The sequence below is a fragment of the Pantoea sp. SO10 genome (assembly GCF_005281435.1).
Lineage (GTDB): Bacteria > Pseudomonadota > Gammaproteobacteria > Enterobacterales > Enterobacteriaceae > Pantoea > Pantoea leporis.
Window position 1 is genome coordinate 114,744 of the sequence record NZ_CP040096.1, and the last position, 115,343, is coordinate 230,086.

Annotated in this window: 92 protein-coding genes, 1 pseudogene and 1 riboswitch (1 of these 94 only partly in view); of the genes and pseudogenes, 46 read left to right on the top strand and 47 right to left on the bottom strand. The window is 54.6% G+C overall.

Features of this window, described 5'->3' with window-relative positions; genetic code table 11:
• The 3 genes in view from FCN45_RS20120 to FCN45_RS20130 are tightly spaced (each overlapping or abutting the next) and all read left to right on the top strand, a layout consistent with a single transcriptional unit that may run on beyond the window.
• Window positions 1–487 carry the 3' portion of a GNAT family N-acetyltransferase gene (locus tag FCN45_RS20120; RefSeq protein WP_101761773.1) on the top strand. Its footprint begins 59 nt before the window's first position, so 487 of the gene's 546 nt are visible here — the last part of the coding sequence; the start codon falls outside the window, past its left edge; its stop codon occupies window positions 485–487.
• The gene (locus FCN45_RS20125; protein WP_137387003.1) at window positions 484–1,626 is read left to right on the top strand and encodes an amidohydrolase; all 1,143 of its coding nucleotides are present in this window, start codon (window positions 484–486) and stop codon (window positions 1,624–1,626) included. The genes FCN45_RS20120 and FCN45_RS20125 overlap by 4 nt, the downstream gene beginning before the upstream one ends.
• Window positions 1,626–2,939, top strand: a complete 1,314-nt coding sequence (locus FCN45_RS20130) for an MmgE/PrpD family protein (protein WP_137387004.1) — start codon at window positions 1,626–1,628, stop codon at window positions 2,937–2,939. The genes FCN45_RS20125 and FCN45_RS20130 overlap by 1 nt, the downstream gene beginning before the upstream one ends.
• Here FCN45_RS20130 and FCN45_RS20135 read toward each other — a convergent pair.
• Entirely contained in the window at window positions 2,936–3,160 is a 225-nt protein-coding gene (locus tag FCN45_RS20135; RefSeq protein WP_007890034.1) for a hypothetical protein, read from the bottom strand. The two genes, FCN45_RS20130 and FCN45_RS20135, sit on opposite strands and share 4 nt — an antisense overlap.
• 114 nt (window positions 3,161–3,274) lie before the next feature.
• A complete protein-coding gene (locus tag FCN45_RS23825; RefSeq protein WP_255421536.1) occupies window positions 3,275–3,397 on the bottom strand; it encodes a hypothetical protein in 123 nt (40 codons plus the stop codon).
• Between the two features lie 329 nt (window positions 3,398–3,726).
• On the opposite strand from FCN45_RS23825, the pseudogene FCN45_RS20140 reads away from it, so the two are divergent.
• A pseudogene (locus tag FCN45_RS20140) lies at window positions 3,727–7,436 on the top strand (FAD-dependent oxidoreductase).
• A gap of 419 nt (window positions 7,437–7,855) precedes the next feature.
• Here the strand turns inward: FCN45_RS20140 and FCN45_RS20145 are convergent.
• The 4 genes from FCN45_RS20145 to FCN45_RS20160 are packed head-to-tail and all read right to left on the bottom strand — an operon-like array spanning window position 7,856 to window position 12,746.
• Window positions 7,856–10,141: a molybdopterin-dependent oxidoreductase gene (locus FCN45_RS20145; protein ID WP_137387005.1), complete on the bottom strand. Its 2,286-nt coding sequence runs from the start codon at window positions 10,139–10,141 to the stop codon at window positions 7,856–7,858.
• A gap of 34 nt (window positions 10,142–10,175) precedes the next feature.
• Window positions 10,176–10,937, bottom strand: a complete 762-nt coding sequence (locus tag FCN45_RS20150; protein ID WP_137387006.1) for an amino acid ABC transporter ATP-binding protein — start codon at window positions 10,935–10,937, stop codon at window positions 10,176–10,178.
• Window positions 10,930–11,853: an amino acid ABC transporter permease gene (locus FCN45_RS20155; protein ID WP_137387007.1), complete on the bottom strand. Its 924-nt coding sequence runs from the start codon at window positions 11,851–11,853 to the stop codon at window positions 10,930–10,932. Before FCN45_RS20155 ends, FCN45_RS20150 begins: the two co-directional genes overlap by 8 nt.
• The gene (locus FCN45_RS20160) at window positions 11,850–12,746 is read right to left on the bottom strand and encodes an ABC transporter substrate-binding protein (RefSeq protein ID WP_110867191.1); all 897 of its coding nucleotides are present in this window, start codon (window positions 12,744–12,746) and stop codon (window positions 11,850–11,852) included. The genes FCN45_RS20155 and FCN45_RS20160 overlap by 4 nt, the downstream gene beginning before the upstream one ends.
• 659 nt (window positions 12,747–13,405) lie before the next feature.
• Here FCN45_RS20160 and FCN45_RS20165 point away from each other — a divergent pair.
• On the top strand, window positions 13,406–15,577 hold the full coding sequence (locus FCN45_RS20165) for a TonB-dependent siderophore receptor (RefSeq protein WP_210421294.1): 2,172 nt from the start codon (window positions 13,406–13,408) through the stop codon (window positions 15,575–15,577).
• A 39-nt stretch (window positions 15,578–15,616) separates the two neighbouring features.
• Here the strand turns inward: FCN45_RS20165 and FCN45_RS20170 are convergent, their stop codons facing one another.
• On the bottom strand, window positions 15,617–16,531 hold the full coding sequence (locus FCN45_RS20170; RefSeq protein ID WP_137387009.1) for an alpha/beta fold hydrolase: 915 nt from the start codon (window positions 16,529–16,531) through the stop codon (window positions 15,617–15,619).
• Between the two features lie 169 nt (window positions 16,532–16,700).
• Here FCN45_RS20170 and FCN45_RS20175 point away from each other — a divergent pair, with 169 nt between their 5' ends.
• On the top strand, window positions 16,701–17,618 hold the full coding sequence (locus FCN45_RS20175; protein WP_137387010.1) for a DMT family transporter: 918 nt from the start codon (window positions 16,701–16,703) through the stop codon (window positions 17,616–17,618).
• A gap of 2 nt (window positions 17,619–17,620) precedes the next feature.
• Here the strand turns inward: FCN45_RS20175 and FCN45_RS20180 are convergent, their stop codons facing one another.
• Complete coding sequence (locus tag FCN45_RS20180) at window positions 17,621–18,508, bottom strand: MurR/RpiR family transcriptional regulator (RefSeq protein ID WP_110867186.1); 888 nt, start codon at window positions 18,506–18,508, stop codon at window positions 17,621–17,623.
• Window positions 18,509–18,704: 196 nt separating this feature from the next.
• On the opposite strand from FCN45_RS20180, the gene FCN45_RS20185 reads away from it, so the two are divergent.
• The 4 genes from FCN45_RS20185 to FCN45_RS20200 all read left to right on the top strand — a co-directional run bounded on the left by FCN45_RS20185 (window position 18,705) and on the right by FCN45_RS20200 (window position 23,398).
• Entirely contained in the window at window positions 18,705–20,834 is a 2,130-nt protein-coding gene (locus tag FCN45_RS20185; protein ID WP_137387011.1) for a TonB-dependent siderophore receptor, read from the top strand.
• Window positions 20,835–20,874: 40 nt separating this feature from the next.
• On the top strand, window positions 20,875–21,984 hold the full coding sequence (locus FCN45_RS20190) for an ABC transporter substrate-binding protein (RefSeq protein ID WP_137387429.1): 1,110 nt from the start codon (window positions 20,875–20,877) through the stop codon (window positions 21,982–21,984).
• A 116-nt stretch (window positions 21,985–22,100) separates the two neighbouring features.
• Entirely contained in the window at window positions 22,101–22,253 is a 153-nt protein-coding gene (locus FCN45_RS20195; RefSeq protein ID WP_101761338.1) for a general stress protein, read from the top strand.
• 248 nt (window positions 22,254–22,501) lie between these two features.
• Complete coding sequence (locus FCN45_RS20200; protein WP_101761337.1) at window positions 22,502–23,398, top strand: SDR family oxidoreductase; 897 nt, start codon at window positions 22,502–22,504, stop codon at window positions 23,396–23,398.
• 35 nt (window positions 23,399–23,433) lie between these two features.
• On the opposite strand, the gene FCN45_RS20205 is transcribed toward FCN45_RS20200, so the two are convergent.
• Complete coding sequence (locus tag FCN45_RS20205; RefSeq protein WP_137387012.1) at window positions 23,434–24,339, bottom strand: LysR family transcriptional regulator; 906 nt, start codon at window positions 24,337–24,339, stop codon at window positions 23,434–23,436.
• Between the two features lie 147 nt (window positions 24,340–24,486).
• On the opposite strand from FCN45_RS20205, the gene FCN45_RS20210 reads away from it, so the two are divergent.
• On the top strand, window positions 24,487–25,233 hold the full coding sequence (locus FCN45_RS20210; protein ID WP_137387013.1) for an SDR family NAD(P)-dependent oxidoreductase: 747 nt from the start codon (window positions 24,487–24,489) through the stop codon (window positions 25,231–25,233).
• 583 nt (window positions 25,234–25,816) lie between these two features.
• Here the strand turns inward: FCN45_RS20210 and FCN45_RS20215 are convergent.
• On the bottom strand, window positions 25,817–26,989 hold the full coding sequence (locus tag FCN45_RS20215; protein ID WP_137387014.1) for an ROK family protein: 1,173 nt from the start codon (window positions 26,987–26,989) through the stop codon (window positions 25,817–25,819).
• A gap of 152 nt (window positions 26,990–27,141) precedes the next feature.
• On the opposite strand from FCN45_RS20215, the gene FCN45_RS20220 reads away from it, so the two are divergent.
• From FCN45_RS20220 to FCN45_RS20235, 4 genes are read left to right on the top strand one after another with little or no spacing between them, the layout of a single operon-like run.
• On the top strand, window positions 27,142–28,461 hold the full coding sequence (locus FCN45_RS20220; protein WP_137387015.1) for an MFS transporter: 1,320 nt from the start codon (window positions 27,142–27,144) through the stop codon (window positions 28,459–28,461).
• Between the two features lie 10 nt (window positions 28,462–28,471).
• Complete coding sequence (locus tag FCN45_RS20225; RefSeq protein ID WP_137387016.1) at window positions 28,472–30,115, top strand: GMC family oxidoreductase; 1,644 nt, start codon at window positions 28,472–28,474, stop codon at window positions 30,113–30,115.
• Complete coding sequence (locus FCN45_RS20230) at window positions 30,108–31,187, top strand: Xaa-Pro peptidase family protein (protein ID WP_137387017.1); 1,080 nt, start codon at window positions 30,108–30,110, stop codon at window positions 31,185–31,187. Before FCN45_RS20225 ends, FCN45_RS20230 begins: the two co-directional genes overlap by 8 nt.
• A 10-nt stretch (window positions 31,188–31,197) precedes the next feature.
• A complete protein-coding gene (locus FCN45_RS20235) occupies window positions 31,198–31,977 on the top strand; it encodes an SDR family oxidoreductase (RefSeq protein WP_137387018.1) in 780 nt (259 codons plus the stop codon).
• A 61-nt stretch (window positions 31,978–32,038) separates the two neighbouring features.
• Here the strand turns inward: FCN45_RS20235 and FCN45_RS20240 are convergent.
• Window positions 32,039–33,402, bottom strand: a protein-coding gene (locus FCN45_RS20240; protein ID WP_137385294.1) for an IS3 family transposase whose coding sequence is annotated in 2 segments (ribosomal slippage) — window positions 32,039–32,907 and window positions 32,907–33,402 — 1,365 coding nt in all. Because the reading frame shifts where the segments join, the coding sequence is not laid out codon by codon here.
• A gap of 73 nt (window positions 33,403–33,475) precedes the next feature.
• The gene (locus tag FCN45_RS20245) at window positions 33,476–33,835 is read right to left on the bottom strand and encodes an NUDIX hydrolase (protein ID WP_137387019.1); all 360 of its coding nucleotides are present in this window, start codon (window positions 33,833–33,835) and stop codon (window positions 33,476–33,478) included.
• Window positions 33,836–33,964: 129 nt separating this feature from the next.
• Between FCN45_RS20245 and FCN45_RS20250 the strand changes: the two genes are divergently transcribed.
• The 6 genes from FCN45_RS20250 (at window position 33,965) to glgX (ending at window position 44,275) form a co-directional block, all read left to right on the top strand.
• Window positions 33,965–34,714: a DeoR/GlpR family DNA-binding transcription regulator gene (locus FCN45_RS20250; protein ID WP_137387430.1), complete on the top strand. Its 750-nt coding sequence runs from the start codon at window positions 33,965–33,967 to the stop codon at window positions 34,712–34,714.
• A gap of 60 nt (window positions 34,715–34,774) precedes the next feature.
• The gene (locus FCN45_RS20255; protein WP_137387020.1) at window positions 34,775–35,665 is read left to right on the top strand and encodes an oxidoreductase; all 891 of its coding nucleotides are present in this window, start codon (window positions 34,775–34,777) and stop codon (window positions 35,663–35,665) included.
• Between the two features lie 200 nt (window positions 35,666–35,865).
• Window positions 35,866–37,305 (top strand): glycine betaine/L-proline transporter ProP, encoded by a 1,440-nt coding sequence (proP, locus tag FCN45_RS20260; protein WP_101761326.1) that lies wholly within the window; start codon window positions 35,866–35,868, stop codon window positions 37,303–37,305.
• Between the two features lie 594 nt (window positions 37,306–37,899).
• Window positions 37,900–39,684: a malto-oligosyltrehalose trehalohydrolase gene (treZ, locus tag FCN45_RS20265; RefSeq protein WP_137387021.1), complete on the top strand. Its 1,785-nt coding sequence runs from the start codon at window positions 37,900–37,902 to the stop codon at window positions 39,682–39,684.
• Window positions 39,681–42,167, top strand: coding sequence for a malto-oligosyltrehalose synthase (treY, locus tag FCN45_RS20270; RefSeq protein ID WP_137387022.1), 2,487 nt, complete (start codon window positions 39,681–39,683; stop codon window positions 42,165–42,167). The genes treZ and treY overlap by 4 nt, the downstream gene beginning before the upstream one ends.
• A gap of 35 nt (window positions 42,168–42,202) precedes the next feature.
• Window positions 42,203–44,275, top strand: a complete 2,073-nt coding sequence (gene glgX / locus FCN45_RS20275) for a glycogen debranching protein GlgX (RefSeq protein ID WP_137387023.1) — start codon at window positions 42,203–42,205, stop codon at window positions 44,273–44,275.
• An 85-nt stretch (window positions 44,276–44,360) separates the two neighbouring features.
• Here glgX and FCN45_RS20280 read toward each other — a convergent pair whose 3' ends face one another.
• Window positions 44,361–47,678, bottom strand: a complete 3,318-nt coding sequence (locus tag FCN45_RS20280) for an autotransporter outer membrane beta-barrel domain-containing protein (protein ID WP_137387024.1) — start codon at window positions 47,676–47,678, stop codon at window positions 44,361–44,363.
• 289 nt (window positions 47,679–47,967) lie between these two features.
• On the opposite strand from FCN45_RS20280, the gene FCN45_RS20285 reads away from it, so the two are divergent.
• From FCN45_RS20285 to FCN45_RS20300, 4 genes are all read left to right on the top strand, one after another.
• Window positions 47,968–49,611, top strand: a complete 1,644-nt coding sequence (locus FCN45_RS20285; RefSeq protein ID WP_137387025.1) for a methyl-accepting chemotaxis protein — start codon at window positions 47,968–47,970, stop codon at window positions 49,609–49,611.
• A 215-nt stretch (window positions 49,612–49,826) separates the two neighbouring features.
• Window positions 49,827–50,276, top strand: a complete 450-nt coding sequence (locus FCN45_RS20290) for an STM2901 family protein (RefSeq protein WP_101761320.1) — start codon at window positions 49,827–49,829, stop codon at window positions 50,274–50,276.
• Window positions 50,270–50,596, top strand: coding sequence for a DUF1493 family protein (locus tag FCN45_RS20295; RefSeq protein ID WP_101761319.1), 327 nt, complete (start codon window positions 50,270–50,272; stop codon window positions 50,594–50,596). Before FCN45_RS20290 ends, FCN45_RS20295 begins: the two co-directional genes overlap by 7 nt.
• A 14-nt stretch (window positions 50,597–50,610) precedes the next feature.
• Window positions 50,611–51,096, top strand: coding sequence for a type VI secretion system tube protein TssD (locus tag FCN45_RS20300; RefSeq protein ID WP_101761318.1), 486 nt, complete (start codon window positions 50,611–50,613; stop codon window positions 51,094–51,096).
• Window positions 51,097–51,149: 53 nt separating this feature from the next.
• Here FCN45_RS20300 and FCN45_RS20305 read toward each other — a convergent pair whose 3' ends face one another.
• On the bottom strand, window positions 51,150–51,632 hold the full coding sequence (locus FCN45_RS20305; RefSeq protein ID WP_101761317.1) for a cold-shock protein: 483 nt from the start codon (window positions 51,630–51,632) through the stop codon (window positions 51,150–51,152).
• A 190-nt stretch (window positions 51,633–51,822) separates the two neighbouring features.
• Here FCN45_RS20305 and FCN45_RS20310 point away from each other — a divergent pair, with 190 nt between their 5' ends.
• Window positions 51,823–52,521, top strand: coding sequence for an RluA family pseudouridine synthase (locus FCN45_RS20310; RefSeq protein ID WP_137387026.1), 699 nt, complete (start codon window positions 51,823–51,825; stop codon window positions 52,519–52,521).
• 20 nt (window positions 52,522–52,541) lie between these two features.
• Here the strand turns inward: FCN45_RS20310 and FCN45_RS20315 are convergent, their stop codons facing one another.
• Complete coding sequence (locus tag FCN45_RS20315) at window positions 52,542–53,081, bottom strand: DUF2058 domain-containing protein (protein ID WP_137387027.1); 540 nt, start codon at window positions 53,079–53,081, stop codon at window positions 52,542–52,544.
• A 305-nt stretch (window positions 53,082–53,386) separates the two neighbouring features.
• Here FCN45_RS20315 and FCN45_RS20320 point away from each other — a divergent pair, with 305 nt between their 5' ends.
• The gene (locus FCN45_RS20320; RefSeq protein ID WP_110867169.1) at window positions 53,387–54,367 is read left to right on the top strand and encodes a DUF1852 domain-containing protein; all 981 of its coding nucleotides are present in this window, start codon (window positions 53,387–53,389) and stop codon (window positions 54,365–54,367) included.
• A gap of 29 nt (window positions 54,368–54,396) precedes the next feature.
• On the top strand, window positions 54,397–55,428 hold the full coding sequence (locus tag FCN45_RS20325; RefSeq protein WP_137387028.1) for a methionine synthase: 1,032 nt from the start codon (window positions 54,397–54,399) through the stop codon (window positions 55,426–55,428).
• 60 nt (window positions 55,429–55,488) lie between these two features.
• Here the strand turns inward: FCN45_RS20325 and FCN45_RS20330 are convergent, their stop codons facing one another.
• The gene (locus FCN45_RS20330) at window positions 55,489–56,958 is read right to left on the bottom strand and encodes a glucosyltransferase domain-containing protein (RefSeq protein WP_137387029.1); all 1,470 of its coding nucleotides are present in this window, start codon (window positions 56,956–56,958) and stop codon (window positions 55,489–55,491) included.
• A gap of 210 nt (window positions 56,959–57,168) precedes the next feature.
• Between FCN45_RS20330 and yajD the strand changes: the two genes are divergently transcribed.
• Complete coding sequence (yajD, locus tag FCN45_RS20335) at window positions 57,169–57,516, top strand: HNH nuclease YajD (protein WP_137387030.1); 348 nt, start codon at window positions 57,169–57,171, stop codon at window positions 57,514–57,516.
• 47 nt (window positions 57,517–57,563) lie between these two features.
• On the opposite strand, the gene fliD is transcribed toward yajD, so the two are convergent.
• Window positions 57,564–58,976: a flagellar filament capping protein FliD gene (gene fliD, locus FCN45_RS20340; protein ID WP_110867167.1), complete on the bottom strand. Its 1,413-nt coding sequence runs from the start codon at window positions 58,974–58,976 to the stop codon at window positions 57,564–57,566.
• Window positions 58,977–59,269: 293 nt separating this feature from the next.
• On the opposite strand from fliD, the gene licT reads away from it, so the two are divergent.
• Entirely contained in the window at window positions 59,270–60,133 is an 864-nt protein-coding gene (gene licT, locus FCN45_RS20345; protein WP_137387031.1) for a BglG family transcription antiterminator LicT, read from the top strand.
• A gap of 39 nt (window positions 60,134–60,172) precedes the next feature.
• On the opposite strand, the gene FCN45_RS20350 is transcribed toward licT, so the two are convergent.
• The 4 genes from FCN45_RS20350 to FCN45_RS20365 all read right to left on the bottom strand — a co-directional run bounded on the left by FCN45_RS20350 (window position 60,173) and on the right by FCN45_RS20365 (window position 65,883).
• Entirely contained in the window at window positions 60,173–61,567 is a 1,395-nt protein-coding gene (locus FCN45_RS20350) for a glycoside hydrolase family 1 protein (RefSeq protein WP_137387032.1), read from the bottom strand.
• 15 nt (window positions 61,568–61,582) lie between these two features.
• The gene (bglF, locus tag FCN45_RS20355; protein ID WP_137387033.1) at window positions 61,583–63,451 is read right to left on the bottom strand and encodes a PTS beta-glucoside transporter subunit IIABC; all 1,869 of its coding nucleotides are present in this window, start codon (window positions 63,449–63,451) and stop codon (window positions 61,583–61,585) included.
• 214 nt (window positions 63,452–63,665) lie between these two features.
• Entirely contained in the window at window positions 63,666–64,370 is a 705-nt protein-coding gene (locus tag FCN45_RS20360) for a YoaK family protein (RefSeq protein WP_137387034.1), read from the bottom strand.
• A gap of 64 nt (window positions 64,371–64,434) precedes the next feature.
• Window positions 64,435–65,883 (bottom strand): sugar porter family MFS transporter, encoded by a 1,449-nt coding sequence (locus FCN45_RS20365; protein WP_137387035.1) that lies wholly within the window; start codon window positions 65,881–65,883, stop codon window positions 64,435–64,437.
• 242 nt (window positions 65,884–66,125) lie between these two features.
• Here FCN45_RS20365 and FCN45_RS20370 point away from each other — a divergent pair, with 242 nt between their 5' ends.
• The 3 genes from FCN45_RS20370 to map all read left to right on the top strand — a co-directional run bounded on the left by FCN45_RS20370 (window position 66,126) and on the right by map (window position 67,448).
• Window positions 66,126–66,311 carry a general stress protein gene (locus FCN45_RS20370; RefSeq protein ID WP_101761305.1) on the top strand — a complete coding sequence of 62 codons (186 nt, stop codon included), beginning with the start codon at window positions 66,126–66,128 and terminating at the stop codon, window positions 66,309–66,311.
• A gap of 112 nt (window positions 66,312–66,423) precedes the next feature.
• On the top strand, window positions 66,424–66,666 hold the full coding sequence (locus FCN45_RS20375) for a ParD-like family protein (RefSeq protein ID WP_008106304.1): 243 nt from the start codon (window positions 66,424–66,426) through the stop codon (window positions 66,664–66,666).
• Entirely contained in the window at window positions 66,666–67,448 is a 783-nt protein-coding gene (gene map, locus FCN45_RS20380; protein ID WP_137387036.1) for a type I methionyl aminopeptidase, read from the top strand. Before FCN45_RS20375 ends, map begins: the two co-directional genes overlap by 1 nt.
• 43 nt (window positions 67,449–67,491) lie before the next feature.
• Here the strand turns inward: map and FCN45_RS20385 are convergent, their stop codons facing one another.
• Both FCN45_RS20385 and FCN45_RS20390 read right to left on the bottom strand, forming a co-directional pair.
• On the bottom strand, window positions 67,492–69,057 hold the full coding sequence (locus tag FCN45_RS20385) for a methyl-accepting chemotaxis protein (protein ID WP_137387037.1): 1,566 nt from the start codon (window positions 69,055–69,057) through the stop codon (window positions 67,492–67,494).
• A gap of 429 nt (window positions 69,058–69,486) precedes the next feature.
• Window positions 69,487–69,981 carry a DUF892 family protein gene (locus FCN45_RS20390; RefSeq protein WP_137387038.1) on the bottom strand — a complete coding sequence of 165 codons (495 nt, stop codon included), beginning with the start codon at window positions 69,979–69,981 and terminating at the stop codon, window positions 69,487–69,489.
• A gap of 425 nt (window positions 69,982–70,406) precedes the next feature.
• Between FCN45_RS20390 and FCN45_RS20395 the strand changes: the two genes are divergently transcribed.
• Complete coding sequence (locus FCN45_RS20395) at window positions 70,407–70,610, top strand: general stress protein (RefSeq protein ID WP_064740224.1); 204 nt, start codon at window positions 70,407–70,409, stop codon at window positions 70,608–70,610.
• A 586-nt stretch (window positions 70,611–71,196) separates the two neighbouring features.
• A complete protein-coding gene (gene uraH / locus FCN45_RS20400) occupies window positions 71,197–71,619 on the top strand; it encodes a hydroxyisourate hydrolase (RefSeq protein WP_137387039.1) in 423 nt (140 codons plus the stop codon).
• A 37-nt stretch (window positions 71,620–71,656) separates the two neighbouring features.
• On the opposite strand, the gene FCN45_RS20405 is transcribed toward uraH, so the two are convergent.
• Complete coding sequence (locus FCN45_RS20405) at window positions 71,657–72,661, bottom strand: helix-turn-helix domain-containing protein (RefSeq protein WP_137387040.1); 1,005 nt, start codon at window positions 72,659–72,661, stop codon at window positions 71,657–71,659.
• A gap of 116 nt (window positions 72,662–72,777) precedes the next feature.
• On the opposite strand from FCN45_RS20405, the gene FCN45_RS20410 reads away from it, so the two are divergent.
• A complete protein-coding gene (locus tag FCN45_RS20410) occupies window positions 72,778–74,244 on the top strand; it encodes an MFS transporter (protein WP_137387041.1) in 1,467 nt (488 codons plus the stop codon).
• Here FCN45_RS20410 and FCN45_RS20415 read toward each other — a convergent pair whose 3' ends face one another.
• The 4 genes from FCN45_RS20415 to FCN45_RS20430 all read right to left on the bottom strand — a co-directional run bounded on the left by FCN45_RS20415 (window position 74,245) and on the right by FCN45_RS20430 (window position 76,502).
• Window positions 74,245–74,793, bottom strand: coding sequence for a pyridoxamine 5'-phosphate oxidase family protein (locus FCN45_RS20415; protein ID WP_137387042.1), 549 nt, complete (start codon window positions 74,791–74,793; stop codon window positions 74,245–74,247). It abuts the gene before it with no gap.
• A 28-nt stretch (window positions 74,794–74,821) separates the two neighbouring features.
• Complete coding sequence (locus tag FCN45_RS20420) at window positions 74,822–75,397, bottom strand: TetR/AcrR family transcriptional regulator (RefSeq protein ID WP_137387043.1); 576 nt, start codon at window positions 75,395–75,397, stop codon at window positions 74,822–74,824.
• The gene (locus FCN45_RS20425) at window positions 75,394–75,987 is read right to left on the bottom strand and encodes an NAD(P)H-dependent oxidoreductase (RefSeq protein ID WP_137387044.1); all 594 of its coding nucleotides are present in this window, start codon (window positions 75,985–75,987) and stop codon (window positions 75,394–75,396) included. The genes FCN45_RS20420 and FCN45_RS20425 overlap by 4 nt, the downstream gene beginning before the upstream one ends.
• Before the next feature lie 62 nt (window positions 75,988–76,049).
• The gene (locus FCN45_RS20430) at window positions 76,050–76,502 is read right to left on the bottom strand and encodes a GNAT family N-acetyltransferase (protein WP_137387045.1); all 453 of its coding nucleotides are present in this window, start codon (window positions 76,500–76,502) and stop codon (window positions 76,050–76,052) included.
• 146 nt (window positions 76,503–76,648) lie between these two features.
• Between FCN45_RS20430 and eptB the strand changes: the two genes are divergently transcribed.
• Window positions 76,649–78,316: a kdo(2)-lipid A phosphoethanolamine 7''-transferase gene (eptB, locus tag FCN45_RS20435; protein WP_137387046.1), complete on the top strand. Its 1,668-nt coding sequence runs from the start codon at window positions 76,649–76,651 to the stop codon at window positions 78,314–78,316.
• Between the two features lie 24 nt (window positions 78,317–78,340).
• Window positions 78,341–78,877: a GNAT family N-acetyltransferase gene (locus FCN45_RS20440; RefSeq protein ID WP_137387047.1), complete on the top strand. Its 537-nt coding sequence runs from the start codon at window positions 78,341–78,343 to the stop codon at window positions 78,875–78,877.
• 2 nt (window positions 78,878–78,879) lie between these two features.
• Here the strand turns inward: FCN45_RS20440 and FCN45_RS20445 are convergent, their stop codons facing one another.
• Window positions 78,880–79,758 (bottom strand): LysR family transcriptional regulator, encoded by an 879-nt coding sequence (locus FCN45_RS20445; protein WP_137387048.1) that lies wholly within the window; start codon window positions 79,756–79,758, stop codon window positions 78,880–78,882.
• Window positions 79,759–79,897: 139 nt separating this feature from the next.
• On the opposite strand from FCN45_RS20445, the gene FCN45_RS20450 reads away from it, so the two are divergent.
• A complete protein-coding gene (locus FCN45_RS20450) occupies window positions 79,898–80,731 on the top strand; it encodes an MBL fold metallo-hydrolase (protein ID WP_371419612.1) in 834 nt (277 codons plus the stop codon).
• A gap of 20 nt (window positions 80,732–80,751) precedes the next feature.
• Here FCN45_RS20450 and malT read toward each other — a convergent pair whose 3' ends face one another.
• Window positions 80,752–83,454 carry an HTH-type transcriptional regulator MalT gene (gene malT / locus FCN45_RS20455; RefSeq protein WP_137387049.1) on the bottom strand — a complete coding sequence of 901 codons (2,703 nt, stop codon included), beginning with the start codon at window positions 83,452–83,454 and terminating at the stop codon, window positions 80,752–80,754.
• A 274-nt stretch (window positions 83,455–83,728) separates the two neighbouring features.
• On the opposite strand from malT, the gene malP reads away from it, so the two are divergent.
• Window positions 83,729–86,122: a maltodextrin phosphorylase gene (malP, locus tag FCN45_RS20460; protein WP_137387050.1), complete on the top strand. Its 2,394-nt coding sequence runs from the start codon at window positions 83,729–83,731 to the stop codon at window positions 86,120–86,122.
• A complete protein-coding gene (gene malQ, locus FCN45_RS20465; RefSeq protein WP_137387051.1) occupies window positions 86,119–88,164 on the top strand; it encodes a 4-alpha-glucanotransferase in 2,046 nt (681 codons plus the stop codon). Before malP ends, malQ begins: the two co-directional genes overlap by 4 nt.
• Before the next feature lie 761 nt (window positions 88,165–88,925).
• On the opposite strand, the gene malM is transcribed toward malQ, so the two are convergent.
• The 3 genes from malM to malK all read right to left on the bottom strand — a co-directional run bounded on the left by malM (window position 88,926) and on the right by malK (window position 92,399).
• On the bottom strand, window positions 88,926–89,849 hold the full coding sequence (malM, locus tag FCN45_RS20470; RefSeq protein ID WP_137387052.1) for a maltose operon protein MalM: 924 nt from the start codon (window positions 89,847–89,849) through the stop codon (window positions 88,926–88,928).
• A gap of 97 nt (window positions 89,850–89,946) precedes the next feature.
• A complete protein-coding gene (locus tag FCN45_RS20475; protein WP_137387053.1) occupies window positions 89,947–91,248 on the bottom strand; it encodes a maltoporin in 1,302 nt (433 codons plus the stop codon).
• A gap of 41 nt (window positions 91,249–91,289) precedes the next feature.
• Window positions 91,290–92,399 carry a maltose/maltodextrin ABC transporter ATP-binding protein MalK gene (gene malK / locus FCN45_RS20480; RefSeq protein WP_101761287.1) on the bottom strand — a complete coding sequence of 370 codons (1,110 nt, stop codon included), beginning with the start codon at window positions 92,397–92,399 and terminating at the stop codon, window positions 91,290–91,292.
• Between the two features lie 363 nt (window positions 92,400–92,762).
• On the opposite strand from malK, the gene malE reads away from it, so the two are divergent.
• Genes malE through malG form a run of 3 tightly spaced genes read left to right on the top strand, consistent with a single transcriptional unit; the run spans window position 92,763 to window position 96,434 of the window.
• On the top strand, window positions 92,763–93,953 hold the full coding sequence (gene malE, locus FCN45_RS20485) for a maltose/maltodextrin ABC transporter substrate-binding protein MalE (protein ID WP_110867144.1): 1,191 nt from the start codon (window positions 92,763–92,765) through the stop codon (window positions 93,951–93,953).
• 60 nt (window positions 93,954–94,013) lie between these two features.
• Window positions 94,014–95,534 (top strand): maltose ABC transporter permease MalF, encoded by a 1,521-nt coding sequence (gene malF, locus FCN45_RS20490; RefSeq protein WP_137387054.1) that lies wholly within the window; start codon window positions 94,014–94,016, stop codon window positions 95,532–95,534.
• A gap of 9 nt (window positions 95,535–95,543) precedes the next feature.
• Window positions 95,544–96,434 (top strand): maltose ABC transporter permease MalG, encoded by an 891-nt coding sequence (gene malG, locus FCN45_RS20495; protein ID WP_008110659.1) that lies wholly within the window; start codon window positions 95,544–95,546, stop codon window positions 96,432–96,434.
• Between the two features lie 182 nt (window positions 96,435–96,616).
• Here malG and FCN45_RS20500 read toward each other — a convergent pair whose 3' ends face one another.
• The 11 genes from FCN45_RS20500 to FCN45_RS20550 all read right to left on the bottom strand — a co-directional run bounded on the left by FCN45_RS20500 (window position 96,617) and on the right by FCN45_RS20550 (window position 109,531).
• Window positions 96,617–97,828 carry a DUF4236 domain-containing protein gene (locus FCN45_RS20500; RefSeq protein ID WP_137387055.1) on the bottom strand — a complete coding sequence of 404 codons (1,212 nt, stop codon included), beginning with the start codon at window positions 97,826–97,828 and terminating at the stop codon, window positions 96,617–96,619.
• Window positions 97,829–97,978: 150 nt separating this feature from the next.
• A complete protein-coding gene (locus FCN45_RS20505) occupies window positions 97,979–98,497 on the bottom strand; it encodes an O-acetyl-ADP-ribose deacetylase (protein WP_137387056.1) in 519 nt (172 codons plus the stop codon).
• A gap of 39 nt (window positions 98,498–98,536) precedes the next feature.
• Window positions 98,537–99,016, bottom strand: coding sequence for a type VI secretion system tube protein TssD (locus tag FCN45_RS20510; protein ID WP_137387057.1), 480 nt, complete (start codon window positions 99,014–99,016; stop codon window positions 98,537–98,539).
• Between the two features lie 1,039 nt (window positions 99,017–100,055).
• A complete protein-coding gene (locus FCN45_RS20515; RefSeq protein ID WP_137387058.1) occupies window positions 100,056–100,535 on the bottom strand; it encodes a type VI secretion system tube protein TssD in 480 nt (159 codons plus the stop codon).
• Window positions 100,536–100,733: 198 nt separating this feature from the next.
• Window positions 100,734–101,432: a hypothetical protein gene (locus FCN45_RS20520; protein ID WP_137387059.1), complete on the bottom strand. Its 699-nt coding sequence runs from the start codon at window positions 101,430–101,432 to the stop codon at window positions 100,734–100,736.
• A gap of 213 nt (window positions 101,433–101,645) precedes the next feature.
• The gene (locus tag FCN45_RS20525) at window positions 101,646–102,452 is read right to left on the bottom strand and encodes an ABC transporter permease (RefSeq protein ID WP_137387060.1); all 807 of its coding nucleotides are present in this window, start codon (window positions 102,450–102,452) and stop codon (window positions 101,646–101,648) included.
• On the bottom strand, window positions 102,445–103,311 hold the full coding sequence (locus FCN45_RS20530; protein WP_137387061.1) for an ABC transporter permease: 867 nt from the start codon (window positions 103,309–103,311) through the stop codon (window positions 102,445–102,447). The genes FCN45_RS20525 and FCN45_RS20530 overlap by 8 nt, the downstream gene beginning before the upstream one ends.
• A complete protein-coding gene (locus FCN45_RS20535) occupies window positions 103,311–104,393 on the bottom strand; it encodes an ABC transporter ATP-binding protein (RefSeq protein ID WP_137387062.1) in 1,083 nt (360 codons plus the stop codon). The genes FCN45_RS20530 and FCN45_RS20535 overlap by 1 nt, the downstream gene beginning before the upstream one ends.
• Complete coding sequence (locus FCN45_RS20540; protein WP_137387063.1) at window positions 104,390–105,466, bottom strand: PotD/PotF family extracellular solute-binding protein; 1,077 nt, start codon at window positions 105,464–105,466, stop codon at window positions 104,390–104,392. Before FCN45_RS20540 ends, FCN45_RS20535 begins: the two co-directional genes overlap by 4 nt.
• Window positions 105,450–107,480, bottom strand: coding sequence for a hydantoinase B/oxoprolinase family protein (locus FCN45_RS20545; RefSeq protein ID WP_137387064.1), 2,031 nt, complete (start codon window positions 107,478–107,480; stop codon window positions 105,450–105,452). The genes FCN45_RS20540 and FCN45_RS20545 overlap by 17 nt, the downstream gene beginning before the upstream one ends.
• Complete coding sequence (locus FCN45_RS20550) at window positions 107,477–109,531, bottom strand: hydantoinase/oxoprolinase family protein (protein ID WP_137387065.1); 2,055 nt, start codon at window positions 109,529–109,531, stop codon at window positions 107,477–107,479. The genes FCN45_RS20545 and FCN45_RS20550 overlap by 4 nt, the downstream gene beginning before the upstream one ends.
• Window positions 109,532–109,741: 210 nt before the next feature.
• Between FCN45_RS20550 and FCN45_RS20555 the strand changes: the two genes are divergently transcribed.
• Window positions 109,742–111,217 (top strand): Sapep family Mn(2+)-dependent dipeptidase, encoded by a 1,476-nt coding sequence (locus FCN45_RS20555; RefSeq protein ID WP_137387066.1) that lies wholly within the window; start codon window positions 109,742–109,744, stop codon window positions 111,215–111,217.
• A gap of 30 nt (window positions 111,218–111,247) precedes the next feature.
• On the opposite strand, the gene FCN45_RS20560 is transcribed toward FCN45_RS20555, so the two are convergent.
• The 3 genes from FCN45_RS20560 to FCN45_RS20570 all read right to left on the bottom strand — a co-directional run bounded on the left by FCN45_RS20560 (window position 111,248) and on the right by FCN45_RS20570 (window position 114,656).
• Window positions 111,248–112,015: an SDR family oxidoreductase gene (locus FCN45_RS20560; protein ID WP_137387067.1), complete on the bottom strand. Its 768-nt coding sequence runs from the start codon at window positions 112,013–112,015 to the stop codon at window positions 111,248–111,250.
• Window positions 112,016–112,128: 113 nt separating this feature from the next.
• On the bottom strand, window positions 112,129–113,577 hold the full coding sequence (locus FCN45_RS20565) for an acyl-CoA reductase (protein ID WP_137387068.1): 1,449 nt from the start codon (window positions 113,575–113,577) through the stop codon (window positions 112,129–112,131).
• Window positions 113,574–114,656 (bottom strand): long-chain fatty acid--CoA ligase, encoded by a 1,083-nt coding sequence (locus FCN45_RS20570; RefSeq protein ID WP_137387069.1) that lies wholly within the window; start codon window positions 114,654–114,656, stop codon window positions 113,574–113,576. Before FCN45_RS20570 ends, FCN45_RS20565 begins: the two co-directional genes overlap by 4 nt.
• 101 nt (window positions 114,657–114,757) lie before the next feature.
• Window positions 114,758–114,885: riboswitch (TPP riboswitch) on the bottom strand.
• Between the two features lie 123 nt (window positions 114,886–115,008).
• Here FCN45_RS20570 and FCN45_RS20575 point away from each other — a divergent pair.
• Window positions 115,009–115,275: a DksA/TraR family C4-type zinc finger protein gene (locus FCN45_RS20575; RefSeq protein WP_008110643.1), complete on the top strand. Its 267-nt coding sequence runs from the start codon at window positions 115,009–115,011 to the stop codon at window positions 115,273–115,275.
• Window positions 115,276–115,343: the final 68 nt, after the last annotated feature.

Here is a 115,343-nt window from a genome sequence, read left to right on the forward strand (position 1 = left end):
GCATGCCGCGTATGCACCCACGCTGGCGCTCGGCATTAAATTTGATGCCGCCACCGCCGACCTTGCCAAGACACTGCGTCATCTGCAGAGCCACGGTGTTTATGCCCTGTATGCCGATGATGTGATGGTCTCATCCGTTACCGTACGCTATCCGTGGGGACCGCTGCCCGGCCCGTTTGGCCTGCCGCATATCGGCTGGTTTGGCGCGCATCCCGATTATCCCGGCCAGCAATTTGGTCGTCAGGTGCAGGATCGTCTCGAGCAGGAGATCTTGCTGGGCCAGTTACGCGCGCCTGCGGTGTCGCTCGGCACCGCCACTAGCCATCCGTGGCTGATCGAGATGTACAAAAAGCGCGGTTTCCAGCTGATGCACACCACCGATCTCGGCAAAGGGCATATCACGCAATATATGAAGAAAGTACTGGATGAAAGCGCCCACGATGCGTGGTTAACACGCCAGGCGGCACAACAAGGAGTAAAAGCATGAGCCAATCTCTCAACACCTTAGGCGAACAGCTGATCGCTTTCCGCCATGAACTGCACCGTTTTCCCGAGCTCTCCAATCAAGAGTTTGAAACCACCGCACGAATTCGTCAGCAATTAGAGCAACACCAGATTCGCGTGCTGGATCTCCCGCTCAAAACCGGTTTAGTGGCGGAAATCGGGGCGGAAAAAGGCCCATTGATGGTGTTACGCTCCGATATTGACGCGCTGCCGATTGAAGAGCAGTCAGATGTGAGCTTCCGATCTGAACGTCCCGGCGTGATGCACGCCTGCGGCCACGACTTTCACAGTTCGGCGGCGCTGGGGGCAGCGATTCTGCTCAAACAGCAGGAAGATACCCTGCCAGGTCGCGTGCGTATTCTGTTCCAGGCCGCTGAAGAGACCGGCCAGGGCGCGCCCGATGTGATCGCGACCGGAGCGCTGGATGATGCGGTGGCAATCTTCGGCATTCACAACGATCCGTCTCTGCCGCCTGGCGTGATTGGCAGCAAAGCCGGTCCGCTCACCGCAGCGGTCGATCGCTTTGATATCAGCATCACCGGCATGGGTAGCCACGCCGCCAAACCGCATCAGGGTAACGATCCGATTGTGATTGCTGCGCAAATTGTCTCGGCCGCACAAACGTTGATTAGCCGCAATGCCCCATCCGGCGATAACGCGGTGGTCTCGATTACCCAGATTCACAGCGGCAGCACCTGGAACGTAATTCCTGATAGCGCCTGGCTGGAAGGCACGGTGCGCTCCTTCTCGCAGGAAACGCGCGAACGTCTGGAGCAGCGCTTCCGTGAAATCGTGCAAGGTATCGGCGCCGCTTTCGCCGCCGAGGTGAAATTCAACTGGCACGCGGGTCCGCCATCCGTAGTGAATGATGCGCATTGGGCGGATTTTGCCTTGCAGCAGGCCAGCGCCAGCGGCTTTGAGGCGCGCGTGGTGGAAGCCAGCCCAATCGGCGAAGACTTCGCGTTCTATCAGCAACAGCTGCCGGGCGCGTTTATGATGATTGGCACCGGCGAGCCTTACGCGCTGCACCATCCGGCGTTTCGCATCAATGATGATGTGCTACTGCCGACGTCGCGCTATCTCGCCAATCTGGCGGTCGCAGCGCTGAAGAGCGTGAGCTGATGAGCCTGACTGCCGCGCTGGCTGAGCGCATTGTTCACAGCCTACCGGACGCCGCCGCACGTGATGCGGCGCGCGAAGGGGTGCGTGATTTCCTCGCCGTCAGCTGGCCGGTGCTGCAAGGTCAGGTGCCAGACAGCGGATTACCGGCGCTGCGCAGCGTATATGGCGACGGCAGCGCGCGATCCAACGCGCTGCTGCTCGGGTATGCCAGCCACGCGCTGGATTACGATGATTTCCATGCGGATTTTCGCGGGCATCCCAGCGTGGTGATTCTGCCTGCGCTCTTTGCCTGGCAGCAGTTGCAGCCCTCTGAGCTGGATCAGTTTCTTGATGCCTATGCGGTTGGCGTGGAGGTTGCCGGACGTTTAGGTCTCGCCGTCAGCCAGCAGCATTACGCTTTAGGTCATCACAATACCGCGACGCTTGGCACAGTTGCCGCTGCCGCCGCGCTGGCGCGTTTGCTGGCGTTAGATGTGGCTGCCACCGCAACGCTGCTCGGCATCGCCACCACGCAGGCCAGCGGCTTACGCGTGCAGTTTGGTTCGGCGGTAAAGCCGCTGCATGCCGGGTTTGCAGCTGAACGCGCGGTGAGCGCCGCACAGCTGACGCTGGCAGGCTTTGATGGCAAGCAGGACGGCGTGATTGACGCTTTCATCTCCGCCACCAGCAATGGCCAGGCGCAGCCGGAAAAACTGATTGAGCATTGGGCGCAGCCGTGGCGCATCGTCACGCCTGGGCTGGAATTCAAACCCTTCCCCACCTGCGCCGGTACGCACAGCGCCGCCGAAGCCACGCGCATCTTGCGCAATCAATGGCTGGCGAGCGGTAAATCACTGGAAAGTTTGCTGGAAAACATTAGCGAAATTAGCGTGGCGTTTCCGCCGGGCGGTGATATTGCGGCATCGGTGCGCGTGCCAACCAACGGCATCGAAGCGCGTTTCAGTCTGGAATATGTGATCGCCGCAATGCTGATGTATGGCGATTTGCGTTTGCAGGATTTTGCCGAAGGCGAATTGAATCAAGAGGTGATGCCGCTGGCAGCAAAGGTGCGTCGTATGCCAGATGAAGGTGCGCCACCGGATGCGATTAACCCGGCGCTGCGTTTTCATCTGGTGACGATTACGCTAGGCGATGGCTTGCAGTTGCAGCATCACCGCACACGTCAGCAATCGCTGGCCGATGCGGTGGATGTCGCAGGCAAGCTGCGCGCGGCACTGCAGCAGGAATCCTCGCTACGTCAGCAACAACTGCTGAACAGCAGCGAGTTGGCTAACAGCGCGCACCTGGCGCAGTTAACCCAACTGCTCGCTTAAAGCGTTTCGACCGGCTCCAGCGCATCCTGAATGGCATCGGCCAGATTTGCGATCTCATTGGCAACCGCCTGCAAATCCCACGATGCCTTTGATCCGCTGGCAGAGGTTGAGGCGCTAACTGACTCTTTTGCCACCGCTAATGCCGCCGCAACCGCAACGGTGCGTTTATGCTGCTCAACCGTGACGCCAATCGGTGGCTGTGTGAAATAGTCGTTGACCATCGTATCTCTCCCTTAAGTGTTAAAAAAATAAATGAATCCTGGAGAGGTATTATGGGGGAATTACAGCAGAGTGCACTCTAAATAGTGAGCCGCCAGCGGCGGCTCGACCGATTTTCAGATTTTAGGTTGCTGATCTTCAGGGAATTCAGTATCGCGGGGTAAATCATCATCTTCGTCAGGTAATGTTTCATCATCACCTGGCAGTGGAATTACATCATCATCTGGACGTTCTGACATACGTACCTCCGTAAACCCGAATTGGGTTAATTAAAGTGTAGTAATGAAATAAATTAAACATCGCCCTTCTTTTCATTATGTGAGTTAAGCGTAAGAAATCGCGCAACAATAATATTTTTATTTCTTTGCACCGCTTCACTTAAATAAGCAAAACTCACGCTGGGCTTATTTTCTTTTCAGCTCAGCCATTTGCGCTAAGCCAAAGCGTGGTTATAATTTGAATTAGGTTCAACAGTCGATTTCCCTGGTTGCCTTAAATGGCGCCCCTATAACACGATTAACTTCTTTTATTTATTGCTATTTCCTGAATGTTATTCCGGGGGAACATCATGTCGCCATTTTCCAGCTTTTGGCAAGCCGGTTATGAGGGAGCGGATCATATCAATCCCTTCGGCGAACGGCTTTCAATGAATGCGTTGACCGACCATTTATCGCAATACCATAACGATTACGCCGCGCTGCAGCAGTTTGGCATTACCTCCGCCCGCGAAAGTATTGGCTGGCGACTGGCGGAGATGGAACCGCAAACCACGCTCGAAAGTTTAAAAAAACGCATGAATTCGGCGCGCTCCTTTGGCGTGCAAATTAACTGGACCTTTTGCCATTACGGCTGGCCGGATGACTTAACCTTATTTTCCAGCGAATTTGTGCCGCGCTTCGCCGCTTTTTGTCAGCGCATGGCGGGCTTCCTCGCGGAATATTATGAAGACGCACCCATTTATTCGCCGATGAATGAAATCTCGTTTTTGGCGTGGGGAATTTCTGTCGGCCTGTTTGGTAATAATGCCCATACCGATCCCGATGAGATTAAACGTCAATTGATTCGCGCCACGCTGGCGGGTTGCGCCGCCATTCGCCTTGCAGATCCGCGTGCGCGTTTCCTGCACTGCGACCCGATTATTCACGTGGTGCCGGATGAAGACAGCGATGCATGTCGGCAGCGCACCCGGGATATCAACGCTTCGCAATATCAGGCGTGGGACATGATCGTCGGTTTGCGCGAGCCGGAACTCGGCGGCAAACCGCACTATCTCGATGTGGTTGGCGCCAATTATTACCACAGCAATCAGTGGCTCACCGGGTCGGGTTGCCTGCTGGAGTGGCATCTGGGCGATGCGCGCCGCGTGCCGCTGCATCCGCTGCTGGCGCAGTTAACTGAGCGTTACCAGCGGCCCATTTTGCTGGCGGAAACCAGCCACGTCGGCAGCGGACGCGCCGCCTGGATTTCACAAGTAATCGCAGATGTCGCGCAGGCACAGCTGAACGGCTGTGATATCCGCGGCATCTGTCTTTATCCGATTATCGATCGCCCACTTTGGGAAGATCTCGAACACTGGCCACGCAGCGGATTGTGGGATGTCGATCCCCACAAAAAGCGTCTGCTGAACCCGGTTTATGCCGCGTCATTACAGCAATCACAACGATTATTAGCCCGTTTTCAGGGTCTTATCACCGCGGCCAGCAGGCCAGAGGAAAGCGTCATGAAACAATCCGTATTAGTGGTATTCAGTCATTTGCGTTGGGGATTTGTCTTTCAACGTCCACAGCATCTGTTGTCGCGCCTCGCCCAGTTCCACCGCATTGTGTTTATTGAAGAGCCGATTTATCAGCCCGGTGAAGCCGCGTTACGCCAATATCAGCCGCCCCAAACGTGACGGTGATCGAACCGCATACCGATGTGGCCGCGCCTGGCTTTCACGATAGCCAAATCGCCGTGCTGCAACCGCTGCTGGCTGAACTGCTTGCTGACGATGAAACGCCGCTGGTGTGGTTTTATACGCCGATGGCGCTGCCGCTGCTGGCCTGCTTTACACCGAGCGCGATTATCTATGACTGCATGGATGAACTCTCCGCCTTTAACCAGGCGCCGCGCCAGCTTCAGCAGCGTGAATCGGCGCTGTTGAGCCGCGCCGATTTGGTGTTCACCGGCGGCACCAGCCTGTATGAAGCGAAGAAACATCGCCATCCGCAGGTTTTCTGCTGCCCAAGCAGCGTCGATGCGGGACATTTCGAACAGGCGCTGGACCGCACTAACAGTCATCCGCTGCAGGAAAACCTGCCAAAACCGCGCCTCGGCTATTACGGCGTAATTGATGAACGCCTCGATTTGACGCTGATTGCCGCACTGGCCGATGCGCATCCCGACTGGCAGATCGTGATGGTCGGTCCGGTGGTGAAAATTGATGCCGCCAGCCTGCCCCAGCGCAGCAATCTGCACTGGTTCGGCCAGCAACCGTACGCCGCCTTGCCGCACTTTCTCGCCGGCTGGGATCTTTGCCTGATGCCGTTCGCGCTCAATGCTTCGACGCGCTTTATCAGTCCTACCAAAGTGCTGGAGTACATGGCAGCGCAGCTGCCGATTGTCAGCACCGCGATTGCCGATGTGGCGCGACACTATGCCGACGTGGTGAGCATCGCCGACTCACATCAGAACTTTATTCGGGCCTGTGAAGCGGCGCTCAGCATGCCGGTGGAAACCCGCTATCAGTTGGCGAAAAACATGGCGGCACGCGTAGCGGAAACCTCGTGGGATCGCACTGTCGATGAGATGCAGGCGCATATCGTGGCGCTGACCCAACGTCAGATTTCCCATCCCGAAATAGCCGCCGCCCCTCCGCCCGCGCTGGCGCACAATACCGTTGCGTGCTTGATTTTGGGGGCCGGGCCAACGGGGTTGAGCGCCGGTTATCACTACGGTGCGGGCGCAGTGGTGCTGGAGAAAAATGCCACCGTGGGCGGCTGGTGCCGTTCGGTCGAGGATCAGGGATTCACCTTCGATCACGCCGGCCACATTATGTTCTCCAACGATCCTTACGTGTTGCGCCTGTACGATATCCTGTTAGGCGACAATCAGCACTGGCAAACGCGTGAAGCCTGGGTTTACAGCCATGATGTTTACACCCGCTATCCGTTCCAGTCGGCGCTGCATGGTTTGCCTGCCGAAGTGATTGGCGAGTGTGTGTTAGGCGCGATTGAAGCGCGCTATGCGTCGCCTCCCGCTTTACAGGCGGTGGCCACCGAGGCGCGGCGTGATTGCTGCGCCGATGGCGCCATCCCGGATGGTGAAAGCCTGGTTTGTCAGCCGGAGAGCGAAGATTTCGAAAGCTTTATTTTCCGTACCTGGGGCAAAGGCATCGCCCGCCATTTCGCCCTGCCGTATAACCAGAAACTGTGGAAAACCCCGCTGGTGAATATGGAAACCTCATGGCTCGGCGGACGCGTGCCGCTGCCCGATTTGGAGCAGATCATCTCCGGCGCGCTGGCGCCGCTGGATAAGCCGGTCGGCCCCAATGCGCGCTTTGGCTATCCGCTGCGCGGCGGTTTTCAGGCGCTGATGGAGGGATTTCTGCCACATCTGGACTGCACGCTGGAGATGGAAGCGGGCGTCAGCGAAATTCAGCCGTTGCAACGGCGCGTGCTGTTAAGTGATGGCCGACAGTTTCATTATGACCAGATGATCAGCACCTTGCCGCTGCCAGAACTGGTGCGATTGATGGGCAGCTTTGCACCAGAAGCGGTGCAGAAAGCGGCGAAGCAACTGCGTCATATCTCGGTGCGCTGCGTCAATCTGGGCATTGGCCGCGCCAATATCAGCGACAAACACTGGATTTACTATCCCGGCAACACGCTGTTCCATCGCATCTTTTTACAGGGCAACGCCAGCCCGCACTGCAATCCAGAAGGCGGTTTTGGCCTGACCTGCGAAATGACCTATCGCGACGATCAGCCGCTTCCTTGCGAAGGCGATGCGTTGATTGAACGCTGCATTGCGGATTGTATTCGGGTCGGCATCATCAATGCCGATGATGAGATCGTTACCGCCAGCGAAGTGGATATGCCGTACGCTTATGTGGTTTATGACCATCAACGTACCGCCAACGTCACGCTGATTCGCAGCTGGCTGGCAACGCAAGGCATCCATCTTTCCGGGCGCTACAGCGAATGGGAATATTACAACTCGGACCACGCGTTCCTTGCCGGTAAACGTGCAGCGGAAACGGTGAAAGATTTGACCCATAACCGGAAAACCACGGCTTAACCAAAGGTGCGCACCAAATCCCGCCTAAACCGTAAGGTCGCCATGAATGGAGTTAAGCAAGCATTTTGCTTTTAATCTGGTGCGGGCACTGACACATCTGCTGCGTCACGGGCCGTCCTCGCGCCGCTTACGCGGTACCTTCGGCTTTCACGTTGTGCCGACGGATCGTTCGAGGATCGGCCGTCCTGGCCGCCCCGAACTGCCTCACGCATCCCTGCGTGAGGCTCCTGGCCCAACGTAAAAGCCTCAGCGCTGCGGATAGCCCTTTTGCCGCAGCAGACGCGCCAGCGCCTCTGGCAAATGAGCCCTGTTTAGCAGCACTCACTGAAGCTCCGGCCTGCGCACTCGTCGTTGGCTAAACTGACTAGCATTACGCTATTCGTGGCGACCTTTTTGCATTTCCCCGCCGAAAATCATTATCAACCCGGCGGAATAAACGCCTGAACCGGCGTCACTTCGCCGCGATATTTCCGCACCTGCACCACGGTGATTTGTCCACTGCAACCTTGTGCCAATGAAGACGTGCCGATATCCAGCGTCAACACATTGGGATTACCGTGACGGCACAGCGGACGCAGCGCGGTAGGATCGACCGGATCATACCAGGCGCCGGTCGGCAACTGCACCACGCCGCGCATGATGGTTTCGGTGAGACGCGCACTGGCGAGCACGTGGCCGCGCGCGTTGTAGAGCTCGATAATATCGCCATCATTAATGTCTGACGCCGCCGCATCCGCCGGATGCAAACTGCACACTTCGCGGCCATGGCGTTTGCCGCTCAGGCTGTAATCACCAAAATCGAGCTGGCTGTGCAAACGCGTCGCCGGCTGATTGGCGATCAACCAAAACGGATGATCGGGATTCGGTTTTTGCTGCGGTTCACGCCACACCGGATGTCCCGGACAGTTTTCGTAGTTAAAGCTGGCGATGGTGGCAGAGAAAATTTCAATTTTCCCGCTCGGCGTCGGCAGCGGCGACGCTTCCGGGTCGGCGCGGAACGCGTTGATCATACGGCCGCCGTCTTTCAGCTGCGGCAACTCCAGCACGCCTTGTTGCCAAAACTTCTCGAAGTCGGGGATCTCAACCTGATGCGCCGCCAGCTTTTGCTGCAGCTGGGCGTAATGATGCTGCAACCAGCCGCGCGTATCGCGCCCTTCGGTGAAGGCCTCTTCGCGGCCTAAACGGCGCGCCAGCTCGGTGAAAATCGCGTAATCATCTTTGGCTTCACCGAACGGCTGCGCCACCGGTTGCATGGCAAACAAGTGGCGATCGGTGGGTGCGCCGCCAATGTCTTCGCGCTCCAGCGTCATGGTGGCTGGCAAAACGATATCGGCATGGCGCGCGCTGGCGGTCCAGGCGATCTCATGCACGATCAGCGTATCCAGCTGACAAAAAGCCTGACGCAAGCGCGCGAGATCCTGATGATGATGGAACGGATTGCCGCCGGCCCAATATGCCAGACGGATGTGCGGATAGGTTAAACGGCGGCCATTGTAATCAAACGGCTTGCCGGGATTGAGCAGCATATCGGAGATACGCGCCACCGGAATCAGACGATCGATACCGTTTTTACCCTGCGGTAGCGCCGGAAAACTCACCAGATTGTGATGCTTACCGTAATGGCCCAGCGCACCCAGCGCATAGGTGTAGCCGCCGCCCGGCAAGCCCGGCTGACCAAGTGCGGCCGCCAGCACCAATCCCAGCCACACCGGCTGTTCGCCGTTTTCGGCGCGCTGCAAGGCATGCGCCACCGTCACCAGCACGCGTTTGCCGTGCAGCTGGCGAGCAAAATCGCTGATGAACGCAGCACTCACGCCGCAAATTTCTGCTGCCCACGCCGCATCGCGCGGCGTGCCATCCTCTTCGCCACGAATGTAGGCCGCCATTTCTGGCCAGCCCACGGTGTAGCGCGCGAGGAAAGCCTCATCGGTCAGCTGTTCAGCGATCAATACCGATAACACGCCGAGGATGAAGGCCGCGTCAGTGCCCGGACGCAGCGCCAGCCATTCGCCCTGCGCTTCTTCAGGGAGATCGCTTTGCAGCGGGCTGACCGAGATAAAGCGAGTGCCGCGCTGAGCCGCCTGCTGCATAAAGCCGCGCTCGGTGTGTTCGCTCAAACCGCCGCTGGCGACCTGCGAGTTTTTCAGCGCCAAACCGCCAAATGCCACCACGATTTCGCTGTGCTGGGCGATCTCTTCCCAACTGACGCCGCGACGGGCAATTTCATTCATGTCGCCGACGATATGCGGCAGCAACACCGACGCGGAGCCGGAACTGTAGCTGTTGACTGAACGCACGTAGCCGCCGAGCGTGGTGTTGAGGAAGCGATGCACCTGACTTTGCGCGTGATGGAAGCGGCCGGCGCTTGACCAGCCGTAAGAGCCGCCGAAGATGCCTTCCGGGCCGTACTTATCGCCGACGCGTTGCAGTTCGCGCGTGACCAGCGCGTAAGCTTCATCCCAGCTCACCGCGACGTACTCATCGTTGCCACGACGATCGTCCGCGCCCGGGCCGTTCTCCAGCCAGCCACGGCGCACCATCGGACGGGATACGCGCGCCGGATGGTTTAACGCAGTGCGGAAGTTTTGCAGCAGCGGGCTGGGATCGGGATCGCCCTTGAACGGTTCGATGGTGAGCCGATCGCCCTGTTGCTGGGCATGAAAAGCGCCCCAATGGGCGCTGTGCATTACCGGTTTTTGCGTCATCACTGTTCCTGGCATCAAAAAAGAAAAACGGTGCCTAAAGCACCGTTGCAATAAAGTTTCTTACGCGCCCGTTTTCCGGGTCGTCGAGCACTTGCTGGGTTGGCCCCGCCGCCACGATTTTGCCGCTTTCCATAAACACAATGTTGTCAGCAACCTCGCGCGCAAAACCAATCTCATGCGTCACCACCACCATGGTAATGCCGGAGTGCGCCAGCTGCTTGATCACCTGCAGCACTTCGCCAACCAGTTCGGGATCGAGCGCTGAAGTGGGTTCATCAAACAGCATTACGCCGGGATCCATCGCCAGCGCGCGGGCAATCGCCACACGCTGCTGCTGTCCTCCGGAGAGATTCTGCGGCCACTCATCTTCGCGGCCAGACAAACCCACTTGCTTCAGCAGCGACAGCGCTTTGCTGGTCGCCTGCTGACGACTCTGCTTCTTGACGCGCATCGGCGCATCGACGATGTTTTGCAACACGGTACGGTGCGGGAACAGGTTGAATTGCTGGAACACCATGCCGATTTCGGCACGCTGACGCGCAACTTCACCGCTGCTTAACTCGTGCAGCGCCTGGCCTTTCTGCTTATAGCCGATGATCTCGCCGCCGATGCGAATGGTGCCGCCATCCAGTTTTTCCAGGTGGTTTATGCAGCGCAGCAGCGTGGATTTCCCCGAACCCGACGGCCCAAGGATCACCGTGACTGAACCGGCCGGAATATCCAGATTCACTTCATCCAGAATGGTGACGCCAGAGAAGCGCTTAGTGACTTTACGTAAGGCGATCGCTTCACCCATTGCTGACGCTCCTTTCTGCTTTTGGCGCTGAGAAGCCCGGCAGCGATTTCAACAGGCTGCGTTTTTCCCGGCGCGAAACGCCACGGCCAAAATAGCGTTCCACATAGAACTGACCCACCGACAGCACCGAAGTCATCAGCAGATACCACAAGGTAGCCACCAGCAGCAGCGGAATCACTTCATAGGTGCGCTGGTAAATAATCTGCGCCGAGAACAGCACGTCCTGCAGCGAGATCACTGAGACCACCGCCGTGGTTTTCAGCTGACCAATGATTTCGTTGCCGGCGGGCGGCATGATGGCGCGCATCGCCTGCGGCAGCACGGTGTGACGGAAAATCTGCGAAGGGCGATAGCCGAGCGCACGCGCGGCTTCCAGCTGGCCGTTGCCGACGCTTTGGATACCCGCACGCACAATTTCGGCGGCATAGGCAGATTGGTGCATCACCAGCGCGATCACTGCCGCGCTGAATGGGCTCACCAGCGCGTTCGATTGCGTGCTCCAGACTTCGCCGAGGCCCGGAATCGATAGGGCGATGGTGGGATAAAGCGCCGCGATGTTGTACCACAGGAACAGTTGCACCAACATCGGTACACCACGGAAGAACCAGGTGTAGAACCAGCTCACGCCCACCAGCACCGGATTGGAGGAGAGGCGCATCAGCGCCAGCACCGTACCGAAGGCAAAACCCAGCACCACAGAGATCGCGGTGAGCTGCAACGTCATTAATACGCCTTGCAGGATCGATTCGCCGGTAAAGTTCTCCGCAATCACGCTCCATTCGAAGCGTGGATTGTTAATCATCGAGTTCGCCATCGCCACCACGCACAACAACACGACCAGCGCACTCAGCCAGCGTCCGTAGTAATGTTTGCCGACGATTTTCAAATCGCCGGTGTGGTCGTGAATGTCACTCATTGAAAGATTTCCTGATTGCGTTTGGCTTGTTTAACAGCACCAAAGCCGATGCCCCAGTTGTCGAGGATCTTGTTGTAGCTGCCATCTTTGATCAGCGAGTTAAGCGCGGCCTGTACGGCGGGCTCCAGCGCGGAATCTTTCGGGAAAGCGACGGAGACTGGCGCATCGTGTACGGTGATTTCGCCGCTCATGGTCAGCGGTTTAATCACTTTCACCTGCCACAGCAAACCTTCATACGGGCCGAGGAACATTGGCACGCGACCGCTTACCACCGCCTGCACGCCAGCTGGACGATCCGGGAAGACGGAGACTTTAATTGGCTTTTTACCCGCCGCTTCACAGGCTTTGCTGGCGTCTTCAAGGCGCGTAACCTGGGTGGTACCGGAACCGGCGCCCACTTCTTTACCACAGACATCGGCCAGCTCTTTGAATGGTGCGATGTTGGCATCTTTACGCGAGATAATGCCGAGGCGGCTGGCATCGTAATAACCCACGAAGTCGATGATTTTGGCACGCGCTGGCGTGGCGTTAATATTGGAGAGCGCCACATCGTAACGACCGGTTTTCAGGCCTGGAATGATGTTGTCGAAACCGCCGGTGTCGCGCCACTGAACCTGGATTCCCAGACGCTCGCCCACGGCATTCATGATATCGATTTCACGGCCGGCCAGCGTTTTGTTGTCTTCTTTATAGAAGGTGGTTGGCGGCGTGTTGGGGTTGGTTCCGGCTACAATGTAGCCACGTTTCACCACATCCGCAGGCAGCAGGCTTTTCAGCGCAGGATCGGCCTGCACGTGGATTGAGCTGTCAGTTGGGACGTTTTCATCGGCGGCGAACGCGGTGTGTGCACTCAGCGCGAGCGCAAGAAGAGTCATGCCTTTGGCGAATTTCACTGGAACCTTTCTCCTGATTTATAAAAAGTTTCCCCACAGGGAAAAGGCGTTGAGGTAGCGATGGTTTTGTCTCCTGACTCACCTCGCGCGAGCGGCGTGCGGTGAGTGGAATTGTCATCCTCATATACCCTAAATAATTCCAGCTGCAACAAGGCGGCAAGTGTGTGAATCCCCGGGAGCTTACTTAAGTAAGTGACTGGGGTGAACACGCGAAGCCAACGCAGTTGCGGCTGAAATTATGACGGGTATTTACGTCCCGATTAGCATTCTCTGGAAGATAGATAACAATCACAAATGCGAAAAAAACATATCTATTGCCGAAATATGGCAATAGCCGCTAGCACGGTTGCAAGGCGGGATTTCCGCCCCAGATTTGGCACGTAACACTCAGCAGAATTCAGAATTTGCTAGTGAATCAGTAGCCTGCCTATCCAGTATTCATCGACACATTTCTTCTTACTCATAACGGTTTCTTCTAAGCAAATGAGAAATTCCCCTCTCCGCAACTCATACCCCGCAACCGAACAACCTTTGTAAAGGTTTGTATTGTCAGGCATGTTGCCGTCTCACTGAATAGACAATGAGAAACGTTATCATTATCATGCGCATTTACTTACAATTGTTAACGTAACAGGGAGAAAACTTAAGTGAATGTAACCATGCGTGGCAAAAAGCGTCCAATTGCGCTTTTTTTAGCGGGAATGCTAACGTCGCCTGCCTTTGCAGCTGAAACCACCGAAAAGCTGGCTGACGATGAATCAATGATCGTCACCGCCGAGCAGGAGCTCAAACAGCAACCGGGCGTGTCCACCATCACCGCTGAAGACATCAAAAAAAATCCCCCTGTTAACGATCTCTCCGACATCATTCGCAAAATGCCCGGCGTAAACCTTACCGGCAACGGCGCCAGCGGCAGCCGCGGCAATAACCGTCAAATCGATATCCGTGGCATGGGCCCGGAAAACACCCTGGTGATGATCGATGGCGTGCCGGTTTCCTCTCGTAACTCGGTGCGCTACAGCTGGCGCGGCGAGCGTGATTCACGCGGTGATACCAACTGGGTGCCAGCTGAAATGGTTGAGCGCATTGAAGTGATTCGAGGCCCGGCCGCTGCTCGATACGGTTCTGGCGCGGCGGGCGGCGTGGTGAACATCATTACCAAGCGTCCCACCAACGACTGGCACGGCTCGCTGTCGCTCTATACCAGCCAGCCGGAAAATAGCAAAGAAGGCGATACCCGACGCGCTAACTTCAATCTCAGCGGCCCGCTGGCCGGTGATGCGTTGACCATGCGCCTGTACGGCAACCTCAACCGCACCGATGCCGATGCGTTCGATATCAACACCGCAGAAAACGGTTCATACGCGGCGGGCCGTGAAGGCGTGCGCAACAAAGACATCAATACCGTGCTGTCGTGGAAAATCACGCCGCTGCAAATCATCGACTTCTCCTGGGGCTACAGCCGTCAGGGCAATATTTACGCCGGTGACACGCAGAACAGTAACAGCAACGCCAGCACCGACGGTTTAGTAGAGTCGCTGTATGGTGATGAAACTAACCGCATGTATCGCCAGAGCTACGGCATCGCGCACAACGGTATCTGGGATTGGGGAACCTCGAAGCTCAATTTCAACTACGAGAAAACCAATAACACCCGCCTGCAGGAAGGCACTGCCGGGCGTACTGAAGGAATGATCAACAGCGATACGTACGCCACCAGCCGCCTGGAAAGCTATCGCGCGGGCGGAGAGATCAACTTCCCGCTGCAGCTGCTGGTCGATCAAACCGTGACGCTGGGCGCGGAGTGGAACCGCGACGAGCTGAACGATCCAGCATCAATGCTTGCGGCCAGCGCGAGCGGCGTGAATTTGCCAGGCAGTTCGGGCGATCCATCGCAGCGCAGCAGTAAGAACAGCGCCACCATCAGTTCACTGTTCTTTGAAGACAACATTGCCGCCACCGATAGCACCGAAGTGATTCCGGGCCTGCGCTTTGATTATCACGATCAGTTTGGCGCCAACTGGAGCCCAAGCCTGAACCTCTCACAAGGTCTGGGCGACTTTTTCACCCTGAAGGCCGGTATCGCACGGGTGTTTAAAGCGCCAAACCTGTATCAATCAACGCCGGGTTATCTGCTCTCCACGCGCGGCAACGGCTGCCCGATTGGGCTCAGCCAATGTTATCTGCTGGGGAACAACGATCTTGATGCAGAAACCAGCGTCAACAAAGAGATTGGAATGGAGTTCAGCAACCAGGGCTACGTTGCGGGCATCACCTGGTTCCGCAATGACTATAAGAACAAGATTGTGTCGGGCACCGAGCCGGTTTATTCCAGCACTCGCCCGGTTTATAACGTGCTGCGCTGGGAAAACGGCGGCAAAGCGATTGTGGAAGGACTGGAAGGAAATCTGACTATTCCTTTGATCGCCGATACGCTGGAATGGCGCTCCAACGCCACCTACATGTTCCGCTCCGAGAGCAAGAAAACCGGCAATCCGCTGTCGGTGATCCCGGAATTCACCATCAACTCGCAGCTGGAGTGGCAGGCGACGCAGGATCTCAGCGCCAACATCAACTGGACGCAGTATGGCCGCCAGAAACCGCGTCAGAATGTTGAGACCAATATCGATACCTCGAGCATGACGACCCAGGAAATCAGCCCGTATTCGGTGTTTGGTTTGAACGTCAATTACGACATCAGCAAAAACCTGCGCGCCAATGCCGGTATCAATAACCTGTTTGATAAACGCATTTACCGCGAAAATTCGGGTGCATCAACCTATAACGAACCGGGCCGCGCCTATTATGCCGGTGTGACGATGTCGTTTTGATTGAGCGGTTTTTAGTCGCCAGACATGGCGACCTGACGTTTAATTAAAAAACTCACCCAACGCCTCTGCCAGCGCCTGCGGTTGCTCATCCGGAATGAAGTGACCGCAGTGCGCGATCTTAATTCCCGTCACATCCGCAGCGAATTCACGCAATGGCAATGCCATATCCGGAATCGAACCCTGATCGGCGCTGATCGCCAGTAACGGCAACGCTAATTTGCCGCGCTCTTTCAGCAACGCACGGTTTTGCGCCGCCGAAACCGTCACTTCACGATAAGTCGCCATTCCGGCGCGTATCGCGCCCTTCTGCTGTAACAAACGAGTATATTCCGCCATATCCTCATCGCCAAACACCATCGGACTGGCCGCTTTGCGTTTCAGGAACCATTCGAGATAGATCGCTTCGCGCCCTTCTATCAGCGCCTCCGGCAAATCCGGTAAGAGATGAAACGCGAAGTGCCAGGTTTTCCACGCTTTATCCGGCGTCGCGGGCAGCGATTCTGGCAACGTCACGCCAGGAATACCGGCATCAAGCAGCGCCAGTTTCTTCACCGGATCGCTAAACAGCGTGGCATACGGCCAGGCAACCCACGCGCCTACGTCGTGCGCGGCGAGGTAATAGCTTTCATGACCCAATTGCTGCATCAAGCCCTGTACATTCTGCGCCAGCGATGTGGTGTCGTAGCCGCTGAGCGGTTTATCCGAGTCGCCCTGACCGGGTAAATCCGGCGCGATGATGAAATAGCGATCGCCCAGCAGCGCCATCACCTGGCGCCAGGCGAACCAGCTTTGTGGAAATCCCGCCAGCAGCAGCAACGTTTCTCCATTTGCATTGCCGCCGCTGACGTAGTGCAAACGCACGCCGTCGACCGTGGCGTAATGATGGGAAAATCCGTCTAACGCGTTGAATGGCTGCGTCCAGCCCTGTGCGTGTTTGATAACTGATGCTGACATTTTCGCTCTCCGCATATTTAGGAAATGATCAATTCCTAAATACTACCTGATGATTGCGCTACCTGGGAATATTTCTGCAAAGCGGTAATCAGTCGCCGTTAATAGCGGCCCGACGGAGCGGGTTATTTGCTATTCTGTGCGCGACTCTTTCTTAACAATTGTGAAACTTATGCGAACATCGGATTTGTTGCGGCTGCTGCTTTTAGCGGGGATTTGGGGTGCCAGTTTTCTGTTTATGCGCATTGCGGTACCGGCGCTGGGCGCGGTGAACACCGCGTTTTTACGCGTATTTTGCGGCATGTTGGGTTTATTGATCATTATGGCGGTGATGCACATTCCACGCCGCTTTGAGGGCAAATTAGGTTGGGCGATGCTGCTGGGCGTTATCAACTCAGCGATTCCGTTCCTGATGTATTGTCTGGCGGCGCGCGTGCTACCGGCGGGCTATTCCGCGATTCTTAACGCCACCACACCGTTGATGGGCGTAATCATTGGTGCGGCGTTTTTCGATGAAAAACTGACGATCACCAAAGTTCTCGGCATGATCGCCGGATTCAGCGGCATCATTGTCATCAGCACCACCGGCGAAGCGCATCTGAGCAGCACTTTAATCGGGGGGATTTTGGCTTGCCTGGTTGCCACCGCCTGTTATGGATTTGCCGGTTTCCTGACTAAGCGCTGGATTGGTGCACGCGGCGGACTGGATGCCACCAAAGTGGCTTTTGGCAGCCAACTGGGTGCATCGCTGTTTTTACTGCCGGTCTTTGCCTTTAGTGCTCCGCAAACGCCCGCCAGCAGCTGGCAGATCCCGGAAGTGTGGGCTTCTATTTTGGCGATTGGGTTTATCTGTACCGCGCTAGCCTACATTATTTATTTCCGTCTGCTGGCCGATATTGGCCCGCTGCGCACGCTGACCGTCACCTTTATGATTCCGCCGTTTGGGATTTTATGGGGCTGGTTAGTGTTGGGCGAGCAGATCAATCAGGGCTTTATCGGCGGTTCGTTGCTGATTGTCTGCGCGGTGTGGCTGGTGACCAGCAACGGCTTTGGCAAACGCGCCGTTGTAAACAGCAGCGCCAGCAAATAGCGTTACTTTTTGCCGGATGGCTTCAGCGATCGATTGAGATCCTGAATACGCTTCATGGTTTTTACCGTACGCGATGAGGTCGCGGAAGCCACCGACAATATCAACATCTCCAGACACACCAACACCGTTCCGTGCAGCGGCATGCGACCATTCTCGCCACCGCGCGGCACGTTAATAATGACATCCGCCTGTTTAGCGAAAGCCGAATCAAGCGCATTAGTGAGCAAAATCACCGGCATGCCGAGACGCTTCGCCTCTTTCAGCGCGGTCATGCCTTCACGGTGCGCCGACTTCTGCGCCATCATAATCAGCACATCACCGCGTTGCAGCCCAATCAGCTGTTCCGCCAGCGCAATCCCAGAGCGATTGAGCGTTACCGCCGGAATACCAATGCGCGTGAACAGACGCGCGCTGTAATCCGCCAAAATCCCGGAGGCATTTATGCCAAATAGCGCCACCTGACGCGCGTCAATCAAGTGCGTTACCGCTTTGGCGACGGCTTCACGATTGTGCGGTTCAGACAGCGCATCGCAGGCATGTTTATGGCCGCTCAACACAAAATCGATGCCGGAATTGATATCGCACGACAGTTCGCTGACGGTGGCGCTCATCTTCTCTTCAGAGTTCATCGCCGGTCCAAACCAGGCGTTTAACGTGGTTTTTAAATCGCGCAAACCGGCAAAACCTAATGCCTGCACCGCGCGCACCACCGTCGCATCCGAGGTGTTAGTGGCCCTGGCAATTTCCAGCGCCGTGGCATCCAATACCACCTCGCGATGGTCGTGGATGTAACGCGCTACCGCTTGCAGACCGGATGATAATGTCGGTGCGCGCAACCGATAGCGTTCACCCAGCACATCCACACGACTTTTAATGCTATTTCGACTCATCTGCTGATTGCTCTTTAAAGTGTGAGAGTTTTACTGAAGGTTTGTAGTGAATTACCCACTTACTACTTAGAATTAAGATGTAAGCCAATGAATTTATAATAATAAAAATGTAACAGCTTCGTAATCATTTCCATTTACTACTACATTACAACATGGTTGAATGATTCTCAATTGCATTGCACCAGGTTGATAAAGAATGAATAACAACAAGCCGTCGGCTTTTAAATCTCAACGCCATCCCGCCATTCTGGCTGCGATTTACGGCGTCAGCATTTGGGGTTCCACCAGCAGTTTTGCCGCCGAGGAGAGCAACACGCTCACCGTTTCGGCGCAGGAAGATAGCGCACAAGGTTACAATGTCACTAATAGCGCGATCGGCGGTAAAACCTCTACGCCGCGCATTAACCAGGCGCAGTCGGTCAGCGTGGTTACGCAGCAGCAGCTGGAGGATTATCAGGCGTCGAGTCTTGCCGACGCGATGCGTTTTGTCAGCGGCGTTACGGAAGGCAATACGCTGGCAGGCACCGAAGATGGCTTCGTGCGTCGCGGCTTTGGCAGCAATTCGGATGGATCGATTTATCGCGATGGCGTGCGCAGCAGCCAGGGTTTGAACTTTGATGCCACCACTGAGCGCGTTGAAGTGTTGAAAGGCTCCGCATCGCTGCTGTACGGCATCCAGAATCCGGGTGGCGTAATCAATGTGATAAGCAAAAAGCCGCAGTATGAGTGGCACAACAAAGTCAGCGGCCGAACCTCCAGTGAAGGCGGTGGCGCGGGCACGGTGGATGTCACCGGACCGCTTGGCAACGGCTTCGCCTTCCGCCTGATTGCGGAGAAACAGAATCAGGATTACTGGCGCAATTTCGGCAGCGAAAAGCACACGCTGATCGCGCCCTCGCTGCAGTGGTTTGGCGAGCAAGCCAGCTTCCTGATTAGCTATTCAGATTATCAGTACGACATTCCTTACGATCGCGGCACCGCATTCATCAACGGTAAGCCGCTGGATATGGGCTACAAAGATCGTCTGGATGACAAAGCCAACCATGCATGGGGTCACAACAAAACCCTCAACGCCCATTATGACTGGCAGTTTAATGATGACTGGAGCACGCGCGTCACGCTCGGCTGGAACCAGCGTCAATACGATAATAATGAAGTGCGCGTCACGGCGGTCAATGCTAACACTGGCGTGGTGACGCGTCGTGCCGATGCCAATCGCGGTTTTAACCATAAAACCAAATACGTTTCGTGGGACGTGATCGGCTCACAGCAAGTGTTAGAGATGACGCACGATCTGGTGCTGGGCACCGATTACGAGATGATCCAAACCTATCGCGCGCATCAGTATCAGGGCAAAGCCAACACCGGTTTCAACTTCACCGATCCGCAGTACGATATTCTGTCGCCTGTTACCAACAGCAGCACCGAAAACAGCGCCAATGCCAATAACCTCAACCGCACGCACAGCCGTTCAATCTATGCCAAAGACAGCATCAGCCTGACGGAAAACTGGATTGCGGTGCTGGGCGGACGCTATCAGCATTACGAGCAACGCGCCTCGAAAGGTTTTGATCCGGTGGTGCAAACGCTGGACAGCGAAGGCAACAAATTCCTGCCGCAGGCCGGTTTGATCTACAAAGTGACGCCGGACGTTTCGCTCTACACCAGCGTGAGTAAATCCTTCACACCATCGACCGATGTTGATGATGATGGCAACGTCGGTAAACCGGAACAGGGCACCACATGGGAAGTCGGCAGCAAGTGGCAGATTTCACCGAAGCTGTTCGCCAGCGTCGCGCTGTATCGCATCAACGAGCGCGATATGTCGCTAAGCATTAACGGCACCACTCGCGCCATCAATAAAGCGCGATCCAGCGGCGCGGAATTTGAGTTAAATGGCGAAGTGCTGCCGGGCTGGGATCTCAGCGCCAACTACAGCTACGACAAAGCCGAGATCGTGGATGACGGTGTTAACGCGGCTAATAACGGCAATCGCCTGCAGAATGCGCCGCGCCACGCAGGCGCGCTCTATCTGAACCATAATCTGGCGATCTCCGGCATTCCGGGCAATTTCCGCGTAGGCGGCGGTGCGCGCTATGTGGGAACGCGCGCCGGCGATCCGGAAAACAGCTTTACCCTGCCCGATTATGTGGTAGCGGACAGCTTTGTCGCCTGGAACAATCAGCTGTTTGGCGAGAAAACCCAGCTGAAGCTCAATCTGAATAACCTGTTCAACAAACACTATTACACCTCCAGCGGCGGCAATCTGCGCGTGCGTGAAGGAGAAACCCGCAATCTGATGCTCGAGGCCAGCGTTGAATTCTGATTCGATATTTGTACGACGTGCGCCAGGCTTGTCCGGCCCGATGTTGGTGGTGCTGGCCTGTTTTTTGCTGGTGCTCAGCAGCGTGGCCTGGGCAAAAACCATCACCGATATCGACGGCAATCGCGTTGAGATCCCCGATCGTCCGCAGCGTATCGTGCTGGGTGAAAGCCGCATGCTGTATACGCTGGCGTTACTGGAGCCCGGCGATCCGTTTCAGCACATTGTGGCGTGGCCGCAGGATCTGAAGAAGTACGACAGCCAAACCTGGAACAGTTTTGCCCGTCACTTTCCCCAGATGCTGAAAATCCCGTCGCTGGGTGCCGGCGGGCCAAACGCCATCAATCCCGAGCAGATTCTGGCGCTGAAACCGGACGTGGTGATTTTGCCGAGTCTGGCACGCTACGATGATGCCGACCTGCGCCTTGTCGCCATGCTGAAAGCGGCGCACATTCCGGTGGTGAAGATCGATCTGCGCGTGCATCTGCTGAAAAACACCCGCCGCAGCGTGGAGATATTTGGCGAAGTGCTGAATCAGCAGGCGCGGGCAGAAGCGTTTAATCGTTTCTACCAGCAGCATATGCAGGTGATTCATGATCGCTTAGCCAGCTATCAGGGCGCGAAACCGTCGGTGCTGCTGCAACTGCATCTTGGACGCCGTAACGAATGTTGCGTGACGGCGATCAACGGCAGCCTCGGCGAATTACTCAACGCAGCGGGCGGCGACAATATCGCCAACAAAACGCAGCACGGCGTGTTTGGTCGCCTGAGTGAAGAGAGCGTGATTGCCGCTCAGCCGCAGTACTATTTTGCTACCGGCTTTGGCGATAACGCCTCGCAGGGCTTACTGAAATTAGGGCCAGACGTGGCACCCGAAACCGTGCTCAGCAGTTTCAGACAGCTCACCGCGCAGCAAAACGGTTTACGCGAATTATCAGCATTGAAAAATGGTCACTCGGCGGTGATCTGGATGAATTTCTACCTCAGTCCGTGGCACATTGCGGCGACAGAATTTATGGCTAAAACACTCTATCCACAGCTGTTTGCGGACCTGGAACCCGAAAAGACCCTGCAGCAGATTTTTCGTGATTTCTTACCGATTCCCTATAGCGGCACTTATTTTATTAACGTCCCGCCAGCGAGCAATAAATAATCACTTCCGCTCCGCTTGTGATTAATCCGAACCTCGCTAATCTTAAATTGCAGCACGGGCATGGCGTTGAAGCCCTTATTTCCGCCATGCAACAACAACTCACGAGAGGATGTTTTATGGCTGAGCATAGAGGCGGTTCCGGTAATTTTGCTGACGATAAAAAGAAAGCATCAGAAGCCGGTAAAAAAGGCGGAGAAAAAAGCGGTGGTAGTTTCAAAGATGACCCCGCTAAAGCATCAGAAGCAGGTAAGAAAGGCGGCAAGAAGTAGCCAACCATGTTTTAAATAGCACATAGCACCTTGGAAATCCGCCAGGGCACGGACGCCCTAAGCATTATCCCCTTCTGCAGTCGCACCTCGATAAATATTGTTAATTACCTCACGTTACTGCTGCCCTTTTTAACCCCCTTTCGTTTACCGTTTCGTCTCAATAAATCTGATTGCTCACTTTCTAACGTGACAAACATCACATTTATGCCAGGCTTAGTTTATTCACCTCATGCGACAAGGAGATATATATGACATCGCAAACTACAAATAAAACCCTTATTACTGAAACGTATCCGGTTCCGCCATTTAAAAAGCAGACGCAACCGATGCCGGGTTTGGCGAGCAAAATGGATCCCCGTCCCGATCATGGTGAAACCAGCTATCGTGGTACCGGTAAATTGACCGGTCGTAAAGCGCTCATCACCGGTGGTGATTCCGGTATTGGCCGCGCCGTGGCAATTGCTTATGCCCGCGAAGGTGCGGATGTCGCCATCAACTTCCTGCCGGAAGAAGAGGCTGATGCGGCAGAAGTGGTAAAACTGATTGAAGCCGAAGGCCGCAAAGCGGTGGCGATTCCGGGTGATATTCGTTCGGAAGAGTTCTGTCAGAAGCTGGTGGATCAGGCTGCTGAGCAGCTAGGCGGATTGGATATTCTGGTGAATAACGCCGGACGTCAGCAGTTTAATGAATCCATCCTGACACTCTCTACTGAAGATTTTGACGCCACCTTTAAGACCAACGTCTATGCGATGTTCTGGATCACCAAAGCGGCGCTGAAATATCTGCCAGCTGGATCGTCCATCATCAATACCTCGTCGGTGCAGGCGTATCAGCCAAGCGCGATCCTGCTGGATTATGCGCAGACCAAAGCGTCGATTGTCGCGTTTACCAAAGCGCTTGCGAAACAGCTGGGTGAAAAGCAGATTCGCGTCAACGCGGTTGCGCCTGGCCCATACTGGACCGCGCTGCAGGTGAGCGGCGGACAACCGCAAGAGAAAGTGGAGAAGTTCGGTGAATCCGCACCGCTGGGTCGTCCGGGACAACCGGCTGAAATCGCCCCGCTGTACGTCACTTTTGCCGATGTGAAAAACAGCTTCACCTCCGGCCAGGTGTGGTGCTCTGATGGCGGCACTGGCACGCTGTAATCATCTTTGGGGTCGCCATTCGTGGCGATCCCGCTCTACCCGTTCAATCGCTCAGGAAACACGTCCCTCAGCCATCCGATAAATACCCGTAATCGCTGCGTAAGATGACGATTCTGCGGATAAACCACATGAAACGGATAATTCCCCGGACGCCACGCCGCCAGAATCTCAACCAATTTCCCTGCCTGTAAATCTGCTGCCGCTGCATAGCGGAAGGTCTGAATAATCCCTAAACCCGCAACCGCTGCCGCCAAATGCGCGTTACTTTCATTGACGCCAATCCGATGCTCACTCTTAATCTCAAGCTGCTCTTCGCCCTGAGTAAAACGAAACGGAAACGCTCTGCCGCTCTGCGGTGACAAATAGCTCACCATGCGATGACCATTTTTCAGCTCCTGCGGATAAGCCGGTACGCCATAGGTTTTCAGATAGCCCGGCGCGGCGCAGGTAATCATCTCCGCATCCCCCAAATGACGCGCCACCAGCGACGAATCGCTAAGCGGACCGCCGCGAATCACGCAATCGACGTTACCGCTGATCAAATCCACCGCGCGATCCGCAACGCCAAGATCGATACGAATGTCCGGATAGCGGGCAATGAAATCGGGCAGCGCCGGAATCAACACATCGCGCGCGGTTGAGCCGCCAATATCAATACGCAGATAGCCGCCAGGTTTGGCGCTTTCCGCATTAAACGAGTGATCGATATCTTCCAAATCGCGCACGATGCGCAGCGCTTTTTCATAGTAATCGCGCCCTTCCGGCGTCACCGCAACGCGCCGCGTGGTGCGTTGCAGCAAGCGAACGCCGAGATGGGCTTCCAGTTCCTGCACCAGTTTGCTCAGCGTGGCATTCGGCATATCGAGCGAATCCGCCGCACGCGTAAAGTTGCCCGCTTCGACGACGCGCGCAAAGGCCTTTATCGCCAATAACTGATCCATACTGTTTTCCGCCGCCTTTAATTATCCACACATAGAAATAGTCATTTCGATTTTACACCATTTATCAGCAAACGCCGTTAAGATAGATTGCTTCTCATGCACTGCAACGCAGTCATCAAAACCTCATCACACATTGGAGAAGCAAACATGAACGCACTCAACGGTAAAATCGCATTGGTAACCGGCGGCACAACTGGCATTGGCCTGGCTTCCGCGCAGGAGTTGGCGGCACAAGGCGCTCGGGTGTTTATCACCGGTCGTCGTCAGGCGGAGCTTGATGCGGCAGTCGCCAGCATCGGTGCCAGCGCCAGCGGTATTCGCGCTGATGCTGCGGTGCTAAGCGACCTCGACAACGTTTACGCAGAGATCGCCAAACAAGCAGGCCGCCTTGATATCCTGTTCGCCAACGCCGGTGGCGGCGACATGCTGCCGCTTGGCGCCATCACCGAAGAGCATTTTGACCGTATCTTTGGCACCAACGTGCGCGGCGTGCTGTTTACCGTGCAGAAGGCGTTGCCACTACTGAGTGACAATGCCTCGGTGATCCTCACCTCGTCCACCACATCGGTTCAGGGTACTGCCGGATTCAGCGTTTACAGCGCCAGTAAAGCCGCGGTGCGCAACTTTGCCCGCTCATGGGCGCTGGATGTGAAAGATCGCGGTATTCGCGTTAACGTTGTGAGTCCCGGCCCGGTGCGCACGCCAGGTTTGGGTGGTTTGGTGCCGGAAGATCAGCAGCAAGGATTGTTTGATGCGCTGGCGGCGCAGGTGCCGTTAGGTCGTCTTGGCGAACCTGGCGAAATTGGCAAAGTGGTGGCGTTTTTAGCGTCCGATGCGTCCAGCTTTATTAACGCCGCTGAGCTGTTCGTCGATGGCGGTATGGCGCAGGTCTGAAAGCTATTTTGTAGGTCGCCATTTATGGCGTAATGCTTGTCAGTTAAGCCAACGAGGAGTGCGCAGGCCGGGGACACTTTTGGTCCGGCGGTCCTCACGCCGCTAGCGCGGTACCTTCACTCCGCTCGTCTGCCTGACGGACCGGCGGAGACGGAACCTCCTTGTTCCGGCTCCGCCTTTCGCCCGCGTCCTGCGGGCTCTCCTGGCTTCCTCGCTACGTTCAGCGCTGCGGATTGCCTGCCCAAAAGTGCCCCCGGCCTGCTCATCAACTTCAGTGCATATTGTTAAAAGGGCTCATTCGCTTCAGGCGCTGGCGCGACTGCTGCGGCAAAAGGGCTATCCGCAGCGCTGAGGCTTTTACGTTGTGCCAGGAGCCTCACGCATGGATGCGTGAGGCAGTTCGGGGCCGGCCAGGACGGCCGATCCCCGAACGATCCGTCGGCACAACGTGGAAGCCGAAGGTACCGCGTAAGCGGCGCGAGGACGGCCCGTGACGCAGCAGATGTGTCAGAGCCCGCTACATGTTCAAAGCAACATGGTTTCTTAACTGACTAGCATTACGCCATTTATGGCGACCACGCTCTCAAGCCGCACTGGGTTCCGCCTCCACATACAAATAACCAATCCCCAGCACCTGCCGCGACCGATCCAGCTGACCAAAATGCACATTGGTGCCTTTGCTTTTCAACGCATCACGCGGATCGAAGGGATTAAAATCGATCTGTCGCACAATGGTCTGCAACCAACTGTCACCAAAGGTACAGCTGCGACCATATAACCAAATCTGATTAATATTCAGCGTGTTGAGAAAATTATATAAGCTCATACCAATCGCTTCGGCGGCGCGCTGTGCCCACGCTACAATCCAGGGTTCGCCCGCTTGCCACGCTTGCAATAACTGCGTGCTGCTGGGCTGCGGCGCTTCGGGATCGCGCTGATGAGCCGCCTGTTTTAAGGTGCTGAGTGAGGCCACCGTTTCCAGACACCCCTGACGCCCGCAACTGCAGCGCTGGCCGTTAGGCTCAATGATGGTGTGGCCGATTTGGCCGCTGCCGTACAAATTGCCGCGAAAAATCTCACCGTTGATCACAAATGATGAGCCGATGCCGTAATCCACATTGATGACGCAGAATTCGCTGAGTGCATTGCGATTTAACCACTTCTCAGCCAGCGCCAGCATCACGCAGTCGTTATCCACACGCACTTCCACGCCGAGCTTCTCCTCCAGCAGAAATTTCAACTGCAACGGCGTTTTCCACGCGGCCTGCGGCATATGCTGTGACACACCGGTGACCGGATCAACCTGACCATGCACTGCCAGCGCCAGATTAATGCGTCGCTTCGGCCACTGTTTGCAGGTTTTCCGCCACACCGCCTCAATCTCACTGAGCAATGCTTCCGGCGTTTCCGCTTTGATAGCGACTTGCTCAAATTCTCCCTGCGCTACCAGCTGCGCATCGGCCAGTTGCCGTTCAATGCTGCTCGGTTTGACGCATAAACACAGCGTCCAGGCACCGTTGGATGGCAGCTGAAAACTGCCGTTGCTGTTACCGCGTGCGCTCATCAGCGCCTCAGAGTGTTGCAGTTTTCCTTCATCCAGCAGCGCCTGCAAAATTTTGCTGGTGGCTGGAATGGTTAAGCCGCTGAGGTGTGCCAATTGAGATTTACTGAGTTGCTTATGCCGCCACATCAGCGACATAAACAGCGCCTTATTATGTTTTCGCACCTGCAAATTGTTCAAACCCACCGGCTTCATTTTGTCTCCATCACACCCCATCCGACCCGTTTACTAAACAGAGTTTACTGTCTTTTGTGATGGTTTCGCCATCCTCTTTACTACCGTTGCCTTAAAGTTCGTGCTCATCCTAATAACAAAAAAATATCCTCACCTCTCAAGAGACATTGAACATGACAACATTACCTGCAAACCATCCGTGGCTGATCCGCCTCGGTATTCCACCCGCGCTGGCCTGGGGCTACGTCGCTGTATTGCTGTTTATGATTGGCGATGGCGTGGAGTCGAACTATCTCGCGCCTTATCTGCATGAAAATGGTTTCTCACTCAATATCGCGGCGGCGGTGATCGCCTTCTACGGCGTCACCGCTACGCTCGGTTCGTGGCTGGCCGGTTCACTCTCCACACTCATTGGCCCGCGCAAAGTGATGCTGGCAGGCGGTGTGATCTGGATTGTGTTTGAAGTGTTGTTCCTCGCCATCGCCTTGCCTTCCCATAGCGTGGCCTTGCTGGCGTTAACCTACGGTCTGCGCGGCGTCGCCTACCCCATGTTTGCCTATGCGTTTCTGGTGTGGATTCAGGCCGCCGCACCCGCCGATATGCGCGGTTCAGCAACCGGTTGGTTCTGGCTGGCGTTTACCGGCGGCTTGCCCACGCTGGGATCGCTGGTGGCGATCTTCTCAATACAGTTGATTGGTGAATATGCCACGTTCTGGTTGTCGCTTGGGCTGGTCGCGTTGGGATTGCTGGTGATGGTGATCGCGCTGAAAGAACGCAGCGGCTATCAGTCGTTGCTCGATGAGCAACACCGTCAGCAGAGCGTTGCGCGTACGCTGATGGGCGGCATCGATATTTTGTGGCGTGAACCGCGCATCGCCGCAGCTGCCGTGGTTCGTATCATCAACACCACGCCTTACTTCGGCTTCTTTATTTTCCTGCCAGGCTTTTTCACCGAGCAGATTGGATTTACGCAAACCGAATACCTCAGCCTGATCACCATCATGGGTTTAGTCGGCATGAGTTTTAATCCCATTGTCGGCAAGCTCAGCGATCGCATCGGCTGGCGCAAAGTGCTGACGGTATTTGGTGGACTCGGCTCCGGCATCTCAATGTTGCTGATGTATTTTGTGCCGCAATGGAGCCACGGCAGCTTTGTCCTCAGCGTCATCTGCGCGTGTTTATATGGCATCACCTTGTGCGGCTATGTTCCCGCTGCCGCGCTGTTCTCTTCCCTGTGCCAGCCAAAAGATAAAGGTAACGCGATGGCGATTTACTGCTTTGCTGCCGGGCTTTCCACTTTCTTTGGCCCCGCGCTCTATGGCGCCTTCAACGCACTGTTTGGCACCTCGGGCGTGGTGTGGGGTTACGCCGCTTTGTACTTGATCAGCGCTCTGGTTTCCTGGTGCTTCCTGCTCAGCCCGCTGGATCCCGGCGAGCAGCATAATCCCGAGGCGCAGCGCCTGCGTCGTTTAGATTCTGTCGCTTCAGAGTAAAGAGAGAACCATGAAAGAGTTTGATTACATTGTGGTGGGCGGCGGCAGCGCCGGTTGTATTGTCGCCGCCAGGTTAGTCACGGAAGGCAACGCGCGCGTGCTGCTGCTGGAAGCCGGGCGCGATGAGTATCACCCGGTGCTAAAGATGCCCGCAGGTTACATGAAGTTTCTCGCCAGCGACAAATTCCTCACCATGCACCAGACCGAGCCGCAGCCACAGCTCAACGGACGCGGCGTGATTGTGCCGCAGGCGAAAGTGTTAGGCGGCGGTTCGACGGTCAATGCGATGGTGTATATGCGCGGCCATCGCCAGGACTACGCCGACTGGAACAGCGCGCTCGGCAATCAGGGCATCGACTGGTCGTGGGATGCGCTGCTGCCGCACTTTACCGCCATCGAAGATAACGATCATCTCGGCGCGCCCCATCACGGCATCGGCGGGCCAATGAAAGTGTCGCATCTCGGCCACTTCAGCCCACTGAGCCGCGCTTATGTGAAAACTCTGCAGGGATTGGGCATTCCTTACACGCCGGATTTCAATACCGGCAATCCGTTTGGCGTAGGCTTTATGCAGCACACCATTAACGGTCAGACGCGCCAGCGCTGCAGCGTGGTGGATGCCTTTATTACGCCGCTGCGCCATGACGCGCGCTTGACCCTCGTCACCGGCGCGCAGGTAGAGGAGATTTTGTTCGAGGGCGCAAATGCCAGCGGCGTACGCTACACACAGGATGGCCATCCGCAACATGCCTGCGCGCGTAAAGAGGTGATTCTGGCTGCCGGTGCCTATCAAACGCCGAAGCTGCTGATGCTCTCCGGCATCGGTCCAAAAGCCCAGCTAAAACAGCATGGCATCACGCTGCGTCGGCATTTGCCGGGTGTCGGCAAGAATTTGCAGGATCACTATGAAGTGCCGGTGGTGGCCAGCACCAACGGTGCCTTTGGCTATTACGGCCAGGATCGTGGCTGGCCGATGGTCAAAGCTGGCTTGCAATATATGTTGTTCAAAACCGGTCCGGTCACCACCACCGGCGTGGAAACCTGCGCCTTCTTTGACCCGCTCGATTTCGGCGCCACGCCAACGATTCAGATGTTTTGCGTGCCCACGGTGTATCTCGACCGCGACGTGATGGGCGCCGATCCCGGCCATGGCGTTACCGTCAATTCGCTACTGCTGCGCCCCAAAGCGACCGGCGAGGTCACGCTGCGCGATAGCAGCGCCAGCAGCTTGCCGATTATCGATACACAAATCTTTGGTCATCCCGACGATTTGGCGCGCACCATCGCCGGTTTCCGTTTTGCGCGTAAGGTCATCACCGCGACGCCCATCGGCGCGATGGTGCAGCAAGAGATTTTCCCCGGTGCAGAGATGACTTCAGATGAAACGATTGCCGAACACTGCAAACGCATGGTGAAAACCGGCTATCACCCGGTCGGCACTTGCCGCATGGGCCACGATAACGATCCGCTGGCGGTGTTACACGACGACCTGCGCGTGCGCGGCGTTAACCGCCTGCGCGTGGTCGATGCCTCAATGATGCCCAACATTATCAGCGGCAACACCAATGCCATTGTGATGGCGGTGGCCCATCGTGCTGCTGAATTGCTATTGCAAACGCAGCAGAGCGAGAACAAGGAGCACGCTTATGAGTGAAAAATTATCCCGCCTGCAGCGTGCACTCGCCTTCTGGCAGCTCGATGGTGTGCTGCTTACCCGGCGCGATAACATCGCCTGGCTGACCGACGGTGCCAGTTTTTACGTGGTGGAACGCGCCGAAGTCGGCGTGGCCAGCTTGCTCATCACGCAGGACAAGGTTCTACTGCTCGCGCCTGAAAATGAGATGCCGCGTATCCTCGCCGAAGAATCGCTGCCGTTTGCTTGTGAACCGCTGAGTTACCCGTGGTTTCAATCGTTAAATACCCTGTTGCCTGAGGGCAAATTCGGCAGCGATACGCCGCAAAACGGCATGTCTGATATTCAACAAGCGATGGTCGCACTGCGACAGGGCCTGAACAGCAACGAGCAGCAGCGATTTAAAGCGTTGGGGCGCGAAGCCGCGCAGATTGTCGAAGGCGTGGCGCGTCAGTTACAAGCAGGCGTGACGGAATGGCAAGTGGAGGCCGAGATTGTCGCTGCCTGTCTGGCACGCGGTATTCGTCCGATGTGCACCTTAGTGGCGGCCGATGAGCGTATTAGCGCGTTCAAACATCCGGTGCCCACGCAGAAAAAGCTGCAGCAACACATGCTGATCACGCTCGGCGCCGAGCGCCACGGGCTGCACGTGAGCCTGACGCGGTTAGTGCATATCGGCGAACCTGGTCCCGCGTTACGCCAGCACCTCAACACCTTGTGCCAGATCCACGCCGATATTCTCTGTGCAACGCAGCCGGGCCAAAGCTGGTCAACGCTATTTCAGGCAATTAAAGATGCCTATCAGCGGCACGGACATGGCGATGCGTGGCGCGATCATCATCAGGGCGGCCCGGCGGGTTATGGTTGCCGCGACGTGATCCTAACGCCAGATACGCGCGGCGATATTCATTCTGATATTGCCGTGGCGTGGAATCCCACGCTCAGCGGCGTAAAAAGCGAAGATACCTTTTTACTTACCGCTGAGGGCTGCGAAGGCTTAACGCGCAGTGGCGAATGGCCAATGATTACTGTGCAGCGCGGCGAGCGCACGTTGTACTTCCCAGACTGGCTGGCATTACCGGCATCTTCATAAGGAGGCGATTATGTCATCACGATTAGCTAATAAAACCGCGATTATCACCGGTGCTGGCAGCGGCATAGGCAGCGCAATCGCTACACTGTTTGCGCAACAAGGGGCTCGCGTGGCGCTGTTCGATCTTGACGGTGAAACCACCGAAGCGCTGGCGGCAGAGTTGCAGCAGCAAAGTGGCCAACACTGTATTGCCTGTAGCGCAGATGTCACGCAACCCGAGGAGGTGCAGCGGGCGGTGAGCGAAGCGCAGCAAGCGCTGGGCCCGATTGATATTCTGATCAACTGCGCGGGCGTGAATGTGTTTCGCGATCCGCTGGCACTGGAAGATGACGACTGGCAGCGCTGTGTGGAGGTCAATCTGAAAGGACCCTACAACCTGATCCGCAGCGTGCTGCCGGGCATGCTGGCGCGCCAGTACGGCAATATCGTTAACGTCGCGTCGGTACACGGGCACAAAATCATTCCCGGCGCGTTTCCCTATCCGGTTGCCAAGCACGGTTTGATTGGCCTGACGCGTTCGCTGGGCGTGGAGTACGCCAGTCAGGGCATTCGCATTAATAGCATTTCTCCGGGTTTGATCATGACGCCCGCCGCTGAAGCCTGGCTGGCAAGCTGTCCCGATCCGCAAGCCGAGCGTGAACGGCAGGCCGCTTTGCTACCGTGCAAACGTATTGGTGAACCGCAGGAAGTGGCATATACCGCGCTGTTTCTCGCCTCGGACGAAGCGCGCTTCATCAATGCCACCGATATCCTGGTTGATGGCGGACGCAGCCAGATCTATCACGAGTAATAAATGATATTTTTATCGGGTCGCCATTCATGAACTGAACCCCATAACCTGGACCGTTTAGTTAAAGCGCTGCGTAATGCTGAGTCCTGTACGCTACCGGACTCAGCCCACCCAACCCCATTTTTATCCGCTTAGTATTCCAGAAGTGGATATAGTCTCCGATATCCTTCTCCAGCTCCTCTACATCACGGTATTTCTTCAGGTAAAACATTTCCGACTTCAGATGACCGAAGAAGTTTTCCATCACCGCGTTGTCCAGGCAGTTTCCTCTGCGCGACATGCTCTGTGTTATCCCGTTTTCCGCCAGGCGCTGCCTATACTCCGGCATCTGATACTGCCAGCCCTGATCGCTGTGAAGAAGCGGACGCTGCTCGCCCGTCAGATGCCGTAAGGCACTGCTCAGCATATTGTTTATCATCGGCATCAGCGGCTTACGCGCCGTTTCCCAGCCCACGATTTCGCCGTTATACAGGTCCAGAACCGGGGACAGGTAGCATTTTTCACCCGCAACGCTGAACTCCGTTACGTCCGTTACCCACTTCTCGTTCGGTGCCTGTGCCCGGAAGTTGCGCTGCAGCACGTTGCCGGCTGTTCGCCCTTCGGGCCCCCGACAGGACCGGTATCTCTTCTTTCTTACCGGCGACTGCAGGCCCAGCGCCGACATCAGCTTCAGCACGGTTTTCCCGCTCAGCCCCCAGCCGTGCTGCCTGAGCAGGCAGCCCATGCGCCGGTAGCCGTAAAGACTGCGATGCTCCTCCGACAGCCTGACGATGAGCGCCTTCACCTCTGCGTACTTATCCGCCGCCTGCTGGCGGGCAAGCTGATAAAAAAATGTGCTTTTCGGCAGCCGCGATACGCTCAGCAGCACCGGCAGGCGATGCCGCGTGCGCAACCGCGTCACTGCAGCGGCTTTTTCTCCCGCTCCCGGCGCTTTTTTTCCAGGATAATCTCCTGCATAACCTTCAGATAGTCGTTTTCGGCGCGAAGGTATTCGAGCTCCTTAAGCAGCTCTTTCTCCGTCATTGATCCGGCAGGTTTTGGTGATTTTGCTTTGTCTGACATTCGTATACTCCGCGTGCTGTTTTCGGGCGGGAAAGCGTAGTGGCCTTTAAGGCTGTACTGACGGGCCCAGGATTCAACCGTTTTGTATGAGGTGAGATTAAAACGCGCCGCAACCGCGGCGTATGACTCACCGGGATGAGCCAGAACGTAATGCGCCACCTGAACTCTGAAGTCGGAAGAATAACGCCGGTGCCCGCGGGGAAGCAAAGCCTGCTCACCGTGATGCTGATAGCGTGCAACCCAGCGGCGCAGGTTAGTAGGGGCAATGCTGAAGTGCTTAGCCGTTCCATCAATACCGGCATGGCCGCTAAGAAAATAGTGAATGGCCGAGAGTTTGAATTCGACGGGATATTTTGTCGCCATAGACCTGCACCTTCAATGTCAGATTATGGTCCAACATTTGGGGTGCAGTTCATTCATGGCGACCACGCTTAATCTAACTCTCAATCACCGGAATCTCATCCAGTTGGGTAAAGATCGCCATTCCCCGCTCCTTGCCAATCCGCACATCGTTATCAGCCCCCTGCGACGCGCCCGGAATGCGTAAAATAGCATCGCAACAGTGAATCAAACGATGCGCCACCGGATAGAGAAAAGATTCACTGATTTCATCGCCAATTGTCTGCGAACCGGCGGCGCTCGCCAGCGGCAACGCCAGCCACTCACCAATCACCGGCGTATGTCCGCGCTGGTAGACCTGCAGGGCAACCTGGCCTAATTTCTTAATGTTTTCATGAATTAACACTTGATTGCCGTTGGTGCCGCTGCGTACGGGCCCTGCTATAAGAATCAACATTGCGTTTCTCCAAAAATTCGATGGTGTGGGCAAGCGTTTTTTTGCACGATTTGCCCGGCGATAGGTGACAAAATCTACGCTAACATGCATAATCGTGCAGATACAAGCAAAAACATGAATGAGAAAATAATGCTTTCCAGCCAACGTAAACAGCAAATTCTCGCCATTCTGAGCGAAGAAAAACAGGTGATGTCGAGCGAGCTTAGCCAGCGCTTTGCGGTGTCGGAAGACTCAATCCGCCGCGATCTGCGTGAGTTAGCCGCCGAAGGATTACTGCAACGTGTACACGGCGGTGCGCTGCCGGTTTCTGCCGCTATCGCACCGTTTGAAATACGCAAAAGCGTGCAGATTAGCTCTAAACGCCTTATCGCGCAGAAAGCGGTCCAGCTGATCCAGCCCGGCCAGGTAGTGATTATCGATGGCGGCACTACCACCGCCGAGATGGTGAAATTGCTGCCGCCGGACCTGGCATTTACCGTGGTGACGCACAGCCCAAGCATTGCCGTGGCGCTGGTGGATTATCCGCAGGTTGACGTGATCATGATTGGCGGCCTGCTCTATCGCCATTCGGTGGTGGCGGTGGGTGCGGCGGTGCTGGAAGGCATTGCGCGGATTAATGCCGATCTGTTCTTCATGGGCGTGACCGGCGTGCACAAAACGGCGGGATTAACCACAGGCAACTACGAAGAGGCCGGGGTGAAACGTGCGCTTTCCGCACGCGCGGCGGAAACGGTGGTGATGGTGTCGAATGAGAAGCTGAATTCCGCTTCGGCGTTTGCCATCGGTGAATTATCACTGGCCAGCACCTTGATCGTTGATGCTCAACCCGATGACGAAATGTGCCAACTGCTGCGGAAAAAGCACATAACTGTGCTGTAAACGGCTATTCTTCGCTGCTGAAGAAACGTTCTGCCACTAGATAATCAGGAGCTTAATAAGATGTCTGAGAATCCCACCATCGCCCTTATTGGACCGGGCGCGATTGGCACTACCATCGCGGCAGCGCTGCATGAAGCTGGACGCACGCCCACGATTTGCGGGCGTACCGCACATCCGCAGCTGGAGTTGCGTCACGACAGCGGCAAAATTATTGTTCCCGGCCCGGTGCTCACCAATCCCGCCGAGATCGCGCAACCGTTCGATCTGGTGTTTGTGGCGGTGAAAACCACCCAGGTTGAAGATACCGCGCCATGGCTGGCGGCGCTGTGTGATGAAAATACCGTGGTGTGCGCGCTGCAGAATGGCGTGGAGCAGAAAAGCCAACTCGCGCCCTATGTCAATGGCGCGACCGTGCTGCCATCGGTGGTGTGGTTCCCGGCCCAGCGCGAACCGGACGCCTCGGTGTGGCTGCGCGAAAAGCCGCGCCTGACGCTGCCGGAAACGCCGCACTCTGACATGGTGGTTGCGGCACTGCGCGACACGCGCTGCGCGGTCGATCTCTCCGCCGATTTCCTGACCATCGCCTGGCGCAAACTGCTGCAAAACGCGGTTGCCGGTTTGATGGTGCTGTCCAATCGTCGTGCGGGTATGTTCCAGCGCGACGACATCAGCGCGCTGGCGCTGGCCTATTTGCAGGAGTGCCTGACGGTAGCGCGCGCGGAAGGTGCCGCGTTAAACGATGAGGTGCCGCAGGAGATTGTAGAACGCTTCCACCGCGCACCGACTGATTTAGGCACCTCGATCCTTGCCGACCGCCAGGCCGATCGTCCGCTGGAGTGGGACATCCGCAACGGCGTCGTGCAGCGTTATGGCCGGGCGCGCGGCATTCCTACGCCAATCAGCGATGTGATTGTGCCGCTGCTGGCGGCCGGTAGTGAGGGGCCGGGCTGATCATCTACATTCACGGTCGCCATCCATGGCGACCTCCCTCAAACGTCCTAACTACCCGTGTTTTATCCTGCCAACTTGCGAGATGTTAAAATCTTTACTAGGGTTTGCGCTTCTTCTGCCTCTTATAGCTTTCTTTTCCATTTATGAAATTATGGCTGCGAAAGCTATAAGATCGCGCCATTTTCTCAACTGGGGAATTTATGAGCACAGGAACGGATACAACACACTCAGCCACAGCCAGTGGCTTAACCGTTGATGACATCACCGTTATCGACAACAAATTGCTGAAACGCGCGGTTGGTGCCGCCGCATTGGGTAATGCGATGGAGTGGTTTGACTTCGGCGTTTACAGCTATCTCGCCGTGATCATTGGCCAGGTCTTCTTCGCCGATGCCAGCGCTGCCGCGCAGTTGATCGCTTCGTTCGGAACCTTCGCCGCGGCGTTTTTAGTGCGTCCGATTGGCGGCATGGTGTTTGGTCCACTCGGCGACCGCATTGGACGTCAGAAGGTGCTGGCGTTGACCATGATCATGATGTCGATCGGTACGTTCTGTATCGGTCTGATCCCAAGCTATGCCAGCATTGGTATCGCTGCGCCGATTCTGCTGCTGCTGGCGCGCTTGCTGCAAGGGTTCTCCACCGGCGGTGAATATGGCGGTGCCGCGACCTTTATCGCGGAATACTCCACCGACAAACGCCGCGGCTTTATGGGTAGCTTCCTTGAGTTCGGTACGCTGGGTGGCTATCTGCTGGGCGCCAGCCTGGTGACAGCAATGATCGCTTTCTTACCGCATCAAACCATGATGGATTGGGGCTGGCGTGTGCCGTTCTTCCTCGCCGCGCCGTTGGGTCTGTTCGGTTTGTATATCCGCTTAAAGCTGGAAGAGACGCCCGCGTTTAAAGATCACATGGATAAGCGCGAAGAGATGGAGCACAACAAGCCGCGCCTGAGCGTGTGGCAGATGCTGCGCGATCAGCGTAAACCGCTGCTGAAATGTATTGGTCTGGTACTGTTGTTCAACGTCTCCAATTATATGCTGACCGCCTATATGCCGAGCTATTTAACCGGCGTGCTGGGAATGAGTGAATTATCCGGCCTGATGTTGGTGATGGTGATTATGTTTATCATGATGCCGCTGACGTTAATGTGGGGATATCTCACCGACCGCATTGGTCGCCGTCCGGTGATTGGTTTAGGCGCGTTGGGCTTAATCGTGCTGGCAATTCCGAGCTATATGTTGATTGGTTCCGGCAATATGCTTTTGGTGTTTGCCGGACTGGCGATTCTGGGCTTATTGCATACTTGTTTCAGCGGCACCATGCCGGCAACGTTACCGGCGCTATTTGTCACCGATATTCGTTATAGCGCGCTGGCAATTGGTTTTAACTTATCGGTTTCGCTATTTGGTGGCACCACGCCGCTGATTACCGCATGGCTGGTGGATACCACGCACAATAATCTGATGCCGGCGTATTACATGATCGGTGCCGGTATTATTGGTTTACTGACGGTTTTAACCTTGAGTGAAACGGCCCGCAAACCGCTGAAAGGTTCATCGCCTGCGGTGGCAACAGAAGCGGAAGCGCATCGTTTGATCGATAAATTGCGTAAACGTAAGGTCAAGCATAAACCGGCTTAGGTTCGAGTCGGCATTAACAAGGGCCGCAGTCCTGCGGGATTTAAAGCGATTTTGAGTTAAAAATACGCACGACTGCTGCAGCGCGGATGTTGAGGCGACATCACAATCCGCTGAGCGAATGAGGGATTCCAGGGCGAGCCGCATGGATGCGGCGAGAGGTGGCGCTGAGCAGGAGCGAATCGCCACCGGTCCGTCAGGAATCGTGAATGAGTGAAGGCACCGCGAAGCGGCGGGTTGGGCTGGCGCAAGGCCCGGGAGTGCAGAGGGCGCGACCAGGCGTCCTCTGCTCGGTCGCCGCACGAAGATACTGCAACTGCCTCAGCATAGGGCGAACGAAAGTCGCTCGGCGCTTAACTGAGCAGCAGTACGCCATTCCTGGCGACCTCATCTAACCGAAGCGTAAAAATCCCCCGCTAATTCGATAATTTCTTAAACCCACCTGAAATCCTCTCGCGCGCGCCAGAAAACGCCAAAATATCGACTATGATTTGTTGTCCGACCTAACTTTCATCCCAAATTATTTATCGTTTTCAGCCAGTAGCGAATCGCTTGATGTCGTCCATTGCCCCTGCGTGGGCTAAACGAGGCAATTGAATGGAATTCAGATCATTTGAAAAATCCTGGGGCGCTGAAATTCTTGCTGATGACAGCGTCCGTTTTCGTGTTTGGGCACCAGGGCAGCAGCACATCACCTTAAGACTTGCCGATAACGACACCGCCATGCTCGACGCAGGCGACGGTTGGTTTGAGCTGCAAGTCAGCGGCGTGGCGCCCGGTGCAGAGTATAACTTTGTGCTGGACGATGGCACGGTGGTGCCGGATCCCGCCGCGCGTGCGCAAAAGGCTGATGTTAACGGCCCTTCACTGGTGGTCGATCCGCAAAGCTATCGCTGGCAGCACACCGAATGGCAAGGTCGTCCGTGGCATGAAACGGTGGTGTATGAAATGCACATCGGTACCTTCACGCCCGAAGGCACTTTCCAGGCTGCGATAGCTAAATTGCCGTGGCTGGCCGAATTAGGCATCACGCAGCTGGAAGTGCTGCCGGTGTCGCAGTTTGGTGGCAATCGCGGTTGGGGCTACGACGGCGTGCTGCTCTACGCTCCACATGCGGCTTACGGATCGCCGGATGATTTCAAAGCCTTTATCGATGCCGCGCACGCGCACGGTTTGTCGGTGGTGCTGGATATCGTGCTCAACCACTTTGGTCCGGAAGGCAACTACCTGCCGCTGCTGGCACCAGCGTTTTTCCACCAGGAACGCATGACGCCATGGGGCGCGGGCATTGCATATGATGTCGATGCTGTGCGGCGCTATATTGTCGAAGCACCGCTCTACTGGCTGCAGGAATTTAATCTTGATGGCCTGCGTTTTGATGCCATTGACCAGATTGAAGACAGCTCCAGTAAGCATGCGCTGATTGAGATTGCCGAACGCATCCGTCAGGAAATTCCCGAGCGCCCTATTCATCTCACTACCGAAGATTGCCGCAACGTTATCTTCCTGCATCCGCGTGACAAACAGGGCAACGCGCCGCTGTTTACCGGTGAGTGGAACGATGATTTCCACAACGCGGTGCACGTGTTTGCAACCGGTGAAACTCACGCCTATTACGAAGATTTCGCCGACGTGCCGGAGAAGCTGGTGGCGCGAGTGCTGACTGAAGGCTTTGCTTATCAGGGCGAACTTTCACCGCAGAGTGGGCAGCGGCGCGGCGTGCCAAGTGCCAGCCAGCCGCCGGTGGCGTTTGTTGATTTCATCCAGAACCATGATCAGGTGGGTAACCGCGCGCAGGGCGATCGTTTGATCAGCCTGGCGGGCAGCGATCGCACCAAAGTGCTGCTGGCGACGCTGCTGCTGTCGCCGCATATTCCGCTGCTATTTATGGGCGAAGAGTATGGCGAAACGAATCCCTTCCTGTTCTTCACCGATTTCCACGGCGATCTGGCCAAAGCGGTGCGTGAAGGACGCGCGAAGGAGTTCACCGGGCACGCCGGGCATGACGAAGAGGTGCCGGATCCCAACGCCGAGCAGACCTTTACCCGCTCAAAACTTGACTGGGATAAGTTACAAACGCCTGAAGGCCAGAGCTGGCTGGCGCTAACGCGCGAGCTGCTGGCGCTGCGTCAGCAATATATCGTGCCGCTGCTGGCGGATGCGGGCGGCAACAGCGGCAAAGTGCTCGCCACCGCTGAAGGCTTTGTGGCCGTTAGCTGGCATTTCCCACAGGGCGAACTGTCGCTGGCGCTGAATATCGGCAAGCAGACGCAACCTTTACCCGCCACGCCAGGTCGCACGATTTTCGCCTGGCCGCAAGAAACTGAAGCATTATCACAACACGCCATCGTGGTGCGTTTGGATCAGGGAGCAACAAAATGAGTATTCCAACCGCGACGTATCGCATTCAGTTTCGCAACGGCATGACGTTTGATCGCGCCGCGGCGCTGGTGCCCTATCTGCAACGCCTTGGCATCAGCCATCTTTACGCGTCGCCGATATTTAGCGCCACCGCCGAATCCACCCACGGTTACGATGTCATCGATGCCAATGAGATCGAACCGGCGATTGGCGGCCGCGACGGCTTTAATCGTCTGGTTGAGGCGTTGCAGGACGCGGAGATTGGCTTGATTCTCGACATCGTGCCGAACCATATGGCGGCCTCGCTGGAGAATGCCTGGTGGCGTGATGTGATCGAGTATGGCGAGAGCAGCCGCTATGCCAATCATTTTGATATCGACTGGACGCGCCGCCTGACGCTGCCGTTTCTCGGCGACAGCTTCGAGAACGTGCTGGAAAACGGTGAGCTGAGCATTAAAGCACATCCGCAAACTGGCCATCCCGCGCTGGCGTACTACGACAGCTTTTACCCGCTGACGCCCGCCAGCTGGCAGGATCGCGCCGACGAGGTGCTCGCGATGACTGAAGCCAAAGCGATTGCTGAACTGCATGAGCAGCAGCCGTGGCGTTTGATGAGCTGGCGCGATGCACGCAGCGAGCTCTCTTATCGCCGCTTCTTTGAGATCACCGGGCTGGTCGGCGTACGCGTTGAAGACGAGGCGGTGTTTGCCGATTCCCACCGGCTGATTCTTGAACTGGTGCGCTCCGGTGCGGTCAGCGGCCTGCGCGTCGATCACGTTGATGGCCTTGCCGATCCACAAGGCTATTTGCGCCAGCTGCGCCAGGCCACCGGCCCGGATTGCTATATCACGGTGGAAAAGATCCTCGCCGAAGGGGAAAAGATCCCTGACGATTGGCCGATTTCCGGCACCACCGGCTACGAATTTATTGCCGCGCTGTCGCACGCGCTGGTGGATGATTCGCAGATCGATACGCTGCATCTGGCCTATGAAGCCACCACCGGACAACGCAACGACGTTGAAGGCGGACTGCGCGTGGCGCGTGAATTGATGGTTGACCGCAATTTCGCCGGTGAGTTTGCGCGTCTGCTTAAGCTGGCGACGCAGATTGCCGGTTCCGAACATCGCAACCTGGGCGAAGCGGAACTGCACGTCGCACTGCGCGAAATCCTCATCGCCTTCCCGGTGTATCGCACCTACGGCCAGCAGGACGGCATGCCGCTCGAAGGCGAAGAGCTGCTGCAACAGGTGCTGGAAACGGTGAAAAACAGCGCGTCACCGACGGTGTTGAGTTTGCTGCAGGCGATGCTGCTGGGCGCGGTTTCTGAAGAGAGCGAAAAAGACGCGCACGAATTCCGCATGCGCTTCCAGCAGCTGACCGGACCGCTGATGGCGAAATCGGTGGAAGACACGCTGTTCTTCCGCAATCACGTCGCGTTAGCCATCAATGAAGTGGGCGCAGAACCGCTGCCGCACGCCTTCTCGCTGGCGCATTTCCACAGCGAGATGCAAACGCGGCTGCAACAGCAGCCCGATGGCATCTCATCCACCTCAACCCACGACACCAAGCGTGGTGAAGATGCGCGTGCGCGGCTGTATACGCTAAGCGAAGCCCCCGCGCTGTGGGCGGAACACGTAGCGCGCTGGCGGCAGATTAATCAGGCGCAGGTAGTGGAACTGGACGATGGCGCCGCGCCGGAACCGGCAGTGGAATGGATGCTGTATCAGGCGTTAGCCGGCGTGTGGCCGACCACCTTGCAGCCGCAGGATGCCAGCCAACTCGAAGAGCGCTTTATTCCTTTTGTCGAAAAAGCGTTACGCGAAGCCAAACTGCGTACCGACTGGGCAGAAAGCAACGAAGCCTACGAAAAAGCGGTGCTGGATTACGCGCGTCATCTGCTTTCACCGGCCAATCAGTTGTTCCTCAGCGATTTCAGCCACGCGCTGCAACCGTTTATTCAGGCCGGGCTAATCAACAGCCTGACGCAAACGGTAATTAAACTCACCGCGCCGGGCGTGCCGGATATCTATCAGGGTAGCGAAGCGCTGGATTTCAGTCTGGTCGATCCCGACAACCGCCGCACGCCGGACTTCGCGCTGCTGGAGCAGCAGCTGGAAGAGTCCGCTTCGCCCGACTTCAACGACGCGCAAAACTGGCTGAGCGGCAAACTGAAACAACAGGTGATTGCACGCCTTCTGCATCTGCGCCGCGATTATCCGCAGCTGTTCCGCGTGGGCGATTATCAGCCGCTAGACGTCAGCGGCGAGCATCAGGAGAAAGTCATCGCCTTTGCGCGTCAGGACAGTAATCACGCGCTGCTGGTGATTCTGCCGCGCCTGAGTTTTGACAACGCGCAGTGGACGCAAACCGAAGTGGTACTGCCCGAGTCACTCGCCCATCGTCACTATCGCAACTTATGGAGTGGCGAAACCGTGACGATTGGCGATTACATCGCGCTGGATGAGGCGGCCTCAAGTGCGCCGTTAGTGCTGCTGAGCAGCTGATGCATTACCCGATTAATCTGTGTGGAGAATAATGGATGACAAGTAAGCCTCTAGAAATTACAGCAGGTTCGGGACAAGTGCTTGGCGCTAACTATGATGGCCAGGGCGTGAACTTTGCGCTGTTTTCGGCCTGCGCTGAGCGAGTCGAGCTGTGTTTGTACGATGAGAGCGGCGAAAACGAAATCGCCCGCTTCGATTTACCGGAATACACCCATGAAGTGTGGCACGGCTACATTCCCGGCTTGCAGCCCGGCGCGCTCTATGGCTATCGCGTACACGGCCCGTACGAGCCGGAAAATGGCCATCGCTTTAACCCTAACAAACTGTTGCTCGACCCTTACGCACGCGAACTGGCGGGCGAATTGCAGTGGGACGAGTCGCACTTCGCGTATGACCTGCTGCATGAAGATAAGGATTTGAGTTTCGATACCCGCGACAGCGCACCGTTTACGCCCAAATGTGTGGTCATCGATCCCAATGAATTTGACTGGCAGGATGCTAATCGACCGAATATTCCGTGGTCGAAAACGGTCATTTATGAAGCCCACGTTAAAGGTTTTAGCCAGCTTAATCCGGCGGTGCCCGAAGAGATGCGCGGCACTTACGACGGTTTAAGCAATCAGGCTTCGATCGATTACATCAAAAGCCTGGGCGTAACCACCGTGGAGCTGCTGCCGGTGCACGGTTTCCCGGACGATCAGCATCTGCTGGATCGCGGTCTAAAAAACTTCTGGGGCTACAACACGCTGGCGTTCTTCGCCCCGGCCACGCGCTACTTTGGTCCGCGCGGGATTCAGGGCTTCCGCGATATGGTGCGCGCCTTCCACGATGCTGGCCTCGAAGTGATCCTCGACGTGGTTTACAACCACACCGCCGAAGGCAATGAACTCGGCCCCACGTTGTCGTTTAAAGGCATTGATAACTACTCTTATTACCGCACGCTGCCGGATCAGCATCGCTACTACATCAATGACACCGGCACCGGTAACACCGTGAATACGTCGCATCCGCGCGTGCTGCAGATGATTCTCGATTCGCTGCGTTATTGGGCCGAATCCATGCATGTTGATGGCTTCCGTTTCGATCTCGGCACCGTGCTGGGCCGTGAACCAGAAGGCTTTGACCAGCGTAGTGGCTTCTTCGATGCCATCATGCAGGATCCAGTGTTGTCCAAACTGAAATTGATCGGTGAGCCGTGGGATATTGGACCGGGCGGTTATCAGGTTGGCGGCTTCCCGCCGGGCTGGGCGGAGTGGAACGATAAGTATCGCGATACGGTGCGTGAGTACTGGAAAGGTGACATGGTCACTAATGACTTTGCCGCGCGCCTGCTCGGTTCCGGTGATCTCTACGACCAGCGCGGTCGCCGTCCCTGGTCCAGCATCAATTTCCTTACCGCGCATGATGGCTTCACGCTCAACGATTTGGTTTCGTACAACGAGAAACACAACGAAGCCAACGGTGAAGACAATAATGACGGCCATAACGAGAACCGTTCGTACAATTACGGTGCGGAAGGCCCAACGGACGATGAAGGCATCAACGCGGTACGTGAGCGGCAGAAACGCAACTTCCTCGCCACGCTGCTGTTCTCGCACGGCACGCCGATGTTGCTGGCGGGTGATGAGTTTGGTCGCAGTCAACTCGGCAACAATAACGGCTACTGCCAGGACAGCGAAATTTCCTGGCTGCATTGGGAAAACCTGCCGCCTTCTGCTGATGCGCTGCGCGACTTTACCCGGCATATTCTGGCGTTACGCGCTCAACAACCGCTGCTGCGGCGTGAAAGCTGGCGCGATGGTATGGAAATCAAATGGTTTAACGCCGGTGGCGGCTTCCAGCAGGATGATCAATGGGATGATGGCACCACGCTCGGGGTGTATCTCGGTCGCCCGGATTTAGAGCCGGAGGAAGGCATCTGGCATGACGTGTTGATGCTGTTTAATCCGTATGAAGGCAATGTGCCGTTCAGTATTCCACAGTTTGGTGAAGGCGGCTGGGTGCTGGAGCTTTCGACGTCTGACAGCGTTGAGAAAGGGTTAGTGATTACCAAAGAGAAGAATTTCGAGCTGGAAGGCCGCAGTATGGCGCTGTTCCGCAGGCCGTAATTATATAAATTTGCTCAATAAACTGCGCCGCTACAGAAGCATGCATGCATTCGTAGCGGCGCGATTTTTCACGCGATTTGTGTTATCAGAAATTAACCTTCACGCCCACCATTGCGCTGGTATCGCTGTAACCCTTATCCCCCATCTGCTGACCCATATTGCCCCACAGATTAACGGTTTTATTCAGCTTCGCATCGACACCCACTTTCACTTCACCGAGGTTACGCGCCCCGGCTTGCTGCACGCTGATGCCATTCATGCTGCTGCCAAAGGTTTCGGTGTTGTGCACCCAGTTGGCTTCGATAAACGGCTCGAAGGTGCGGTTTTTACCATCATCAATGGCATTGTGGCCTTTGATGTAAGCGCGAACACCCAGACGCGTTTGCAGGTTGTTGTCGCCTTCACCCACCACGCGCGTGCCGTTTTGCTCTTGATGATCCTTCGCTTTCACGCCCATCCAGGTCGCCTGCGCCTTCGGCTGCAGATAGACGCTGGAACGCTCGCTCATCTCCGCGACTTTGAAGCTGTAACCGGCTTCCACTGACGCGGTGATGCCTTTCGATTTGTAGCTCTCTTCCGCGATGCCATCACCTTTCACGCTGTTATCAAACCAGTTGTAGAGCATCCAGCTGTCAACATAAGCTCCGGTCTTGTCAGCGTTGTCCTGCAACCAGGTCGCGTAAACGCCCGTGCTGTAACCGTGCACCTGACCTTTTGCGGTGTAACCCGTCACGTTAGAGTGTGTGTTACTTTGCGCATTAGCGTAGCCGCCCATGACACCCAGATGGAAACGGTCCGCACCATTACTGCTCCACTGGGCGATATCGCCGCCTAACTGCATCACATAACGGTTACCGGTGGTTTTCAGCTGGCCGGAACTATCGCTGAAGCGCGTGTGTCCACCTGCGTTACGCAACCACAGGCTGGTGACGTGTTTCTTACCGTCTGCGCCAATGTAGTGGGTCTCACCCAGACGATCATCCAGCGAGGTGGTAAATAAGGTATTCGCCGCAGCGAGGTTAGCCGCATAGCTGCCCGCTTCCGGACGCGTAATCGGGAAGCCTTTAACCGGCTTGCCCACATCGCCCGCATTACCTGAACCACTGCCCGGCGTGCCGGTATCATCGCCTGGCGTGCCGGTATCATCGCCTGGCGTGCCGGAGCCGTTGTCAGGATCGCCAGGATTAACCGGATTGCTGCCTGGATTGCCCGGTGCCACGTTGTTGCTGTTGCTCTCCAGTACCCATTTATTGGCATCCTGCACCAGATGATAATCGTAAGCACCGGCCACAATACGGCCCTGCTGGGTGAACGTACCGTTTACGTTGCCATCGACGCGAATCAGCTCGATACCATCGATGGTTTGCGCGCCGGTGCCGCCGGCGTTCTGCACCACCACGTTGCTGTTACCGGTGTAATCACCGGTGATGTGCAGATGATCGGTCTCTGAGTGGTCATCCATCAGATGGGTTTTAAAGTCGATGGTACCGTTGGTGCTGTTCAGGCTGCTCAAGGTCACCTGGCTGAAGCCGGTGCCGGGCGCGGTCATATTCAGCGTGGCGTTATTCAGCGTCAGATTATCCACCGCAGAGCTCGACGTAACATTCCACTGGCTGCCATTCGCCAGGTTCAGATTTTCCAGTGAGCTGGTCGCACCGCTCCAGACGGAGTTGTTATCGAGGTTGATGATGTTGGTCGCGGTATTGGCGCGGTCGATGATGACATCGCCGTTAAATACTGAGCCGTTATCACCGGTCAATGTCACATTGCTCACCGTGCCGCTATTGCCAATGCCTGCGGATAACAGCGTCGCGCCGGTTAATGCGGTGCCGGAAGTGGTGACTTTGGTATCGGCAGTGCCGGAAACCACCATTGCACTACCTTCACTCGCAGTAACCGCGCTGTTGCTCAGCGACATGGTGTTGTTGCTGACCGCATCAGACTGGAACAGCATACCCGCACTGTTCGCGCCGGTGAGCGTGATCTGTGAATTGGTTAAATCGACGCGGTTGTCACCATCACGCATCCCCATCCAGATACCCGAAGACAAAGCTGCGCCATCCTGACCCGCGATATTCACGCTGACACGGTCGCCCCTCAGCGTTCCACCCTTAAGAACAGCCAACCCATCAGCATTACTAACGTGGTTGAATTCAACATTATCCAATTCAACCAGGGCGCCTTCGCTAACGCGAACGCCGAGTAAATTTCCACGTGTACTGTTGACCTGGACATTCTTCAAGCTGGCTAATCCACCAGTATAACGGGCTGCCACTGCGGCTCCTAAGCTCGTCAAATCGTTGGTCACCATCGTATCAGGCGCCTCAAGGCCATTATTATTAATAACGGTATTAAACGCTGTTACTGTGCCTGATGTTGCTGCAAGACCCAGAGCTGAGGTATTTATCGTCGCGTTACGAATGTTTACTTCACTGCCCGCATTTAGTGCCTGAACGGAAGTGGTGGGTCCGGAGGTAGTAATTGTGCCGTTATCATAATTCACTACCGCTCCGCTGCCGCTAGCACGTAATCCATAAGAGTTAATTTGGTCGGTAAAAATGGTTGTGTTGGTTAAATTGACCGTGCCACCGTTCTGCGCCATTACCGCTTCTGAAGAAGACCCAGTCGTGCTTATTTTGCTGTTAGTAATATCTATTTGACTTCCAGCTCCTGTCGCATAGGCACCTAATGCCAGATGTCCGGAAGTTGCGAGTGTGCTGCCATCGACGGTGATTTTCCCGCCTCTTGATGCGTAGGCAGAATGACCGCGTTCACCTGAAGTGCTGACAATGGTGTCGCTAAGATTAATATTGCCATTAGAACCTTGCGAAACCAGACCATAGGCCGATGATGTAATTGAGCTATTGCTGAGCGTGGCTGAGCCATCAACAACATGTACACCGAAGCTCGATGAGCCGCTGGTGTTGATATGGACGCCATCCGCATTAATGTTGCTGTTGTTTTGCGACATCATGCCCTGCGCAGAGGACCCCGAGGTCTTAATTTCAGTGTTCTTCAGCGTGATGGTTGCGCCCGTATTTGCCATCGCACCCACACCGGCGGTGCCGCTGGTGGTCAGCGAACCGTTGGTGAAGGTGATCGAACCCTTATTCGATGCGCTCAAGCCGCGCCCGCTTTCACTGTTGTTTGCGGTCGAGACGATATCCTGTCCGTCGTAGTTTAAGATTGCGCCGTTGGCGATAATCGCCGCGGCGAATACGTTGCTGACAGGTAATGTGACAGCGACAGCCATCGCCAGGCCAGAGAGCACCGCTGTTTTCCGCGCTGCGCTGCTCATCGCATTATTCGAAGATTGGGATTTAACTTTGCCTTTGGCCAGCTCAGAGGCCACCACATAACGCTGCGTTGCAGCATGCCAAATCACACGGAAAATTTTATTCATGGGATTTCACTCTCTCTAAGTTCAGAAACTTTCACGATTTCCGAAATGATAGAGAGCGGGTCTGTAAGGCAATATCGGAGGGAGCGCGGAGTTTTGTAGTCCTTTACTTATCCAATGCAATACAGCGCTGGTATCCGGCAAAAATGTTAAAAATTAGCGTGATAACCAGTTGAAGACTTAAACCCTGAATAAAAAAATTAACTAATTTCCTCAATCTGCCGATGGTTATTAATCTGCCCTCTTCCCTACGCGGCTTTTGCCGGGACGCTTTAAGATTAAGGATAATAAAATGAACATCTCTCAACGTCTGTTTGCCACCTTTTCCATACTGTTTGGCGCCATCATCCTGCAAGCGATACTCGCCATTTCCTTACTCTCTGGTTTTCAGGATCGCTTTGAATATGTACAGGCCAATGCGATTCCCTCGATCAAAGATCTGGGGAAACTGATTGATGGCAGTAACCAGTTGGCGTTAACGCTCTACAAACACAAAAGCCAGACCGACGACAGCAAAATGCCGGCTATTGAGGACGAGATCCAGAAACAGCTGGCGGATTTGAAGGCGCAGACCGATTACTACATGGCGCACGATATCTCCAGCGATGAAGATAAGCGCTTAACCGAAGTCGCTTATGCCAATATTCAGCACGTCACCGCCGCACTGGCGCCATTTATCAACGCCTCGCGTGCGCATCAAAATGATATCAGCCTCAATCTGATTGATGGACAAACCGGTATCGGAGCCGCCATTCGCCAGCTGATTAGCGATTATCAAAAACAGCTGCAGCTGAATATCGCCATTGGCGATGAACTGCGCGCCACCAACCGCAGCACGTTCCACTCGGTGTTATGGACGACCATCACCGGCGTTATCGCCACCGTGCTGATTTTTGGCGTGCTGTCGCTGTTCACCGTATTGCGCATTCGTCGCAGCTTGTCTGCTGCGGGCAAAGTGATGATGACTGCCAGCGAGAACCTCGATTTAACGCTGAAAGCAGATGAGAGCCGTCGTGATGAAGTGGGCAACATGGCGCACTCGTTTAACGTCCTGATGGATCGCGTATCAGGCGCGCTCTCTTCGGTGCGTCAGGCGTCACAATCAGTGAGCAGCGCATCGGTACAGATTTCCGCGGGCAATGAAGATCTCTCATCACGCACCGAGCAACAGGCGGCATCGCTGGAGCAAACCGCGGCCAGCATGACCGAGCTGAGTGAAACCGTGCGTCAAACCGCCGATAACACGCGCCAGGCCAGTCAGCTTGCCGCTAACGCCAGCGGATTGTCAGAGAAGAGCAGCACGTCACTGACTACCATGCTTTCAACCATGGATAACATTCGTGGTAGCTCGCGCAAAGTGACGGAAATCGTCTCGATCATTGAAGGCATCGCCTTCCAAACCAACATTCTGGCGCTGAACGCCGCCGTTGAAGCCGCACGTGCCGGTGAACACGGCAAAGGCTTCGCCGTAGTCGCCGGTGAAGTGCGCAACTTGTCGCAACGTTCAACCACCGCCGCGCGCGAAATCAAAACGCTGATCGAAGAGTCACATCGTCTGACCGAAGCCGGTGCTGCGCAGGCCAGCGACGTAGGGCGTAATATGAGCGTGATGAACGATGCCATTCATCAGGTAAGCCAACTGGTGGAAGAGATTGCCGCTGCCGCTGTCGAGCAGAGTCAGGGCATCGTGCAGGTGCAGCAAGCGGTGAATCAGATGGACGACGTTACGCAGCAGAACGCCGCGCTGGTGCAAGAAGCCTCTGCCGCTTCGCAATCGCTGCAGGAACAGGCCGGGAATTTGAATCAACTGGTGGGTAAATTCCATGTCGCGGCGGCTGGCGAAGTTCAGCAAAAGCAGGCTGTGGTGCGTACGGCTTCATTCGTTAAACCCTCGCGCGTTGCGGTGGTGAATGATGCGGATTGGCAGAGTTTTTAAGCTGATTTAGCCGGTGCGCATAAATGTGCACCCTACGAAAACGCTGGGTCGCCAATCATGGCGACCACGCTGCCTTTGCCAGGCAAACGCTGCCATAGTCTCCCTAAACTCTCCAATAGTTAACCCGCTATTAGTGGTTCCACTCCTCTCTTTTGAACAAAAAATAGCGTTCATCACGTTGTAATCTGGCCGCCTGTAATTCAGGGAGGATGATTATGGATACGGTTGAGCAGCTTAATGGGACGTACTTTTACAAAGGAGTCAGCAATGTTTCAGCTGGTGAATTATTTTTTTGGATACTTTTGGACAAAATTGATGAGCATGTAGGTGGCATCAATAACATTGTTGCGGTGAGCAGCATCATTCTTGGTCTTCCTATTCTGGGTACAAGAGGTAAGCCCGGCAATGCTACACCTGGTACTTCGATCGCCTCTAAATATTCGCGTCAAATTCTGAATGTGAAATTGCCCAGACCTTTGCCAACGTTCACTAATACCAGCATTAAGTTACTCAAGCCGATGTGGACAAACAATCTTGGGGCTTTTGTTGGCCGAACTGTGCCGGTTGTAGGATGGGTCTTACTGGCAAATGATCTTTCTCAAATAGTCTATAAGACTGTTTCAACCTACAACATGATCGTGAGAGAAGAAGATCGAGTATGGTAGACGAACATCAAATATTAGATTTTTTTCGTGGCGAGTTATCTCTCATGACTACATGGAGTTTAAAACCCATTCCAATCGAATTTGATACTCCATTACAAGGCTACGCCGGATGGGATGAGTTGCCCTATGCCATTCAGGATTTTGGTAAAAAATATCATGTCGATACAACAGTTATAAATTTTGATGCTTATTATCCCTGGAAAACAGAAACAGTTTTCCGAAAATACTTTTCTAAGGATCCAATTCAACAAGACGTTAAACCACTAACTGTACGTATGTTTGTGGAGTCGGCTAAAGCTGGACGCTGGTTGTATGACTAACTAAGGAGATTCACATGGCTATACCCGTTCATATGTTTATTAAAGATGATGGCGGCGCAGTAATCAGAGGCGGTTCAGACGTGATGCACCGTGAGGGCAGCATTGAATTACGGGGTGTACAGCATCTTCTCTCTATTCCCACCGACAACAATACCGGCAAGCTAACAGGCACACGGCAACATGCTCCATTTATGTTTGAGAAAGAAATTGATTCTGCGTCACCTTATTTATACAAGGCTGTGGCAACAGGTCAGACGTTAAAAGAAGCTGAAATCAAATGGTACCGCATCAGTGATGCTGGTCAGGAAGAAGAGTACTTCAACATATTAATGGAAGACGTAAAGGTCATATCGATATCGCCGATCATGCATGACACGCGTAATTGTCCAGGAACCGGGCATATGGAAAGCGTTGCGCTGCGTTATGCGAAGATTACGTGGAAATATGTTGATGGGAATATTCAATTTACCGACGCATGGAACGAAAGGCCAACGGCATAATCAATGCGGAAATCCTGCGTGAGGATTTCCGCTGAGAATTAATCAGAATATCTTCACACCTTAAGCATTTTCACCGTGGCATCAATATCAATTTCATCCGCCGTGAAAATCAAAGTCGTTCCCTGAAACGTGGTCACCGCAAGTTTCTTCAGTGAGCGCGTTTCATCCGGCTTAACGTCTGTTTTCGGTTTGATGCTATTCATCAGAATACCTACCGACAGCACGGTATTCTCTTTATCGATGCGCGTTTCAACCGGCACGTCTTCGCTGTAAACCACATAAGATTTGATCGAGGTGAGCTTCAGGCGCTCGCCGGCAATATAGATGTATTTGCTCTCAGGTGAGACCTTCACAGCATACGCTGACAAACCTTTGTTATTGGTGGTGGGTTCAAAGGTCACCGCCGCGTCTTTCTTGATCAGCTCAGGGTTAGCGACCTTAATCACATGGAAATAGCGGTTATCGCCATTTTCATCTTTGATAAATCCAAAACCTTTATCCTGAAACCAGGTTGTGATCGTTCCGTTCATCGCCATTGCCGCCTACCTAATCGTTATCTACTCATTTTTTTCAGCGCGCAGTGTAAAGCACATTGCCTGCGCAGACCACGTCTTTGCTTTAAGTCTGGACGATAAATTTCGCCTGAGCGAATAGACACATGCCCGGATTCGCCAGTTGCCGCAAAATTCGCTATTATCCGCATCCCTTCGCCAGCCGGGCAGCCTGATGTCTACGATTATCGATACCTTTATCGCCCCGCAATGTCTTAAAGAGATTGAGATTCTCTACCAGGACGATCATCTGCTGCTGATCAATAAACCAGCTGGTCTGCTCAGCCTGTCGGGGAAAAATCCGCTCAATCTCGATTCTGTGCATCATCGGTTAGTGAAGCTTTTCCCCGGCTGCACGCTGGTGCATCGTTTGGATTTCGGCACATCAGGGTTAATGGTGATTGCCCGCAATAAGGCGATCAATGCCGCAATTTGCCAGCAGTTTAGCCAGCGCAGCGTGACCAAGATTTACCGCGCACTGCTGTGCGGGCATCTGCATGACGACGAAGGTGTGATTGACGCGCCGATTGCCAAAGATCCGACGCTATTTCCGTTGATGTCAATTTGCCCAATCAATGGTAAGCCAGCTCGCTCACGCTATCAGGTGATTGAGCGCACTCATCACCTATTGGAAGATAAGACGTTCATGCCATTAACGCGGGTGGAACTTACGCCAGAGACTGGACGCACCCACCAGCTGCGTATCCACTGCCAGCTGTTGGGCCATCCGATTTTGGGTTGCGACCTGTATGGCGGTCTTATGCTGGCGGGGACCGAACACATCCCGCGTCTGATGTTACACGCCAGCGAGTTGAAGTTTGTTCATCCGGTCAGCGGCGAGTGCCTAAACGCCCGGTGTGCCTGCCCGTTCTGACAACGCAACCGGCTTTGTGCTTACCACATTAAATCATCAGGCACTTTGAAATCAGCGTACGGATCGTCTTCATCCTGCGCTTCCTGACTCAATGCACTATTCAACACGATGCTGTTCGCATCACGCTGTGCAATTTTATCGGCGACGCTGGCGGGAATAATCGCGTACTGGCTCTCGCCTTTGCTATCGACGGCCAGGCGCGCAATCGCCAATCGGCCATTAATCAGTTGTGTCTGCGTTTGCTTATCAACGTCGATTTTTTTAATCAGATTATTGTCGCTGAAATTAAAACCAATATTGCCTTTAGAGATATCGATTTTGTTCATTTCGATCAGCTGCTTAACCTGCGCTTTGTACTCTTTCGATAACGCCGCTTGCTTTTGCTGTTCGCTCAACTGCTTATCACGCTCAAGCTGAGCCTTTTTGTTCTCTTCCACCGCTTCTCTGGCCTCACGAGCCTGAACGCGTGATTTCTTAGCGGTTCTCTGGACCTTGTCCATTTTTTTGCTGCTGACTAAGCCTGCTTTCAGCAGCTGCTCTTGTAAGGTGAGTTTTGCCATTGTCGTGTCTTAACCGGTTAAAAATTTGTGGAAGAGTATACCTTTAATTGTAGAGCCTCTGCCAGGTTGAACAGGCTGGCTACAGTGAGCGCCGTTCATCCTCCCCTCTCATCATGAAATTCCTTCATGTTCGATGAAATTAAATCACTTTTTTTCAACCAGTGACTCAGGCATAAAAGTACCATTGTTAATAACTTAAAATAATATCAAGCCTGCTGAATGAAAGTACCCTGCAAAAGCATTGGGAAATCCTGAAATCCAGCGACAGCAAGGCTTTTTATTGGTAACCGGGATAGCAGACTAAAATGAACAACGCCTTTACTTTTACTGTTAAGAGCCTTCGTTTCGACGAAAATTACAATCCTTCTGGCAATACACGCATCACCACCAATTTTGCCAATTTGGCGCGTGGTGAAAAGCGTCAGGAGAACCTGCGCAACGCCTTAGTGATGATTGATAACCGTTTCAATTCACTGGCGCATTGGGACAACCCTAAAAGCGATCGTTACGCGGTTGAGCTAGAGATTATTTCTGCTGAGCTGAATCTGGGTGCCGAGGGCAACAACAGCACCTTCCCGGTGATCGAAATATTGAAAACCAATATCGTTGATAAAAAAACCAACGAACGCATTGAAGGGATTGTTGGTAACAACTTCTCTTCTTACGTGCGTGATTATGATTTCAGCGTTTTATTGTCTGAGCACAACAAGAACCATACTGAATTCCGCACGCCAGATAATTTTGGCGATCTGCATGGCAACATCTTCAAGCATTTCGTTAACTCAGAAGCTTACAAAGCGAATTTCAATAAAGCGCCAGTTATTTGCCTGAGCGTATCCAGTAAAAATACCTATTACCGCACCGGTAATGAACATCCGGTACTGGGCATTGAATATCAACAGGATGAACTTTCTCTGACTGACGAATATTTCGGCAAAATGGGCCTGCGGGCGCGCTATTTTATGCCGGCAAACAGTGCTGCGCCTCTGGCCTTCTATTTCCATGGCGATTTACTCAGTGATTACACCAATCTTGAGCTGATTAGCACCATCAGCACCATGGAGACGTTCCAGAAGATCTACCGCCCTGAGATTTACAATGCGAATTCTGCAGCTGGTAGACACTATCAGCCAAGCCTGAGCCATCAGGATTATTCTTTAACGCGAATTGTTTATGATCGAGAAGAACGTAGCCATCTGGCTATTGAACAAGGAAAGTTCACGGAAGAGCGCTTCATCAAGCCATATCAAACTCTTCTTGAGCAATGGTTTACTCCCGTTCTTTGATTACCGATAAAAATATAAGGTCACCTGCTATGAAAAAATTATTACCGACTTCCACTGCTGGTAGTTTACCGAAACCATCGTGGCTGGCTCAGCCGGAAACGTTGTGGTCACCGTGGAAATTGCAAGATCAGGAATTAACCGACGGCAAACAAGATGCGCTGCGTTTGTGCCTGGACGATCAACAGCAGGCAGGAATTGATATCGTCAGTGACGGCGAGCAAACCCGCCAGCACTTCGTCACCACCTTTATTGAACATCTCAATGGCGTAGATTTTGAGAAGCGCGAGATCGTTAAAATCCGCGATCGTTATGATGCTAGTGTGCCGACCGTTGTGGGTCCGGTGAGTCGTCAAAAATCAGTGTTTGTTGAAGATGCAAAGTTTTTACGTCAGCAAACGGATCGTCCTATTAAATGGGCGCTGCCGGGTCCAATGACCATGATCGACACGCTTTATGACAACCACTATAAAAGCCGCGAAAAACTGGCATGGGAATTCGCTAAAATTCTTAATGAAGAAGCAAAAGAGTTAGAAGCGGTGGGCGTCGATATTATTCAGTTTGATGAGCCGGCATTTAACGTCTTCTTCGACGAAGTGAATGATTGGGGTATCGCAACCTTAGAAAGAGCCATTGAAGGGCTGAAATGCGAAACCGCAGTGCATATTTGCTACGGCTATGGCATCAAAGCGAATACCGACTGGAAAAAGACGCTGGGCACAGAATGGCGTCAATATGAAGAGATATTCCCTAAACTGCAAAAGTCGAATATCGATATCATCTCACTGGAGTGTCAAAACTCGCATGTGCCGATGGAGTTGATGGAACTGATTCGCGGCAAAAAAGTGATGGTTGGTGCCATTGACGTGGCAAGCAATACCATTGAAACGCCAGAAGAAGTTGCAGCAACGCTGCGTAAAGCCCTGCAGTTTGTTGATGCTGATAAACTCTACCCTTGCACCAACTGCGGCATGATTCCTCTGCCACGCGGTGTGGCAAGAGGCAAGCTAGATGCATTGAGTGCAGGTGCAGAAATTGTTCGCAAAGAACTGTTGAATAACTAACATCAGATAAAAGCTCAGTCCGGGATTATTACCCACCCGCAACCGGACTGAGCCGTTGAATTAAAGTTTATTAATCTGCCCACCCGATTTTCTAAAATCAATCACCATCGTTTGCCCATCCTGAAAGGCGTCATAATCGGGTCCCTGCGCCAGAACCTGACGTGGTTTAATTACTCTCATTTCATCCGTTGCTTTCACCGCTTTCAATCTCAAACCTACATGTTTGATCAGCGCCAGCCATATCCACGGTTCAGACTCACCCAACATTTTCATGCGGATATGATCGATGATGGGGAAGTTACGAATATTGGCTTGTACTTCCGGAGCATCATTCAACTGCCCAATAAAGGCGAGTGAATTAATCGATTGGGCAGCGGGAGCAGAGAGCGTGATTTTGATCTGATTCATCACCTCCATTTGATAACGTTGATCGTTAACTACAGTGTTAAAAGTGACCAGCATCACCACCAGATGATAAAACAGCAATATCGCACTCAATCCCGCCAGCCAGCTTCTTATTGCAGGTAATGAATAAACGGCTACATAGAAACAGAACAGGAAAGTAATGCTGCATGCGCCCAGCATACGCGGTGCAAATAACGGCGTGGCTAAGGCCAATGAAAGTCCGGGGATGGCGATGATGACGATCAATCCCGCACTGAACAGCATTAAGACCGCACTTAGCGTCAACTTCTGCTGCTGTTTTAAGTTTCGAACCATCAAAATAAGGCCTGAAAACATTATCAGCATAGGCAGCCCTATAAATACCATCATGCCACGCGGATAGGCGCTGAGAAAAAGGTCACTGAACGCCTTAATAGTGTTGCTAAGTACTTGCAGAGAATCGGAATTCAGTGATAACAACTTGCTGTGTTTCATGCTGTACCAGTCGATCTTCACCGGCAATAAATAATTCATCGCGAGTTTATAAACCAGGATGGCAATGCCCAGCGCCACTATTTTCCCGCACAGCCACTTCCAGCTGGATTGATCATTTACCAGTCGAGAGACGACCAGCAAGGCTACGCAGGCAATATAGACATTGAGCCCTGGCTGATAGAGTGTCTGAATCAGCAATAATATCAGCGCCGTGTAAACGATCTCCTGAAAAGGCTTTGCGCGATTAACCATGCTTGCCAGCATGGCGCCTGCAAATGACAGAAGTATGGTGAGACTGTCATAGGTATAGAGCATTCCCTGCGTCAGAAAGGGATTAAGAATGATAAATAGCGGCGGGAGAAATGACCAGAAACCCGCCAGCGGAATTCTCAATCTTTCCGTGAAAAATACCGCAGCAATACTTAGCGCCAGCAATCCGAGCAATAAATTAAGCGGAGAAATATCGCTGACCGTATCACCAAAAGAGATCAGGGATTGTAATAACCAGGTGCCCGGCCTCCCGTTACTTAGCCATGTTGATCTATCGCCATCTAATATCCGGTAAAGATCATCCCGATAATAAATTTTGTTGGTCCATAGAGGGATAGTGGCCAGCAATGCCACTATCATAGTCAAAGCGATACGCTGCATCCGGCTTACCGACGGAGAATCATTAACGGGCATCATTTTATGAGTGAATTTCCATCGAACGGGGTCGGGCGGCCTTTTATTTCCGCGTAGTTACAAACTAGTGTAGGCGTTTTTTTAGAACGGATGCTCAGGAATGATAAACATCATTGGCAGCTGCGGGATGTGCAGATAACATGTCGCTTTATATCTTTTTAACAGGCAACGTCGGCAATGGCTCTGATCCCTAAAAACTACTCGCGGCTGGAAAGCGGCTATCGTGAGAAAGCATTGAAAATCTATCCGTGGGTATGCGGCCGCTGCTCGCGTGAATTTGTTTATTCCAACCTGCGCGAATTAACCGTTCACCATATCGATCACGACCATACCAATAACCCGGAAGATGGCAGTAACTGGGAGTTGTTGTGCCTCTATTGCCACGATCACGAGCACTCGAAATACACCGAAGCGGATCAGTACGGCACGCGTGTTGTGGCGGGTGAAGATGCGCAGAAGGATGTTGGTGAAGCCACCTATAATCCTTTTGCCGATTTGAAGACCATGCTGAATAAGAAAAAGTAAGGCTAGTTCAGAAATAGCGATCGCCATTTATGGCGACCGCGTTACGCTTACTTATTGGTCTTTGTACTATTGCTGAACTGCTCGGTGAGATAGTTGCTGGTGTTATTCAGCACGCTGACCATCTTATCCAGATTGGTGAACTGCTTTTTATACCGCGCAATCGTGTCATCGATACGTTTGCTGGCGGTATTGTACTGATCGGTTAGCGTATTCAGTTTTTTACTGATGGAATCCGTCGCGCCCTGCAACACACCTTTACTGCTGAGAAATGCGGTGAATGTGGTGTTCAGCACCGTCGAAACACCGGTTTTTTTGCCATCACCGACAAACATGTCCCGAATCGCTTCTGGTTTCACTTGCAAGCTGGTGGTCAGTTTGGTGGCATCCAGCTTAAGTTGGCCGTTAGTGGGATCGGTAGTAATGCCCGCCTGAGATAGCGTTTTATAAACACCTGAACCCGAGCTGTTGGCCAGAATACTTTTCAGTTGCACCTGAATATTACGCAGCGTGCCATCACCGAGTAGCGCTCCATTCTTCCCGTCCGGATCTTTACCCGCATCCACTGGCGTGTATTTAGTCAAACTCGCCATCGTATCCTGCAGCGAGTTATAGGCATTCACCCAATCAGTAATGGCGGTTTTCGCCTTGTTGGTATCGCTGCTCACCGTCAGCGTTTGGTTGCCGCTGGTTTCATCGTTAAGCTTCAGCGTGATGCCTTCCACCGCGTCGGTGATAACGTTGCTGCTGCTCTCAATCGCCACATTGTTTACGGTCAGCTTGGCATTCTGCGCCTCGACGCTTTGCGCCATGCCGCTGCTGGCCGCATCTGATGCATCAAAGCCGATAAAATCCTGCAAGGTATCATCGCCGGTCACGCTCAGCGATTTCACCGCATTGGCGGTGCCGGATGCCGATGATGTCAGCGACAAACGGTATTCCGTGGCGGAGACCTTAATCAGGCTTGCAGTAACGCCAACGTCGGATTTGTTGATGGTGTCACGAATCGCCGAAAGCGAAGTCTGATCTTTGGTTAGCGTAATACTCTTCTCTTTACCTTCCGCGTTAACAAATTTCAGGGTTCTGGACGCGGCATCGCTACCTATCGCCGCTTTAATATCGGTTTTCGTCTCGCTGGTTAGCGTCTGGGATTGCGCCAGCTTCTGCACGCTGATGGTGTATTTTCCCGCCAGCGCATTGCCGTTGGAATCGGCGCTAAACGCACTGGAACTGGATGCTGTGGTCGTCGAAGTATAAAGCGCGGCATCGTTTAATTTATTGTTTGCCGTCTGGAAGGTCTGAATCGCGGTTTTAAGGGTGCCGTAGGCGGACAACTTCGCGGTCGCAGCGGATTGTTGTTTGGAAATCGGTGCCAGCGATTGTTTTTCTGCCGCGGTCAGTTTGTCGAGAATGGTGCTTAAACCCAGTCCTGAACCGACGCCTAATGTTGAAATCCCAGTCATGTACGCAACTCCTGTTAATTTAACGTTACGGTACTATCGGCAGCCTTAACGCAAACTTTATAGAAATCTGATCATTTCCTTACGCTATCCTTACATTCATTAAATTGCGCCATCAACGCATCTGATTCATTGCGCTGGAAATATGATGCGTTTCACATTTAACTGTCGCTCTGCTTGTCGGGAAAGCAGAGCCGATTATGATCTGGCGAGATTGTTACTGCGTTCAGCGCAGGCAAAACCTGACACGCCGTCCTCCCGGTGGGTCAGGTTTTTTATTTTCAGGGCAGATAAAAATGAAAATCGCGAAAATCCTCAACAATAATGTCGCGGTGGTGCTGGGCGACAACGGCAAAGAACAGGTGGTGATGGGACGCGGTTTGGCGTTTCAGAAGCGCGTTGGCGACGAACTGGATGCACAGCAGATCGAAAAAGTGTTTGCGCTACAAAGCGACACCTTAACAGGCCGGCTCAGCGAACTGCTGTCGGATATCCCGCTCGAGGTGATCACCACCAGCGAACTGATCATTGCCAACGCACGTCAGCAGCTGGGCCAGCCGCTGCATGAAAGCCTCTCCATCGCACTGTGCGATCACTGCCATTTTGCGATTGAGCGGCACCAGCAAGGTATCCCGATTCGCAACGTGTTGAAGTGGGAGATCAAAACGCTCTATCCGAAAGAGTTTTCATTGGGTATCGAAGCGTTGGAACTGATTAACCAGCGGCTGGGCGTAGCGTTGCCGGAAGATGAGGCCGGATTTATCGCGCTGCATCTGGTGAATGCGCAGCTTGGGAGTGATTTCGCCGATGTTTCGCACATCACGCAATTTATGCAAGAAATCCTGCATATCGTGAAGTATCGCCTGCAGCTGGATTACCGCACAGAGAGCCTGAGCTACAACCGTTTCGTCAACCATCTGAAGTTCTTTGCGCAACGCATGTTGGGCAAACGCGGCGTGTGGAGCGAGGATGAATCTTTACATGATGTGGTGCGCGACAAATATCCGCTCGCCTATCAATGTGCAGTAAAGATTGACCAGCATATTCAGCAGAAATACCTGTATCAGCTCTCCAGCGAGGAACGCATGTTCCTCACTATTCATATTGAGCGGGTACGCAAAGAGACGCTGGCGTTGCAGGATGATGCGGACGAGGCGTAAACCAGGTGCGCATGATTGCGCACCCTTCATTCAACTCACTTATTTCAACGCTGCACCATGGCTACGAATCACGTCCTGATACCAGAAGAAGCTCTTCTTACGTGAACGCGCCAGTGTGCCGTTACCCGCGTCATCGCGATCAACGTAGATAAAGCCATAACGCTTGGAGAACTCGGCTTTTGACGCGCTGACCAAATCAATCGGTCCCCAGCAGGTATACCCCAACACCTCGACGCCATCTTCAATCGCTTCACGCACCTGCACCAGATGATCGTTGAGATACTGGATACGGTAATCGTCGTTAATTTGCCCGTCCGCTTCCACCACATCTTTGGCACCAAGCCCGTTTTCCACGATGAACAATGGCTTCTGATAGCGGTCATACAGGATGTTAAGCAGAATGCGCAACCCTTCAGGATCGATCTGCCAGCCCCAATCGGAACTCGGCAGATGCGGGTTCGGCACCATCGAGAGAATGTTGCCGCGCGCTTTCTGATTCTCCTCTTCGTTAGTGGTGACGCAGCCGGTCATGTAGTAGCTGAAGGAGATGTAATCGACGGTATTTTGCAGGTCACGCTTATCGGCATCGGTGATCTCGATGCTGATGTTACGATCGGCGAAGAAGCGCTTCATATAGGCCGGATACGCGCCGCGCACCTGTACATCGCCAAAGAACAGCCATTCGCGGTTCTGCTGCAAGGTTTCCAGCACGTCCGCCGGACGGCAGCTCAGCGGATAGAGCAGCGCGCCCAGCAGCATGTTGCCGATTTTGCCGTCCTTAACGATTTCGTGGCAGGCTTTCACCGCGCGTCCGCTCGCCACCAGCTGATGATGAATTGCCTGATAGATTGCCTGCTGATCGCTCTCTTCCGCCAGACCTACGCCGGTGAACGGCGCGTGCAGCGACATGTTGATCTCATTAAAGGTCAGCCACAGCTTCACCTTGTGCTGGAAGCGGGTGAACACCGCGCGCGCATAGCGTTCAAAGCAATCAATGGTGATGCGATTGCCCCAGCCACCGTACTTTTTGATCAAGCCGTACGGCATTTCGTAATGTGACAGTGTCACCAGCGGCGTGATGTTGTATTTCGCCATCTCATCGAACAGGCGATCGTAATAGGCTAATCCCGCTTCATTAGGTCCCGCTTCATCGCCCTGCGGGAAGATGCGCGTCCAGGCAATCGAGGTACGCAGTACGGTAAAGCCCATTTCGGCGAACAGTTTGATGTCCTCCGGGAAGCGGTTATAGAAATCGATGGCGGTATCCTTGATGCCAAAATCGTTATCGCTGCGCTCGACGCGTGCACCAAATATGCCCTTGGGTTGCAGGTCAGAGGTCGATAAACCTTTGCCGCCTTCCTGATACGCGCCTTCAACCTGGTTTGCGGCAACGGCGCCGCCCCATAAAAATCCGTCCGGGAAACGTTTAGTCATCTGTTTGCTCCTCTATTATTTCAGCACGGCCAACAACGGAGCGCCTTCGCTCACGGCCGTGCGGCTCAGGGTTAACACATCCACAAAGTCATCGCTATTACTCACCAGCACCGGCGTGGTGAGGTCAAAGCCTGCGGCTTTAATCGCATCGAGATCGAACTCCAGCAGCAAATCGCCCACCTTGACCGGCTGATCGTTCGCTACTTTGGGTGAGAAATAGTGTCCATCGAGCTTCACGGTATCGAGGCCGACGTGGATCAACACTTCTGCACCCTGCGCCGATGTCAGGCCAATCGCATGGCCGGTGCGAAACATTGACGACACCACGCCATCGATCGGCGATACCACGCGGCCCCGCTGCGGGATAATCGCCGCGCCTTTACCGAGCAATCCGCTGGCAAAAGTTTCATCTTTAACCTGATCGAGCGGAATGACATCGCCCGCCATCGGACTGACCACGCTTTCGCGGCGCGTCAGGCTGGTGGGCGGAGCAACCGCTGCCGGCGGCGCAACCGCTTCGGTTGCGGGCTCGGTAAGACCGAACAGATAGGTGCTGACGCAAGCGAAGATCAGCGCCACCGCCGCACCGGCAAATGCCGCCAGCACGCTGGCATCAATGCCGCTGTTCGGCACCACCTGAATAAAGGTGAAGACACTTGGGAAACCAAAGGAGTAAATGGTGGTGTGCCAGAAGCCAAGGATCGCCGCGCCCAAGGCGCCACCGATGCAGCCGAAGATAAACGGACGACGGCGCGGTAGCGTCACGCCATATACCGCCGGCTCGGTGATGCCGAAGATGCTGGCGGTAAAGGCTGATCCCGCCAACGCTTTCAGTTTCGCTTCGCGGGTGCGCAGGAAAATACCAAGCGTGGCGCCCGCCTGGCCCAGCACCGCAGGCATCAGCAAGGGCAGCAGCGTGTCGTGACCAAAGTTGGCGAGGTTGTTCAGCATGATCGGCACTAAACCCCAGTGCAGACCGAAAATCACGCACACTTGCCAAATCGCGCCCATCACCGCACCCGCAATCATGGGGCTCAGGCTGTAAATCCACAGATAACCTTCGGCCAACATGCGGCTCAGCCAGGTCGCCGCCGGACCAATCGCCAGAAACGTCAGCGGCACGGTGATCAGCAGGCAGCACAACGGCGTAGTGAAGTTACGCACCGCGCTGGGCGAACGCGGATGCACCCAGCGTTCAATCAGGCTGGAAACCCAGGCCGCGAAAATAATCGGAATCACCGACGAGCTGTAGTTCAGCACTTCGAGCGGGATGCCGATGAAGGTCAGCGCATTGCCCTGCTGCTGCTGTTGCAGCACTTCGAGAATCATTGGATGCACCAGCGCAGCAGCAATCGCCATGCTGACAAACGGATTACCGCCAAATTTTTTACCGGCGCTGTAGCCGAGCAGAATCGGCAGGAAGTAGAACAAACCGTCGCTGGCGACAAACAGCACTTTGTAGCTGCCGCTGTCGGCACTCATCACGCCGAGCACCAGCGCCAACGCTAGCAACCCTTTGATGATGCCGGTGGCAATCATCACGCCGATAAAGGGGGTAAAGATGCCGGAAACCAGATCGATAAAGCGGGCAAATAAGCCTTGCGGTGCAGCGTTATCTGCGGCCTCGTTCTGATTATCCAGCGCATGGCGCGCGGTGAGTTCGCGATACACTTCCGCTACCTGATTGCCAATCACCACCTGATATTGGCCGCCGCTCTCTACCACCATGATCACGCCGGGATTATCCTTTAACGCGGCGGTCTGCGCTTTATGACTGTTTTTTAGTTTGAAGCGTAAGCGCGTGGCGCAGTGCATCACGCTGATGATGTTCTCTTTGCCGCCAACACCGGTAACGATGTCATCTGCCAGTTCCTGATATTGCATCACTCTTTCTCCTGAACAATGCCCTAAACTCATGCCCTGAATTTCGCGCAAAAAAAAACCTGAGACGCGCCCTCTTCAACTGAAAAAGGGCGCGTCTCAGGTTTTGCCTGCCGAACAGTAACAATCCTTAACGGGCGCTATCATGCTAACAGCGCGGAAAATGTGGCAAGCAGTTTTAGCGAACGATGCGGAAAACTGTGAAGCTGCTCACCGATCAGATCCGTTTCAGTGCCGCTAAAGCCAGCACGCTGAGCAGCGCACCGATCACCATCAGCAGCAGATAACTCATCCACTGCAGCAGCCAAATCCCCAACACACCGCCGCCCAAAAACGCCAGCACGGTGTAAAAATGCAGCTTAAGCCGCTCAATGTAGAGCGGCGCATCTTTGGGGGATTCTTTGCGGCGCAGCACATCAAACAGCATCGCCAGCTCAATGCCGATATCGGTCGCGGTGCCAGAAACGTGCGTGGTGCGCACGCGGGCGTTGGAGATGCGCGTCACAACGGCGTTTTGCAATCCCATCAAAAAACTCAGGCTGAGCACCAGCAGCACGCCAGAACCGCTAAAGCGATACCAGCTTTCAATCACGCCGAGCAGCAGCAAAGCGATGCCTTCAATCAGGATGTTGATGGCGTAGATGCCGCGAATCTGGCGCCGTCTGCCGGAGTTGATTATTAGCGTTGAGACAGAAGATCCGGCGATAAACAGCAGCACGATGAGCAGAAAAAACAGGCCGACGTGCAGATTAGCTTTGGCCAGATGGTCGGAAAGTGAGGAGACATTGCCGGTCATGTTCGCCGAGAAGAAGCCGACCGTTTCAAACGCTGCGGTGTTAAGTGCGCCCGCAACGGCGGCCAGCGTGCAGGCCAGGCGAATGTCGGTATTGAAGGTGCGCGTGTTCTCGGCGGTGATTAACATGGGAAATCCTGGCCCGGTGAAAGATGCGTATCTTCCTCCCGTGACCAGGAATTCTCAAGCGCCGCTACGCGGTTTGCTGATCCTGCTCTTGCTCGCTGAACCGCTCGCGCATCTCATTTTCGATCTGCTCGAGCGATTTGCCTTTGGTCTCCGGTAGCATAGTGATCACGAAGATCAGCGAGCCGACGTTGATGGCAGCAAAGATAAAGAACGCGCCATTGCCGGTGGCGGAGAGCAGCGGCGGGAAGGCAAACGCCACCGCCGCGTTACAGATCCACTGGAACGAAACGGCAGCGCCGGTCAGCACGCCACGCACTTTCATCGGGAACAGCTCCGACATCAGCAACCAGTAAACCGGCGAAATGCACATCTGCATAAAGAACAGGAACACCAGAATCGCTGCCAGCGCGAAGATGCTTTGCGTCATGTCCTGTGGCATCAACAGCAGCACGCAGCCCAGTGCCAGCTGCATGGCGATCACTACCGACAAACCGGTCATCAGCATGGTACGACGACCAAAACGTCCCACTGCTTTGATGCCCACCATGGTCGCCAAAACCGAAACAATCCCGTTACCGATGGTCGCCGCAATCGAGGCGTTGGTGCCCATGCCGGTGGTTTTCAGAATCACGGGCGTGTAGTACATAAAGGCATTCACGCCGGTGAACTGGATAACAATGCCGAGCCCCGCGCCCACCAATAACAAGCGAAGAATCCATTTCTCTTGCAGCAGTTCACGCGCTGACGGCCCCTGACGCGCCGCTTTAGCGTGCTGGCGCATCTCCGTCATCTCCTTTTTCACTTCGCGTGGCGTTTCACGCAGTTTGTGCAGGATACGGCTCGCTTCTTTGATGCGCCCTTCTGCCACCATCCAGTGTGGCGACGCTGGCACAAAGAAGGTGCCGATAAACAGCAACGCGCCAGGAATCATCGCCATCGCCAGCATATAACGCCACAGATGCGGATCGTTAAGCGTGAAACTCATCACCGCGCTGACCACATAAGCCAGCAGCTGACCGGAAACAATCATCAGCTCGTTGCGGCTCACCAGCGGCGCACGCCGTTTTGGCCCGGCAATTTCGGCAATAAACACCGGTACGGTTGAGGAACCGCCACCCACCGCGATGCCCAGCAGAAAACGCATCGCCACCATTACGTGCAGGTTTGGCGCTAACGCGGTACCAATCGCGCCCAGCACAAAAATCAGCGCCAGAGAACGCAGCGTAATGCGTCGGCCAAAGCGATCGGAGAAATAACCACTGAGGAAAGCACCCAGCGCGGCACCGAAGATCAGGGATGAAGTGACTAAACCTTCAGTGAACGGTGTGAGGTCAAGACCGCCCTGATCAGGTGGCAAGGTCATAAACGGCAAGGCACCTGAGATAATCCCGGTGTCATAACCAAAAGCCAGCGCACCCATTGTCGCTACGAGTACCACAAAGAAGATGCGCTGTTTAACGGTGAGATTACTTAGCGCTGAATCGTCGTCACTGTTTTGCTGCGATGTGTCCATTCCTGTTCCCTGCATATTGAACGCGCCTTGTAGCGCAAAGGTTGAAACCCAAAAGGCAGAAGTATAGTCAGGAATTGTAAAATGTGACGAAGGTCACTATTAATTCGACAAATTTCATCGCGCTTAATGATCATTTTCAATGATCGGCGTTTACGGCCTGGCTTTAACGCAACGGCGAACTAAAATTGCAGCGTGACTAGCTAGTCCTCAAATCTAACGGAACATTGATAAGAGGTCTTCCTATGAACAAACAGAGCTACAGAGGCGGCGCAGGGAATTTTGCTAACGATCCAGAACGTGCGAAAGAAGCTGGCAAGGCGGGAGGCAAAGCCAGTGGAGGCAACTTCAGAAACGATCCTGAACGCGCCGTTGAAGCGGGACGGAAAGGAGGCAAAATAAGTCGTCGTCCTCCAACGAAGTCTGAGTAAGGCGCCTTAGGATTTTGTCCGCCATGGATTGGCTTCACCCCCTTTTTGCATATCCCAGCCTAAAACGGTAACCTATATACATATCACATACGATTCATATATAGGTTGCACCATGGGCATCGTAAAAATCTCTGACTTAATGCATGAGAATCTGCGCATCGCCAGCACGGCGATGAGCCGTTCCATCAATGCGCAGGCGGAACACTGGATGAAGATCGGCATGCTGGCCGAGATTTATCCGTCACTCAATCATCAGGAATTGACGCGCTTGCTGATGCGCGTTGAACGCGACAGCGGCGCGGATTTAGCGCAACTGCTCGACCATCCTTTATTCACCTCGCAGGGAATCGCGTAATGAGCATCAAACTGCACACCGCTGAAGAGATCGAACTGGCGCGTGCCGCTGGACACGCCGCCGCTAAAGTGCTGGAGATCATCACACCGTACGTTAAACCGGGCGTCACCACCGATGAACTGGACGCGATTTGTCATGATTACGTGGTTAACGAGCTAAAAGTGGTGCCAGCAAATATTGGCTATCACGGTTACAGCAAAACGACCTGTACGTCAGTGAATCACGTGGTGTGCCACGGCATTCCAGGTGAGAAAAAGCTCAAGGATGGCGACATCGTCAACATAGATGTCGGCATCATTAAAGATGGCTGGTACGGCGACACCAGCCGCATGTATTACGTTGGCCAGTCGTCGGTGCGCGCCAAACGTTTGGTGGATATCACCTACGAATCGATGGTGGCAGGTATCAAAGTGGTAAAACCGGGCGCGACCTTAGGCGATATCGGGGCCGCCATTCAGCAGGTAGCGGAAAAAGCCGGTTTCTCGGTGGTGCGCGAATATTGCGGTCACGGCGTTGGCGAGGTGTATCACGGCGATCCGCAGATTCTGCATTATGGCACGCCAGGCACGGGATTGGCGCTTCAGGCGGGCATGATTTTCACTATCGAACCGATGATCAACGCGGGTAAAGCCGGCACCAGCGTACTGTCCGATGGCTGGACGGTGGTCACCAAAGACCGCTCGCTGTCAGCGCAGTGGGAACACACCATCGCCGTGACCGAAACCGGCTTTGATTTGTTGACGCCGTGGCCAGAAGGTACCGGCGAATATCCGGCAATTTAAAAAAAGATCCAGAACGCATATGCCGTTCTGGATCACACTCGCATTAAGCGGTTTGACGCAGCGTAAACACGCTTACGCTATTCACCATATTCGCCGCCTGCTCGCTCAGCATCGCCGACGCCGCCAGCGATTGTTCCACCAGCGACGCATTCTGCTGCGTGGTGATATCAATCTGGCTAATCGCGGTGTTGATTTGGCTGATGCCGTCTGCCTGCTCGCTGCTGGCCTGATTGATCTGCACCAGCAACTCTTTCATCTCAGCCACGTTCGACATCATGCCGTTCATCAATTTATTGGCATCCGTCACCATATCGCGCCCATCGGCAATACGCGTGGACGACTCCTCAATCAAATTACGGATCTCATGCGATGAGGTGGCGGTTTTCTGCGCCAGCGCGCGCACTTCCTGCGCCACCACGGCAAAACCGCGACCATGTTCACCCGCGCGTGCGGCTTCTACCGCAGCATTGAGCGCCAGAATATTGGTCTGGAAAGCAATGGAATCGATCAGGTTGATGATCTCCGCCATACGGCTGGCAGAATCATTGATTTCGGCCATTTTGCTGGCGACGTTGTCCATCATGCTGGCATTGCGTCCTACTGTGGTTTCCGCTTTGGCGGAGAGATCGGCAGCAACGTGGGTATTATTACGCGTGTTGCTAATGGTGGCACTGAATTCCTCCACCGAGGCCGCCGTTTGCTCTACCGAGCTGGCCTGCTCTTCCGTACGCGCCGCGAGATCGTTGGTGCCCGACATGATTTCACTGGCACCGCCGGATATCTGTTCTGCGCTAATGCGAATATGGCTGACAATATCCGACATCTTTTCCTGCATCTGATGGATGGCGTTAATTAACTGCCCCATTTCATCCTTTCGCTGTTCATGAAAATCAGAACTGAGATCGCCATCCGCCACTCGACCAAGAAAGGTGATCACTTTTTTCAATGGCACTGTAATCGAGCGAATAATAATCCAGCCAATAAATGCTGAAAGTAAAATAGCCACTACAAAAATAATCAGCATGGAAATTTTCGTTTTGCCGTATGACGCCATAAAATTATTATAGGAGCCATCCATTTGCTGCTCTTGCAGGGTAATAAATCCCTCAACCTCATCGATATAATTCCTTTGCGCTGAGGCAAGCGTAGAAAAATAGAAATTCACTGCTTTTGTCACATCACTATTCACTAAATCGAAGAATACATTTCGCTCTTTAAGGAACTCTGCTCGTCTCACTTCCACGCGCTTGAGAAATGCGATTGATTCATCATCGGTAGCCAGCTTATTTAACTGCTTATAGGTTTCGGTAATTTTCTTCGAGGCATCCTGAAGATTGCTCTGAATCGTTGTCCGGCGTTGCGCATCAATCGGGCTCAGCAGCAGCGCCTGCTGCTGCACCGTTACGTTGATCTCATCAATTAATCGGTTGCCCAATGCAATAGTCGGGTAATCGTCTTTCATCATGCCATTAACGCCGGTTTCCGCTAAAAACAGCGAATTTAATCCGAGTAACGCCACTAAAAGTAGCATCGCGATATTGAGCATAGAGGATATTGTAAGTTTGGTTCGCAACTTTACATTACGTGAAAATCTTTGAACTACGTCCATTTAGAAACCTCAATGATTTTGATTGAAAAGTAGTGAAGACAATAATGTTGTTTTAAAAAACAGAAGAGGCTACGGGCGTTAATCGGCAGCATCTCTGCTATTATCGTCAGCAATTTCATTAACATTAGAGACGATGATTGATAGGGTCACATTTCAAATATCAGACGCGGAGTGTTATTTTGCTGAAATCGATTTCATTGATCAGTTCCATTTACTGATAGGAAATAACATAAAATTCTAAGCCTGGTTTTTTTACTTAATTTAGAATAAAGGTTCTCACCAGGCTAACAAATAGCAAAGAATGATTCTGATTTTATTAGTTGCAGCAATTTGACTAAGAGAAAACAGTTAGTTTCTCTGTAGCGTTTAACCTGCAAGCCAAATTGAGCGGTCAGCAGAGCAAGGCTGCCGACCGCTTATAGTTATCCGTCAGACTGCGGCTACTGCGCTATGCAAAATGGCCTCATTCGCCACGTCCGGCAGCTGATGAAGAAGCCAATCTGCCATCTGGATTTCATGTTGCAGGATCAGCTGGAAAGTCTTAATGCCTTTGCTGTCCCCTGCCTGCTGCGCTGCGGCCAGTAATGCGGTGTAGGTTGCCACTTTGTAGTTACAGAACACGTAGCTGCTCACCGCAATGCGCACGCCCTCTTCATTGCGCAACATATCGCTCGCGGCTTGCCCAACGATCGACAAACGTCCTAACGCGTCTTTCAGCGCCGACCAGTTACTATCGTAGCGTTTCAAAACGTCTTTTACCCACTGCTGCTGTTCAGTGGTTTGTTGTGCATATTGCTTCATACGTGCCTGCAACAGCGGGAACTCCTCCAGCCGCAGGGTAGCTGCCTGCAGCAAAGGCTCTGCGTGTTTTTCCATCGCATGCGCATCGCGCAACCAATCCAGATATACAAATTCCTTGGTCATCAATTTGCTCCGGTAGTGAGAAGAACATCGACAGTTAGCTGCCTGATGGGTATGACATCAGCTCATTTAGGCTAATTGAGCAAAATAAGCGAAGCGTTAATTTAGGCTAAACAAGAAGATTAATTAAACGTAGCAAGCAAGCGTCAAGCTGCAAGTAATGTGCGCAAGAATTGCGATTGAGGTTATAAGTAAATGTGCTTACCGCTTCGCTTATTATCTGGCTAGAGAAGCTTTCTTTTTAATGTTAAAAATCTTAAGCACGTAACTAATGGTAGTTACATTTAGAGAGAAGTGAAAATTTAACTGGAAGTAACATAAGCAAGCCTCTTAGAATTAAGACTTACGAGAAACCCAGGCTTGAAACTGGAAAAAATGGCACTACATTTATTTTGCATCATGTTGGTATTTAAAAAAGAGGAGAACCAATGACGGACGCTAAGAAGCTACCCGATGAGGAAGAAAAAAAGCCGCAACGTCGTGGTGGTGCAGGCAACTTCGCAGAGAACAAGGAACGCGCGGCTGAAGCCGGGCGCAAAGGCGGTCAGGCTAGCAGCGGTAACTTCAAAAACGACCCGGAGCGCGCCATTGAAGCAGGAAGGAAAGGAGGGAAAATCAGCCGACGCAAATAACATTCTTCCCAAAAGAATAATCATCTAACATCATTTTGCTTCTGCACAACACTCTCCTGATACTGTATTTACGCTTCGCTTAAATACAGATTTATCCATGTCAGGAGGGTTATTTCCAGCTAATAATCCAAATAATTGATTGTTTCTTGATCAACTTCAATTTATTTACCGCTTCGCTTATTCTGGCTTTACCCTTCGCTTATTAACCGCAAAACTACATTTGCAAGCTAATAGTAAATCCCTGACTCAAAATTATATTTGTACAGGCTATTTAAACTGGTACAACTTTTAGAGAAAAATCCTGACAGATGACTCAGAATAATCGGAGGCGGATTAACGTAGCTGCCGCTCACTGATAATTAATTAACCGCCATTTGTACTGAGGGAGTGACAACACCAATCCCCCGCATTCCGTATGCTCGCCCTTCATGGCAACCAGGTTTGCATCAATGCCCGCTAAGATGTCAGCACGTGATCGATTGCTCGTCAGATCTCAGAAATTTCACATTTAGTCTTATCAATTATGATTTTGTTGTTGAAGCATCCAGGATTGCAGCACATTCAGCTGCTTAAAAAGGATATTTTAATGAAAACTCTCTTTATCTCAGCCAGCGCCATCCTGATTGCGACCAGCCTGTCAGCGGGAGCAGCACAACCGGCAGCACCAAAAAATCCGCTCAGCGTACATGTTTTGAACCTGCAAACAGGCTCGCCGACAGCGGGTATTGAGGTTGAACTCGATCAGAAACAGAATAATAACTGGGTGAAATTAGCCAGCGGCAAAACCGACAGCAACGGCAGAATTAGCGCGCTATTCCCGGAAGATAAAACCGCCAGCGCAGGCAGCTATCGCGTGGTGTTTAAAACCGGTGACTATTACAAAATGAACAACCAGAAAACCTTCTTCCCGGAAATTCCGGTCGAGTTCAATATGGAAAGCAACGGCGAGCACTACCATATTCCGCTGCTGTTGAGCCCGTTTGGTTATTCGACTTATCGCGGGAATTAAATTTAAAACGGTCGCCTTCAATGGCGACCCACGGAAACTATTGTGTTATCCCTCTTTCACTAAATGACTTGCGCCAGTTGGTCGGGGTTGTGTTGAGCCGCTGTCTGAAGTGATGACGTAAGGTTTCTGGCGATCCAAATCCCGCCTGTTCAGCAACCTGATCAATGCTCAGCTTGCCGCTCTCCAGCAGTGCGCAAGCTTTTTCCAGCCGCACGCTCAACATCCATTCTCCCGGCGTGGTGCCGGTGGCGTCATGGAAACGGCGTAAAAAGGTGCGGCGGCTCATGCCAGCTTGCCTGGCGAGTTGATCAATAACCAGTGGCGTATTGAGGTGATTACGCAAATCATCAAGTAACGGCGAAAGATTTTTTGCCGCACGCTGCGGCACCGGCTGCTGAACCAACTGCGCCTGATTGCCTTCGCGCAGCGGCGGCGTCACCATGCGACGCGCGGTGCGGTTTGCCACTTCAATACCATAATCGCGGCGAATCAGATACAGACACAAATCCACACCCGCTGCGCCACCCGCTGACGTAATGATGCTGCCCTCATCAACATAAATCATACCGTGCTCAACCTGCACCTGCGGGAAGCGTTGCGCCAGAATCTCGGTGCTGTTCCAGTGCGCGGTCGCGCGCTTGCCATTCAGCAATCCGGCAGCGCCCAACACGAAACTGCCTGCACAGATCGAAACAATACGCGTGCCGTTGCGATGTGCTTTTTGTAACGCGGCGATAAGTTGATCCGATGCCGGTTCATGTACGCTGCGCCAGCCGGGAATTACGATGGTGCCCGCCTCTTCCAGCAGCTCAAGTCCGCCGTCGACCACCAGCCGCACGCCACCTTGCGCGCCGAATACGCCCTCTTCCACCGACGCCACGCTCAAATCATACAAAGGCTGGCCGAACACCTCGTCGGCGCGCCCGAAAGCCTCAACGGCGATGCCGAACTCAAAGGTACACAGACATTCATACGCCAGCAAAACCAGTCGGCGGTTGAACGGTGCAGGCGAATGGCCATGAAGCGGAGCAATCATTTGCATTTAAGGTCACCGGAGAAATTGGCACGATCTTGACGATATATGGCATGCAGGCAGATTTCCACTCGCACGCCAATCTTTCATGCTGGCAAGCTCTTAACGTATCGCAGGGATTGAGTATGAAGAACATGTTGGCGCTGATGGCGGTTTGTCTGGCCGCATTGATGTCGGGACTGGAGATATCCAGCGTACCGGTGATTTTACCGGTGCTGGAAAGGGAGATGCACGCCAGCTTCCGCGAATTGCAGTGGATCATGAACGCCTATACGCTGGCCTGCACCGCGGTGTTAATGGCAACCGGCACGCTGGCCGACACTTATGGACGCAAGCGCATCTTCATCATCAGCATTATCGCCTTCGGCGTGACATCGGTGATGTGCGGACTGGCGGGCAATGCGCTGTGGCTGATTGTCGGACGTTTGCTGCAAGGATTAAGCGGTGGCGCGATGTTAACCTGCCTGATTGCGATTCTGTCGTTCCAGTTTCCGCAGGGCAAAGCGCGTAGCCGTGCGTTCGCCGCGTGGGGTATTACCTTTGGCTTTGGGCTGGGATTCGGACCCATCATCGGCGGCATGCTGGTTGCCTGGTTTAGCTGGCAATGGGTGTTTCTGGTACACGGATTTATCGCGTTGCTGACGCTGATCCTCGCGCTGAAAAATGTGGTGGAATCGCGCGATGCTGAAGCCCAAAAGCTCGATCTCAGCGGCTTGATTACCTTATCGCTCAGCGTGGTCGGCGCCACCTATCTCATTACGCAGGGCAGCAGCCTCGGCTGGAACAGCGTCGCGGCACAACTGATTTTGCTGGTTACACTACTGAGCGCGCTGCTGTTTGTATGGATTGAGAAGCGCCATCCACATCCGATGTTTGATTTCTCCGTGTTCCGTATTCGCGCCTTTTCCGGGGCATTAATGGGCTCGATTGGCATGAACTTCAGCTTCTGGCCGCTGATGATTTATCTGCCGGTCTATTATCAAAGCGGCCTTGGCTACAGCAGCATGGCAACCGGTTTGGTGCTACTGGCTTACACTTTACCAACCCTACTGATGCCGCCGCTGGGCGAGAAACTGGTGGTGCGCTTTGGCGCGGCGCGCATGATTCCGCTGGGATTATGCACCATCGGCGCGGGCTTCATGTTAATGAAGTTCGCCGTGGCGCAGCAGATGAGTTTACTGCCGGGCGCGCTGCTCGCTGGAATGGCGCTCGGATTGACCAACACGCCAGTGACCAACACCACAACCGGATCGGTGCCGGGTAATCGCGTTGGCATGGCGTCGGGGATTGATATCAGCGCGCGCCTGATTACGCTTGCCATCAATATCGCGCTGATGGGCAGTTTGCTGGTGGCGGGCATTGCGGCGAGTTTGCAACGCATTATGCCGGGACAAAGTGATGTGCATTCGCTAGCCGAGCGCATCGCCGGCGGCGGCGAGGTTTCATTGAACCACGATATTGCCGCGCAGGTGCTTACCGACGGTTTTTCCGACGTGCTGTTGTATGGCGCGGCGGGCGTTTGGGGACTGGCGCTGGCGAGTTTTCTGCTGTTTAACGTTCGTCGCAAGGCGCAGCAACAATGCACGCCTTAGCTACGGATGCACCCATTTGCTGCTGACTAGCGCGCCTTCGGCGGTGTAATTCAGCAACGCTCTTTGATTATTTTTCCGCGCCAGCAGGCACCAATCCAGTTGGGTAATTCGGATTAGCAACACGCCAAAATTATCCTCGGCGTTAGCGACATGATTGGATTGGTGGTCAATGTCACTTCCCGGCGCAGCGCCAGCATAGGTTTGCTGCGTCCGGCGCGATAATCGTTGCCACGCCGCTTCAGCTACTGCGCTGTGTGCGGCGTGCAGCTCAACCGTTCCCTGCAACCGCAGCTGCGTTTTTGCGCTGTATCCCAGAACCGTAACGTCTGAATTAACCGCCAGCGCCTGCCATTTCGGGCTGCGCATATCGGTGTGCAACTCCAGCGTGCGTTCGACGCGGTCAACCGCGCGCAGCACCAGCGTCCTTGCCTGCGGCTTGCCCTGTTTATCAACCGACGCGAGCGTTAAGAAGTGAAAACCGGCATCGGGATCGCTTGCGCCGGTTTCCAGTTGTTGCCAGCAATCGCTATCAATCTCGCGTAATGACATCTGTTGTTCCTGTTGGCTGGATAAAAGGTTACTGGTGACGTTCCACCAGCGCCAGAATCAGCGCCTGAAGTTCGGCTAATCCTTGCTGCTGGCTGATGTCACCGCACACCACCGCATGGGAAATCGCATCGGCGGCGCCTAACATTCCCCACATGCTGGCTTGCGGCAACGTTGCCTCCGCAAACCAGCTGCGGAATTTTTCAATGAAATCGAGCTGATATTTACGTTTCACTTCCGCCAGTTCCGGCGTGCTATCGAGCGCCGACAGCACATCGGGAATTTCACGTCCCTGCGTTAACACGCAATCGACGTAACTCGACGCCACCACATTAGCCCGCTCGGCAAGGCTGGCACCGGCAGCATGCATCGCCGCCTCGATAATCGCGTTCTGGCGCAGATCAAAATCTTCATACAGCGCCGCGAGCAGACCGTGGCGCGTACCAAAATGATCGTAGACCACCGGTTTACTGACGCCCGCTTCTTCCGCCACGCGTCCTAACGTCAGCGCATCGCTGCCCTGCTCGCGCACCAGATTCCACGCCACGCCAATTAGTTGCTGACGACGTGCCTGATGTGACATGCGCTGGCGAGTGGGTTGATTCATGCCATTTCCTTCACGTGAAAAAGTCGCTGTCCGAGTTGGTTTGCCAGCGTGTAATGCGCGTCGGGATAATTTTCATCGGTTGGCAGCAGCAATTCGCTGGTCACCACCGGCGCGCCGCAGTAGCCAAAAATCCCCTCATCGATCTGCGTGCGCATGCTGCTGAAATAGCCACGACGCACATAGGTGCGCTGGCTCGCCGCGCCCAGCGCCAGCAAATGCACCTGCAAATGGCCGAGCTTTTTCACCACAGTTTGGCCATCATCATCGTACGCCCAACCTTGAGTGAAAACGCGATCGATCCAGCCTTTCAGCTGCGCCGGAAACGACCACCAATAGATGGGATAAACCAGAATCAATGCATCGGCGCGATCCAGACGTTGCTGTTCCGCCAACACATCTGTCGGCGACGGCGCGCCACTTTTGAACTGATCGAAATCGGCCTGATTGAAGCGCGGATCGAACTGCTCCGCCGCCAGATCGGCAATTTCATAGCTGTGGCCACCAGCAGCAATTCCTTGTGCCACCTGCGAGACGATGTGGTGCGTGTGTGAATGTTGGTCCGGATGAGCAGTAACGATCAGAGCATGCATAGCGACAACCTCCGTTATGAGTAAGCTACTAGTAGTAACTTACCATTGGTAGATTGTCAAACTCACAGCATTTTAGCAAAACAGATCGATTCGTTTCTGCCGACGTAAGGTTCGTAGTTCTGGATTTGCGCGTAGCCGCAACGGTGATAAAAAGCCACGGCACGGCTATTGATTACGCGGGTCGATAGCCGGATTTCGCGATATCCCTTACTTTTGGCCCACGTTTCCAGATGCTCCAGCAGCGCAGCGCCAACGCCCGGCACGCTACGATCGGAGTACATACGTTTTACTTCAGCAATGTGTTTTGCAAGTGGTCTCAATGCTCCGCAGCCCACGGCATTGCCCGGTTCATCTCTGGCCAGCACCCACAAAGAATGCTGATTGTTGAGCTCCTGGGCGTTGAAATGACTTTTGCCGTTATCGCCGGTTATGACGGCGAGTTCGGCTGATAACTTCTCAACCAGTAATTGGGATTCTGATGAGTGGGGATCGGCTTGCTGGATTTTAATGTTCATGAAAAGCGTCAGCTCCTGATTTTGTTACAATATAACATACTTTAAGCTTAGCAACAGTTGAACTCCTTCCCAAATCCACCCTCTCACTCAAGGTTGTCAATTTTCAGGCAAGTGATTGCGTTGTTTATTATAAGAACGGGGAACACATGTTTATAAAGGGTTGGGTTAAACAGTTTTATCTACCGGTGTTTATTTCGCTCAATATCGGCGTATTGCTTAATATTCCGATTTTTATCCGCCGCTATACGCAACTGCAATTTGATAATACCCTTTCATTAGTGACTGAGGTCATCGCTGCATTTTGTTTGGTGATGTTGTTAACGTTGTTAACCTCATTAACCGGAAAATATCTGTCGCGCGTATTGATGACCATGCTGGTGATTTTCTCCAGCGCGGCCAGTTATTACATGATTTTCTATAATATTGATATTGGTTATGGAATCATCGCCGCCGTTTTAGCCACCGATTCGCTGGATCTTTCTAAGGAATCCGTTGGCTGGCACTTTGTGCTGTGGATGGTAATAATCAACGTCATTCCGCTATGGCTAATCTGGCGCGGAATGCGCAGTAAATCCGTTTCAAATATCAGCAAAAAGCGTTACTGGTCTTATAAAACCATCGCCATTGTGATTGCCGCATTAGGTTGCTGGTTACCGTTGAATTTAATGGGCAAGGTGCAGGATGAACAGGACAAGAAAAATAACCGCATGATGGCCAGCTACGGCGGCATTGTTGCCGGTACTTATTCACCGTCTAACTGGTTATCAGGCGTTGGCTTGCTGGCATACAGTTCATTCAGTCAGGCTGAAGACAACCGTAATCTATACGATCCCGCTGAACACTTTAAATACGTCCCACCGAAAAATGCCGATAACTTGTATATCGTGTTTGTGATTGGTGAAAGTGCCCGCCGCGATCACATGGGTTTATACGGTTACGATCGCGACAACACACCTTATCTCGATCACGAGAAAAACCTCGTTCACTTGCAGGGTTATTCCTGTGATACCTCAACTAAGCTCTCGCTGCGCTGTATGTTTGTCAGAGAAGGTGGCGCCTCAGAAGCCCCGCAGCGCACGCTGAAAGAGATGAATGTCTTCACGGTGATGAAGAAGCAAGGTTTCTCAGAAGATCTCTATTCCATGCAGAGCGAAGCCTGGTTCTATAACAAAGTCATGGCCGACAGTTATTCAATGCGCGAGTCTATTCAGGCGGAGAAGCGTAATGTCGGTAAGCCGGTGGATGATATGGCGTTAATTAATGAATTGCAGGACTCCATTCAGCGCCATCCACAGGGTAAACATATTGTGATTCTTCACACCAAAGGCTCTCATTATATGTATACCGAACGCTATCCACGCGCGTTTGCCCGTTATACCCCGGAGTGTCAGGGCATTGATGATGCTTGTAGCACGCAGGAGATGATCAATTCCTACGACAATAGCCTTTTGTATACCGATTATTTTCTCAAACAGACTTTCGATAGCCTGAAAGATAAAAATGCCATCGTGTTTTATGCCTCAGATCATGGGGAATCGATCTCCGATAATCTGCATTTCCACGGCACACCACGCGATCATGCACCGATGGCGCAACGCACGGTGCCGATTATGGTTTGGGCATCGGATAAGTTTTTAAATGACAGTAATAACAAAGCGTCATTTGCCAAACTTCAGCAACTGCAGAATGACAAAACGCCGGTATTCCACGAGAAGTTATTTGACTCAATATTAGGCTGCGCTGGCTTTACCTCACCGGATGGTGGAATTAATTCACTGCGAAACTGGTGCGATCATTCTACTATTCAGAAGTAAGGTGACGTTTCAAAGGGAGGACATATGACGCCAGAAATCAAAACGAAACGATTAATCCTGAAGCCACTGGAAAGTCGTGATGGGCAGGCGATGCAAATCGCTTTCCCGCGCTGGGAGATCGTGCGTTATCTCAATGCCAATGTGCCCTGGCCTTATCCTGAAGGTGCCGCGCAGGATTATGTCGATAACGTGGTGTTGCCCGCTGTCAAGGAAGGTCGAGGTTGGTGCTGGAGTATCAGACGTCAGGAGAAGCCTGAGGAATTGATCGGTCTGATCGAACTGCGCGATGCAGAAAATGATAACCGCGGATTTTGGCTGGTACCTGAGTGGCAGCAACGTGGCTATATGAGTGAAGCGTGCAACGCCGTGAATGATTTCTGGTTTAAAACGCTGGGTCGCGAAGTATTACGTGTGCCAAAAGCGGCGGTGAATACAGGCTCAGTGAAGATCTCACGTAAATCCGGCATGCGTCTGATAGAAACCGGCAAAAAAGAGTATGTCGCGGGTGTTCTCGATTATGAATTGTGGGAATTAACCCGCGATGAGTGGCTATCACATTAACATCAAGAGGGAACGTGTTCCCTCAATGACGTCAGTAAGCGGCTGACCAGCGGTTTGGCCTCATTTCTCCGCCATATCGCATAGAGATTCACATACAGCGCCAGCCAGGGTACTTCAACAACAATGACAGACGACGAAGCAAGGCGCGCAAGACTTCGCTGAATAAAGGTAAATCCCAGCCCTGCTTCAACACAGGAGAGCGCCGCCAGTGGTCCGCTAACCTCAAGCCGAATATCAGGCGTAAACCCACTCACTTCACACACCTCAAGCAAGCGGTTGGACACTGCCGTGTTTAGACTTTGCTTATCGGCGATCCAGCGCTTCATGTGTAACTGCTCAGGTCTGGGATCCCTGATTGCCTGTTCTATTGGCATAGCCAGCACCACCGGCTCAACTAACACGCTTTGAAAGGCAAAACAGTCATCCTCTTCGGGCTCGTTATAAACCAGTGCCAGATCCAGCGCATGATTCGCTAGCGCATCGATTTGTGCCTGTGAGCGTAAGGCATGGAGCTGTATATCAACTTTTGACGAGCAATTTAACCGGGCAAGGCTTTCAGGAAGCAGAAGTGAGTGAATGGCCGCTTCGACATAGCCAATATCAAGCCTGCCTGACTGACCATTTTTCAAACTTTTACCCAGTCCATTCAGACGATCATGGTGCAAAAGCAATGCCTTCACTTCTGTCAGGAACTGCTTGCCCTCGGCGCTGAGATAGAGGCGTTTCTTTTCCCGATGAAAAAGTGCCACACCTAACTCATCTTCCAGTTGCTGAATTTGGCGGCTCAAAGGGGATGCTGAAATATGCAATTTCTCAGCTGCCTGACCGATGTGCTCGAGTTCGGCGACGAGAGCAAAAGAGCGCAATAACTTAATGTCCATAACTTTTCCGGTCACAACTCAGTCGAGAATGATGATAGCCACACAATAAATATTGCCGCAACATCTTAAGTAATGCGACGTTTAATTAAGCAAACAGAGTCATCTTCTATTTTTATTATCTACATTTGACGAGGTAATTTTGACGAACGTATTCAGCACAAGGGATATCGGCAATTATAAGGTCACTGCGCTTAGTGATGGCGTGATGAAAGCCAGCCTGAGTCTGTTATCTGGAATAGAACCTGAAGCAGCGGTAAATATACAGCAACACGCCGGAATAAAAGCAGCGGATGATATTCAAATTAATAGCTATCTCATCCGTGGAGCGGGACGAATAATATTGATCGATTCGGGTATGGGAAACCTCAATCATATCGGTGGAGAATTAAGACGAAACCTCCTTTTATCCGGCATCATGCCTGACGATGTTGATACCGTGTTGTTGACCCACGCGCATCCCGATCATATTGGCGGTCTGCTGGGTGAGAATGGGCGACCCGCTTACCGAAATGCAGCACTCTACATTAGCAAAGCAGAAGCAAACTTCTGGCTGGATAATGAAAAATTAACTAGCCTGAGTGAACGCGCACTGATGAATGGTTCGCTGTTTCGTCGCACGTTCGAAGCTTATCCAACTGTTCGATTTACGGATGAAACAGCGATTGCTGAAGATATCACCGCAGTCAGCCTACCGGGACATACGCCTGGTCACAGCGGCTACCTGATAGATTCCCGCGATGAAAAATTACTGATTTGGGGTGATATCACGCATTATCCGCATATTCAAATTGCCCATCCGCAAGTTTCAATCGCCTTTGATTACGATCCTGACCAGGCAGAGCGAACACGAAGAGCAATTCTTGAGCGCGCTTCACGAGAAAACCTGTTGATTGCAGGTATGCACTTGGGCGTGTCTGGGTTTGCCTATATCCGCTCCCCTTCAGAGGGACATTATTTTCTGGAATATGTCTGAACCGCGAGCCGCTGTCCGCCTTAAACATACCCCATCATCCGCAGCATCGACTGCGCCTGATTCATCGCTTCCGCGCGGTGCGTTACGCCCAATTTTTGGTACAGATTGCGGATATGCGTTTTGATGGTGGTAGCAGCGACATCCAGCTCGCCAGCAATTTGGTCGTTGCTGTATCCCGAATAGATCAGCCCCAAAACCTGCCATTCACGTTGGGTTAGCGGGCTGGTGCGGATCAGCTCCGGCACATCGGGATGATTAATCAGGCGGCTAACAAAGCCTTCGTCAAAATGGGCAAACTTATGGCGATGATATTTATTAATCTCGCTGAGAATGCGTCTGGCGCGATGATTATCGAGTTCATCCAACGTATTGAGCTGAATCAGTTGACGCAGCTGCTGCGCCATCGCTTCACCTTCAATCACAAAATGGCTGACGAAACCGGTGCTACGCGCCAGTTTTAATGCTTCGGTCAGCGCCTGCTGCGCTTCCGCTTTGCGCTGAGTTTGCCAGTAAATCTGATTTAACAGCAGCAGATTGCGATTCATATCGCTCATCAGGTTGAGCGCGCGCGCATTGTCATTCAGCTCATCCAGCACCACTTCGGCCTGGCTCATATTTCCTAGCAGAATCTGCGCACGCGCGACATTGCGCCACTGACCTTGCAGGAAATGATTGTTGGCAAATTCCGGTTTCACCGTCTGGCGCATCCAGCTACTGGCGCTTTGGCTGTCGCCGGTCATCTGCCAAAAAATCACTCTCACCTTATCGGCATTGGCGATCCAGTCGCTGTGCAGCGATCCGTTGTTAAGCAGATTCTCCAGCCGACTCAAGTGGCTGCGCGCATTATCGAGATTGCCGCGCGCCAGCGAACACTGCACCAGCAAACCGAGGCACTGAATCTGCTGCTGCGGCTGATAGCCTTTCAGCACTTTTATCCCTTCGCGCGCCGCCTGTTCTGCTTCGTCGAGTCGGCCCCACGCCCACAACAGTTGCGCGCGAATTCGCAGCAGGAATTCATGCATCGGGAACTGTGTCAGATGCTGCTCTTTCACCAGCACAAATGCCCGCTCCTGTATCTCATATGCGGACTGTAAAAACCCCTGCGCAAAGAGAATCTCACTCTGCTGAATCAGGCTCCACAACGCGTAATTCCACGCTTCCTCGCGGCGCGCCATCTGCTCGGTCTGGCGCATCAACTTCAGCGAACTGCTCAGCTCGCCTTTGCAGTGCATCACTTCGCCCAATACCGACGTCGCCACGATGCAGCTGTATTGACGGCTTTCCGGCAGCGCGTCGAGCGCCAGCAACGCCAGCCGCTCGGCTTCTTCAGCGTTACCGTCATTTATCGAAACCTGTGCCAGCAGCGCGTTGAATTCGCCGCGCAGCACATCATCAATCTGTTCGCTGCAGGAGTGCTCAAAGCGCGTGAGCAAACTGCTCACCTCGGAAAACCGGTGCTGGCTTTGCATCAGCCACGCCTGTAACAGCACTAACTTTGGATTTTCCAGCAGAATTTCCCACGGCAGCGCCTTGAGAGAATCTTCCAGCAGCGTGAGTTCGCTCTGATTAAACAGCGTCCAGGCGTATTGCAGCAGCACGTCGCGCAGCATCAACGCATCACCAGCCGCCAGCGCATGATAGATCGCTTCGCCAGGGAAACCCAGCCGCATCCAGCTTTCAGCCGCCGCGCGATGCAACGCAGGCAGTTCCGCCGCCAGTTCCCACTGACAGCGCTGACGCAAAAAACTGCCAAACAGCGGATGATAGCTAAACCACTCGCCCGAGTTATCCATGCGCTGCAAAAACAGGCCCTGACGTTCAATCTCTTCCAGCCGCATCTGCCCTTGTTCTTCGCCGGTTACGCAGGCGATCAGCGTATCGTTCATCGATCGCAGCAGCGCGCTTTTCAGTAAGAAATGTCGTGTGGCGCTATCCACGTTATTCAGCACCTCCTCAACCAGATAATCCGCCAGATGGCTGGCGTTAATGCCGGAAAGGCGGCGCGCGGAATCCTGAGCGGAGCTCGCGCCCTGACGCGTCGAGAGCGCGATCAGCTGCAGCGCCGTCGCCCAACCCGCCACGTCATCGCACAGACGCCCGCTCTCTTCCGATTCCAGCGGCGTTGTCAGGCGGCAATCAAAAAACTGTTTGGCTTCGTGATGGGTAAACGCCAGCTGCTGGCTGCCTAACTCAATCAGCTGTTCGCGCACGCGCAGGTTGGCAATGCCGAGCTGCGGCAAATTACGTGACAGCAAAATCAGCGTCACATTTTCCGGCTGGTTACGTAAAAAGAAGCGCATCGCGTCGTGAATCGCGGGATTGGTGATGTGATGGTAATCATCAATGATCAGCCAAATCGGTTGCTGCCACGCCGCCAGCTCATTGAACAGTTGAGCGAACAGCGCATTTAAGTTGATGTACTGCCGTTTCTGCGCCAGCGCTTCGCTGGAGGCGCAGCCGCCCTGCGTTGCCTGCTGCAGAGCCGCGATGAGGTAATCGACGAAGCGTTCTGGCTGATTGTCGCCCTCATCCAGTGAATACCAGCCCAGATTGGCTTTCCCCGCCGCCCATTGTGAGATCAGCGTGGTTTTGCCATATCCCGCCGGACTGGTCACCAACACCAAACGGTAATTGCCCGCCGCGCCGAGTTTTTGCATCAGGCGCTCGCGCGCAACCGTGTTCTCAAGGCGGACCGGTCGGCTAAGTTTGGAGGGTATTAACATCGGTAAACGCTTCTCCCTAAACGTGGCGCATCATTATTTTACGCTTCGTAATTAATAGTCACATACGTTCAGATATTCGTTTACCTAATGCAAGCTAACCCATTAAGCAGTCTTAACAAAAGCGACGGTTATCACATTCCTGTCACACTTTAAGATTTCCCTCAGCCTCTCCTCCCCGCTCATCCTCCCCGCTGAATTTGGTGCAGGAGGAGGAGCGCGTCATGGCTGACGCGCAGAATGAAGCACATTCACCTCCGCCCTGACAGGACTGATTATGAAATTTGATCGCACCCGTTTTAAACACGCGCTAATCCGACAATGGCAACGTTTTGGTCTGCACGATGCGCAAGAGATGACGCCCAACCAATGGTGGCAGGCGCTGAGTGGCGCACTGGCCGACATGCTGGCGGAGATGCCTGCGCCACCTGCGGCCACGCCGCAGCGTCACGTTAACTACATCTCGATGGAGTTTTTGATTGGTCGTCTCACCGGCAACAATCTGCTCAACCTTGGCTGGTATGACGAGGTGAACGAGGCGCTGGCCGAGTGGAATATCACGCTAAGCGACGTGGAAGCGTGTGAGACCGATCCGGCGCTAGGCAACGGCGGTTTGGGTCGGCTCGCCGCCTGTTTTCTCGATTCGATGGCAACCGTGGGACAACCCGCCACCGGCTACGGACTCAGTTATCAGTACGGTCTGTTCCGCCAGCACTTTGTTGATGGTGCGCAACAGGAGATGCCGGATGACTGGCAGCGCGACAGCTATCCGTGGTTTAACCATAACGCGGCGTTAACTGTGCCGGTGCATCTCGGCGGCAAAGTCATCACGCACAATGGCGTTGCGCGCTGGGAGCCGGCGGTGCAAATTCTCGGCGAAGCCTGGGATCTGCCGGTAGTCGGTTATCAGAATGGCGTCACTCAGCCGCTGCGCTTGTGGCAGGCGAAACATGCGCAGCCGTTTAATCTGCAGCGCTTCAATAACGGGGATTTTCTGCGCGCCGAGCAGCCGGGCATTGAAGCTGAAAAACTCACTAAAGTGCTCTACCCCAACGACAATCACGACAACGGCAAAAAGCTGCGCCTGATGCAGCAGTATTTCCAGTGCGCTTGCTCGCTGGCGGATATTCTGCGCCGTCATCAGCGCGCCGGACGCAGCATTGCCAGCTTGCCGGATTATGAGGTGATTCAGCTCAACGATACCCATCCCACGCTGGCGATCCCCGAGCTGATGCGCCTGCTGTTGGATGAACACGCGCTGAGCTGGGACGAGGCGTGGCATATTACCCAGCGCACCTTTGCGTACACCAATCACACCTTGATGCCTGAAGCGCTGGAGTGCTGGGATGTGCGCATGGTGCGCGCCCTGCTGCCGCGCCATATGCTGATCGTTAACCAACTCAATGCCCAATTGAAAAAGCAGGTTGAAGCGCGCTGGCCGGGCGACGAAGTGACCTGGGCGAAACTGGCGCTGGTACACAATAACCAGCTGCGTATGGCTAATCTCTGCGTCACCAGCGGCTTTGCGGTGAACGGGGTGGCGGCGCTGCACTCGCAGCTGGTGGTGAAAGATCTGTTCCCGGAATATCACGCGCTGTGGCCGGAGAAATTCCATAACGTCACCAACGGCATCACGCCGCGCCGCTGGATTAATCAGTGCAATCCGGCGCTGGCGGCGTTGATCAGCCAAACCCTCGATCAGCCGTGGATCACCGATCTCGATCAGCTGAAAACGTTAGAGACCTATGCCGATCACGCCGCATTCCAGGCGCAGTATCGCGCCATCAAGCAGCAGAACAAGGTTTCACTCACGCAATGGATTGCAGAACGCACCGGCATCCAGGTGAATCCTGAGGCGATGTTTGATGTGCAGATCAAGCGCCTGCACGAGTACAAGCGTCAGCATCTGGCGTTGCTGCACATTATCGCGCTGTGGCAAACGCTGGTGAGCGATCCGCAGGCCAACCTGACGCCGCGCGTGGTGCTGTTTGGTGCCAAGGCCGCGCCGGGTTACATGCTGGCCAAAAACATCATCTACGCGATTAACAAAGTGGCGGCCACCATCAACAACGATCCGCGCATTGGCGATCGCCTGAAAGTGGTGTTTGTGCCTGATTACAACGTTACGGTTGCCGAGCGGCTGATCCCGGCGGCGGATCTCTCCGAGCAGATTTCTACCGCTGGCAAAGAGGCATCCGGCACCGGCAACATGAAGCTGGCGCTGAACGGCGCCTTAACCATCGGCACGCTGGATGGCGCCAATGTGGAGATCGCTGAGCAGGTTGGGCGCGACAATATCTTTATCTTTGGTCATACCGTTGATCAGGTCAGCGCGTTGCAAGCAGAAGGTTACTCGCCTGACGCGTGGCGCAAAAAAGATGCGCAGCTGGATCGGGTATTGAAAGCGTTAGAAGACGGCACCTTTAGCGACGGCGACGTCACCGCGTTCGAGCCGCTGCTGCACAGCCTGAGCGCCAAAGGCGGCGATCCTTATCTGGTGCTGGCCGATTTTCGTCACTATCTCAACGCGCAGGCACAGGCAGAAACCTTGTGGGCCGACCAGCATGGTTGGACGCGCGCCGCGATCCTCAACACCGCGCGCTGCGGCATGTTCAGCGCCGATCGCGCCATCCGCGACTATCAGCAACGCATCTGGCAGGCCGCGCGATGAACAGTACCATGATGCCAACCGCCGAAATCGCCAGCGAATACATCGACGCGCACGGCCAGCTGCAATCGGTTTCTGCCGGTACCCGCCAGCGTTTGCTGGCGGCGATGCATCCCGCGCAACCGCACGCTTCGCCGCTGCCGCCGATATTGATCGTGCAGGAAGAACACGCGGAGATTGTGCTGCCTGCGCCCGGCATAACAGGCGAATGGCAGCTGATCGCGGAACAGGGCGAACGCTGGCAAGGGCGCGCTATCGCCAACCAGCCGATCGTTTTGCCTGCGCTGCCTTTGGGTTATCACCAGCTAAGCTTTAGCGCCCAGCAGCAGGCATTTCACTGTCGGATTATTGTCGCGCCCGTGCGCTGTTACGAGCCACCAGCCATCCAGCAAGGGCAATCGCTGTGGGGCGCCTGCATTCAGCTGTATACCTTGCGGTCGGCGTCCAACTGGGGAATCGGCGATTTCAGCGACTTAAAGCAGATGCTGGTTGAGGTCGCGCAGCGCGGCGGTGCCTGTATTGGGCTGAACCCGCTGCATGCGCTGTTCCCGGCAACGCCGGAAAGCGCCAGTCCGTACAGCCCTTCGTCGCGGCGCTGGCTCAATATGCTGTATATCGATGTCGCCGCCGTTGAGGATTTTACGCTGAGTGAAGAAGCGCAACGCTGGTGGCAGGCGGACAGCACGCAGCAAGTGCTACGGGCGGCGCGGGACGCTGAATGGGTCGATTATTCAGCGGTCACTGCGCTCAAACTGCAGGCGCTGCGTCTCGCCTGGCAGCAGTTCAGGCAGCGCGGTGCGGATGATGGCCTGGTTGTCGCCTTTGAATGTTTTATGCAGCAAGGCGGTGAAAGTCTGCTGCATCAGGGCGTGTTTGATGCGCTGCACGCCGCACAGATCGCCGAAGACCCTCAGCGTTACGACTGGACAACCTGGCCTGCGGCGTTGCAGTCGCCCGAGAGCGCAGCGGTGCGGGCATTCCGCATCGAACACACCTATGACGTGCGCTTTTATCTGTGGCTGCAATGGCTGGCCGCGCGCCAGTTTGCTGATTGCTGGGCGGTGTGCCAGCAGCAGGCGATGCCGATTGGCTTATACCGCGATTTGGCCGTGGGCGTGGCGCAGGGCGGCGCGGAAACCTGGAGCGATCGCGAGCTTTACTGCTTGCAGGCCAGCGTCGGCGCGCCGCCGGATATCCTCGGCCCGCTGGGCCAGAACTGGGGATTGCCGCCGATGGATCCGCAGATTATGCAGGCGCGCGCCTACCAGCCGTGGATTGATCTGCTGCGCGCCAACATGCACGACTGCGGCGCGCTGCGCATCGATCACGTGATGGCGCTGCTGCGACTGTGGTGGATCCCGCAGGGCGAAAGCGCGGCCGAAGGCGCGTATGTGCATTATCCCATCGACGATCTGCTGGCGATTCTGGCGCTGGAGAGTCAGCGTCATCACTGCATGGTGATTGGTGAGGATTTGGGTACGGTGCCGGAGAAGATCATCGGCAAGCTCTACCACGCGGGCGTTTACTCTTACAAAGTGCTCTATTTTGAGCAGACGTCCAAAGTGGCCTTTCGCGCCCCCGCCCGCTGGCCACGTCAGGCGATGGCGGTCGCTACTACCCACGATATGCCGACACTGCGCGGCTGGTGGCAAAGCGACGATTTACGGCTGGGCAGCGAGTTGGGGCTTTATCCTGATAAGCAAATTCTTGCCGGGCTGAATAAGTCACGCTTAGCCGCGCGCCGCGCGCTGTTTAAGAGCCTGCAACGCAGCAATTGCTTGCCCGAACAGGCCGAACCGCAGGTGATGGATCGCGGGTTAAGTGCGGCGATGCAGCGTTATCTGGCCGACAGCAATAGCGCGCTGCTGGGCCTGCAACCTGAAGAGTGGCTGGATATGGCTTCCCCGGTGAATATTCCCGGCACCACCCGCCAATATCCCAACTGGCGCCGCAAACTCAGCGCTTCGCTGGAGGCGATGTTTGCTGACCCGCAGATCAATGCGTTGTTGGCGGATATCGATCAACGGAGGCGGAAAGTGAAATGAATGTTCGCCACGGATGGCGAACTTACCTGTCGCACTCACCCGTAGCGGCGCGATTCATTGCGTAATGCTTGTAAGTTAAGAAAGCATGTTGCTTTGAATAGGTAGCGGGCTCTGACACATCTGCTGCGTCACGGGCCGTCCTCGCGCCGCTAGCGCGGTACCTTCGGCTTCCACGTTGTGCCAACGGACCGTTCGGGGATCGGCCGTCCTGGCCGGCCCCGAACTGCCTCACGCATCCATGCGTGAGGCTCCTGGCCCAACGTAAAAGCCTCAGCGCTGCGGATAGCCCTTTTGCCGCAGCAGACGCGCCAGCGCCTGAAACGAATGAGCCCTTTTAACAATACGCACTGAAGTTAATGAGCAGGCCGGGGGCACTTTTGGGCAGGCAATCCGCAGCGCTGAACGCAGCGAGGAAGCCAGGAGAGCCCGCAGGACGCGGGCGAAAGGCGGAGCCGGAACAAGGAGGTTCCGTCTCTGCCGGTCCGTCAGGCAGACGAGCGAAGTGAAGGTACCGCGCTAGCGGCGCGAGGACCGCCAGCCCAAAAGTGTCCCCGGCCTGCGCACTCGTCGTTGGCTTAACTGACAAGCATTACGCAATTCATTGCGCAATGTCGATCTGACAGGCACCGCATCAAATACCGCACATTTCGTAGCGGCGCGAATTATCGCGCAATAAATTGCGCCGCTACGAACTTTGGCTCCCAATAAAAAAGGTGCGCCGAAGCGCACCAGATGGGACAAATCAGCACTGCCGGGGCGGATTACCCCTTGCCTTTAACACTGCTGATAAACACCTGTCTGGCCGACGTGGAGCCTAAACGCTCGGCCTCATCCAGCAGCTTCAACGCCTTATCGATATTGCCCTTCTCAACGGCTTCGCGGATGTTCTGATTAAAGTAACTTTCGGTATCCGTCATGATCGGTTTAGGTTTTGCATCCGAAACCGGGGCAGCACGATAAGTCGCCGGCGCAACCGGCTGCGTATTGCCCACCGTTACCGGCGCAGGACTCGATGATCCAAACAGTGGTCCAACCAAAATGGATGAACCTGAACTGGTTTTCACTTTCAGTTTCAGGGTGCCATCGCGGCTGTGCTGCGCAATCGGATCGGGAATATCCGGCACCGCATTGCCAGTACCGCGTGCGTAGGCTTTTGCCGGATCCAATAACGTGGTGGTTTCGGTCAAATCCTTCTCGGTGGTGAATACCAGCAGATAGATCTTTTGTTGACCCAGCGCAGGCGTCAGTTTCATCACGCCTTCCAGCCGATCCGCCGCCATCACGCCCGGCTGCTGGTAGGTGAAAAAGCGCGCCGGGAACCAGGCCGCCGGACGCATGTTCTCATCCAGCACCAGCACATTCGGTGCGAACACCTGATTTTGTTTCACTTCACTGCTCAGCGTAATGGTGAGTTCACCGATATTGGCTGGCAAGCTGTAGGCCGCCACCGAACCCGTCACGCCCGCTGCATTCAGGTTGCTGTGGCTCTCGCTCAGCGTAGTGACCTGCGTGCGGGAGGTATCGACCGGCAGCCAGCTCAGCGTTTGCAGGCTGGCGGCGGGGAATGTGGGCGCGGCAGAGAGATCCTGTGGCACCAGATTGACATCCGCGAGCGCCGGTAAACTTTGGCCGGCCAGCAGCGCGGCGCTCAGGCAGAGCGCAAAAACCGTTTTTTTCATTCTCATTGTATAACCTCAAAAAACTGTCAGGCGGCGGCGCGAACCAGGCAATGGCGCACCGCGCCGAAAAGAGATTGTCTCAGTTAAGCCACATGCGGGAGCATTACCACCAAATCTCCATCTGCGCCCCGAATGTCACCTCATCGTCGTTGCCACGGCTGTTGGTCAGAATGCCGTTGCCGCTGCTGTCGTTAGAAGCAAAGGAGGTCAAATCACCTGAGCTGTCTTTGCTGTAGCCCCATTTCTCATCCCACTTGGCGTAGGTCGCGAACAGACGCAGCGCCGGACGCGACCAGATGCTGTCGCCCGCCTGCCACTGTTGCGCCAACGTCACTTTGTACTGGCCGTTGCGCTCGTTAACCTGCTGCGACTTCACGTTGTCATAGCCCACTTCAAGCAGCGTGCTCATGATTGGCGTCCATTTGTACATGGGGCGCACGCCCACGGTGTACCACTCGGTACCACGGTTGTTATCGAGATCGGTGTTCTGGTACATGGCGACATACATCAGATCCCAGCGATCGGCGAGGCTAATCGCACCGTGATCGAGTACGCGATACATGCTGCCGCTGTTGTTGATGTTGGTGCCCTGCGGCAGCCCTTTGCCCTGCGACGTCAACGCATCGGTGGCGTACTGCAGCACGAATTTGTTGTAGCCCTTCAGCATGCTCTGCGTATGTTCAGCGGTGAACATCCAGCCATCTTTGGAGGCGTTATCTTCGAGGCGATAACCGTCACGCGCGTTGGCGCGGCCATAATCGACGCCCAGCTCCAGCACGCCGTTCGGGTTGGTTTCAAGACCTGCGAGGCGCACATCAAACACGTCGTTGGCGGTGCTGGTGGCGTAATCACGGATCTGATCGCTGGAGAAGGTGTAAGAACCGCCCGCTTCGGAGGAGCGCGTGGCGGCAAAGGAGAGTTTGCCGAAGCCGAGATCGACATCTTCCAGACCGGCACCAGGACCGGAAATATCCCAGTAGTAGAAGTCGATCATATGCACGTCATGACGCTGGTAGAAACGCTTACCGGCCCAGATGGTGGAACCCGGCAGCGCGTCGATCAGGTTTTTGCCTTTGACGTTGGCTTCGCGGAACGCTGGCGAGGTCGCTTCCCAGTCATTCTGCTGAGAAACCGAATAGGCGACGTTGGTATCGAAGTAGAAGCTCTTATCGCCCTCTTTCCACACTTCCTGGCCCAGCTTCAGCTCAGCGTAGGTTTCACATTCGTTGCCCAGACGGTATTTACTTTGAGCGCCGGTGGCCTGAAAACATTGCTGTTCCCCGCCGCTGCCGGTCCAGCCGATGCCGGAACGGGCATAGCCGGTAAAATCGACTGCCATCGACGGGGCAGCGAGCGTGCCTGCCGCGATAGCAACCGCGATAGGGAGTTTGCGCAGAGTTAACATTTTCTATCTCCTGAGGTCATTGCTTTTATTGTTTTGCAGGGCTAAACACCGGGTTCCTGATGTAGCCGGCGACAGGCGCTACCATCTTCACGGAAAAGATGGCAACGCTCTGGCGGCAGGCCGATGCCCATCAGGGCGCCCTCTTCTACCAGCACGACGTCCTCCTGGCGATAAACCAGGCTTTGACGAATGGCGGGAATCTGGATGTGAATTTGCGTTTCGTGTCCCAGCTGCTCCACCACCGTCACCTCGCCTTCGAGGGTGACGTCAGCGATATCGCTGGAGAGCAGATGTTCGGGACGAATGCCTAACGACATGTTGCTGCCCACCTGCACACCGGCGCTGTCGACCGGCAGCCACACCAGCTGGGTATTGGGTAAACGCACCTGAACCTGATCGATGGCGGTGGCGGTGACTTTTACCGGTAAGAAATTCATGCGCGGTGAGCCGATAAAACCGGCAACAAAACGATTGGCGGGATAGTGATACAGCTCGAGCGGCTTGCCGACCTGGGCAACGTGGCCGCCATCCAGCACCACGATCTTATCAGCCAGCGTCATCGCTTCGGTCTGATCATGGGTGACGTAAATCATGGTGCGCTTCAAACGCTTATGCAGGCGTGAGATCTCGATGCGCATCTGCACGCGCAGCGCCGCATCAAGGTTGGAGAGCGGCTCATCAAGTAAAAACACCCGTGGTTCCGCCACCAGCGTTCGGCCAATCGCCACGCGCTGACGCTGCCCGCCCGACAACGCTTTCGGACGGCGATCCAGCAGATGCGCCAGCTGCAGCACTTCCGCCACCTGATTGACCCGCTGCTGAATCTCCGCTTTGCGCGTGCCGGCCAACTTCAGGCCGAACGACATGTTCTCAGCCACCGAAAGGTGGGGATACAACGCGTAGGACTGAAACACCATGCCGATGCCGCGCTCGGCGGGCGGCACCTCATTCATGCGTTTGTCGCCAATAAACAGATCGCCGCTGGTGATGGTTTCCAGACCGGCAATCATGCGCAGCAGCGTCGATTTGCCGCAGCCTGAAGGTCCGACAAAAACCACGAACTCGCCTTCAGCGATCTCAAGGCTGATGTTTTTCGACACCTCGGTTTCGCCCCACACCTTGGAGACACTGCGCAACGTAACGCTCGACATGATGCTTTCCTCTCAGCTTGCTATTCCTTGTCCGCAAGTCGGCGGACAGACCCCGGCGACCACTATGGGCAAGGAGATAACCGCCGACATCCTCCACCGCACGGCGTCAGCGTGGGGGAGGAGACGGGAGGAGGAGATCTTGCAAACCTGTCTGATAAAACGCGGCAGGCAACCATTTTTGTGAGCTATGACGCAGAGCAGAGCGACGATTGTGTGCGCCAGCCCGTGATAACCGGGTGGTTTTGCAACGCAGATCACATCAGGTGATAAGCAGGCGTAGAGCCGGGGAGGATGAGAAGCGGCGGCAGATACTCACAATGTGGCAGGTAAAACGATTTCCGTTTCCGCTAACAGGATGGAGTTATGACAATGAAAACCGGTGCACGCATTCTTGCCCTTTCCGCCCTGACGGCCGTGCTGTTTTCAGCCTCTGCCGTTGCAAAGATTGAAGAGGGAAAGCTGGTCATCTGGATCAACGGCGACAAGGGCTACAACGGCCTGGCTGAAGTGGGTAAAAAGTTTGAGCAGGAGACCGGCATCAAAGTGACGGTTGAGCATCCGGACAAAATGGAAGAGAAGTATCCGCAGGTGGCCGCCACCGGCGACGGCCCGGACATCATCTTCTGGGCGCACGATCGCTTTGGCGGCTATGCGCAGTCAGGCTTGTTAGCGGAGATCTCCCCGGACGCGCGCTTCCAGGAGAAAATCTTCCCCTTCACCTGGGATGCGGTGCGCTTCAACGGCAAGCTGATCGGTTATCCAATTTCGGTTGAGTCCTTGTCACTCATCTACAACAAAGATCTGCTGCCTGAGCCGCCAAAAAGCTGGGAAGAGATCGCCGCCATTGATAAGAAAATGCGCGCGCAGGGCAAGAGCGCCATGATGTTTAACCTGCAGGAGCCGTACTTCACCTGGCCGCTGCTGGCGGCGGGCGGCGCTTATGCCTTTAAGCTCAACGATGGCCGTTACGACGTGAAAGATACCGGCGTGGATAACGCAGGGGCAAAAGCGGGCATGAGCTTCCTTGTTGATCAGGTGAAGGCCAAAACGCTGAATGCCGATACTGATTACTCCATCGCCGAAGCCGCCTTCAATAAGGGGCAAACCGCCATGACCATTAACGGGCCGTGGGCGTGGAGCAACATCGATAAGAGCAAAATCAACTACGGCGTCACGCTGCTGCCCACGCTGCATGGCAAAAACTCCAAAACCTTCGTCGGCGTACTGAGTGCCGGCATCAATGCCGCCAGCCCGAATAAAGAGCTGGCCAAAGAGTTCCTGGAAAATTACCTGCTGACCGATTCTGGTCTTGATGCGGTTAACAAAGACAAACCGCTCGGCGCGGTGGCGCTGAAATCGTTCCAGCAGACGCTGGAAAAAGATGAGCGCATTGCCGCCACCATGACCAACGCGCGCAACGGCGATATCATGCCAAACATTCCGCAGATGGCTGCCTTCTGGTACGCGATGCGCACCGCCACGCTGAATGCGCTGAGCGGACGTCAAAGCGTCGATGCGGCGCTGAAAGATGCGCAGGCACGACTCAACAAGTAATCCTCTCTACCAGAGCCGGCGCAATCCGGCTCGTTACTGGCTGTTAAGGAAAACCGCATCATGTCAGGAAAACCGAAAACAGCACGGTTCAGCGCCGTGCTGAAAGCTCTTTTTCTCGGTATCTGCTGTCTGCTGGTCGGCTATCTGCTCGTGCTGATGTATGCAAAAGGTGAATATCTGTTTGCGCTGGTAACGCTGATTATCAGCGCCGTCGGCATCTGGATTTATGCCAATCGTCGCGCTTACGCCTGGCGCTATGTCTATCCCGGACTTGCCGGCATGGCGCTGTTCGTACTGTTTCCCCTCGCCTGTACCGTGGCGATTGCCTTTACCAACTACAGCAGCACCAACCAGCTGACGCTGGAACGTGCACAACAGGTGTTGCTGAGCCGTCAATATCAGGATGGTTCGGCGCTGAACTTCTCGCTGATCCCGGCGGGCGATCGCTGGCAGCTGGTGCTAACCGAAGCGGCCAACGGGCAAACCTTCGTTTCGCCTGCGTTTGCCTTTGGCGGAGCACAAAAGCTGAAACTCACCAGCGCCCCGCCACCGCCGGGCGAACGCGCCACGTTGCGCATCGTCACCACCAATCGCCAGGCGCTGAACCAGATTCAGGCCGAACTGCCGGATGGTCGTCAGGTGGTGATGAGCTCGCTGCGTCAGTTCTCCGGCACGCGCCCGTTGTATGTACTGCAAGCCAACGGCGACCTGAAAAATCAGCAAAGCGGCGCGCTTTATCAGGCCAATCGTGAGAGCGGTTTCTATCAGAACAGCAGCGGCGAGGCGCTGAGTCCGGGCTTCACGGTGAATACCGGCTGGAAGAATTTCATTCGCGTATTTACCGATGAAGGGATTCAAAAACCGTTTCTGGCGATCTTTGGCTGGACGCTGCTGTTTTCGTTTGTGACGGTGATTCTCACCGTGGCGGTCGGCATGGTGCTGGCTTGCTTAGTGCAGTGGGAAGCGCTGAAAGGCAAAGCGGTGTATCGCGTGATGCTGATTTTGCCCTACGCCGTGCCGGCGTTTATCTCGATATTGATCTTCAAAGGCTTATTCAACCAGAGCTTCGGTGAAATCAACGTGATGCTGAAAGCGCTGTTTGGCTTCCAGCCCGCGTGGTTTAGCGATCCGACGCTGGCGCGCACCATGCTGGTGATCGTCAATACCTGGCTGGGTTATCCCTACATGATGATTCTCTGCATGGGGCTGCTGAAAGCGATTCCAGACGATCTCTATGAAGCTTCGGCGATGGACGGCGCCGGGCCGCTGCAGAACTTCTTCCTGATTACCCTGCCGCTGCTGTTGAAGCCGCTGATGCCGCTAATGATTGCCAGTTTTGCCTTTAACTTTAATAACTTCGTGCTGGTGCAGCTGCTGACCAACGGCGGACCGGATCGTATCGGCACCACCACGCCAGCGGGTTACACCGATTTGCTGGTCAATTACACCTGGCGCATTGCGTTTGAAGGTGGCGGCGGACAGGACTTTGGTCTGGCGGCAGCGATTGCCACGCTGATCTTCCTGCTGGTGGGCGCGCTGGCGGTAATCAATCTTAAAGCCGTGCGGATGAAATTCGATTAAGGAGGCGTTATGGCTATGGTGCAACCCAAATCGCAAAAGCTGCGTCTGTTGATGACGCATCTGCTGCTGCTGATGTTTATTGCGGGAATCCTGTTTCCGCTGCTGATGGTGTTCGCTATCTCACTGCGCGCCGGTAACTTCGCCACCGGCTCGCTGATCCCGGAGCAGATTTCCTGGGAACACTGGCAGCTGGCGTTAGGTTTCAGCGTGGAGCACGCCGATGGCCGCGTGACGCCGCCGCCCTTCCCGGTGCTGCTGTGGTTGTGGAACTCGGTGAAAATCGCCGCCATCAGCGCGATTGGCATTGTGGCGCTTTCCACCACCTGCGCGTATGCCTTTGCGCGCATGCGTTTTGCCGGGCGCGCCACGCTGTTAAAAGGCATGCTGATTTTCCAGATGTTCCCAGCGGTGCTGTCGCTGGTGGCGCTCTATGCGCTGTTTGATCGCCTGGGACAATATCTGCCATTTATCGGTCTGAATACGCATGGCGGCGTGATTTTTGCCTATCTCGGCGGCATCGCCCTGCACGTCTGGACCATTAAAGGCTATTTCGAAACCATCGACGGTTCGCTGGAAGAAGCCGCCGCGCTGGATGGCGCCACGCCGTGGCAGGCGTTCCGGCTGGTGCTGTTGCCGCTCTCGGTGCCGATTCTGGCGGTGGTGTTTATTCTGGCATTTATTGCCGCCGTCACCGAAGTGCCGGTTGCGTCACTGCTGCTGCGCGATGTGAATAGCTACACGCTGGCGGTTGGCATGCAGCAATATTTGAACCCGCAAAACTATCTGTGGGGCGACTTTGCCGCGGCGGCGGTGCTCTCTGCAATTCCGATTACGCTGGTGTTCCTGCTGGCCCAACGCTGGCTGGTCAGCGGCCTGACGGCCGGTGGCGTGAAAGGCTAACCCGTTTATTATCCTCCTTCCTCAATGTTCACTGCAGTTGAGGGTTTTGGCGGCCTTAGGGCCGCTTTTTTTATGGGTGTGGGGTTATTACAGATCCTTTTGTCACCAGACATAGAACGAATCAATGCGGTCGCGTCAAATTTGGTTAGGGTTTCCGAGTAGTAGAGGCCGCGATCATCTTCTCAAACAATAGGTGTAACGGGTTGAAAAATGAATGTTGCGCTCATGCGACGCTGTGTTTGGAATTTATCAAAAGCGTCAATCGGGCTGACATTTTCCAGATTGCTAAAGTTGAGCCGTTCAAATAAATAACGTTCAATACGTGAGGATAGGATGTATTCATCATTTAAGTGCCCGGTATGTTTACTGATTCGCTGAGTAAAGCCGCTAATGATAACGGTATTAAATGGCAGCGCGCAAAAAGCCATACCAGCCAGCCGCAATACGATACCGTGCACATGCAAAGCATAACGTTCTCGCATCGCCTTTTGTGACAACTCTTTTTCAATAATCTCTGTTCCACGGGCATTCACCCGTACTGATGAAGTAGGCAGCATTTCATATTCTGGCAAATCTACTTCAATGAGAATTTCAGATGTGGAGGCATTCACCTGAAACGACACCAGCGTCTCGCGTGGCCAGTCTGCAGCTTGAATGACTTCGGACAGAAGTGATTCGAAATAGCTGTTATCGGTGGCGAATTGCGATTCAATATTTGCCAACTTGCTTGCAATCTTCTTTTCATGTTCAGCCGCATCGAATTTCCAGTTAGCGTATAGCTCCGCCCAGCGCTGACGCATCGCCTGATATCGCTTCAGAGAAAGTTCGTTTTCCTGTTCGCACTCTTTTACTTCTCGTTGCCATTGCTCAATATTACGTGTTTGCCGATCCAGGCGAGCAGAAGCTGATTCAAATATTCGTCCAATAAGACCACGACCTTGATTGTCTTCAGGTTGTTCAGGTGCAATAAGAGGAACGGGCTTTTCGGGACGGACAGGTGCAGGCACATTGTAGGGCTGCAACATCAACTGCCGATAATGCGCTTCGAGCTCGGAGTAGGAATGCCCCGTACGAGAATCAGGTGTAAGGAGATAGATATTCACAATATCGTCTACAGCCTGATTCAGCGCTTCCACCTCTTGCTCAAGCTCTTGCCGTAAATAGGGATCCTCTTGTCGAGAAGCATTGCGTTTTCTGCTCGCTGCACTTGCTCGATCTAAACGAGTTCGATAGCTCAATCCCGTCCCTGGAAGTCCCAGATTGGCATAAGTACCGCGTTTGCCGAACGAAACGGATGCCCCTCGCGGCCCAACACTCATACTCGCACCCGAGGAGCTCAGGTTCATCCTTACACCGGGAATAATGCTTATCGATTTTCGAAATCTAAACCCCATGTTATTAACCATTCCTTTTGATTATTGAGTAAGGGTAAAAAATTGCCATTTTTCCCGGCTTAAGATGGCGATAAGATAGCCATCAATGTTGTGTTGCCAACCGTAAATATATCGTTATTCGAGTGCGGCTGAATGAAATTATACAGAACTTTATTGCCCAAGCATTTTTGAATACAGGTCGTAATTTTCCTCATCAAAGCAGACCATATTGACTTGCTCGATATTGGAATTCTCACGCAAACACTGTTCAATCACACCTAATGCGATTTCAGCCGCCAATGCTTTAGGGAATCTGTATATGCCAGTACTGATATTAGGAAACGAAACGGTTTGGATGCCATATTCTTCTACCAGTTTAAAACAGCTCAGATAGGCATTTTTCAACAGCGTTTCTTCGTCATGTTGCCCGTCATGCCAGTGTGGGCCAACGGTGTGAATGACGTATTTTGCTGGCAAATCACCCGCCGTGGTGATCACTGCATCTCCGACTTTGCAGCCACCTTGTCGATTTCTGATTTTCTGACACTCAGCCAAAATCGCTGGCCCGCCCGCACGATGGATGGCGCCATCAACTCCGCCGCCGCCAAGCAAGGAGGTATTGGCAGCGTTCACAATGGCTTCCACTGGGACTTTAGTTATATCGTCTTTGAGCAATGCTATTTTGTTCATCTATTTCTAATCCTCAGCGTCAGCAATCTTAGCCAGAAGCTAAGCAATCATCCTCTCATTCCATCCATCCTTAAACACAATGTTACCGTCCAAGTATTTCCATGTGATCGTTTCATATCGTAGCTCAATATTTTCCAGATGCGTGCTGGTCTGGCCGTTTGGCAGCAGAGCCGGTGAAATGCTGGAGATTTTGACGTTATCCAGGTGGATATTAAAATACTCAACCTCAATACCCGCTTCGTTAATTCGGTACATCTTGATGGTCGCTGATTTCAGCGTTCTGGCTTGACATAATGCACGAAACAGCACCGGCGTTGTTCTATCAAACTCCTTTCGAACGGATATTGGTGCATGAATTCTTATGGCCGTAAGCCTTCCCGTGTGCGGATCCACCGGGATGGTAATGTTGTGCATGAGGGAGTTGAGCTCTATCGAACCGAGTCTGGTCGGCATCATGCACGAACCTACAAAAGGATATCCACTTTCATCGTCTAACCAGAGATGTGCTGGAACAGACATATTAATTCTTTTGAATTTAACGAAATTTATTAATAGAAATTATTAGCGTGAGGAGATATACAAGGCCCACGCTCGTCATTCCACTCTCTGGATAGAAATAAACTTTAAGCACACCAAACACGAGTGTACATAAAACCGGAACATAGATGCATAGCAACAATTTTAATTGTTCTACTAACCATCTCTTCAAATACCCCATCCTATTTCACTCCAACCTACTCGTATGCAAACCTGAAGAGCATTATGTTTCAGCACGCTAAACATTCTCTATTACACTCTTAAATTTAACGACATTTGTAGATAACAAATGAAAGGGCGCAGAGATAAAATATTCCTACACCTAACATACTGCTTTCTGGAAAAAAGTAGATTTGTAGCAGCGCAAAAAGCATTGTTGATACTATCGGAACGTAAGTGCAGATCAGAAATTTCGATTCTGATATTAACCATTTTTTTAAAAACTCTCTCATTATTTCTCTACTAACTTCATCAATCCCTCAGCAACTTCGTGATCTGAAAGCCATTGGCTTTTTAGCGCATCAGCGCGCATGAATGAAGGTTCGATAAGGAAATACATTATTTAGAGCTCACGAATATATTATGCGTGATAAGGAGAGCCTGATAGCCCCTTTATTGTTCTTACTGGCCTGACCGGAAACTGCATCAATAACGCCAGAAACTGTGTTGTCGAATTTTTCTGCTAGAATCCTTTGCGCCTGAAGCTGTTTTATGACCGCATCACTGTGGTACATATATATCCCTATTTTGATTCCATTAACCTTGCAAACTATAGGACAATGATACTATGACTTGAAGCTAAATCTCAGTCTTCAACGTTTTAGGAAATCTATGTACCCCTGTGCTGATATAGGGAAACAAAACGATTCAGTGTCTTATTCGCCTACCCGTTAAAAACGGCTCAGGAGGTATTTGTTGCGTTAAAAAATACATCTACTGGGACTTTGGTTATATCGTCTTTAAGCATTACTATTTTGTTCATGTATTTGTAATCCTCAGCATCAGCAATCTTAGCCAGAAGCTAAGCAATCATCCTCTCATTCCATCCATCCTTAAACACAATATTTCCGTCCACGTATTTCCATGTGATCGTTTCATATCGTAGCTCAATATTTTCCAGATGCGTGCTGGTCTGGCCGTTTGGCAGCAGAGCCGGTGAAATGCTGGAGATTTTGACGTTATCCAGGCGGATATTAAAATACTCGACCTCAATACCCGCTTCGTTAATTCGGTACATCTTGATGGTCGCTGATTTCAGCGTTCTGGCCTGACACAATGCACGAAACAGCACCGGCGTTGTTCTATCAAACTCTTTTTGAACGGATATTGGTGCATGAATTCTTGTGGCCGTAAGCCTTCCGGTGTGCGGATCCACCGGGATGGTAATGTTGTGCATGACGGAGTTGAGCTCTATCGAACCGAGTCTGGTCGGCATCATGCACGAGCCCACAATCGGCGAACCGCTTTCATCTTCTAACCAGATATGTGCTGGAATTGACATATTTAATCCTTTAAAGTTTTCGACATTGATAAACGACAAAAATATACGCACACAGGTAAACGATCCCCACGCTCAGCATGCCGCTGTCGGGATATAAGTAAAATTTGAACATACCGTACAGCACGGTAATAATAACCGGCACGTAGATACGCAGCAGCATTTTGGATTGGGACCTCAGCCATTGCTTTAGGAAACGTTTCATGCCCTTCCCATTAGTTTCGCGAGCACCTGAGCGAGTTCATATTCGGAAAGCCTTTTATTCGTGAGCGCACCTGCCCGGATAAATTCGTCCTCAATGAGAAAATACATCATTTCAAGCCTGCGTATGTATAGCGCCTGATAATAAGCCTGATGCATGACCTGCAACCTTTTGGCGCTTTCTGCCGCATTCTGGACAATACCGTATATTGTCAGCACCCCCACTGCGTCGCCAAAATAACCACCAATACTTTTGGCAACTGGAAACCTGATATTCATTGCCACAATCACTGCCATTGTCGCCCCGACCGCAAAGGCGTTTGATGTCAGCGTGCTAGCCGCAATGTGAATATTTAACCGCATCAGCTGGCTTTTAATTACCGCAATCTGCCGCATAGAACGGTTCTCAAGCTGATATTCAATGTAGGTTTTTAGAAGTTCGAAAACAATGCGCCGGTCTTTTACTAACTGTACCATTCCCATCATGAAACGCTTATCTTCGATCGCCTGTTTTTCACAAACATCATAATACTCATCAGTAAAGCACGATGCATAAAATGAAAGCCGGGTCGCCCCTTTATTGATCTTACTGACCTGATCGGAAACTGCATCAATAACGCCGGAAACGGCGTTGTCGAGCTTTTCTGCCAGAATCCTTTGCGCCTGAAGCTGCCGTATCACCGCATCACTGTGGTACATATATATCCCTATAGTTAATCCCGTTAACCATGCAAACCATAGGGGAATAATAAAATTCAGTGAAGCGAAAATTTAGCCAGTTGTGATCCCTATTCATAAAAAAAACCGCACTTACCAGTGCGGTTTACTTGTATAATTAAAGAATTTTCTGCGAAAGACTCGTAAACGCAATATCCCATTATTTCCACATCACGGCGGCGATAACCAAACAATCTAACTCAACTTCACCAGCCCAATTTTTTTCTCAATTACCATTAAAATCAGCACCGCGAAGATAATAAAGATCACCGAAATCGCATTCACCGTAGGATCGAAAGTCTGGTCGACGTAATTAAATACCCGAACCGGCACGGTGATGGTGTCTGGCGCGCTGAGAAACAGGCTCACAGAGACTTCACCAAACGAGGTCACCGCCGCAAATACCGCTCCGGCCAGAATGCCGGGCTTAATGAGCGGCAGCGTGACGTGGCGAAACGTATACCAGCGCCCCGCGCCCAAACTCATCGATACCGCTTCGAGCCGCTTATCCATTGCCGCCAGGCTCACGCTAACGGTGCGCACCACATACGGCAGCGCCACCACCACATGGCCAATCACCAGCCCGCTGATCATCCCGGCGATACCCGCCGCCGTCAGCACATATAGCAACGCAATACCCAGCACCACTTGTGGAATCATCAGCGGCGACAGAATAAACGCCTGCAAGGCTTCGCGATAGCGGAACTCCAGCCGCGCCAGCGACCAGGCGGCAAACGTACCCAGCACCACGGTGATTGGCGTGACGATCACCAGCAGCAAGGCGCTGATCCACAGCGACGCGATCCAACCGTCATCCTGTAAAAGCGCGCTAAACCAGCGCAGCGAGAATCCCTGCGGTGGAAACTGCGGATACGGCTCCGGGCTAAACGCCGAGAGCACAATCACCAGCACCGGCAGCGCTAAAAAGGCGTAAATGACAATGCCCGCCAGCGTCACGCCGAACTGCGTCAGCCGCTGCGCCAGGCTTTGCGTGTTATCCATGATTTTTCTTCTCCCAGCGTTTCAGGAACGCGCCCGCAATCCCGGCGACAATCAAGGTCATCACCAGCAAGGTCAACGACAGCGCCGCCGCCAGCGGCAGGTTAGCGATCTGCATCGCCTGTTGATAAATGGCAATCGGCAGCAGCGGCTGTAAGCGTCCACCAATCAGCAACGGCGTGATGTAGCTGCCCGCCGCGAGGGAAAAGACGATGATGAAACCGGTCAGCATGCCGGGCAGCGTCAAAGGCAGCACCACACGGCGGAAGGTCATCGCGGGCGTAGCACCCAGACTCATCGCCGCCAATCGCAGCGAGGGCGCGATTTCATTCAGCGAGGTAATCAGCGGCAGCACGGCAAACGGCAGCATCACCTGCACATAAGCGATGATCACCGCATTCATGTTCCACAACAGGCTCAGCGGCTGTGGAATCAGACCGGTGAACAGCAGGAAGCCGTTGATCAAACCGTTCTGCGCCAGCAGCACAATCCACGCGAAGGTGCGGATCACCACGCTGGTGAGCAGCGGAGAAATCAGGATCACATACAGCAGCGTGCGCCAGCCGCGCCGCTGCGTCGTCACCAGCAGCCACGCCGCTGGCCACGCTAGCAATACGGTAATCGCGGCGGTGAGCAACGACACCCACAGCGTGGTCCAGAGCGCGTGCAGATATTGCGGATCGGCAAACACCGTCACATATTGCGTCAGGCTGTAACCGGGCAGCGGATTGAGCAGGCTATCAACGTTGGTCAGGCTTTGGTCGAACAGCAGCAGCAGCGGCACCAGCAAAAACAGCAGCAGAAAAAGTAGCGATGGCGTCAGCAGCAGCCAGGGAAACAGATTACGCGTGGCGATCTTCATCAGGCGCGCTCCTGCGCGGGCAGCACGATGACATCCGCCGCTTGCCAGTGCAGATAGCAGCGATCGCCCGGCGCGGGCAGCTGTGAAAAGTGCGCTTCTGCGGGCTGCACGCGGATCTCGCCGCCGCCCGGCAACTGGCACACCAGCCGCAAGGTCGCACCGGCAAAACTCACTTCTTTCACACTGGCGGCGCTGCCGTTGCTGGTAAATTGCTGCGGCTCGCTGGAGAACTGCACGCGCTCAGGGCGCACAATCAGCAACGATGAGGCACTTGCCGGTTGCGCGGCGCTGAGTTGCAGCGCTGATCCGGCGACAACAAAGTGATCGCGCGCCTGGTAAAGTCCGTTGTGCGCAGAGGCATGGAATAGATTGGCCTGTCCGACAAACTCCGCGACAAAGCGATTCGCCGGTTGGCGGTAGAGCGCGGCGGGTGCGCCAATCTGCTGCAGCTCGCCCTGCCCGAGAATGCCAATGCGATCCGACAGCGTCAGCGCCTCTTCCTGGTCGTGCGTCACCAGCACCGTGGTGATGCCGACGCGCTGCTGCAACGCGCGCAGTTCGTCCTGCATCTCCTTGCGCAGGCGCGCATCAAGGTTCGACAGCGGCTCATCCAGCAGCAGCACCTGCGGTTCAATCGCCAGCGCGCGCGCAATCGCTACGCGCTGCTGCTGTCCGCCGGAAAGCTGATGCGGCATGCGCTGCGCCAGCCCTTCCAGTCGCACCTGCTTTAGCGCTTCGGTGACACGACGCTGCTGTTCGCTGCGCGATACTTTGCGCACCTTCAGCCCGAACGCGACGTTATCGCCCACGCTCAGATGCGGAAACAGCGCGTAGTTCTGGAACACCATGCCGATGTGGCGCTGATACGGCGGCAGCGCGGTGACATCCTTGCCACCAATCAACACGCGCCCGTTATTCGGCGACAAAAATCCGGCGATGATATTTAGCAGCGTGGTTTTGCCGCAGCCGCTCGGCCCGAGCAGGGAGAAAAACTCACCCTGCTCGATGGTGATGCTGACGTCATTCAGCGCGCGATGGTTATCAAACTGCCGCGCTACGCCGTCAATGACGACTGAACTCATTTGGCACCACCTAGCGCCTGGCTCCAGCGACGCGTCCAGTCCGCCAGCTGCGGCGTGGCGGTGCTGTAATCAATCCAGATCAGTTTGCTGTAGGCCTCTTCGCCCACTTTCACCTGCTTCTTCAGGTTGTCGCTGTACTGCACGTCTTTGTTGGTCATGCCATACAGTGATTTATCCGAGAAGGCTTTCTGCACGTCAGGCGCAGACATGGCGTTAACCACTTTGTAGGCGTTGGCGAGGTTCGGCGCGCCCTTTGGAATCACCCAGTTCGCGGCACCGACAACCGGACCATCGGACGGATAGACGAAATCAACTTTCATGCCTTGCTGCTTCAGCGCAAACACGCGTCCATCCCAGTACGGCACCACCCACGCATCGCCGCGCTCCAGCAAGGTTTGAATCGCGCCCGGACTGTCCGGGAACGCCACCGCGTTGCCGCGCAGTTCCGCCAGTTTGGTGAAGGCTTTATCCACGGCGGCAGGCTGATTAAGCTCGCCGCCCAACGCGTGCACTAAGCCCGCGAAGAACTGCAAACCGGCGGCGTAAGTCGGCGATGAAATCGCAACGTGGCCTTTGTATTCCGGATTCCACAAGTCGAGCCAGCTTTTCGGCGGGGTTTTCACCAGATCGCTACGATAAGCGAGCCCGAGCTGGCCGAGGCTGAAAGCGGCGGCGTAGGTTTGATTGTTATACACAAAGCGCGACTGCACGCTCTGATACAGATTATTCAGGTTGGGAATATCTTTGGCATCCAGTGGCTGCAGCAAGCCCGCCGCCTGCGCGCGCTGCACGGTATCGGGCTGGAACACCACCACGTCATACGGCGAACCACGGCCTTTGGCGGCGCGCAGCTTGGCAAACCATTCGGCATCCGCGCCCGGCACTACGGTCAGCTTCAGGTGATTATCTTTGGCAAACTGCTCCAGACCGGACGCGCGGATATTTTTCTCCCAGTCACCGCCGTAAACGCCAACGATCACCGAGTCTGTGGTTTCAGCCGCGCTCGCCGCACCGCTGATCAACATGCCCACCAGCGCGGTGAGCAGGATTTTTTTGTTATTTAACTGGCGCATGGCCATCTCCTGGTATTGAGGTAATTGACGCTGAAAGTTCACTTTCCAGCGCGCGCAGCGCAGCGGCAAACACCTGGCGCGCCGTCGCGATAGCTGGAGAAGTTGAACGAGGAAAATCTGCCGGTAACTGCGCTAACGCGGCGGCAAACACCGCAGAGCGATGGCGCTGGCGTTCGGCCGGACTGAGTGGATAAAGCAGCTGATTGAGCCGCGTCAGCACATCGCCCTCAAACAGCGTTTGCCAGTTCTCGCGCGCCGCGCCGAAAGAAGATGACGCCGCACGCGGTTGGCTGCGCAAGGCGGCGGTGGCCGCGGCATCAATGCCGTGATCGGTAAGCACCACGCCATAGTGCTGCGCGGCATCGGTGTGGCTCAGCAAATGGTTATCGACATCGTTTTGCACCGCCAGCGCATCGCGCTTGAAGGGATCGCCCCAACCGCCGCCGCCGGGCGTTTGCAGCAGCACTTCGTCACCGGCGTTGACGCTCAGCAGATCGATCTTGCCGAGCGGTTGACCGCCCGCGACATCAGGATTAAGCGTCAGCCTGGTCGATTGCCCCGGCTGGCCGCCCTGCACGCCCCACGGCTGGAACAGCATGCGCTCCATGCCGCGCGCCAGCAGCGTGCTGTCATTTTGCAGAATGCGCACGCGAATCTGCTGGCCCATGCCGCCACGCCATTGTCCTGCGCCGGCAGAACCGGGGCGCAGCGCGTACTGGCGGATTTCGATATGGGTTTCCGCTTCCACCATCTCCACCGGATTGTTCGCCAGATTCGAGATGCTGTTGTCGCGTCCGTCGATGCCGTCGCGCCCGCAGCGCGCCCCGCCACCACCGACCATCGGTTCGATCACCTGCACATTCTGCTCGCGGCCATTGCGCGCCACTTCGGCGATCACCAGCGGAATGATGGTGCCACCGCTGGCGGCGGGCATTACGTCCGGCAACGGCTGCCCCAGCAAACCGTTCAGCAGATCATTCACGCGCACTGCCGCCGCATGGCGTACGCCAACTGCCGCCGGATAGTGTGGATTGACCAGCGATCCGGCGGGCGCAAACAGCGTCACTGGCGCGAGTAATCCGGCATTCAGCGGCACGCCTTTGTCCAGCGTGCACACCAGCGCCAAAATGCGCAGCGTCAGCCACGCATGTGGATCGCCGTGGCTGGGAATATTGATCGCCGCCGCCACCTGCGCATCGCTGCCGGTGAAATCGAGATGCACGTTGCCATCGTTAAAGGTGGCGGTGATGGCGAGCCGCACCGGCAAGCCGCTGCCGGCGGCGTCATCGAGGTAATCTTCAAACTGATACACGCCGTCGGGAATGCGGCGCAGCACCTGGCGCGCGCGAATGGCCGAATACGCCTGCAAATCCTGCTGCGCCTGCACCACGTCCGTAACGCCATGCTGCGCCACGATGCGATTCAGGCGATCGCGACCGGCATTGAGCGCGGCCAGCATCGCCTGAATATCGCCAGCAATCGCCTCCGGCGTGCGGCTGTTGGCGGTGAGAATGTTCATCACATCACGATTGAGTTCACCCGCACGCACCAGCTTGACCGGCGGAATTTGCAGCCCTTCCTGATAAATATCGCTGTTGGTCGGCGAGATGCTGCTCGGCACGCGCCCGCCAACGTCGGAGGCGTGTAAAAAAGCCCAGCCCCACGCCACCAGTTCGCCTTCGATGAACCACGGCGCCAGCACCTGCAAATCTGGCAGATGCGTCGCCAGCCCGCGCGAGCGCCAGGGATCGTTAGTCAGAATCACATCGCCGGGCGCGACCTCGCCGACCGCCTGAATCGCGGTTAGCGCGTTCAGCCCGACAAAACCGGAGACGCCAATACCTTTCGGATAGGCAAAGAAGCGGCCTTGCAGATCAGCCACCGCGCAGCAAAAATCGGCGGTTTCCTTGACGTACAGCGTGCGTCCGGTGCGCTGCAGGATGTGGCACATCTCTTCGGTGAGCGCGGTGAGTTTTTGGTTGAGGATTTCGAGGGTGATGGCATCCAGTTTCATGCTGCGTCTCCCGTTACGCGCGCGATCAACAGATTGCCGCTGCTATCGGTGCACGCCGACCAGCCAGGCAAGATCAGCGTGGTGGTATCCTCTTGTTCGATCACCGCCGGGCCGTGAATGTGGCTCTGCTTGCCGATGTTCACACGTTGCCAGATGCGCGCATTCACCCAGCCGCCGCGCAGATAAAGTGGGCGCGAAACTGGCTCATCAATCTCATTCTCAGAGTTAAAAGTTTTATCGGTAGGGCGCGGCAGCGCGGCGTTCAGCGACAGGCGCAGCGTGGTGAGTTCAATGGCCGCGTCAGGCGTGTTAAAGCCATAACGCTGCTGATGCAGCTGCTGAAAACGTTCCAGCAGTTGCTGATGCGTGATGCTTGCCGGGCTGCCGAGAGTGACGCTGAGTTCGTAGGCCTGTCCGGCATAGCGCATATCCGCTTCCACCCGATAATCGGCGCGCTCGCTGAGGCGGCTGGCCTGTTCGGCAAACCACTTTTGCGCCAGCTGATGCAGCTCCGCAACGGTGGCGGCGATTTTGCCGTAGCTCTCCGCTGTAACGTTGATGCGCAGGCTGCGCACAAAGTCGCGGCGGATATCAGCGCTGATCGCGCCCTCGGCGCAGAACGTGCCGGGACGCAGCGGCACCAGAATGCGGTTGATGCCCGCCTCTTCGGCAAAGAAGTTGGCGTGGGTCGGGCCCGCGCCGCCAAAGGGAATCAGCGTCAAGCCATCGGCGGTCAATCCGCGTTGCGCCAGCGCTTTGTTCAGTTCGGTCGCCATCTGCGCGGTGGCTACTGCGATAGCGCCGCTTGCCACCTGTTCGGCCGCCAAACCTAACGTTTCGCCCAATTCACTGAGTGCGCGATGCGCGGCGGCATGATCCAGCGTGATGGTGCCCGCCAACGCCGCGTCGGCGGATAAGATGCCGCTCACCAGATAGCAATCGGTGAGCGTGGGTTGCGTGCCGCCGCGCTGATAGGCAACCGGGCCCGGATCCGCGCCCGCACTTTCTGGGCCAACCTTGAGAATGCCGAAATCATCGACATGCACGATGGAGCCGCCGCCGGCACCAATCGCCGATACGCCCACCACCGGCAGAATCAGCGGCAGGCCGCCAATCTCGGTGCGGTTTACGCGTTCGATTTCGCCCTGCTCGGACAGCGAGATATCGCTGCTGGTGCCGCCCATATCAAAAGAGACAAAACCTGTACCGGACGCCAGATGCGCCGCAGCAATCACGCCGGATGCCGGTCCGGAGAGCAGCGTGTCTACCGGGCGCTGATGCGCAGCGTCCAGCGGCAGCACGCCGCCGTTGGACGCGGTGATCAATAAGGGAACGTCAATCGCCTGCTGCGCCAGTAAATCGCCTAGCCGGTTAAAGTAGCGCTGCATCAGCGGCTGAATATAGGCGTTCAACCCGGCCACCAGCGTGCGTTCATATTCACGAATCTCCGGCCACAGCTGCGCCGAAGAGAGTATAGGCACCGTGCCTAACGCAGCCAGCACGCTTGCCAGTTCCGCTTCACACGTGGGATTGGCATAACCGTTGATGGTCACCAGCGCCACCGCGCTCACCTTGAGTTGCAGAACCTCGGATGCCACCGTTGCCAGTTCGGCCTCAGTTGGCCACTGCGTCACTTCACCGGCGGGACTAAAGCGCGCTGGAATCTCCAGCACGCGCTGACGCGGTAAAAAAGGCGGCTCGCGGTCGGCATGAAAATCAAAGGAGGACGGCATACGCGCACGCGCGATCTCCAGCACATCGCGGAAACCGGCGCTGATCACCAGCGCGATGTCCGCGCCGCGCCGCTGGATAATGGCGTTGAGGCCCAGCGTGGTGCCGTGCAATACCAGCGACAGCGCGCTGGCGGGCAAACCGCTTTTTAGCAGCACGGCGCGCAGCCCGTCACTCACCGCCAGAGCGGGATCGGCGGGCGTGCTGGGCTGTTTATGGAAAAAGCGTTGCTGGCGTTGCGGATCAAATAAAACAAAATCGGTAAAGGTTCCTCCGACATCCACGCCGACTGTCGCTCCGGCTGCGGGGCTGTTATCCACCTTAATTCTCCTGCATTACTGGTGACTTAGCGTCGTAGGGCGTTAATCTCCGTTGCTTTGCCATGCAATACGAGCAACAAAAATAGCTAAGCTTTGCAGGAATGCGCATGAAGTGGCGCTTAGCTGCGTGGTAGCAATGGTTCGCGCAAATGCGTCTAAGCCGACGCGGTGGAATGTTTTATGTTGTGCATAAATTGAAGGAGAAGCCTTATGTCCGCGTCGTTATCACCTCAGGAAAGCGCGCTGTTGCCACAGATCCAGCAATGGATTGCGGAGCATCGCGCCGCATTAACCAATGATTTGGCCGAATGGATTGCTATTCCCAGCATCAGTCGCGCCGACCGCGCAGCGCCCGGCGCGCCTTTTGGCCCCGAGTGCGCGCAAATCTTGCAGCAGGTGTTAGATCAGGCCGAGCAGGCCGGTTTCAAAACCGAACAGCATCAGGGCTACGCCGGTTCGGTAATTTATGGCGAGCACGCGCGCGACATCGGGCTGATCAACCATCTGGATGTGGTGCCAGCGGGCGACAACTGGACCTTTCCGCCCTTTGCGCTAACGCAGCACGGCGATTTTGTGATTGGTCGCGGCGTGGCGGATAACAAAGGGCCCGGCGTGCTCAATTTCTATCTGTTAAAGCTGATGCGCGATCTGAAAATTCCGCTGCATCACAATCTGCGCATCGTTTATGGCCTGGCGGAAGAGAGCAACATGGCCGATATGGCGTGGTTCGCGGAGAACGGTCCGGTGCCTGATTATTCGATTGTCACCGATGGCATGTTCCCGGTGAACAATGCGCAGAAAGGGCAACTCAGTTTTACCCTGAATGTCGCCGAGTCGGGCGTGCTGGCGGATATTGTTGCCGGATCGGCCAGCAATAGCGTGCCGGATTTCGCCAGCGTGCGGATTGCGCAGGCCGATCAGCATGCCGTTAGTGAAAAGCTGGCGCTGCTGCGGGGCATTGCCGCGACCTATGTGTCGATCAAGCCGGAAAACGATGGCGCTTTCACCTTGGAAGCGCGCGGCAACGGCGGGCATGCCGCCTTCCCCGACGGCACGCTGAATGCCACGCAGGTGCTGCTTGCCGCGCTGATTGAGCTGGAGCTATTGGGCGATCACGAACGTCAGCTGGCGGAAACGCTGGTACAGCTGTTTGCGTCGCCGTATGGCGAGAGCGCCGGATTGGGGCTGGAAGATGCGGAGTCCGGCAAACTGACGCTGAACGCGGGCGTGTGGTACAGCCATCACGCCGACACGCTGAGCATTGACTGCGATATCCGTTATCCGGTTTCGTGGCGCGGCGAGCAGATCGTCGAGATGCTGCAGCAGCAGTTAGCCGCTACTACCATTACGCTCGATCCCGGCTGGCGCGACGTGGCTCCGTTCTTCCTGCCGGCCTCACATCCGGTGATTTCGCTGCTGCAGCAAGTGTGGAATGACACCACCGGCAATGACGATCGCCCTTACGTGATGGGCGGCGTTACCCATTCGAAGAAGCTGCCAAACGCCATCACCTTTGGGCCCGGTTACCGGAAAACCGCAGCAAACACGCCCGATTTTTTACCCGAAGGCCATGGATTGCCGCACGGTGCCGACGAGACAATCCATCTGCCATCGCTGCTGGAGGCGTTGCCGAAATATGTGATCGCGTTGATCAGGTTGGATAGTTATTTGCTTGCGCAGGGCTAAACCGATCGCCATAAATGGCGACCGTACGGTTCAATTCATCACTAATCCGCCATCAACGTACAACGTTTGTCCGGTGACAAATTCACTCCAGTCGGAGGCGAGAAACAGCACTGGGCCGGTGACATCTTCCGGGCGCGCGATGCGGCGCAGCGGGGTTTGCGCGGTGAGGAGATCGCGCACCGCTTCGCGCGTTGCCTGGCTGGCATCGGTGGGATACACCAGACCGGGCGCCACGCAGTTAACGCGAATGCCCAGCGGGCCCAGCTCCGTCGCCAGCGTGCGGCTAAAGCCGGTTAGCGCCGCTTTCGCGGTGATGTAATCGTGGTAAGGCACCGAAGGACGCGCCACCAGATCGCTGGTGAGATTAACGATACTGCCGCGCACGCGCGCGCGCATTAACGGCAGCGCCGCCTGGCAGACGTTATAGGCGGCTTTTACCGCGCCATCGAACTGTGACTGGTATCCCGACCACGGCGTTTCCCAGAAACGTGAACGATTTTCAGTGTCGAAAACGTAAGGTGCGAAAGCGTTGTTGATCACCGCATTGAGGCGACCTGTAGCGTTGACGATCTGCTCCATCATGGCGTTGACCCGCTGCTCACAGGTGACGTCGGCGGCAATCGCCAGCGCGTCGCCGCCCAATGCGCGGCACTCCTCAACCACGCCCGCAGCGGCAGCGTTATTGCGTAAATAGTTCACCACCACAAATGCGCCTTCTGCTGCGAAGGCTTTAGCGATCGCCGCACCAATGCCGCGGCTTGCGCCGGTTACCAGAACTGTTTGGTTGGAGAATTTCATTATGGCTCCATGTTGATATGGTCACGCAAAATCTGCAGCGGCGCGATTTATCGCGCACAGCTGATTGCTGCGCTATAAATTAGCCGCTACGGTATGTGCGATCTGTTATCGCGTCACTCCGCATACGGTGCGTAACGCTCGGCGGCCGCTTCTGCGCCCTGCTCGATCTCCGTGATGGTCACTAGATCGAGCAAACTAAAACGTCCATCGTGATGCCAGCCCGCTTCCGGCGAGGTCATATTGCCGAACGCTGCGATACGCGTTACGCCCACTTGCCCGAGCAGAGCCGAAATGCCGAACAACGCCTGCGGCGCGGCCGCCACGCCTGCGGTTTGCAGAAAATGCCGCTGCGGCGCCACCAAATCGACCACTTCCTCCAGCGCATCCACGCACACCACTTTCAACGTACGGCCCAATGCCGCCGGCGATAAAGACTCCGCATGATCAACGCTCACCACTGCCCAATCGTCTGCCGCCTCGCCGTAAAGCCTACGATCGCCGCCCAGCGCGCGAATCTCCTCGCCATTACGCCACGCGGCAATGCTGTTGATCTCTTCGCTCGCCAGCGGACGGCGCGGATGTTTGTGCGCCAGCGCGGCAAGTTCATGGGCGATGTAGCTGGCGAACTCATCCGGCGACACCTTGCCGCCGCGCTCGACAAACAGCATTTGCGGCGAGTAACAACCGGCCTGGTCGTAACGCATCACGTCATACGCCACGCGACGCGCCAGCTCCGCGCCTTGCCGTACATTCAGCGCCGAACGCGCCACCATTCCGAAGCTGATTTTGTGGCCGTGCGGCAGAAAGCGCGTGGTAACCGGCAAACGCTGTTGGATCGCCGCCAGCGTTGAATTTCCGCCATAAGCCACCAGCGCATCGGGCTGACGCAGCCACGTTAGTTCGGTTTGCGCATCGCCGCCTTTCCACCACACCACCGCGATACATTCGCCCAGTTTTGGATCGATCTCCGCCAGCAACTGCGTGAACCAGCTTGCCATCAGCGGCTCATTGCCCGGCAGTTTACCGATGGTGCCCGCCTTAACCAGCAGACCGCAAATCAAACTCCACAGCGGCAAGCACGGCACGTTGCCCGCCCAGATATGCATTAACAATTGCGGGCCATATGCGCGCGCAAAGCCGCCTTTAGGGCGCGGCTGGAAATCGTCGAGCATCTGCGCATCGGCGAAATCCTCCGCCAGAAAGCGCTTTAACTGCGGTTGACGAAAGGTTTTCAGATAGCCGGTAAGGCCAAGCCGCACCATCTCGGCATCGTAACCGGTGACGATGGGCAGCAGCTTTTCGGCCTTGATGCGCACTGGATGATGACGATCGAGCAGTCGCGCCACCGCTTCATCAATGATGCCCATGATCTGCGCCACGCTCAGCTGCTGGAGATAAGCGCGGGCGTTGGTGCGGATGCGCGCTGCGAGCGCCTTTATCTGCGCGTCATCAAGTTGCGGAACGCAAACCTCGAGGCTTTCGCCACGATGATTGAAACTCAGCGTGTGCCAATACACTTCGTCAGCCGAGAGGCCCGGCAGATGTCCGGCAATTTCTTTCACAACTGTGCCTGCGCGCCGGCGAGAAACGCTTCCATGGTCAGCGAACAGCCTTTGGCATCAGCGCCGGTCGCGCGTCCCAGCAGATGGAAACCGCCGGGCACCCTCACGCCCGCATCTTCCGTTAACAACGCAGACACCGAGTTGAAATGTGCCAGATCGTGATGCACCAGCACGCCAACTTCGCCGTCCGGCACATCATCACCGGTAAGCGGATTGACCACGCGCGTGCGGATCCAGTGCGGCCCGAATTTCACCGGCGGGCAGCGCTCATTGCCCGCGTCGTAAAACTGCGTGCTGATTTCCGTCATGCCGTACATGTTGATGCAGTGGGAACGCGGAATGCCGAAGGCATGAGAGAGCGAAGCGTAGAATTCTTCCGCGCCCATCTCGCGCGACTGGCCTTTGAAACCGCCGGTATCAAGAATGCGGCTGCCTGCCGGCAGCGTGAAGCGGCGTTTTTGGCGCTGCATGTCATCCAGCAAAGGTACAAAGCTGTAGCTGGCGCCCAGCAACGCGTAGGGTTCGCCGCCCGCTTCGGCTTTCTCCAGCGCACTGAACAGACGACTGGTTTCGAGGCCATGTTCGCCCACCATCACTTCGCTGTCCGGCGTGCCACACTCCTTCATCGCCAAATCAAGATAGGTCGCCAGCGAGGAGTTCGGCATCGCCACGGTATCCGGGAACAAAATGCCCATGCGGATGCGATCGCGGCCCGCCATAAAGCGACGGCGGAAATTGAGCAGCATCGATTTTTTCCACACCTCCAGCGTCGAATGGTAACTGCGCCCTTTTACCGTGCCGGTGGTGCCGCTAGTCATAAAGATCTCGGTAATTTGCTCGGTGGGACGGCAGCTGAGCGTCAGATCTTTGAAGGCATTAATCGGGATGGCGGGAATGTTGCGCCAGTTTTTCACCGTCAGCGGCGTGCGTCCGCGCTGGGTGGCGAAGCGGCGATAAGGGGAATTGTGTGCGAACTGATAAGCGAAGATTTCGAGGGCCAGTTGGTTGAAGTCGTCGTCTGAGCTATCTTCGCGCTGCAGGAATGTCAGCAGAGCCTGGATGATGTGTGTTTCGTTCATGTGCGTCGCCACCTTTGCGATTGCGCAGAGACTCTCAGGCAACGCCTGAAGAGCGCGAACTGTCCGCTACAAAGCACAAAGAGGGAATCAGGGCGCGATATCGCCCTGCGGTTCCGCATCCCTACGCCGGTATTAGCCGGATCAGGTTCGGAGGGTCACTACGTTGCCCGCGCATACACGCCAGCCGGTAGAATCTCAGCCCCTTAACAGAGCACCCCTTGGAACAAGCCGCAGTCTAGGATGGCGCGCGATGATGTGTCAACCATGTTAAATACGCGTGAAAATTTGAGCTGCCCGGCACAAATCACGTCATGTCTTATACTCAGAGCATGAGTATTTGCGGAGGTGAAGTATGGCTGGCGGTTGGTCAGAAGACGGTGCGGTACACAAACAAATTGATGCCACGGTAGATGATGCGGTGGCCCGCGCTCGTGAAAATCTTGGGCACGGTGAAAGTGCTGAATTTTGCGACGAGTGCGGCGAACCGATCCCGGAAGCGCGTCGCGCAGCATTGGCTGGCGTGCGTTACTGCGTGAATTGCCAGAGCAAGATCGATAAAAAACAGGCGGCGATCAGCGGTTATAACCGCCGCGGAAGTAAGGATAGTCAGTTGAGATAGTTATTTAAATTAGCAATTCAGGTTAATGGATATTTTAAAATTTCATTTGCACTCGTTACTTTTAATTA

Coding starts and splice junctions, on each gene's coding strand:
- FCN45_RS20370 (WP_101761305.1), top strand. CDS start 66,126: ATGAACAAACAGAGCTACAGAGGCGGCGCAGGGAATTTTGCTAACGAT.
- treZ (WP_137387021.1), top strand. CDS start 37,900: ATGGAATTCAGATCATTTGAAAAATCCTGGGGCGCTGAAATTCTTGCT.
- FCN45_RS20315 (WP_137387027.1), bottom strand. CDS start 53,081: ATGGCAAAACTCACCTTACAAGAGCAGCTGCTGAAAGCAGGCTTAGTC.
- FCN45_RS20505 (WP_137387056.1), bottom strand. CDS start 98,497: ATGAACAAAATAGCATTGCTCAAAGACGATATAACTAAAGTCCCAGTG.
- FCN45_RS20185 (WP_137387011.1), top strand. CDS start 18,705: ATGAATAACAACAAGCCGTCGGCTTTTAAATCTCAACGCCATCCCGCC.
- FCN45_RS20300 (WP_101761318.1), top strand. CDS start 50,611: ATGGCTATACCCGTTCATATGTTTATTAAAGATGATGGCGGCGCAGTA.
- yajD (WP_137387030.1), top strand. CDS start 57,169: ATGGCTCTGATCCCTAAAAACTACTCGCGGCTGGAAAGCGGCTATCGT.
- FCN45_RS20310 (WP_137387026.1), top strand. CDS start 51,823: ATGTCTACGATTATCGATACCTTTATCGCCCCGCAATGTCTTAAAGAG.
- FCN45_RS20145 (WP_137387005.1), bottom strand. CDS start 10,141: ATGACGCAAAAACCGGTAATGCACAGCGCCCATTGGGGCGCTTTTCAT.
- FCN45_RS20195 (WP_101761338.1), top strand. CDS start 22,101: ATGGCTGAGCATAGAGGCGGTTCCGGTAATTTTGCTGACGATAAAAAG.
- FCN45_RS20390 (WP_137387038.1), bottom strand. CDS start 69,981: ATGACCAAGGAATTTGTATATCTGGATTGGTTGCGCGATGCGCATGCG.
- FCN45_RS20445 (WP_137387048.1), bottom strand. CDS start 79,758: ATGGACATTAAGTTATTGCGCTCTTTTGCTCTCGTCGCCGAACTCGAG.
- FCN45_RS20425 (WP_137387044.1), bottom strand. CDS start 75,987: ATGCATGCTCTGATCGTTACTGCTCATCCGGACCAACATTCACACACG.
- FCN45_RS20510 (WP_137387057.1), bottom strand. CDS start 99,016: ATGTCTGTTCCAGCACATCTCTGGTTAGACGATGAAAGTGGATATCCT.
- treY (WP_137387022.1), top strand. CDS start 39,681: ATGAGTATTCCAACCGCGACGTATCGCATTCAGTTTCGCAACGGCATG.
- eptB (WP_137387046.1), top strand. CDS start 76,649: ATGTTTATAAAGGGTTGGGTTAAACAGTTTTATCTACCGGTGTTTATT.
- FCN45_RS20150 (WP_137387006.1), bottom strand. CDS start 10,937: ATGGGTGAAGCGATCGCCTTACGTAAAGTCACTAAGCGCTTCTCTGGC.
- FCN45_RS20475 (WP_137387053.1), bottom strand. CDS start 91,248: ATGTTAACTCTGCGCAAACTCCCTATCGCGGTTGCTATCGCGGCAGGC.
- FCN45_RS20330 (WP_137387029.1), bottom strand. CDS start 56,958: ATGCAGCGTATCGCTTTGACTATGATAGTGGCATTGCTGGCCACTATC.
- FCN45_RS20440 (WP_137387047.1), top strand. CDS start 78,341: ATGACGCCAGAAATCAAAACGAAACGATTAATCCTGAAGCCACTGGAA.
- FCN45_RS20125 (WP_137387003.1), top strand. CDS start 484: ATGAGCCAATCTCTCAACACCTTAGGCGAACAGCTGATCGCTTTCCGC.
- FCN45_RS20570 (WP_137387069.1), bottom strand. CDS start 114,656: ATGAACGAAACACACATCATCCAGGCTCTGCTGACATTCCTGCAGCGC.
- FCN45_RS20155 (WP_137387007.1), bottom strand. CDS start 11,853: ATGAGTGACATTCACGACCACACCGGCGATTTGAAAATCGTCGGCAAA.
- FCN45_RS20320 (WP_110867169.1), top strand. CDS start 53,387: ATGAACAACGCCTTTACTTTTACTGTTAAGAGCCTTCGTTTCGACGAA.
- uraH (WP_137387039.1), top strand. CDS start 71,197: ATGAAAACTCTCTTTATCTCAGCCAGCGCCATCCTGATTGCGACCAGC.
- FCN45_RS20205 (WP_137387012.1), bottom strand. CDS start 24,339: ATGGATCAGTTATTGGCGATAAAGGCCTTTGCGCGCGTCGTCGAAGCG.
- FCN45_RS20305 (WP_101761317.1), bottom strand. CDS start 51,632: ATGGCGATGAACGGAACGATCACAACCTGGTTTCAGGATAAAGGTTTT.
- FCN45_RS20560 (WP_137387067.1), bottom strand. CDS start 112,015: ATGAAATTCTCCAACCAAACAGTTCTGGTAACCGGCGCAAGCCGCGGC.
- FCN45_RS20135 (WP_007890034.1), bottom strand. CDS start 3,160: ATGGTCAACGACTATTTCACACAGCCACCGATTGGCGTCACGGTTGAG.
- FCN45_RS20245 (WP_137387019.1), bottom strand. CDS start 33,835: ATGTTGATTCTTATAGCAGGGCCCGTACGCAGCGGCACCAACGGCAAT.
- FCN45_RS20375 (WP_008106304.1), top strand. CDS start 66,424: ATGGGCATCGTAAAAATCTCTGACTTAATGCATGAGAATCTGCGCATC.
- FCN45_RS20175 (WP_137387010.1), top strand. CDS start 16,701: ATGCGAACATCGGATTTGTTGCGGCTGCTGCTTTTAGCGGGGATTTGG.
- FCN45_RS20360 (WP_137387034.1), bottom strand. CDS start 64,370: ATGTTAATCACCGCCGAGAACACGCGCACCTTCAATACCGACATTCGC.
- FCN45_RS20500 (WP_137387055.1), bottom strand. CDS start 97,828: ATGGGGTTTAGATTTCGAAAATCGATAAGCATTATTCCCGGTGTAAGG.
- FCN45_RS20545 (WP_137387064.1), bottom strand. CDS start 107,480: ATGAAACTGGATGCCATCACCCTCGAAATCCTCAACCAAAAACTCACC.
- FCN45_RS20540 (WP_137387063.1), bottom strand. CDS start 105,466: ATGCGCCAGTTAAATAACAAAAAAATCCTGCTCACCGCGCTGGTGGGC.
- FCN45_RS20250 (WP_137387430.1), top strand. CDS start 33,965: ATGCTTTCCAGCCAACGTAAACAGCAAATTCTCGCCATTCTGAGCGAA.
- FCN45_RS20430 (WP_137387045.1), bottom strand. CDS start 76,502: ATGAACATTAAAATCCAGCAAGCCGATCCCCACTCATCAGAATCCCAA.
- malE (WP_110867144.1), top strand. CDS start 92,763: ATGACAATGAAAACCGGTGCACGCATTCTTGCCCTTTCCGCCCTGACG.
- proP (WP_101761326.1), top strand. CDS start 35,866: ATGAGCACAGGAACGGATACAACACACTCAGCCACAGCCAGTGGCTTA.
- FCN45_RS20190 (WP_137387429.1), top strand. CDS start 20,875: ATGTTGGTGGTGCTGGCCTGTTTTTTGCTGGTGCTCAGCAGCGTGGCC.
- FCN45_RS20535 (WP_137387062.1), bottom strand. CDS start 104,393: ATGAGTTCAGTCGTCATTGACGGCGTAGCGCGGCAGTTTGATAACCAT.
- malF (WP_137387054.1), top strand. CDS start 94,014: ATGTCAGGAAAACCGAAAACAGCACGGTTCAGCGCCGTGCTGAAAGCT.
- malK (WP_101761287.1), bottom strand. CDS start 92,399: ATGTCGAGCGTTACGTTGCGCAGTGTCTCCAAGGTGTGGGGCGAAACC.
- FCN45_RS20225 (WP_137387016.1), top strand. CDS start 28,472: ATGAAAGAGTTTGATTACATTGTGGTGGGCGGCGGCAGCGCCGGTTGT.
- FCN45_RS20515 (WP_137387058.1), bottom strand. CDS start 100,535: ATGTCAATTCCAGCACATATCTGGTTAGAAGATGAAAGCGGTTCGCCG.
- FCN45_RS20220 (WP_137387015.1), top strand. CDS start 27,142: ATGACAACATTACCTGCAAACCATCCGTGGCTGATCCGCCTCGGTATT.
- FCN45_RS20410 (WP_137387041.1), top strand. CDS start 72,778: ATGAAGAACATGTTGGCGCTGATGGCGGTTTGTCTGGCCGCATTGATG.
- FCN45_RS20180 (WP_110867186.1), bottom strand. CDS start 18,508: ATGAGTCGAAATAGCATTAAAAGTCGTGTGGATGTGCTGGGTGAACGC.
- FCN45_RS20170 (WP_137387009.1), bottom strand. CDS start 16,531: ATGTCAGCATCAGTTATCAAACACGCACAGGGCTGGACGCAGCCATTC.
- malP (WP_137387050.1), top strand. CDS start 83,729: ATGAAATTTGATCGCACCCGTTTTAAACACGCGCTAATCCGACAATGG.
- malQ (WP_137387051.1), top strand. CDS start 86,119: ATGAACAGTACCATGATGCCAACCGCCGAAATCGCCAGCGAATACATC.
- glgX (WP_137387023.1), top strand. CDS start 42,203: ATGACAAGTAAGCCTCTAGAAATTACAGCAGGTTCGGGACAAGTGCTT.
- FCN45_RS20395 (WP_064740224.1), top strand. CDS start 70,407: ATGACGGACGCTAAGAAGCTACCCGATGAGGAAGAAAAAAAGCCGCAA.
- malM (WP_137387052.1), bottom strand. CDS start 89,849: ATGAGAATGAAAAAAACGGTTTTTGCGCTCTGCCTGAGCGCCGCGCTG.
- FCN45_RS20285 (WP_137387025.1), top strand. CDS start 47,968: ATGAACATCTCTCAACGTCTGTTTGCCACCTTTTCCATACTGTTTGGC.
- FCN45_RS20210 (WP_137387013.1), top strand. CDS start 24,487: ATGAACGCACTCAACGGTAAAATCGCATTGGTAACCGGCGGCACAACT.
- FCN45_RS20130 (WP_137387004.1), top strand. CDS start 1,626: ATGAGCCTGACTGCCGCGCTGGCTGAGCGCATTGTTCACAGCCTACCG.
- FCN45_RS20555 (WP_137387066.1), top strand. CDS start 109,742: ATGTCCGCGTCGTTATCACCTCAGGAAAGCGCGCTGTTGCCACAGATC.
- FCN45_RS20350 (WP_137387032.1), bottom strand. CDS start 61,567: ATGACTAAACGTTTCCCGGACGGATTTTTATGGGGCGGCGCCGTTGCC.
- FCN45_RS20530 (WP_137387061.1), bottom strand. CDS start 103,311: ATGAAGATCGCCACGCGTAATCTGTTTCCCTGGCTGCTGCTGACGCCA.
- FCN45_RS20525 (WP_137387060.1), bottom strand. CDS start 102,452: ATGGATAACACGCAAAGCCTGGCGCAGCGGCTGACGCAGTTCGGCGTG.
- FCN45_RS20235 (WP_137387018.1), top strand. CDS start 31,198: ATGTCATCACGATTAGCTAATAAAACCGCGATTATCACCGGTGCTGGC.
- FCN45_RS20325 (WP_137387028.1), top strand. CDS start 54,397: ATGAAAAAATTATTACCGACTTCCACTGCTGGTAGTTTACCGAAACCA.
- FCN45_RS20385 (WP_137387037.1), bottom strand. CDS start 69,057: ATGGACGTAGTTCAAAGATTTTCACGTAATGTAAAGTTGCGAACCAAA.
- FCN45_RS20230 (WP_137387017.1), top strand. CDS start 30,108: ATGAGTGAAAAATTATCCCGCCTGCAGCGTGCACTCGCCTTCTGGCAG.
- FCN45_RS20365 (WP_137387035.1), bottom strand. CDS start 65,883: ATGGACACATCGCAGCAAAACAGTGACGACGATTCAGCGCTAAGTAAT.
- FCN45_RS20165 (WP_210421294.1), top strand. CDS start 13,406: ATGCGTGGCAAAAAGCGTCCAATTGCGCTTTTTTTAGCGGGAATGCTA.
- FCN45_RS20420 (WP_137387043.1), bottom strand. CDS start 75,397: ATGAATCAACCCACTCGCCAGCGCATGTCACATCAGGCACGTCGTCAG.
- FCN45_RS20255 (WP_137387020.1), top strand. CDS start 34,775: ATGTCTGAGAATCCCACCATCGCCCTTATTGGACCGGGCGCGATTGGC.
- malT (WP_137387049.1), bottom strand. CDS start 83,454: ATGTTAATACCCTCCAAACTTAGCCGACCGGTCCGCCTTGAGAACACG.
- licT (WP_137387031.1), top strand. CDS start 59,270: ATGAAAATCGCGAAAATCCTCAACAATAATGTCGCGGTGGTGCTGGGC.
- FCN45_RS20280 (WP_137387024.1), bottom strand. CDS start 47,678: ATGAATAAAATTTTCCGTGTGATTTGGCATGCTGCAACGCAGCGTTAT.
- FCN45_RS20200 (WP_101761337.1), top strand. CDS start 22,502: ATGACATCGCAAACTACAAATAAAACCCTTATTACTGAAACGTATCCG.
- bglF (WP_137387033.1), bottom strand. CDS start 63,451: ATGCAATATCAGGAACTGGCAGATGACATCGTTACCGGTGTTGGCGGC.
- FCN45_RS20520 (WP_137387059.1), bottom strand. CDS start 101,432: ATGTACCACAGTGATGCGGTGATACGGCAGCTTCAGGCGCAAAGGATT.
- FCN45_RS20290 (WP_101761320.1), top strand. CDS start 49,827: ATGGATACGGTTGAGCAGCTTAATGGGACGTACTTTTACAAAGGAGTC.
- malG (WP_008110659.1), top strand. CDS start 95,544: ATGGCTATGGTGCAACCCAAATCGCAAAAGCTGCGTCTGTTGATGACG.
- FCN45_RS20295 (WP_101761319.1), top strand. CDS start 50,270: ATGGTAGACGAACATCAAATATTAGATTTTTTTCGTGGCGAGTTATCT.
- FCN45_RS23825 (WP_255421536.1), bottom strand. CDS start 3,397: ATGTCAGAACGTCCAGATGATGATGTAATTCCACTGCCAGGTGATGAT.
- map (WP_137387036.1), top strand. CDS start 66,666: ATGAGCATCAAACTGCACACCGCTGAAGAGATCGAACTGGCGCGTGCC.
- FCN45_RS20215 (WP_137387014.1), bottom strand. CDS start 26,989: ATGAAGCCGGTGGGTTTGAACAATTTGCAGGTGCGAAAACATAATAAG.
- FCN45_RS20405 (WP_137387040.1), bottom strand. CDS start 72,661: ATGCAAATGATTGCTCCGCTTCATGGCCATTCGCCTGCACCGTTCAAC.
- FCN45_RS20415 (WP_137387042.1), bottom strand. CDS start 74,793: ATGTCATTACGCGAGATTGATAGCGATTGCTGGCAACAACTGGAAACC.
- fliD (WP_110867167.1), bottom strand. CDS start 58,976: ATGACTGGGATTTCAACATTAGGCGTCGGTTCAGGACTGGGTTTAAGC.
- FCN45_RS20575 (WP_008110643.1), top strand. CDS start 115,009: ATGGCTGGCGGTTGGTCAGAAGACGGTGCGGTACACAAACAAATTGAT.